The following is a 112,155-nucleotide window of genomic DNA, read 5'->3' on the forward strand; positions in this document are numbered from 1 at the left end:
TTGGCCGACGTCGAGAAAGGCGTCTGGCAATTGCTCGATGAGCTCAAGAGCACCCCGCCCAGCACCGAAGAACTCGAGCGCGTGCGCGCCCAGGTCATCGCCGGCCTGGTCTACGACCGCGATTCGATCAGCAGCCAGGCCACCACCATTGGCCAGCTGGAAACCGTCGGTCTGTCCTGGAAGCTGATCGACAGCGAACTGGACGAACTCAAGCAGGTCACCGCGCAGGATGTGCAGAACGCCGCCAAGACCTATTTCACCCGCGAACGCCTGAGCGTTGCCCATGTACTGCCCGAGGAGTCCGCCGATGAGTGATCGCAGCGCACCACGTCACAGCCTGCTCGGCGCCGGCATTCTGGGCCTGGCTGTCGCCCTGACCGCCGTGCTGCCACAGCTGGCGCACGCCGAGGCCGAAAGCAGTGCCGCCCGCCCGGCCAACACCTTGCAGTCGCTGGCAGAGCTCGACGGCAAGGCGCCCAGCCGGCGCACGCTGAACATCCAGAACTGGACCACTGCCGAAGGCGCACGGGTGCTCTTCGTCGAAGCCCGCGAACTGCCGATGTTCGACCTGCGCGTGACGTTCGCCGCCGGCAGCAGTCAGGATGGCAAGACGCCGGGCGTGGCCACCTTGACCAACGCCATGCTCAACGAAGGCGTCACCGGCAAGGACGTCACTGCCATTGCCGAAGGTTTCGAAGGCCTGGGCGCCGATTTTGGCAACGGTTCGTACCGCGACATGGCGGTCACCTCGCTGCGCAGCCTCAGCGCCAAGGACAAACGCGAGCCGGCGCTCAAGCTGTTCGCCGAAGTCACCGGGAAACCGACATTCCCGCAGGATGCGCTCAAACGCATCAAGAACCAGATCCTGGCGGGCTTCGAATACGAAAAGCAGAACCCTGCAAAGATCGCGGGCAAGGCCTTGTACGCCAAGCTCTACGGCAACCACTCCTATGCCCAGCCGAGCGATGGCACCCCTGAAAGCATCCCGGGCATCACCGTCGAGCACCTGCGCGCCTTCCATGCCAAGGCGTATACCGCGGGTAACGCGGTGATCGCGCTGGTGGGCGACCTGGGCCGAGACGAAGCCGAAGCCATCGCAGCCCAGGTATCCGCCGCGCTGCCCAAGGGGCCAGCGCTGGCCGCACCGGCGCAACCGGTTGAGCCCAAGGCCGGCAGCACGCACATCGACTTCCCGAGCAACCAGACCCACCTGATGCTCGCCGAGCTCGGTATCGATCGCCAGGACCCGGACTGGCCGGCACTGTCGCTGGGTAACCAGATCCTCGGTGGCGGCGCCTTCGGCACCCGGTTGATGAGCGAGGTGCGCGAAAAGCGTGGCCTGACTTATGGCGTCTACTCGTCATTCAGCCCGATGCAGGTCCGTGGTCCGTTCATGATCAACCTGCAGACCCGTGCCGAGCTCAGCGAAGGCACGCTCAAACTGGTGCAGGGTATCCTTGCCGACTACCTCAAGGGTGGCCCGACCCAGCAGGAACTGGACGATGCCAAGCGCGAGCTGGCCGGCAGCTTCCCATTGTCCAATGCCAGCAACGCCAGCATCGTCGGACAACTGGGGGCGATCGGCTTCTACAATCTGCCGCTGACCTGGCTCGAAGACTTCATGCAGCAATCCCAGGCCCTGACCGTCGAGCAGGTCAAGGCGGCGATGAACAAGCATCTGGCGTCGGATAAACTGGTGATCGTTACCGTCGGCCCGAAAGTGCCGCAAAAGCCGTTGCCGGCGCCTACTGACAAACCGTCCGAGCAGCCGCTCGGCGTACCGGAGCATTAATGCCTAGATCCACCCCTCCCGCCCGCTCGGCGCAGGGCCAAAGCAAGGGCCAGGGTCACCTGCGCATCATCGCCGGCGAGTGGCGTAGTCGCCGCCTGGCTGTCCCCGATGGCGAAGGCCTGCGGCCCACCCCTGATCGCGTGCGCGAGACCGTGTTCAACTGGTTGGCGCCGTACATCGAGGGTGCGCATGTCCTCGATGCCTTCAGCGGCAGCGGCGCCCTGGTACTCGAAGCCCTGTCGCGCGGGGCTGAAGATGCGGTGGCGCTGGACAGCAACCCTGCGGCCATCGCCAACCTGAAGAACAACCTCGAGATCCTGCGCTGCCCTCGCGGGCAGATCCTGCAGACCGACGCCTTGCGCTACTTGAATGCCCCGGCCAAGCAACAGTTCGACCTGGTGTTCCTGGACCCGCCATTTCACCAGGACCTGCTGGCCAATGCCTGCAACCTGCTGGAGCAGAACCAGTGGCTGCGCGACCAGGCCTGGATCTACACCGAAAGCGAGGCGGCTCCTTCGACGTTGACCTTGCCAGGCAACTGGCGCCTGCACCGCGAGAAGAAAACCGGCCAGGTGCACTACGCCCTATGGCAACGGGGCTGACCGGTATCAACTAAGTACCCCGACCCACCCCTCGAGATGGTTGAAGCTGCTCCCTCCTCCCCTTAGGAGCGTTTCAGCCATGCTCGACGGCCCTGACCTACCTTCCTCCCTGCAACACTTCACGCTTGCCAATGGCCTGCGCGTATTCCTTCATGAAGACCACCGGGCGCCGCTGGTCAGCGTACAGCTGTGGTACCACGTCGGCTCCAGCTATGAGCCCGATGGCCATTCGGGCCTGTCCCACGCGCTCGAGCACTTGATGTTCGAGGGCAGCAGCAAGCTGGCACCCGGCGAATACGTGACGCTGATGACCCGCCTGGGTGGCGCACCCAATGCCTACACCGGCGAAGACGCCACGGTCTACCCCATCACGCTCACGGCCAGCCGCATGGAAGTGGCGCTCGAGGCCATGGCCGATGCGATGGCAAGCGCAACACTGGACGATGCGCCCTATGCGCGCGAACTGGCTGTGGTCATGGCAGAGCGCCGAGCGAACGTCGACAACTACCCGCTAGCCTTGGCGCTTGAACGCAACCTGATCCTGGCGCATGGCCAGAGCCGGTATGCAACGCCGGTGATCGGCCACCAGCAGGACTTGCAGCACATGACCGCTGCGGCGGCCCGTACCTGGTACCGAAGCTGGTATCACCCCAACAATGCCACCTTGGTGATTGCAGGCTCTACCGACCTGCAACGGCTGCGCACGCTGGTCGAGCGCCATTTTGCCGCCATTGCGGCCAACCGTTTGCCCGATCCACTGGGGCCGCTAAGGCCGACGGCACTTCCCCAGCGCACCGAGCGGCTGAGCATCGCCGGCCTGCGCGAAGGCGTGATCATGAGTTTCAACGTACCGAGCCTGGTCACCGCGAATGACCCGACCCAGGCGCACGCCCTGCAACTGATCCCTGAACTGCTCAGCGCAGGCACGGCATCGCGGCTGCGCCGCGCACTGATACAAGAACAACCCATCCTGCAAGCGCTCAGAGCCGACTACCAGCCTTACCTGCGAGGCGACAGCCTGCTGCGCATCTACGCCTTCAGCAATCCGGCTCACGCCAGCCCACAGCAGGCCGCGCAGCAGATCATGCAGCAGCTGGAACTGTTGCGCCAGGCGCCGCCCAGCAGCAGCGAAATCGAACGTGCCAAGGCCCGACTGCGCGCCAGCCGAGCCTTTGCGCGCGATGACATCGCCGAGCAGGCCGCCGCCGTTGGGCGCTTTGCCGCCTGCGGCCTCGACCCGCTGACGCTGGTTGACCAAGCCAAGGCCATCGAATCCGTCACCGGCCAGCAGCTACAACAGGCTGCCCATGACTATCTGCAGCAAAGCCGCCTCAGCACGACGTTGATGCACGATCAGGAGAGCAACCATGGCTGACACATCGACCCGCCCTTCCGGGCTGACTTCGCTGCAGGGGCTTGATCTGGACCTGCTGGAAAGCGCGCAGACCCAGGTTCACAGCTGGACCAACGCCTCGGGCACCGACGTGCGGTTCGTCGAGGCCAGCGGCCTGCCGATCGTCGATCTGGTGCTGCGCTTCGGCGCAGGCTTCGCGCAGGACACCGCCAAGTCCGGCCTGGCCGCCCTGACCCTGTACATGCTCGATGAAGGCACCGACGGCCGGAGCGCCGCTGAACAGGCCGAGCGCGTCGAAGGCCTGGGTGTGGTGCTGACAAAAAGCGTTCATATGGACTATTCCACCCTCAGCCTGCGCAGCCTGAGCGACCCGGCGCTGCTCGAGCCAGCGCTGGCACTGTTCGCCAGCATGCTGGCCAAGCCCGATTTTCCGGCCCCTGCCTTGGCTCGGCTCAAGCAACAGCTGCACACCCACAATCGCTCGCAGCAGGCCATCGCAGCGGTGGCCGGACGGATTGCCGCTTACCGCCAGCTGTTCGCCGAACACCCGTACGGCAATCTGCTGGGCAGTACGGCCGCAGGCATGGATGCCGTCACCGTTGAAGACCTTCGCGCCTTTCACCGCATCGCCTACAGCGCCAGCAACCTGCAGATCAGCCTGGTTGGCGACCTGGACCTGGAACGAGCACGCAGTCTCACAGACCAGCTCAGTCAAGCTTTGCCCCAAGGCTGGGCCGCTGCGCAGCCAACCGCGGCGGCCACAGCCGGGGCGGCGAAGATTCATGTCGAACGGCCAGGCGCCAGTACTGCGGTCTGCCTGGCGTTGCCTGTGGCGGTTCCCGCCGATGATCCCCAGTATCTGGCCCTGCGCTTGGCCAACCATGTGTTGAGTGCGGGCTTGCAATCGAGGTTGAACGCCGAACTGCGCAAGCGTCGGGGGCTGACCTACGGTGTGCATTCGAGCCTGTCGCCGCTACGGGCAGGCGGTGTGTTTCTCATCGAGTGGGATATCGCCTCAGCCTATGTAGAGGCAGCGCAGGAGCTGGTGCAGACGCTGCTCGCCGACTTCATCGACCAAGGCCCAACAGCGGCCGAACTGCAACTGGCGCGTCAACAACTCGCTGGGCAACTGCTGCGCAGCGTGGCCCGCAACAAAAGCCTGGCCGGGTTGCTGGCACAGCTGGCGCATCAACAGCAGCCTGCCGATTACCTCAACACGTTTACCGAGCGCCTGGCCAGCCTTACGCCGCAGGCCGTACGCGAGACCCTCCGACGCCGCCTCGACCTCGAAGGCCTGGTGAAGATCAGCGTAGGGCCAGCGGCGCCACAAGCGCCCTTGCCCACCCCGCCCACGACCGACCGATAGCGCAGACACAGCCGAGCGGTTTCATGGCACTCTAGGCCGGTACTTCATGAGTTGCCCAGCATGCCTAGCCTTCCTGTCAGCTTCCGCCCGGCCATCGGCCTCTCCAACCCGCACTTGCAGACGTTATGGGGGCCGCTGTGGCGCAAACTGCCGGCGCTGCCGCGCAAGCGGGAGCGCCTGTGGCTCGCCGATGGCGACTTTCTCGACCTCGACTGGCATGGCCCGCAGCGCATCGACGCGCCGCTGGTACTGGTGCTGCACGGGCTGACCGGTTCTTCGGATTCACCTTATGTCAAAGGTCTTCAGCAAGCCTTGCAGGCCGTTGATTGGGCTAGCGTGGCGGTGAACTGGCGGGGTTGCTCAGGCGAGCCGAACCTGCTGCCGCGCAGCTACCATTCCGGCTCCAGCGAAGACCTTGCCGAAGTGATCGCCCACGTTCGCGCCCGACGCCCCCTGGCCGCGCTATACGCCGTTGGCTATTCGCTAGGCGGTAACATACTTCTCAAGTACCTGGGCGAAAGCGCGGCGGCCAGTGAGCTGCAAGCGGCGGTAGCGGTGTCGGTGCCATTTCGCCTGGACCAGTGCGCCGACCGCATTGGCCGAGGTTTCTCCAAGGTCTATCAAGCGCATTTCATGCGGGAAATGACCGCTTATGTGCAGCTCAAGCAACGTCATTTCCAAGCGCATGGCCAGCATGAAGGGCTGGCGCAGTTGCAGCGTCTGGGGCCACTGGGCAACTTGAAGACGTTCTGGGACTTCGATGGCAAGGTCACTGCGCCGCTCAACGGCTTCGCCGATGTGCACGACTACTATCGCCGTGCCTCGAGCCGCTATTACCTTGGCCAGAATCGCACCCCGACGCTGATCATCCACGCCCATGATGATCCCTTCGTATGCACTCAGAGCCTGCCAACTGCCGACGAGCTGGCGCCGCAAACGCACCTGGAACTCCATGCGCAGGGGGGCCATGTAGGCTTCGTCGAGGGCAGCCTGCGCAACCCGCGGTATTACCTGGAGCGCAGAATTCCGCAGTGGCTGACCAACGGCCAATGAGCGCACGCCAAGTGCTGCCTCGACGCTCGGTTGTCGTTCAATCGCCCGTGGCGACAGCACGCTGGGGATCGTTGATCCACTCGCTCCAGGACCCGGCATACAAGGTACCCATCGGATAACCGGCCAAGGCCAGGGCAAACAGGTTATGGCATGCGGTGACCCCGGAACCGCAATAGGCGACCACCTGCTCAGGCGAGCGTCCGGCCAGTTGCTTGGCGAACCGTTGCTTGAGCGCCTGCGGCGACAGAAAGCGGCCTTCGTCATCGAGGTTTTCGCTGAATGCCGCACACTGCGCGCCAGGTATGTGACCGGCCACGGGATCGATGGGCTCCACCTCACCGCGAAAACGCGGCTGCGCCCGCGCATCGAGCAAGGTCAGCGTCGGATCCTTCAGGCGCTTGGCCAACTGTTCGGCATCGATCAGCAACTGCGGGTCGGCTTCACCGCTGAAGGCCCCTTCGCGCTTGGGTGGTGCATCCAGACTCAGCGGAAGATGCGCGGCATGCCAGGCTTTGAGGCCACCGTCGAGGATGGCGACATCGCTGCGTTTGCCCAACCAGGCCAGCAACCACCATGCCCGCGCGGCGAAAGCCCCCGGACCATCATCGTACAGCACCACCTGGCTGTCGTTATCCATGCCCCACTCACGCAGGCGCTCGACCAACCGCTGCGGATCCGGCAGTGGGTGGCGGCCGGTCTGGCCTTTGTGCACCGGGCCACTGAGGTCACGCTCCAGGTCGGCGAAGTGCGCCCCGGCAATATGCCCTTCGGCATAGCTGCGCTGGCCATAATCGACATCTTCCAAGGCAAACCGGCAGTCGAGGATCACCAGCTTGGGTGAACCCTGGCGCTCGGCCAACTGCTGCGGGGTGATCAATTGCGCAAGCGGCATGACAATCTCCTGATCGATGACACGATGACCCCGGTCACTGCTCCAGGGCCTGGTTGAACGAGACATGAAATTCTTCGCACAGGGCATCCACCGCGGCGCGCGCGGTAGGCGTGACGAAACCCGATTCCAGCACCAGCACCTGATAAACACCGCGCTTGAACGCTTCTTCACTCAAGTGCGCGGCATGTTCGCGGGTGGTGCTGAGAAAACGCACCCAGGCGGTGAGCACGATCCAGGCATTGATGGTCAGCGACTCCACCTGGGCAGCGTCCAGGCTCAGGATCCCGGCATCGACGAAGCCGCGATAGATCGCCTGCCCCTGCTGCAGGCAACGCCTGGAGAAGCGCCGATAGCGCGCCGCGAGGTCCGGGTCGCTGTCCAGCAGATGTTCGAGATCGCGGTGCAAGAAGCGGTAGTTCCACATCGCCGCGAGCAAGGCCTTGAGGTAGAAGCGCTTGTCCTGCACGGTAGCAGGCCGCCCCTGGGGCGGGCGCAGGAAGCTGTCCACCAGTTCTTCGTACTGGTTGAACAACTGGGCGATGATCGCCTGCTTGTTGGGGAAGTGGTAATACAGGTTGCCGGGCGAGATCTCCATATGCGCGGCAATATGGTTGGTACTGACGCTGCGCTCGCCCTGCAGGTTGAACAGCTCCAGGCTGTTCTGCACGATGCGCTCTCGGGTTTTGCTGCGCGGGGCCATGCTCGGCTTCCAGTCTGCGTTCTTTGCAATGACCTCATCTTACGGCGAATGCGCCCGCCGATGCACCTTCGGATGGCGATGCAAAACCCTCACCGTGCGCGCGCTTTGCGTATAGGCTCTAGGCATCGCAGCCCAGCCGGAAGCCCTGCCTTGACCTCGCCAATCACTCTGCCTGCCGTGAGCAGCGACACGTACCTTGAGACAACCTTCGCCGCCCAACGCCTGGCCTTCGCCAGCAACCCCATGCCGCCTGCGGCGCAGCGCCAGCAATGGCTGCACAGCCTGCGCGAGGCGCTGCTTGGCGATCAGCAGGCATTGATCGCCGCCGTCGACCAGGACTTTGCCGGGCGCAGTGCCGATGAAACGCTGCTGGCCGAGCTGCTGCCCTGCATGCAGGGCATTCGCCATGCCCAGCGTCATCTGCAGCGCTGGATGCGCCCCGCCAGACGCCGCGCAGGGCTGGCCTTCCAACCGGCCAGCGCCAAGGTGGTATACCAGCCACTGGGGGTGGTCGGGATCATGGTGCCGTGGAACTACCCGTTGTTTCTGGCCATCGGTCCGTTGACCTGCGCACTGGCCGCCGGCAACCGGGTCATGCTCAAACTCAGCGAAGCTGCCCCGGCCAGCGCCAAGGCGCTCAAGGCGCTGCTGCAACGGGTTTTCCCTGACGACCTGGTCAGCGTAGTCCTGGGCGAAGTCGAAGTGGGGCAGGCCTTCGCCCGTTTGCCTTTCGATCATCTGTTGTTTACCGGTGCCACCAGCGTGGGGCGTCAGGTGATGCAGGCAGCGGCGCACAATCTCACCCCGGTGACCCTCGAGCTGGGCGGCAAGTCGCCGGCCATCGTTTCGGCCAGCGTGCCCCTGGCCACTGCCGCCGAGCGTATCGCCTTCGGCAAGGCCCTCAACGCCGGCCAGACCTGCGTTGCACCTGATTACGTCCTGGTGCCCCAGGAGCGCCTGAACGAATTTGCCCATGAATACGGCAAAGCGATGCGCCGCCTGTACCCGCGCATCGCCGCCAATCCCGACTACAGTGCGATCATCAACGCACGGCAGCTGCAGCGCCTGCAGCACTTGCTCGACGACGCCCGCGGCAAAGGTGCGCAAGTGCTTGACCTGTATGCCCATGAGCCGCGCCAGGGTCGACGCCTACCACCGCACCTGCTGACCCACACTGACGACAGCATGCAGGTGATGCAGGATGAGATCTTCGGCCCCCTGTTGCCGCTGGTGCCCTACAGGAAGCTCGACGATGCCCTGGCCTACGTCAATCAGCGACCCCGCCCCCTTGCGCTCTATTATTTTGGCTATGACCGCGACGAGCAGCAGCACGTGTTGCAGCACAGCCACTCCGGAGGGGTATGCCTGAACGACACTTTGGTCCATGTGGCCCAGCATGATCTGCCGTTTGGCGGTGTCGGCCCCTCTGGAATGGGCCACTATCACGGACGCGAAGGGTTTCTGACCTTCAGCAAGGCCAAGGCGGTGCTGGCCAAACAGCGTTTCAACGCGGCGAAGTTGATCTACCCACCGTATGGCAAAGCCCTGCAACGCTTGGTCTACAAGCTGTTCATCCGTTGATGACAAGGAATCGCCCCTCTGTCTATAGTGCCATCGGCCGGCCGCATGACTTGGCCGGGCAGCAGTCGCTGCGCTACCATCCGACTCCCCAACGCACTCCAGCCAGGATGACGCGATGAACCGAGTGTTGTACCCGGGTACTTTCGACCCCATTACCAAAGGTCACGGCGACCTGGTCGAGCGCGCTTCGCGCCTGTTCGACCACGTGATCATCGCGGTGGCGGCCAGCCCGAAGAAAAACCCCCTGTTCCCGCTGGAACAACGGGTCGAGCTGGCCCGTGAGGTCACCCGGCACCTGCCCAATGTCGAGGTCATCGGCTTCTCGTCGCTGCTGGCGCATTTTGCCAAGGAGCAGGGCGCGAACGTGTTCCTGCGCGGCCTGCGCGCTGTGTCGGACTTCGAGTACGAATTCCAGCTGGCGAACATGAACCGGCAGTTGGCCCCAGACGTCGAAAGCCTGTTCCTCACACCGTCCGAGCGCTACTCGTTCATTTCCTCGACCCTGGTCCGTGAAATAGCGGCATTGGGCGGCGATATCAGCAAGTTCGTCCACCCGGCGGTGGCCGCGGCCTTGACCGAACGTTTCAAGAAGTGACCTCGCGCAGCTGAACGTCGCGCCCGCGTGCACTGCGGACGCGAATGCGGCACAATTGTGCCCACAGCGTTGAACATGCCTGGGCGCAGAGCCCTGGCCGGAGCCCCCATGTCCCTGATCATCACCGACGATTGCATCAACTGCGACGTCTGCGAACCCGAGTGCCCGAACGAGGCCATCTCCCAAGGCGAAGAGATCTACGTGATCGACCCGAACCTGTGCACCCAGTGCGTGGGTCATTACGACGAGCCGCAATGCCAGCAGGTGTGCCCGGTCGACTGCATCCCACTGGATGAAGCGCACCCGGAAACCGAAGAGCAACTGATGGCCAAGTACCGCCGGATCACTGGCAAAGCCTGAAGTCGCTCGGGCCAGCGCTGCCCAGCGGCAGCGCTACAGCCTGCTTCAGCGTTGGCAGCGCGGACAGAACACGCTTGCACGTTGGCCGAGCTTCACCTCGCGCAAGAGCGTGCCGCACACTTTGCAGGGCAGCCCGGCACGGCCGTAGGCGAATAATTCCTGCTGGAAATAGCCTGGCTGGCCATCACCACCGATGAAGTCGCGTAGGGTAGTGCCCCCGCGCTCGATCGCGGCTGCCAGCACGCGCTTGATCTCGACAGCAAGCTTCAGGTAACGCGCCCGCGAAATTCCCCCTGCCTCCCGACGAGGGTCGATGCCGGCTGCGAACAGCGCCTCGGTTGCGTAAATGTTGCCGACACCCACGACCACGGCGTTGTCCATGATGAACGGTTTGACTGCCATCGAACGGCCACGTGACTGCTGGAACAAGCGCTCGCCATCGAACAACTCGGTCAACGGCTCTGGGCCCAGGCGTAACAGCAACTCATGATTGAGCGGGTCGTGGCTCCAGAGCATGGCGCCAAAGCGCCGTGGATCGGTATAGCGCAGCACCAGGCCTGACTCCAACTCGATATCCACGTGCTCATGCTTGGCGGCGGGCAGGCCCATCTCGACCAGGCGCAGGTTGCCGGACATCCCCAGGTGGCTGATCAAGGTGCCGATCTCGGCGTTGATCAGCAGGTACTTGGCGCGTCGCTCGACGCTGACGATGCGCTGCCCGGATAGACGCACGTCGAGGTCTTCCGGGATCGGCCAGCGCAAGCGCCGGTCGCGCACCACCACCCGACTGACGCGCTGACCTTCGAGATGCGGGGCAATGCCGCGGCGGGTGGTTTCTACTTCAGGAAGTTCCGGCATCGATCAGTGCCCGCCCATCTCGCGAATATTCTGCTTGAGGTTATCGAAGTCGTACTCCGACAGACCGATGTAGTCCAGCACCATTGGCCCGACGGCCAGCCATTCGTGGTCAACGCTCTGGTTGCCCAGCACGCGGTAGGAGGCGCAGATATGTTCGGCCATTTTCAGCACCGCCAGGAGGTTCTTGAGCTGGCTTTGGGTGTTGCGTGAGGACTCCTCGCGGAAGATCGCCAAGGCGTTATGGTGATTGGCGATCGCGGCGCTGATGTGTTCCGGCAGGCGCCATGACTTGGCGGTGAAATAGCCCACCACCGAGTGATTGGTATTGAACGCGCGGTTCTCGGTGTCCACCACCCGGGTCTGCTCGTCTGCCTTGGCATAGGCCTCTTCCAGCACTTGCATGTACTCAGGAAAGCGCTTGAGCATCAGCGGCACACCGCAATCATGAAACAGCCCGAGCGTGTAGGCCTCATCGGCCGGCTGGATGCCGGTGCGCTTGGCCAGGGTCAGGCAGGTCATGGCCACGTCCTGCGCGGTGTCCCAGAAACGGTTGAGGGTGACGATGGTTTCGTCGCTCATCTCGCCCTTGATCGATTGGGCGTTGATCAGGTTGATGATCGAGCGACTGCCCAGCAGGTTCACCGCCCGCTGGATCGAACCGATCTTGTTGGACAGGCCGAAATGCGGCGAGTTGACCAGCTTGAGCAGGGCACCGGCCAGGCCCGGGTCCTGGGCGATCAGCTTGGCGATGGTTTCCAGGTCGGGGTCTGGCATGTACTGCTCGAACTGCAGGTCGACCATGATCTGCGGCTGCGGCGGAATGGTGATGCCCTGCAAGGCTTGCTGGATCTGTTCGGCGCTGAGTTCTTGGGACATGCGTACATACTCGTGAAGGACGGGGAATTCTAACGCTGTAGTCCGCCGGCATACCAATTGCTGGGATCAATGAGTGCAGTAGAAAATTCAGACAATTGGTGTCCAGCGTGACCGTGTTGCGGTCATGGCATGCAGCGTGGCCTGGGCCAACGCGTTATAATTCCGCTCTTTTTTCCCGGAGCGACTTCATGTCCCTGCCCAGCCTTCGCCTCAAAGCCAATGCCGACCGCCGCTTGCGCGCCGGCCACCTGTGGGTCTACAGCAACGAGGTCGACGTGGCCGCTACGCCGTTGCAGGGCTTGCAGGCCGGCCAGCAGGCAGTGCTCGAAGCTGCCAACGGCAAACCGCTGGGCATCGTCGCCCTGAGTCCGAACAACCTCATCTGTGCCCGCCTGCTGTCGCGCGACAGCAAGCTGGCGCTGGACAAGTCGCTGTTGGTACACCGCCTGAACGTCGCCCTGTCGCTGCGCCAGCGCCTGTTCGAGCAGCCGTGCTATCGCCTGGTCTATGGCGATTCCGACCTGCTGCCGGGGCTGGTGGTCGACCGTTTCTTCGACATCCTGGTGGTGCAACTGGCTTCGGCCACCATGGAAGCGCACAAGGATGAGGTAATCGCCGCCCTGGTGCAGGTGGTCAAACCCAGCGGCATTCTGTTCAAGAACGACTCCGCAGCGCGCGACGCCGAGGGCCTGCAGCGTTATGTGGAGACGGTCTATGGCGAGGTGCCGGACTGGGTCGCACTGGAAGAAAATGGCGTGAAGTTCGAAGCCCCGGTGCGTGAAGGTCAGAAAACCGGCTGGTTCTACGACCACCGCATGAATCGCGCGCGCCTGGCACCTTACGTCAAAGGTAAGCGCGTGCTCGACCTGTTCAGCTACATCGGTGGCTGGGGCGTGCAGGCTGGGGCGTTCGGCGCCAGTGAAGTCTTCTGCGTCGATGCCTCAGGCTTTGCCCTGGATGGCGTCGAGCGCAACGCCGCGCTCAACGGTATCGGTGAGAAGCTGACCTGTATCGAAGGCGACGTGTTCGAGGCCCTGCGCGAGCTCAAGGCCGCTGAAGAGCGCTTCGATGTGATCATTGCCGACCCACCCGCGTTCATCAAGCGCAAGAAAGACCTGAAAAACGGCGAAGGCGCCTACCGCCGCCTCAACGAACAGGCCATGCGCATGCTGAACAAGGATGGCATCCTGGTCAGCGCGTCGTGCTCGATGCACCTGCCCGAAGATGACTTGCACAACATCCTGCTGACCAGCGCACGCCACCTGGACCGCAACCTGCAATTGCTCGAACGCGGCGGCCAGGGCCCTGACCATCCGGTACACCCGGCCATTGCCGAAACCCGCTACATCAAGAGCATCACCTGCCGCCTGCTGCCCAACAGCTGACGCCTGCGGCTGGGGCGCCCTGCGCCCCGGCCGGTATCAGATGTCCAGTACCTGCGAGGCGATCCCGAAATACACCAGCACCCCCGCCGCATCGGCAATCGAGGTCACCAGCGGGCCACTGGCGGTGGCTGGGTCGAGCTTCAGGCGGGTGAACAAAAAAGGCAGGCTCATGCCGATGAGGCTGCCGATCAAGACGATCACCAGCATGCTGCTGGCCACGATCACGGCGATTTCAGGCCCACCACGCAGTGCCCCCAACGACGCCACCGCGAGGGCCATGGTGCCCCCGAGCGCCAGGGCCACCCCGCACTCGCGTCCCAGCATTCGCAGCCAGTCACGCATGACCACTTCGCCGGTCGCCAGCGCCCGCACCATCAACGTCGCGGATTGCGCGCCGGCATTGCCACCGCTGTCTACCAGCAGCGGCAGGAAGAACACCAGGACGATATGTGCAGCGATGGTTTCCTCGAAGGCGGCAATCCCTGCGCCGGAAAACAGGTTGCCGAACACCAACAGCACCAACCACAGGACGCGCTTGCGGTACAGCAGGCCAACAGTAGCCTGGCGCAGGTTGCCCACGTGATTGGTGATCGATGCGCCCTTGTGGAAGTCTTCGGTGGCTTCCTGCCGTTGCCGTTCCAGCGCCGCGCTGGTCTGTTCAGGCGTCAGGGTTTGTTTGCAGTGGGTGCAGGTTGTGCAGTCAGACAGCATGTGAGTCTCCAGGCGCCAACGCTGGCGCCCACGAGACTCGAACTGAAGCGTTCAGGCCGCCGCAGGCGCTGACGTCGACGCGTTCAGTGCCAATTTGCAGGTTCGCGATGAACTGAAACTGGGAAGGTCCATGGATGGGTTTTCTCGTCAAACCGCTCATGCGGCGCGGCGGATGATAGACAGCAGCGCGGATCAGGTCTGCCCCTTGAACGGCTTTTCGGAAGCCCCTTACAGCCAACCGGGAATTCGCCCCAAGGCACCGTCCAGACACATCTTCATTCCCTCACCGCCAGAGCGGTGTAGAATCGGCCTATTCATCGCCAGTCATCCCCGGCGGGTTTATGAGCTCTGGCCAAGCACGCGGCGATCCCGCGCGGTCTTCGGCCCCATCCGTGCCAGTGGCAACCGACCTGCGGCGCAGAGGACAAGAGAAGCTCACTCCCTTTTTGTGACCTGATTAAGCCGCCAGGAGTGTTTCATGCCTGATTATCGTTCCAAGACCTCCACCCAAGGCCGCAACATGGCCGGCGCGCGTGCCCTGTGGCGCGCCACCGGGATGAAGGACGAAGATTTCAAGAAACCGATCATCGCCATCGCCAACTCGTTCACCCAGTTCGTCCCGGGGCATGTGCACCTCAAGGACCTGGGCCAGCTGGTTGCCCGCGAGATCGAACGCGCCGGTGGCGTGGCCAAGGAATTCAACACCATCGCGGTCGACGATGGCATCGCGATGGGTCACGATGGCATGCTGTATTCGCTGCCCAGCCGCGAGATCATCGCCGACGCCGTCGAGTACATGGTCAACGCCCATTGCGCCGATGCCATCGTCTGTATCTCCAACTGCGACAAGATCACCCCTGGCATGCTGATGGCCGCCCTGCGCCTGAACATTCCGGTGATCTTCGTCTCTGGCGGGCCGATGGAAGCCGGCAAGACCAAATTGGCCAGCCACGGCCTGGACCTGGTCGACGCCATGGTCATTGCCGCTGACTCTACCGCCTCCGACGAGAAAGTCGCCGAGTACGAGCGCAGCGCATGCCCGACCTGCGGCTCGTGCTCCGGCATGTTCACCGCCAACTCGATGAATTGCCTGACCGAGGCGCTGGGCCTGGCCTTGCCGGGCAACGGCTCGACCCTGGCTACCCACGCCGACCGCGAGCAGCTGTTCCTCACTGCCGGTCGCACCATCGTCGAGCTGTGCAAACGCTACTACCAGGACAACGACGAGTCGGTGCTGCCGCGCAGCATCGCCAACTTCAAGGCGTTCGAAAACGCCATGATGCTCGACATCGCCATGGGCGGCTCGACCAACACCATCCTGCACCTGCTGGCTGCGGCCCAGGAAGGCGAGGTGGCCTTCGACCTGCGCGACATCGACCGGCTGTCGCGCAAAGTGCCGCAGCTGTGCAAGGTGGCGCCGAATATCCAGAAGTACCACATGGAGGATGTGCACCGCGCTGGCGGCATCTTCAGCATCCTCGGGTCGCTGGCTCGCGGCGGCTTGCTGCACACCGACCTGCCGACCGTGCACAGCCGCAGCATGGAAGAAGCCATCGCCAAGTGGGACATCACCCAGACCGACGACGAAGCCGTGCATACGTTCTTCAAGGCAGGCCCGGCCGGCATCCCGACGCAGACCGCGTTCAGCCAGTCGACCCGCTGGGAAACCCTCGACGACGACCGTGAAAACGGCTGCATCCGCAGCTTCGAGCACGCCTACTCGCAGGAAGGCGGCCTGGCCGTGCTGTACGGCAATATCGCCCTGGACGGTTGCGTGGTGAAAACCGCAGGTGTCGACGAGTCGATCCACGTGTTCGAAGGCACTGCGAAGATCTTCGAAAGCCAGGACAGCGCCGTACGCGGCATCCTCGCTGACGAAGTGAAGGCCGGCGACATCGTGATCATTCGTTACGAAGGTCCGAAAGGCGGGCCGGGCATGCAAGAGATGCTCTACCCGACCTCGTACCTGAAGTCCAAAGGCCTGGGCAAAGCCTGCGCCCTGCTTACCGACGGTCGCTTCTCGGGCGGCACCTCGGGTCTGTCGATCGGTCACGCCTCGCCGGAAGCTGCCGCTGGCGGCGCCATTGGCCTGGTGCGCGACGGCGACAAAGTGCTGATCGACATCCCCAACCGTTCGATCAACCTGCTGGTCAGCGATGAAGAACTGGCCCAGCGGCGCATCGAGCAGGACCAGAAAGGCTGGAAACCGGCTGAAGTGCGCCCGCGCAAAGTGACCACCGCGCTGAAAGCCTATGCCCTGTTGGCGACCAGCGCCGATAAAGGTGCGGTGCGTAACAAGGCGATGCTCGAAGGGCTGTGAGGCTCTCTTGAGCGTGTTGAACAGAAACCGGCGCCTTGAGCGCCGGTTTTTTTATGCCTGTCACATTCATGCCGAGCGGCACAGACCTGCGGCCTACTGAATCTGCTCGGGCGTCACGATCACCCAGTTCTTGTCTGCCGTCACCGGCAACCCTGCCCTGGCCTGGGCCGCTGCGTTCTTGGCGATCATGCCGTTCAGCTGATCCATGTACTTGGCCTTGCGGTTTATCCACAGGTGGATGCCGCCCTTGTTCACGTCCACGCCGTGAAACTGCATGTAGCCATCACTGGTTGGGGTATCGCCACCCACCAGCAGCGGTTTTTTCCATTCGTCGATATAGGTGAGGATGGCCGCCTGCTTGCCGGCCATCCAGGTTGCCGGGGTCCATAAATAGGGCGTCAGCTCCAGGTCTTGGTTGGCCTGGGCATCGTACTGTCCGGCGGCGATCTGCTTGCGCGCGGTGGTGAGTTGCCCGCTGGCGCGGTCCTTGAGCAGCAGACTGACGCCAATCACGTTCTGCGGCTTGACGTTGTAACCGTACTTGGGATCGGAAGCGACCATGCGTACCAGTTCTTCGGATGCTGCCGAAATCACGTAGACCTCGATGCCGTTCTCCATCAGCTTGTTGTACAACTCGGCCTGGCCAGTGAAGACCTTCGGCGGTTGCACCTCGATGGCCTTGACTTGATCGCCCTCGAAGTAGGTGCTGGGAATGGGCTTGCTGCTGGCCATCAAGGCATCGACCTGAACCTTCAGTTCCTTGAGGGTGAAGCCTGCGAACACCTGCGCTACCCAGGGGTAGCAGACCATGTCGTCGATTTCGCACAGGCGGTAGTAATAGCTGAACAGGCTTTCCTTGTGCTCGGCGGTGTCCTTGAAAGGGATCAGCTTGAGCGAGGGATCGAGCTTGTCGCGGGTAAGCAAGCCTTCGTTCTCCATGAACGGCAGCAGCGCCTCTTCAAGATCGTAGCGATAGCTGGTGTTGTCCATGTCGAACACCGCGTAGTTACCCTTGTGCGCATTGGCGGCAATCATGGCATCGAGCTGCCTGGCCGCATCGGCAGGCCAGTGCTTGAGTTCGGTGGCGAAGCTTGTGCTCGTAAACAACAGCGACAGCCCCAGCGCGAGAGCATTGCGCCTGACGTTCATGTGCGATTCTCCTGGGTTGACCCATCAACGCTAGTGCAACTTTGGCCGCTTGCGGTCGCTCACAACGACGTGGAAACAGTTGTAAACGACGTGTTCATTGCCAAAACCGACAACCTGTTATTCCATAAGCGACTAAGCAAATAACCTTTAGATATAAATTCGTTTGTTTTCAGGCTGTTAGCATTTCCGTTCGCAATCGCTCACAGAGGCGATGCCTCTTCTGCTTTTACCTGGAGCTTCAATGAATCTGCCGTTGTCTCTCAACCTGTTGGCATTTCTGGTCCTGCTGCTGGGCCTGGCGCGAACCCGCCACACCGACTGGAGCCTGGCCAAGAAGGTCCTGTTGGGGCTGGCCCTGGGCGTGGCCTTCGGTCTGGCCCTGCACAGCGTCTATGGCGCCGGCCATCCGGTGCTCAAGGCCACCATCGGCTGGCTCGACCTGGTCGGCAACGGCTACGTTGGTCTGTTGCAGATGATCGTCATGCCGCTGATCTTCGCCTCGATCCTCAGCGCCGTGGCGCGCTTGCACAATGCTTCGTCGCTGGGCCGGATCAGCGTCCTGAGCATCGGCACGTTGCTGCTGACCACCGCCATCGCCGCACTGATCGGCATCCTCCTCACCAACCTGTTCGGCCTGAGCGCCGAGGGCCTGGTGGCGGGCGCTCAGGAAAGCGCACGCATGCAGGTGATCCACAGTGATTACGCGGGCAAGGTCGCCGACCTCAATGTCCCGCAGTTGCTGCTCTCGTTCATCCCGAGCAACCCGGTTGGCGACCTTGCCAAAGCCAAGCCGACCTCGATCATCAGCGTGGTGATCTTCGCCGTCTTCGTCGGCCTCGCCGCGTTGCAGTTGATCAAGGACGACGCCGACAAGGGCGCGCGCGCGCTGTCGGCCATCGACACCTTGCAAGCCTGGGTCATGCGCCTGGTGCGGGTGGTAATGAAGCTCACGCCCTATGGCGTTCTGGCGTTGATGGCCAAGGTCGTGGCCAGCTCGAACCTGCAGGACATTCTCAAGCTCGGCAGCTTCGTGCTGGTGTCATATCTGGGCCTGGCGTTGATGTTCGTTGTGCACGGCTTGATCCTGGCCGGTACCGGCGTGAATCCGCTGCGCTTTCTGCGCAAGGTCTGGCCGGTGCTTACGTTTGCCTTCACCAGCCGGTCGAGCGCGGCCAGCATCCCGCTGAACATCGAGGCGCAAACCCGGCGCCTGGGCGTACCCCAGTCGATCGCCAGTTTCAGCGCATCCTTCGGCACTACCATCGGCCAGAATGGCTGCGCCGGCCTTTATCCGGCCATGTTGGCGGTGATGGTCGCGCCAGCGGTGGGCATCGATACCTTCGACCCGCTGTGGATCGCCACCTTGGTTGCGATCGTCACGCTGAGTTCGGCAGGTGTTGCCGGCGTGGGTGGGGGTGCGACCTTCGCCGCGCTGATCGTGCTACCGGCCATGGGTCTGCCGGTGGAACTGGTGGCGCTGCTGATTTCCGTGGAGCCGCTGATCGACATGGGCCGCACCGCGTTGAACGTCAATGGCTCGATGACCGCAGGCGTGGTCACCAGCCAGTTGCTCAAGGAAACCGACAAGCAGGTCATGGCCGAAGACGAGCATGCCGAGCTGAGCCGTACCTGACGGCAAAGGGGCTGCTAGGTAACTTGCAGCCCCTTTCACTCAGCGCTTGTCCCACACCTCGAAATGGTAGACGGGCTTGCCCTCTTCCGCTTGTGCCTGGCTCGCGCTCAAGGTCCACTGGCCTTTGTCGAACTCGGGAAACCAGGCATCGCCTGGCGGTGATGACTCCACCCGGGTCAGGTACATCCGGCTGACCAGCCCCTTCTGCAGCGCTTGCCCGTAGAGCTGCGCCCCACCGATCAGCATCAGCTCGCCGACGCCCTGCTCCAACGCCCACTGCTCGGCCCGCGCCACGGCAGCTTCCAAGGACGCGAACACCTCGGCGCCTGCCAGCTGCAGGCCCGGCTGGCGGCTGACGACCAGGTTCAACCGTCCGGGCAGGGGCCGGCCAAGCGAATCCCAGGTCTTGCGCCCCATGATGATCGGCTTGCCCAAGGTGGTGGCCTTGAAGTACTTGAAGTCCCCAGGCAAGTGCCAGGGCATGGAATTGTCGATGCCGATCACGCGGTTCTCGGCGTGAGCCGCGATCAGGCTGAGGGGAAGTGATGTATTCATAGCCGCGAGGATAGCACCGGGCGTCTGGGTTATGCTTCTGCACTGAACCACGTACTGGAAGACCCTGTGACTGCACTGACTGCACTGGACAAGCGCTGGCTCACCGAAGCGATACGCCTGCGCGAAGAACACGCGGGCCTGCTCGCCGATCAGGAGGCCAACCGCCACGCCCGCCAGCACGGCGGCGACCTGGCCGCGCGGATTCAGACGCGCGCACTGTTTCTTGCCGAACGCGACGGCACCACTGGTGCCCTGCGCCATTGGCAGCAAGGCGCTCGTCTGGCATTGCTGGTGTTGTTGCTGCTGGCCCTTGGCAGCGGCGCGGGGCTTGCGTTCGCCGCCCTGGGCGATGGCCTGCGCCCGGTCAATGTGTTCTGGGCGTTGGGCAGTTTGTTGGGGCTGAACCTGCTGATGCTGCTCGGCTGGGCCGTCGGGTTTGCCCTGAGTGGCGAGCACGGCGCCATCCTCGGGCGCCTGTGGTTGTGGTTGAGCGAGCGTCTGGCCCGCGATGCCAAGGCCGCGCATCTGGCGCCTGCCCTGCTGGTGTTGTTGCAGCGCGAGCGCCTGAGCCGCTGGCTGCTCGGCCTGCTGGTGCACAGCCTGTGGCTGCTGGCGATGGCCGCGGCGCTGGCAATGCTGGTGGCCTTGCTGGCTACGCGCCGTTACGGCTTTGTGTGGGAGACGACCCTGCTCGCCGCCGAGCCGTTCATCACCCTCACCCAAGGGCTGGGCGCATTGCCTGCGCTGCTGGGTTTCGCCGTGCCTGACGAGGCGATGATCCGCGCCAGCGGCGACACGCTGACGGCTGTGGATAACGCTCGGCAAGCCTGGGCCAGTTGGTTGCTGGGCATAGTGCTGGTGTATGGCGTACTGCCGCGCCTGCTGCTGGCGGCACTGTGCCTGTGGCGCTGGCGCCAGGGTCGGGCGCGCCTGAGCCTGGACCTCAGCCTGCCGGGTTATGCGCAACTACGCGATGCCTTGATGCCCCGCAGCGAACGGATTGGCGTGCACGACGCCGCTCCCGATGCGCTGCCGCACTTTTGCGCTGATCAGCACGCACCCAGCAGCAGCGGTGCGCTGTTGGTAGGCCTGGAACTGGATGACCAGCGCCCTTGGCCACCTGCCTTGCCTGCAGGCGTGGCCGATGCCGGGATCCTCGACAGCCGCGAATCTCGCAACAAACTGCTCGAACAGCTCGGCCGCTTCGCCCCCGCCCGCCTGGCCATCGCCTGCGACCCGCAGCGCTCGCCTGACCGTGGCAGCCTGGCGCTGCTTGCGGAGCTTGCACGCAATGCCGGCGCCACCCGCATCTGGCTGCTCCAGGCAGATACGCGCCAGACCCTGGATGCCGAGCGCCTAGGGGACTGGCATGCGGCACTTGATCGCCTGGGTCTGGTCCACGTCGATACCCTGCCTCTGAACTGGTTGGAGCATGGCCATGACTGAGCCGCTGAAACTGGCCGTGGTTGGCCACACCAACGTCGGCAAGACTTCACTGCTGCGCACGCTGACGCGCGATGTCGGCTTTGGCGAGGTATCGCACCGCCCCAGCACCACCCGTCACGTCGAAGGGGCACGGCTATCGGTCGACGGCCAAGCGTTGCTCGAACTGTACGACACGCCCGGTCTGGAAGACGCCATCGCCTTGCTCGATCATCTCGAGCGCCTCGAGCGCCCTGGCGAACGCCTGGACGGGCCAGCGCGCCTCGAGCGTTTCCTGCAGGGCAGCGAGGCTCGCCAGCGCTTCGAGCAGGAAGCCAAGGTGCTGCGCCAGCTGCTTGCCAGCGACGCCGGCCTGTACGTCATCGATGCCCGCGAGCCGGTGCTGGCCAAATACCGTGACGAGTTGGAAGTGCTGGCCAGCTGCGGTAAACCCTTGCTGCCGGTGCTCAACTTCGTCGCCAGCGACCAGCACCGCGAGCCGCAGTGGCGTGAAGCCCTTGCTCGGCTTGGCCTGCACGCCCTGGTGCGGTTCGACAGCGTGGCCCCTCCCGAAGATGGTGAGCGACGCCTGTATGAAAGCCTCGCGCTGCTGTTGGAGGATGCACGCCCCGCTCTGCAGCGGTTGATCGACGATCAGCAAGCGCAGCGCCTGGCGCGCCAGCACAGCGGCAAGCGCCTGATCGCCGAATTGCTGCTCGACTGCGCCGCTTGCCGCCGTAGTGTGGCAACCGAGCCAGCGGCGCAGGCAGCGGCCATCGAAGCGCTGCGCCAGCAAATACGCCAGCGCGAGCAGCGCTGTGTCGAAGCTTTGCTCAAGCTGTATGCGTTCCGCCGTGAAGATGCCAATGCCGATGAGCTACCGCTGTTGGACGGCCGCTGGGGCGATGACCTGTTCAACCCTGAAACCCTGAAGTTGCTGGGCGTGCGGCTGGGCAGCGGGGTGGCGGCAGGCGCCGCGGCAGGCGCCAGTGTCGATCTGCTGGTCGGTGGACTGACAATGGGCGCAGCCGCCTTGGCCGGGGCGATTGCCGGTGGGGCACTGCAGACCGCGCGCAACTATGGTTCGCGGCTGATGGGCAAATTCAAAGGTCAGCGTGAGCTGACCGTAGACGATCCGGTGTTGCGCCTGCTGGCACTGCGCCAGCAACGGCTGATGGCGGCACTGGACAACCGCGGGCATGCGGCCCAGGAACGCATCCGCCTGGACGCGCTGGACGAAAAGGCCTGGCGCGAGGGCAAGCTACCGGAAGCCCTGCACAAGGCGCGTGCACATCCACAGTGGTCCACGCTCAACCCAGGGGCAAAGCTCAATCAGGCTGAGCGCCAAGCGCAGCTCGAGGCGCTGGTTGCACAGATCTGATCCAGCAACCGCCGGGGGTGGCCTTATTTGCGCAGAAGACGCAAGCCGTTGAATACCACCAAGAGGCTTACACCCATGTCGGCGAACACAGCCATCCACATGGTAGCCATGCCAGCGAAGGTAATTGCCAGGAAAATCGCCTTGATGCCCAGCGCCAACACGATGTTCTGCGTCAGGATCGTTGCGCTTTGCCGCGACAGCCTGACGAAGGCCGGAATCTTGCGCAGGTCGTCATCCATCAGTGCCACATCGGCAGTCTCGATGGCGGTGTCGGTACCGGCTGCCGCCATGGCAAAGCCAATCTCAGCGCGGGCCAGAGCGGGCGCATCGTTGATGCCATCGCCCACCATGCCGACACGGTGACCTGCGCCGTAGAGCTGTTCGATGCGTTGCAGCTTGTCGGCCGGCAGCAGGTTGCCCTCGGCGCGGTCGATGCCAACTTGCTCGGCAATCGCCTGGGCAGTATGCGGATTGTCCCCGGTCAGCATGACGGTCTTGATCCCCAGCGCGTGCAGCTCGGCGATGGCTTGACGACTGCTGTCCTTGACCGTGTCAGCCACCGCGAACACAGCCAGCGGCCCACCCTGGTCAAGCAGCAGGACCACGGACTTGCCTTGACGCTCCAAGGTCTCGAGCTGCGCTTCGAGTGCCGGGGAGCACAAACCTAGCTCTTCCACCAGGCGGTGGTTGCCCAGGTGGTAGGTCTGCCCGGCAATTTCGCCACGCACGCCACGGCCGGCCAAGGCGACAAAGTCACTCACCTCACTCAACGGCAAGCGCTGCGCCTTGGCCAGCTGGGCAATAGCGCCCGAAACCGGGTGGTCGGAGCGCTCGGCCAGGCTTGCCGCCAGCGCTTGGGCATGCCCCTCGAACGCCGGATCGAGCACCTTCATGTCGGTTTGCACGGGTTTGCCGTGGGTCAGCGTGCCGGTCTTGTCCAACGCCAGATAATCCAGTTTGCGCCCACCCTCCAGGTACACACCGCCCTTGATCAGAATGCCCTTGCGCGCGGCCGCCGCCAGGCCGCTGACGATGGTTACCGGCGTAGAGATCACCAGCGCGCAGGGGCACGCCACCACCAGCAGCACCAAGGCGCGATAGACCCAGTCGAACCAGGCGCCCGCCATGAACAGCGGCGGCAGCACCGCTACTGCCAGGGCGACGAGGAATACCGCCGGGGTATAGATGCGCGAGAAACGGTCGACGAAGCGTTGAGTTGGCGCTCGCGCGCCCTGGGCGTCTTCGACTGCCTTGATGATGCGTGCCAGGGTCGACTGACCGGCGGCGGCCGTGACGCGATAGTGCAACGCGCCGGCCTGGTTGATGGTGCCGGCGAACAGCTTGTCACCAATGCTCTTTTCCACAGGCAAGCTTTCGCCAGTGATCGGCGCCTGGTCAACGCTGGACTGCCCTTGCACCACGTCGCCATCCAGCCCGATGCGTTCGCCCGGGCGCACCCGCACCAAGGCACCCAGCGCCACCGCGCCGACCGCCACCTCCTGCCACGTGCCATCGGCCTGCTGCACGGTGGCCATGTCCGGCGCCAGTCGCATCAGCCCGCCAATGGCATTGCGCGCCCGGTCCAGCGAGCGCGCCTCGATCAGCTCGGCCACGGTGAACAGCACCATGACCATGGCCGCCTCGGGCCATTGGCCGATCAGCACCGCACCGGTGACGGCGATGCTCATCAGCGCGTTGATGTTGAGATTGAGGTTTTTCAGGGCGATCCAGCCCTTTTTGTAGGTGCCCAAACCGCAGCCGATGATTGCCAGCAACGCCAGCAGGGCGACCAGCCATTCAGGGCCTAATGCGGCGAAATGGACTATCTCGGCGGCGAGGGCGGCCACACCCGACAGCGCCAGTGGCCACCAGCGGCGCGGCGGCGCAGCTGCCGGGGTCGAGGCCGCATCGGCGCCGTCGAGCGGTTCGGCGTGCATGCCGAGGCTGGCGATCGCCCGCTCGATATCGCCCGTATCGGCCAGGGTGTGATGCACGCCAAGCACGCGATTGAGCAGGTTGAATTCCAGCTGCTCGATACCCGCCAGCTTGCCGAGCTTGTCCTGAATCAGGCTTTGCTCGGTAGGGCAGTCCATGGCGTCGATGCGGAAACGGCTGAGCCGGGCGTGAGCGCTGGTCTGCTCGCGCAGTTGCACGGTAGCAGGGGCCGGCGCAGCGCTGCAGCAGCGATGGGCGTGATGGTCATGCGTGTGGTCATGGCTGACAGGCGAGTTCATGGGACATCCTTAAGGTGAGCCTGTTGCCAAGTGAACACCCTGTAGCCACTATAGGGTCAAGCCATGTTGTGGAGATGCCGTGATGAAGATCGGAGAATTGGCCAAAGCGACTGATTGCGCCGTGGAAACCATTCGCTACTACGAGCGCGAGCAGTTGCTGCCGGCGCCCGCGCGCACCGAGGGCAATTATCGACAGTACACCCAGGCCCACGTCGAGCGCCTGACCTTCATTCGCAACTGCCGCACCCTCGACATGACCCTGGACGAAATCCGCAGCCTGCTGCGCCTGCGCGACAGCCCCGAGGGCGCATGCGGCAGCGTCAATGCGCTGATCGATGAGCATATCGAGCACGTTCAAGCGAGGATCGACGGGCTGGTGGCCTTGCAGGCGCAACTGGTGGAATTGCGCAGGCGCTGCAACGCCCAGGGAAACGAATGCGCGATCTTGCAGCAACTGGAAACCAACGGTGCAGTATCGATGCCCGACGTGGAACACTCCCATGTCGGCAGGAGTCATGGGCATTGAGGCGAGCCCGCAGAGGCTCACCTCCGGGCGTACAGGCCCGTCAAACCGCCATCGGCGCCGTCATCGGCGCGTGATGTTCATAGCCTTGCAGGCTGAAATCACTCGGCTCGATCAGTTCCAGCCATTGCGGCTCGTACTTGCCGGTCGTGGCGAATGCCGGCACGCGGTCACTGATTACCAGCTTGGGTGCCTCCAGCGGCTCGCGCTTGAGCTGCTCGTTGAGCATCTCCAGGTGGTTTTCATAGACGTGGGCATCGCCAATGAAGTAGGTGAACCAGCGCGGGGTGTAGCCCGTCAGGCGACCGAACAGCGACAGCAGCGCCGCGCCTTCGGTGAGGTTGAACGGCGTGCCCAGGCCCAGGTCATTGGAGCGAATGTAGAGGGTCAGGGAAATTTCCCTGGTCTGCACATTTGGATGGAACTGGTACAGCAGATGGCAGGGCGGCAGGGCCATTTCATCGAGCTGGGCGCAGTTCCAGCCGTGGAACAGGATGCGTCGGCTGCCTGGGTCGTTGACGATGGTGTCCAGGCACTGGCGTACCTGGTCGATCGCCTTGTACATCACGACGAAGGCTTCGCCGTGCTCCTCATCCTGGGCGATGCGACGAAAACCTGCCTGCTGGGCCATCTCGATGGCGGCCGGGTTGCTCAGCGCGATGCGCTTGTAGCCGGGCCATTGGCGCCACTGTACACCGTAGATCTCGCCGAGATCGTCATGCCCCTGGCGGAACGGGTTGGCCAGCCACTGGGCGTTTTCGTTGGCGTTCTGGTCCCAGACCTTGCACCCCAGGTCGCGGAATTCGCCGGCGTTCTTTACGCCACGCAGAAAACCGACCATTTCGCCGATCGCCGACTTGAAGGCCAGCTTGCGCGTGGTAATGGCCGGAAAGCCCTTCTGCAGGTCGAAACGCAGCATGGCGCCCGGCAGACTGATGGTGCGGATGCCGGTACGGTTTTCTTGCAGCGTACCGTTGTCGATGACGTCGCGGACCAGGTCCAGATACTGTTTCATGGCTTACCTGTAACAAAAACGGCAGAGGGATCACCCCTGCCGTGGAAAAAATCAGGCGGTTTTCGCCGTGGGTTTGCGATTATAAGCCCACCAGATCAGGCCAAGGCCAGCGAGGATCATCGGCACGCAGAGAATCTGACCCATGGTCAACCAACCCCAGGCGATGTAGCCCAGCTGCGCATCGGGTACGCGGACGAACTCGACGACGAAACGGAAGATCCCGTAGAACAGCGCAAACATGCCGGACACCGCCATGGTTGGCCGCGGCTTGCGCGAGTACAGCCACAAGATGACGAACAGCGCCACGCCTTCCAGGGCGAATTGATACAACTGCGAGGGGTGACGCGGCAGTTGCGCCGGATCGCTGAACGGTGGGAATACCATCGCCCACGGCACGTCAGTGGCTTTGCCCCACAGCTCGGCATTGATGAAGTTGCCGATGCGCCCTGCCCCCAGGCCGATCGGCACCAGCGGCGCGACGAAGTCCATCAGCTCGAAGAACGACTTGTTATTGCGTTTGCCAAACCACAAGGCAGCCAGCATCACGCCGATGAAGCCACCGTGGAACGACATGCCACCTTTCCATACCTCGAAGATCAGCGTCGGGTTGGCCAGGTAGGCGTGCAGGTCGTAGAACAGTACATAGCCCAGGCGCCCGCCAACGATCACCCCCATCGATAACCAGAACACCAGGTCGGACAGCTTTTCGCGGTTCCAGGTGGGATCGAAGCGATGCAGCCGACGCGAGGCCAGCAGCCAGGCACCGCCGATGCCGACCAGGTACATCAGGCCGTACCAGTGGATTTTCAGGGGCCCGAGCGCTACGGCAACGGGGTCTATCTGCGGGTAAGGCAGCATGGAACGTCCTCTTGGTTCAAATCAGAAAGCTGAGGCCTACGCAGAACAGCAAGGCTGCGAACAGGCGTTTCAACAGCCGTGGCGACAACCGGTGTGCCAGGCGTGCGCCGAAGCGGGCGAAAAACATGCTGGTCACGGCGATGCCGATCAACGCCGGCAAGTACACGTAACCCAGGCTGTGGGGCGGCAGATCGGCATCGTGCCAACCCAACAGCATGAAACTCAAGGCGCTGGCCACCGCGATCGGCAGGCCACAGGCCGAAGATGTAGCGACCGCCTGCTGCATCGGCAGGCTGCGCCAGGTCAGAAATGGCACGGTCAGCGAGCCGCCGCCGATACCGAAGATTGCCGAAGCCCAGCCGATCACTGCGCCAGCCCCCATCAGCGCGGGCTTGCCAGGCTTGCCGCCGCTGGCCTTGGGCCTGAGATCCAGCGCCATTTGCGCAGCGACGATCAAGGCAAAGACGCCGATGATCTTCTGCAACTGCGGCCCTTGTATCAACGATGCGGTCTTGGCGCCGATACCGGCACCGATGAGGATGCCCAGCGTCATCCAGGCGAAGATCGGCCATTGCACCGCCCCTTTGCGGTGGTGCTCGCGCACGGCATTGATCGACGTGAAGACGATGGTCGCCAGCGAAGTGCCCACCGCCAGGTGGGTCAGCACCGAGGGATCGAAGCCTTGCAAGGTGAAGCTGTACACGAGCACCGGCACGATGATGATGCCGCCACCCACACCGAACAGGCCGGCCAGCACGCCGGCGCAAGCGCCCAAGAGCAGATAGAGCACGAATTCCATTCGGCTTCCCCGAGAAAACGATCCGGCATGGTAACGGAAGCCGACCCCGGGCCTCTAGTGAACTCTGTGACAGGATGGATCGCTGCCTGTTCAGTGGGTACAGTGGGCAAAACACACGGAGGCCCCAAGCGATGTGCCTGATCGTTTTTGCCTGGCGGCCGGGGCATGCCCTGCCGCTGATCGTTGCCGCCAACCGCGATGAATTCTATGCTCGCCCCACTCAGGCCCTGGCAACTTGGGAAGATGCACCTGGGGTGTACGCGGGGCGTGACCTGGAAGCGGGCGGTACCTGGCTGGGCGTCGGTCCGCAGGGACGTTTTGCGGCCCTCACCAATATCCGGGAGCCAGGCCAGCCGCTTGGCTCGCGCTCGCGTGGCGAACTGGTGGCCGCCTACCTGCAAGGCACGCTCAGCGTAACGGCTTACCTTGAACAGGTGGCCAGCCGTCGAGGGCTCTATAGCGGCTTCAATCTGCTGGCTGGCGATCATCACCAGTTGGCTTACCTGAACGCCCGGCAGGGCATGCCACGTTTGCTCCAGCCCGGGACCTACGGGCTGTCCAATGCCGGCCTGGATACGCCATGGCCGAAGCTGATCAAGGCACGCAGCGGGCTTGAGCGCCTGCTGGACGCAGCAGATCCACAGCGTTTGCTGGAGTTGCTGGCCGATGACGCGCCAGCGGCGGACGCGGAGTTGCCAGAGACGGGGGTGGGCATGGCGACAGAGAAACTGCTCTCGAGTGTGTTCATCGCCAGCCAGACCTACGGCACCCGGGCCAGCACCGTGTTAATGGTCGATGATCAGGGAACAAGGCGACTGGTCGAGCGCAGTTTCGGCCCCTTCGGCGGCCAACTGCGGGAGGTCAGCCTGGAGGTATGAGCCTGCCTGGCTGGCGGGCCAATAGCCCGCCAGGCAACCTCCGCCAATCAGAGGGGCTTGTTGGCGCCTGGCCCGATCATGCGTGCCAGGCCAAGGTTCTTCAGCGCCAGTTGCAGCGAGCTGTGGATAACTTGCGGGTTGTCGTGACTCAGCGCTTCTTCCAGAAGCTCCTTGGCGCGGCTCATGTTCACCTGACGCAACATCCACTTCACCTTCGGCAGGTTGGTGGCGTTCATCGACAGGCTGTCGAAGCCCATGGCCATGAGCAGGATCGCTGCCGCCGGGTCGCCCGCCATCTCGCCACAGATGCTCACCGGCTTGCCCTCGCCGTGGGCATCTCGCACCACGGTGTTGAGCGCCTGAAGCACGGCCGGGTGCAGGTAATCGTACAGGTCGGCAACCCGCGGGTTGTTGCGGTCGACTGCCAGCAGGTATTGCGTCAGGTCGTTGGAGCCGACCGAGAGGAAATCCACCTGGCGCGCCAGTTCCTTGGTCTGGTACACGGCAGCGGGGATCTCCACCATCACGCCCACTGGCGGCATGGGCACGTCGGTGCCCTCGTCGCGCACCTCGCCCCAGGCGCGGTGGATCAGGTGCAATGCTTCTTCCAACTCGTGGATGCCGGAGATCATCGGCAGCAGAATGCGCAGGTTGTTCAGCCCCTCGCTGGCCTTGAGCATGGCGCGGGTCTGGACCAGGAATATTTCCGGGTGATCGAGGGTGACGCGAATGCCGCGCCAGCCCAGAAACGGGTTTTCTTCCTTGATCGGGAAGTACGAAAGCGCCTTGTCACCCCCAATGTCGAGGGTACGCATGGTCACTGGCAAGGGGTGAAACGCTGCCAGTTGTTCACGATAGATCGCCAGCTGCTCTTTCTCGCTGGGGAAGCGTTGATTGATCATGAACGGCACTTCGGTGCGGTACAGCCCGACACCCTCGGCGCCACGCTGTTGAGCGCGGGCGACATCGGCGAGCAAGCCGGTGTTGACCCACAGCGGCATGCGATGGCCATCAGGGGTGACGCAGGGGAGTTCGCGCAGGGCATCGAGGCCCTGGGCCAGCTGGCGTTCCTCTTCGACCACGTCGCTGTATTGCTTGCGCAGCACATCGCTGGGGTTGGTGAACACCTCGCCCTTGTAGCCGTCGACGATCATTTCGATGCCATCGACCTTGGAGTACGGCAGGTCGACCAGGCCCATCACCGTGGGAATGCCCATGGCGCGGGCCAGGATGGCAACATGGGAGTTACCCGAACCTAACACCGACACCAGGCCGACCAACTTGCCCTCGGGCACTTCGCCGAGCATCGCCGGGGTCAGTTCTTCACTGACCAGGATGGTGTTCTCGGCATACACCAGCGACTGCGAGCGGGCCTCCTGCAAATACGCCAGCAAGCGCCGGCCCAGGTCCTTGACGTCGGAGGCGCGCTCGCGCAGGTAGTCGTCATCCATCAGCTCGAAGCGGTTGACGTGCTCGCCAACCACCTGGCGCAACGCGCCCTGGGCCCATTGGCCGGTCTTGATGACCTGGATCACTTCGCCACCGAGGGCGGCGTCTTCGAGCATCATCAGGTAGACATCGAACAAGGCGCGCTCTTCCGGGCGCAGCTGGGTGGCCAGCTTGGCCGACAGCTTGCGCATGTCGGCACGCACCCCTTCGAGGGCGTTGTGGAACAGTTTCAGCTCCGCATCGATGTCATCGACGGTCTTGTCCGGCACCACTTCCAGGTCCGCCGGTGGCAGCATCACCACCGCACGCCCGACAGCTGCGCCCGGCGAGCCTGGCACACCGACGAAGCGTGCCTCCTGAATGCCCTTGCCCTGGCGGCCGAGGCCACGGATCGAGCCGGTCGCCTCGGCGTGGGCGATGACCCCGGCCAGTTGCGCGCTCATGGTCACCAGGAAGGCTTCTTCGCCCTCGTCGAACTGGCGGCGCTCTTTCTGCTGGATGACCAGCACGCCCACCACCCGGCGATGGTGGATGATCGGCGCACCGAGGAAGGAGGCGAATTTCTCTTCGCCGGTTTCGGCAAAATAGCGGTAACGCGGGTGATCGGCGGCGTTTTCCAGGTTCAGCGGCTCTTCCCGGGTACCGACCAGGCCAACCAGGCCTTCGTTGGGGGCCATGCTGACCTTGCCGATGGAGCGCTTGTTCAGGCCTTCGGAGGCCATCAGTACGAAGCGATTGGTTTCGGGGTCGAGCAGATACACCGAGCAGACCTGGCTGCCCATGGCCTCCTTGACGCGCAAGACAATGATCCCCAACGCCGTCTTGAGATCTTTGGCGGAGTTCACTTCCTGGACGATCTTGCGCAGCGTATTGAGCATGGCTCGGGGTCGAACTCCGTCGTCAGTCGCGCGTCAAAAGACGCGGTGCAAGCTCTTTCAAGGCGCGGCGGTAGACTTCACGCTTGAACGTCACCACCTGGCCCAGCGGATACCAGTAGCTGACCCAACGCCAGCCATCGAACTCAGGCTTGCCGGTCAGGTCCATCCGCACCCGTTGCTCATTGCTCACCAGGCGCAGCAAAAACCATTTCTGCTTCTGGCCGATGCACAGCGGTTGGCTGTGGGTGCGGACCAGCCGCTGGGGTAAACGATAACGCAACCAGCCGCGGGTGCAGGCAAGAATTTCCACATCTTCGCGTTCAAGGCCAACTTCTTCGTTCAGCTCACGGTACAGGGCATCTTCCGGCGTCTCGTCAGGGTTGATACCACCCTGTGGGAATTGCCAGGCATCCTGGTTGATCCGTCGAGCCCATAGCACCTGCCCGACATCATTGGTCAGAATGATGCCGACATTGGGGCGAAAACCATCCGGGTCGATCACGGCAGCAACCTCGCAAACGCATGTCACCGCATTGTTCCACAAAGCCTGCGAGCGCAGCAACGCGCCCGCCACGCTTATGTGCGGCGCAGAGAACACGGCATGTTTGCAGGTATCGCGCGGGTTTGGGGGCGCCGGCGCGCGCTCAGACCGGCTTGGCGCCCATCAGGGCCGCGGTGCCAAGCAGGCAAACGCCGCTGAACACGGCCAGGGCCAGCGTGAGGCGCAAACCCACCGCCTTAACCTGGCGCAGCCGGTTCAAGCGCACCAGCAACCAGCAGACGGCACCGGCGCCCAGGGTGTAGAGGATGCTGGAGCCCAGTAACCATGCCTGTCCCAGCGGCCAGCCGATCCGATGCACCAACCACCAACCGCTCACCGGCAGGCTCAGCAGCGCCAGCACCATCACCAGCCAGACCCACAGCAACGGCCGGCGCAGCAGCTTGGCGTAGGCTTGGGCGTCACCCCGGCGACGGCCGCGCACGGTCCAGATCGCCAGGCCCAGCCCGCCGAGCAGCAGCAGCGCGGCGGCGACGGTGTGGAGGATTTTCAGGGTGGTCAGGTGTTCCATGCTGGGGTGTCCTCGAACGGGCCATCAGCCCAAGCTTAGCCGCTCAGCCCAGGAACAGCGTGTACGCCGGGTTGTCGGTCTCGTCCCAGTAGGGGTAACCGATCTTGGCCAGCGCTGCCGGCACCAGATGGCGTTCCTCGGCAGGCACCTGCAGGCCGGCCACCACGCGGCCGTCGGCCGCACCGTGGTTGCGATAGTGGAACATCGAAATGTTCCAGCGCCCGCCCAGCTTGTTGAGGAAGTTGAACAGTGCCCCCGGCCGCTCGGGAAACTCGAAACGCAGCACCATTTCATCGCTGGCACCGGCCGAATGGCCGCCGACCATGTGACGAATGTGCAGCTTGGCCAGTTCATTGTCGGTCAGGTCGGTGACCGGGAAGCCCTGCTCGATCAGGTTCTGCACCAACGCAGCACGTGGGTCGTTTTCCGGATGCGTCTGCACGCCAACGAAGATGTGCGCCTCGTCGGAGGTGTGCTTGCGGTAGTTGAATTCGGTGATCTGGCGCTTGCCGATGGCCTCGCAAAACGCTTTGAAGCTACCGGGGCGCTCGGGAATGGTCACCGCGATGATGGCTTCGCGTTTCTCGCCCAGTTCGGCGCGCTCGGCCACGTGGCGCAGGCGGTCGAAGTTGACGTTGGCGCCCGAGTCGATGGCGACCAGGGTGTGGCCACTGACGCCGGTGAGTTCGACGTATTTCTTGATGCCCGCCACGCCCAAGGCCCCGGCAGGCTCGGTGATCGAGCGGGTATCGTCATAGATGTCCTTGATCGCCGCGCAGATCTCATCGGTGCTGACCGTCACCACGTCATCCACGTAATGCCGGCAGATGTCGAAGGTATGCTGGCCGATCTGCGCCACCGCCACGCCGTCGGCGAACAGACCGACCTGCGGCAGCACCACCCGTTCACCGGCAGCCATGGCCGCCTGCAGGCAGTTGGAGTCGTCCGGTTCGACGCCGATCACCTTGATTTCCGGACGCAGGTATTTGACGTAGGCGGCAATGCCGGCAATCAGCCCTCCGCCGCCCACCGGCACGAAGATCGCGTCCAGACGGCCAGGGTGCTGGCGAAGGATCTCCATGGCCACGGTGCCTTGCCCGGCAATGGTGTGCGGGTCGTCGTAGGGATGGATATAGACCAGGCCCTTCTCGTCGACCAGCTTCAGCGAATAGGCCAGTGCTTCGGGGAACGAATCGCCGTGCAGCACGACCTTGCCGCCACGCGAGCGCACGCCTTCGATCTTGATCTCCGGTGTGGTCTTGGGCATCACGATGGTCGCCTTGATGCCCAATTCCCGCGCGGCCAGCGCCAGGCCCTGGGCATGGTTGCCGGCCGAGGCGGTCACCACGCCACGGGCCAGCTCCTGCTCGGTCAGTTGCGCGAGCTTGTTGTACGCCCCGCGAATCTTGAACGAGAACACCGGCTGCAAGTCTTCGCGCTTGAGCAGGATCTGATTGCCCAGCCGCTTGCTCAGCTGCCCGGCAGCGTGCAAGGGGGTTTCGACAGCGACGTCGTAGACGCGCGAGGTGAGGATCTTCTTGACGTACTGTTCGAGCATCGGGAAAGCATCACTGGCCGCGGGACGAGGGCTGCGAGTCTACCGCAGCGCTACGTCGGGCGACCACAGCAAAGCCACCCGAGCCGGTATACTAGGCTCTTTTCACACCGCCCTGCCCCTTCCGGAGCCCGCATGACCCAGGACCAACTCAAACAGGCCGTCGCCCAGGCCGCTGTCGACTTCATTCTGCCCAAGCTCGATGAAAACAGCGTCGTCGGCGTCGGCACCGGCTCGACTGCCAACTTCTTCATCGACGCGCTGGCCCAGCACAAGGGCGCCTTCGATGGCGCGGTGGCAAGCTCCGAGGCCACCGCTGAGCGTCTGAAGGGTCATGGCATCCCGGTGTATGAGCTCAATAGCGTCAGTGAGCTGGAGTTCTACGTCGATGGTGCCGACGAGAGCGACGCGCACCTGAACCTGATCAAGGGCGGCGGCGCCGCATTGACGCGCGAGAAGATCGTGGCGGCGGTGGCCAAGACCTTCATCTGCATCGCCGACGGTAGCAAGCTGGTGCCCGTGCTGGGTGCCTTCCCGCTGCCGGTCGAGGTCATTCCAATGGCCCGCAGCCACGTGGCGCGTCAGTTGGTCAAGCTGGGCGGCGACCCGGTGTACCGCGAAGGCGTGGTCACCGACAACGGCAACGTGATTCTCGATGTGCACAACCTGCAGATCACCGACCCGGTGCAGCTCGAAGCGCAGATCAATGCGATCGTCGGCGTGGTCACCAATGGCCTGTTCGCCGCCCGCCCTGCCGATCTGCTGCTGCTGGGCACCAGCGAAGGCGTGAAAACCCTCAAGGCCCAGTGATGGCTTGCTGCGGGGCAAGTCGCGTTGCCCCGCAGCGGCTCAATCGGCCAGCGGCTTGAACACGTAGAACAGGTTCGGCTCACTGACCATGTAGATGGTGCCTCGCTCGTCCATGGCGATCCCCTCAGCCTGCGGCACCGTCGCCTGCAAACCCTGATAACCCTTGCGCAACGACAGGCTGCTCAGCGGTTTGCCCTCGACATCCAGCTCCAGTACCAAGCGTGACTCGTCAGAAAGCGCCAGCAGGTGCCCACTGCGCTCATCGAACTGCAAGCTCGACAGGTCGCGCACGAACAACCGCGCATCGCGCTTGCGGTCCTGCACCACATGCACCGCATACGGCTGCTTGGGGTCGCGATGGGGAAACCCGTGGATCTGATAGATGAGCATTGGATCGCGCTCCTTGGCCACGAACAGACGGCGCCCGGCCGAGTCATAGGCCAGCCCTTCGAAGCCCTTATTGCCATTGAGGCCGATACCTAGGCTCAACTGCTCGGCGTCGGCGGCATCGAGAAACGGCGTGGTGTCCTCCAGACGCACCAGGATCAGCCGCTGCTGACGCTCATCGGTGATCACGTAGGTGTTGGGGCCCACATACTCCACCGCCTCCGGATCGCCGAAGCCGGTCAGCGGCACGCGACGCAGAATGCGCCCCTCCAGCGACAGCTCGATCAGCTCCGAACGGGCATTGGTGACGGTGAACAGGGTTCTACGGTCCGGGTCGTAGGTCAGCGCGGAGAGATCATCGTCCAGCCCCTCGACAGGTTGCGCCTCGAGCACCACTCGGTAGCGATCGAGGCCAATCCCTTGCGCGGCTGGCTGCCACCACTGCTTGAGGTTGAACCAGCCCCGTTCGAACAAGCGAAACTCCTGGGCGGCCAGCCCGGCAAGCAACAACGCAGCCAACCCCAGCAGTACAGGCAGACGAACAGATCGACGCATCACGGTAGACTCGACAAGAAGATGACGAATCTAACCATGGGCCACTGAAGCGAATCTTAAAATCGGCATGGACCGATCGCGCTACTGCTTTTTCTTGAAACGGTAGAACAGGTTAGGCTCGCTGACGATGTACAACGTGCCTTGCTCGTCCATGGCCACGCCTTCGGCGCGGGGAATGGTATTTTGCAGGCCGTTGAAGCCGCCCAGCAGGGTCATGAAGCTGACCTGCCGGCCTTGCTCGTCGAGTTCGAGCAGCATGTTGGAGTCGGCCGACAGCACCAGCAGGTGGCCGGTGCGCGGGTCGATCCCCAGGGCCGACAGGTTGCGCAGGTCCAGTTGGTCGCTGGGCAGTCGCTGTTTCTCGCCCTTGAGCGGGCTGCGGCCGTCGCTGTTCCAGGTGTAGAGCTTCGGCGGACGCTCTTCACCGATCACCAGGCGCTGGCGCATCGGGTCCCAGGCCAGGCCCTCGAAGCCCTTGTTGCTGTTGGCCGACTCGCCCAGGTCGTAGCTGGGGAAATCAGCATGATTGAGGACTGTGGTGTGGGCGTCGAGCTTGATCACGGTCAGATCGTGTGAGCGCTCATCGGTAATGGCCAGATGGCCGTCTTCCAAGACGGCAACGCCTTCCGGATTGCTCCAGCCCAGCAGCGGCATCTTGCGCAGCACATCGCCATCCAGGCTCAGCTCGACCAGAAACGGGTTCTTGCCCATGACCGCGAACAGGGTGCGGGTGCGCGGGTTGAAGGCGACGTCGGAGGCTTCGTCGTCCTCCATGCCTGGCAGCACCTTGGCGTCGATGTCGACCTGATAGTCTGGCAACCACACGCTCTCACTGCGCTCGGCGCTGCTCTCGAAGCTTTCCTTGACCCACAGCGCACCGCGGTCGTCCCAGTGCATGGCCACGGATACGCCATAGGCGATCACTGCGAACACGGCCGCGACGAATGGCCAGCGCAGGAAGAAACGACGCTTGGGGGAGGCGGAGGCGTGACTGGGCGATGACATGCAAAGGTCCTGGAGCGATGAGCGAGGTTCGCGCATTATGCCGATGCAGTGTGAAAAAACGGTAAAGGGTAGTGGCCTGGTCGCTATCCGTGGCCAGGCCACTGCCTGCGCAATCAGCGCACGCGGCTCTCGAAGCGGCACACCCCCGGCAGTTCGAGCACCAGTTCATCACCGACGTTGAATGGCCCTACCCCGGCCGGGGTGCCGGTGAGGATCACGTCACCCGCCTGCAGCGAAAACTGCGCTGCCATGTGCTGGATGATCGGCACGATGGGGTTGAGCATCATCGCGCTGTTGCCATCCTGACGAACCTCGCCGTTGATGGTCAGGCGCACGGGAATGTCGGTGACGTCTTCAAAGGAGGCGGCGCTGACGAACGGCGGCAGCACGCAGGCGCCATCGAAGCTTTTGCACAACTCCCACGGCAGGCCCTTTTCCTTGAGCTTGGCCTGCACATCGCGCAAGGTCAGGTCCAGTGCCGGCGCGTAACCAGAGATGGCATCGAGCACTTCTTCGACCGACGCATGAGCCGACAGCGGCTTGCCCAGCAGCACGGCGATCTCCGCCTCGTAGTGCACGGAACCACGGTCGGTCGGAATCTTGAACCCACCTTCGAGCGGCACCACGCAGCTGCCCGGTTTGATGAACAGCAGCGGTTCGGAAGGAATGGGATTGTCCAGTTCCCTGGCGTGCTCGGCATAGTTGCGACCGATGCACACCACCTTGCCCAGGGGGAAATGGATGCGCGTGCCGTCTACGTACTGGTGCTGGTAACTCATGGCCGACTCCTTTGATCACTGCTTTTGTTCAGGAGCGAAGATCTTACCCGGATTCATGATGCCATTAGGGTCGAACACGGCCTTTATCGCCTTCATGCAGGCAATTTCTTCGGGGGAGCGGCTGTAGCCCAGATAGTCGCGCTTGGTCATGCCCACGCCATGTTCGGCAGAGATCGAGCCGTCATAGCGCTGGACGATCTCGAACACCCATTTGTTGACCTTGGTGCACGAGGCGAAAAACGCATCCTTGTCCATGTGCTCGGGCTTGAGGATGTTCAGATGCAGGTTGCCGTCGCCGATATGGCCGTACCAGACCACTTCGTAATCGGGGTAGTGGGCGCTGACGATGGCATCGATGTCGCGCAGGAACGCTGGCACCTTGGAAACGGTGACGGAGATGTCGTTCTTGTAGGGCGTCCAGTGGGAAATGGTTTCGGACAGGTACTCACGCAGCTTCCACAGGTTGTTGAGCTGGGTTTCGCTCTGACTCATCACGCCATCGAGTACCCAGCCCTGTTCGACGCAGTGCTCGAAGGTGGCCAGCGCCTGCTCGGCAACCTGCTCGGTAGTCGCCTCGAACTCCAGCAAGGCATAGAACGGGCAGTCGCTGGCGAATGGCGCGGGCACGTCGCCTCGGGCCAGAATCTTGGCCAGGCCCTTGTCGGAAAAGAATTCAAAAGCGGTCAGGTCAAGCTTGCCCTGGAAGGCATGCAGCACAGGCATGATGGAGTCGAAATCCGGCGTGCCGAGGACCATGGCGGTGAGATTTCGCGGGGCGCGGTCCAGGCGCATGGTCGCCTCCACCACGAACCCCAGGGTGCCCTCGGCACCGATGAACAGCTGGCGCAAATCATAGCCGGTGGCGTTCTTGATCAGGTCTTTGTTGAGTTCCAGCAACTCGCCCTGACCGGTGACGACTTTCAGGCCGGCCACCCAGTTGCGGGTCATGCCGTAGCGAATCACCTTGATGCCGCCCGCGTTGGTGCCGATGTTGCCGCCGATCTGGCTCGAACCGCTGGAGGCGAAATCCACTGGATAGTACAGCCCCTGCTCCAGGGCGAAGGCTTGCAATTGAGCGGTGACCACCCCCGGCTGACACACCACGGTGCGGTCGAAGGCATTGAAGTCGAGAATCCGGTTCATCTGGTCGAACGCCACGACCACTTCGCCGTGCGCGGCGACCGCACCGCCGGACAATCCGGTGCGCCCGCCCGATGGCACCAGCGCAACCCCATGGACATTGGCCCAGCGCACGATGGCCTGGACCTGCTCGACCGATTTGGGAAACACGACGGCCGTCGGCGCTGGCGCGTAATGCTTGGTCCAGTCCTTGCCGTAGGCCTCGAGCGACGCCGGGTCGGTCAATACCTTGCCAGGGTCGACAAGGGCCATCAGTTCATCAATTACCGCAGGGTGGGTCATCGCTGCAACTCTCGACTTATTCATAGTCAGCCTGAGCAGTCTTCACCTGTCGGGATAAGCTCAGATTGTGTCGCGTATGCTAGCATAGCGCCCCCGCTGTTCATGCTAAGGACGCCCTGGCGCCTGGCATCACCCCTCGCCATTTTTTCTCCGGGATACAGGTTTACGCAGATGAGCAAGACTTCTCTCGACAAGAGCAAGATCCGGTTCCTTCTTCTTGAAGGTGTACACCAGAACGCAGTCGATACCCTCAAGGCTGCCGGCTACACCAACATCGAATACCTCACTGGTTCGTTGCCGGAAGCCGAGCTGAAGGAAAAGATCGCCGACGCCCATTTCATCGGCATCCGCTCGCGCACCCAGTTGACCGAAGAAATCTTCGACTGTGCCAAGAAGCTGGTCGCCGTCGGCTGCTTCTGCATCGGCACCAACCAGGTCGACCTGGAAGCTGCGCGCGAACGCGGTATCGCCGTGTTCAACGCGCCGTACTCCAATACCCGTTCGGTGGCCGAGCTGGTGCTTGCCGAGGCCATCTTGCTGCTGCGCGGTATCCCTGAGAAAAACGCGTCCTGCCACCGAGGTGGCTGGATCAAGAGCGCGGCCAACTCGTTCGAGATCCGCGGCAAGAAGCTGGGGATCGTCGGCTACGGCTCGATCGGTACGCAGTTGTCGGTATTGGCGGAAAACCTGGGCATGCAGGTGTACTTCTTCGACCCGCTGACCAAGCTGCCGCTGGGCAATGCGGTGCAAGTCACCAGCCTCAACGAGCTGCTGGGCCTGGCCGACATCGTTTCGCTGCACGTGCCTGAGTTGCCATCCACCCAGTGGATGATCGGCGAGAAGGAAATCCGGGCGATGAAAAAAGGCTCGATCCTGATCAACGCCGCCCGTGGCACCGTGGTCGAACTCGACCACCTGGCCGCCGCGATCAAGGACAAGCACCTGATCGGTGCCGCCATCGACGTGTTCCCGGTCGAGCCGCGCTCCAACGATGAAGAGTTCGAAAGCCCGCTGCGCGGCCTGGACAACGTGATCCTGACCCCGCACATCGGCGGCTCCACCGCCGAAGCCCAGGCCAACATCGGTCTGGAAGTGGCTGAGAAGCTGGTGAAGTACAGCGACAACGGTACATCGGTGTCGTCGGTCAACTTCCCGGAAGTGGCCCTGCCAGCGCACCCAGGCAAGCATCGCCTGCTGCACATCCACGAGAACATCCCCGGCGTGCTCAGCGAGATCAACAAGGTGTTCGCCGAAAACGGCATCAACATCTCTGGCCAGTTCCTGCAGACCAACGAGAAAGTCGGTTACGTGGTCATCGACGTCGACGCCGAATACTCCGACCTGGCTCAGGAAAAACTGCAGCAGGTCAAAGGCACCATTCGCTCGCGCGTACTGTTCTGACCTTTTCCGCGGCATGGTAGAGGGAGGCCCTGGTGGCCTCCCTTTTCATTTGTGCCGCAGGCTGGAGCAATCGTGGCCCCGAGGCATCAATATTTCAGTTAGGGTTAAACCTCGCCCAGGCTCGATGGTCATAGGCTGCGCTCGACCGCCTCAGGAAAAATGGCGGCGAAGGTTACTCATTGGATTCAAGAAAAAGGGGCACTCCATGCGTTCGACCATTGGCGTACTGCTGGCAGTACTGATCACGCCGTTGGCTCAGGCCGAACTGATAGACGAAATCGCCGACCGGGGGGAATTGCGCATTGCCGTGCAAGCCGATCACGCACCGTACTCCTTCAAGGAAAACGAGCGCCTCACCGGCTACGACATCGAGGTCGGTCAGGAACTGGCCCGCGAGCTGGACTTGCGCGCCGAATTCATCGAAGCGCCTGCGACAGAGGCCCTGCCAGGCGTTGAAACGGGCAAGTACGACATTTCACTGATGCCGTCGAGCGAGTCGCCGCCGGCCGGCGGGGCATTGGACGTCAGCCAGGCCTTCGGCGAGCAGAAAATGGTGATCCCGTTCCAGAAGGACAATCCGGCCTTCGAAAGCGCCGTGAACAACGCCTTGCAGCGCCTGAAAGACAGCGGCCGCCTGGCCGAACTCGAACAGAAATGGTTCTCCGCCACCCACTGAGGGGCAGGGGCAAGCTGCAAGCTAGAAGCAGGCCTGCGTACGCCGTGAAGCTTGTAGCTTGCCGCTCAAAAAAGCTCTGTGCCGCGGCGGCGGAACCAGCCGGTCAGGGATAGGCGCTCGCGTCTGGCGGGCAGCACCTCGTGTGGAACTTCGCCAGACAGAAACACCGCCAGGCATCCGGCCACTGGCTCTACGTCGTGGTTGACATCGTTGGCCAGGAACATGCGCAGCTGGCCGCCGTGCTCCGGCTGCCAATCCTCGTTGAGGTACAGCACCGCCGAAACCATGCGCCGGTCATCGTCGCGGAAACGGTCCAGGTGACGGCGGTAGAAAGCGCCTGGTGGATAGAGCGCAAAGTGGCATTCGAAGTCTTCAAGCCCCAGGAACAAACCCTGGTTGATCGCCAGGCGCAACTGGTCCATTGCCGCCAGATAGCGGTCGCAGGCCTCGTCCTGGCCAGGATCGATCCACTGGATCTGGTCGCCGCGAATGCTTTCGCGCACCGCCTGGGCGTCACCGCGGCCGATGCCGGCGGGGTTGAGTTCGCCCTCTGCATCACGCCGCCGACACTCGGTCGCCAGCGCGCGCACCAGGTCGGCAGGCAAAAAGAGCGCCTGCTGCGACCAGCCATGGGTGGCCAGATCGTCAACGACGGCCGCAAGCATCGGGTTTTCAAGGGAGATGGGCATGGCGCGCATCATATCCATTCGCCCTGTCGGCGCACAGCGCCACTTGGCTGACAAGCGACAGGATTGCTCGACAAAACGACACTGCGCCACAGACAATAGCTGCCTGTCGACAGGAGTCTTGAATGCGCCGTCTGTTTTCCCTGCTTGTGCTGATGATCTGCACCATGCCTGCCTGGGCGGACAGCGTCGATCAACTGTACAAGGCCGCCGGTTGGCCCGACCAGCGTGCCCATTTCACCGATGCCGTCAGCGCAGCCCAGCAGCGCTACCACAACAGCCTGCCGCCAGCGGTGTACCAGGCGTTGGTCAGCAACAGCAACCAGCGTTTCCAGGCCCAGGCCATGGACAGCCGGGCCTTGGCCAAGCTGCGCAGCGCCCTGCCCGATCCGGCACCGGCCCTGACCTTCTTTCAATCGCCCCTGGGGCGCAAGATCGTCGCTGCCGAGCTGCTCGCCACGCGCAAGGATCAACTGGCCAAGAACGCCAAAGGCTTGCCGAAGATCCAGGCCAGCGACGACCGCCTGCTGATCATCGGCCACCTGGCCCAGGCCCTGCCGGCGCGTGAAGCCGGTGCCGAGGTCAGCCTGGCGATTGCCGGCGTCGCGGCCGACAGTCTTAGCTCGATGATCCCAGGGTTGTTCGGCGCGGGTCAGGCGCAAGGGCTGCTCGACGGGCAGCGCCAGCGCCTGATGAGCCAGATCGGCGAAGACCTCAACAACACCCTGCTGTATGTCTACCGCAACCTGTCCGATGCCGAGCTGGAAGCGTTCGCCACGTTCGCCGAGTCGGCCGAAGGCAGGGCCTATTATCAGGCTGCCATCGCCGCAGTGCGCGCTGGGCTGGCGGTCGGTCAGAATCCCACGCAGCCGTGATCAGCCCAGGCGCTGATCGATGAACTCGAAGTAGCGCTGACGGATGGCTGGCAGCTCATTGGCCAGGTGGTGACGGGCATCGGGCAGCATCAGGATCTGCGGCTCGGCGAACTTGCTTTTGAGCACCCGCAGGTTGTACGGCCAGTCCACGGTACCATCTGCCTGGCCCTGAATGATCAGCGGCTGCCGCGTGCTGCGCGGCGCCGCCTCGATGCGCGTGACCCAGTCGATCAAGGCCCCGACCCAGGCCGTAGGTAACCGCCGCGGCTGCAATGGATCGGCCTGCAGGAACGGCAGAAAATCCGGGTCGTTGCTGTTTTCGCTGAAGCGCCGCTCGATGCCGTCGACGAAATGGCGCAGCACCCGATAGCTGAACTTCGACCAGTGCCAGGCGCGCGGGCGGACCAACGGCGCCAGCAGGATTACCTGCCCATCGATCGGGCTGTGCACACCCTGGTGCAGCACATGATCTACCGCGATCGCGCCGCCGGTACTTTGCCCGCACAAGTGCCATGGGCGCGGCAACTGCAGGCTTCGAGCCTGCTCGAAAAGCCCTTCGAGCACCTGCTGATAGATTGCGAAATCGCTGATGCTGGCCCGTTCGCCACTGGACAGTCCGTGGCCAGGCAAATCGCAGCTGATTACCGCAAAGCCGCTGTTCAGTGCCCAGCGCACCACGTGCCCATAGAGCCCCATGTGATCGTAGTAACCGTGCAGGAGAAACACCGTGGCAACCGCCTGCGCTGGCAGCCAGGCCTGGGCGGCCAGCTCGAATCCCCCCGCTGAGAAACCACCCAGCCAGCGCTGCCCTGGCAGGTCCAGGCCATAGAACCGCTGATAGCGCTGGCCCTGTTCGGACACTGCAGCACGGGCAGCCAACGGCGCCAACTCGGCGCGCAGCAGGTCAGGGTGAAAGCTGGCGGGCATCGATTACATCCACAACTGGGCGAGAATTGATCTGCGATATTCAGCTCTGGCCGGCGGCGTGGCAAGCTTGAGCACTTTTCTTCTCGGGCCGCTGACGGCCCGCACTGCGGATCGAGCATGGCAAAGCGAATCAAACAGCTACTGGTGATTGCAGCGATCGGGCTGAGCGGCTTGGTGTTCTGGCTGGCCTACAGCAGCTTCCAGTCCCGCTACCTGCGGCCCTTCGACGAGCAGGCCACGCTATTCGACGGCAGCTTACTGCGCTTGCCTACGGAACTCGCCGGCCCCGGCCCGATCCGCGTCGTGCACTTCTGGGACCCGGCCTGCCCCTGCAATGTTGGCAACCAGCAGCACCTGGGCGACCTGATTACCCAGTTCGCCGGCCAAGGCGTGACCTTCCACGTCGTGCACAAGCCCGGCAGCCACGGCCAGTTGCCGGCCAACCTGAACAGCCTGCAGCCTCTCGCCTACCTGCCCGGCAGCGAACGACTGCCAGCATCGCCGGCGGTCGCCATCTGGGATCGTGAAGGGCATCTGGCGTACTTCGGCCCCTACAGCGAAGGGGCCGTCTGCAATGCCAGCAACAGCTTCATAGAGCCCATCATCAAGGCGCTGCTGGCGGGGCGCAAGGTCACTGCATCCAACACGCTGGCGGTCGGTTGCTACTGTTCCTGGGCGGGCTGACGCACCCGCGCCGGATTACCCACTACGGTTGCCCCCGGGGGCACATCACGCGTCACCACGCTCCCAGCCCCAATCACGGCGTTGTCGCCAACCGTCACCCCCGGCAGGATGATCGCCGCTCCGCCAATCCAGACGTTGTCGCCAATCACCACTGGCCGGCCACTCTCCAGTCCGCTGCGGCGTACTTCAGGGTCGAGCGGATGATCTGCCGCATAGATCTGCACGTTGGGGCCGATCTGGCAGTCATCGCCGATGCGCACCGGCACCACGTCGAGGATCACGCAATTGAAGTTGATGAACGTGTTGCGCCCGACACTGATGTTGTAGCCATAGTCGCAATGAAACGGCGGGCGGATCACCGTGCCCTCGCCTACATGGCCAAAGTGTTCGGCGAGCAGGCCGTTGCGCGCCTCGTCGAGTAGCTCGACGCTGTTGTTGTAACGGTGCATCCAATGCTTGCTGGCAATCTGCTCGGCCTTCAGCTCGGGGCAACTGGCCAGGTACAGTTGACCACTGAGCATTTTCTGTTTTTCGCTGAGGGACATGGGTACTCCTACCGAGGGGCTATGCTCTTTTCGCGAATCCGTCGATGATCGGACAACAGTTTCCGCTCGAATGCACAAGGAGTCTCGATGAAGCGCAGCCTGTCAGTACTGGCCCTTGTAGTCGCCGTGGGCGCTGGTGCCGGTTATTGGTACATACACGGCAAGCTGCCACAACGCGCGGGCGAGGTCGCCGTGAAGGGTTTGCAGGCGCCGGTCACGGTGCGCTACGACAGCCGTGGCGTACCGCACCTGCAGGCGCAAGGCGAAGCGGACCTGTACCGGGCCCTGGGCTACGTGCATGCCCAGGACCGGCTGTTCCAGATGGAGATCATGCGCCGCCTGGCCCGCGGCGAACTGGCCGAAGTCCTGGGGGCCAAGCTGTTGACCACCGACACGTTGTTTCGCAGCCTGCGCATTCGTGAGCAGGCCGCGCTGATGGCGCAGCGCCAGGATCAGCAATCGCCCGCCTGGCAGGCCCTGCAGGCGTATCTGGAAGGCGTCAACGCCTGGCAGGCCAGCCACCCTCGGCCGGTCGAATTCGACCTGATCGGCATCACCCCTCGGCCCTTTACCGCAGAAGATACCCTGAGCATTGCCGGCTACCTGGCCTACAGCTTCGCCGCCGCGTTTCGTACCGAGCCTGCGCTGACCTACATTCGTGATCAGCTTGGCCCACAGTACCTGGAGATCTTCGATCTGGACTGGGCCCCACAGGGAGCGCTGACCACGCCGCTGGCTGCCGCCGACTGGAAAAGCCTGGAAATGGTCGCCCGTGCGGGTCATGACGCCCTGCTGGCAGCGGGGATCCCGCAACTCGAGGGCAGTAATGCCTGGGTCGTCGCCGGCAGTCGGACCCGCAGCGGCAAGCCGCTGCTCGCTGGCGACCCGCACATCAGCTTTGCCGTGCCAGCGGTGTGGTACGAAGCCGAGCTGTCGGCGCCTGGTTTCAACCTGTACGGCTACTTTCAAGCATTGAATCCGTTCGCCCTGCTCGGCCACAACCGCGATTTCGGCTGGAGCCTGACCATGTTCCAGAATGACGATGTCGACTTGATCGTTGAAACAACCAACCCGGCCAACGCCGACGAGGTCTTGATCGACGGCCAGTGGCAAGCACTGGAAAAGTCCGTGCAGACTATCCGGGTCAAGGGCGAACCTGCGGTCACGGTGAACCTGCGCCGCTCTGCCCACGGCCCCATCGTCAATGACGTGCTGGGCGAAGCTGCCGGTGCCAGGCCCATCGCCATGTGGTGGGCATTTCTGGAAACCGAAAACCCTATTCTGCAGGGCTTCTACCAGCTCAACCGCGCCGACACCCTGGACAAGATGCGCACGGCGGCCAGCCAGGTGCAGTCACCTGGGCTGAACTTCGTGTGGGCCAACGCCCGCGGCGATATCGGCTGGTGGGCAGCGGCGCAGTTGCCGATTCGCCCCGAAGGTGTCAATCCTGCGTTCATGCTTGACGGCGCCAGCGCAGAGGCGGACAAACTGGGTTTCTATCCTTTCAGTGCCAACCCTCAGCAGGAGAACCCGGCCAGCGGTTACATCGTGTCGGCGAACTACCAGCCGCCAGCGGCGATGCCGATCCCTGGGTATTACAACCTCCCCGACCGTGGCCGCCAGCTCGATCGTCATCTGGCCAACCCCCAGATACGCTGGGACACCGAGAACAGCCAGGCGCTGCAGCTCGACACAGCCAGCGACTACGGCCCGCGTACCCTTGCGCCGCTGTTGGCGACGCTGCGTCAGGTGGCCGAGGGTGACGAAGAAAAGGAGCTGGTCGAGCAGCTCGCCGGCTGGCGTGGCGACTATCCACTGACGTCCACCAGTGCCACGCTGTTCAACCAGTTTCTCTACGAGCTGGCCCACGGCGCCTTGCACGATGAGCTGGGCGATACCTGGTTCGCCCTGTTGCTCAGCACTCGCGCCATCGATGCCGCCCTACCCCGCTTGGCGGCCGACGCCGAGTCGCCCTGGTGGCGCAGCCGCGGCAGCGACCAGCCTGGAGAGCGTACTGCCGTCGTGCGCCTGGCCTGGCACAACAGCCTTGCCCACCTGCGTGAAACCCTTGGCCAGGACCCAGCCAGCTGGCAGTGGGGCAAAGCCCATACCCTGACCCACAATCATCCGCTAGGCGTGCAGAAACCGCTGAACCTGCTGTTCAACGTCGGGCCGTTCGCCGCCCCTGGCACCCACGAGGTGCCCAACAACCTCTCGGCCAAACTTGGCCCTGCTCCCTGGCCGGTCAACTATGGGCCCTCGACCCGGCGCCTGGTCGACTTCGCCGATGCCGGTCAGGCACTGACCAACAACCCGGTCGGGCAAAGCGGCGTGCCTTTCGATCGGCACTTCTCGGACCAGGCCGAGGGTTATATAGAAGGCAGATACCAACGCGCGCAGTTGGGCGTGATCAGTGCGCAGAGTCGGTTACGTCTGGTACCTGCGCCTTGAGCAAACAAAAACGCCGACGCAAGCGCGTCGGCGTTTTTTTATCGGCTTAGCCAATCAGAACGCAGGCAGTACCGCACCTTGGTATTTCTTGGCGATGAAGGCTTTCACTTCCGGGCTGGTCAGCGCCTTGGCCAGCTTCTGCATGGCCTCGCTGTTCTTGTTGTCCGGACGGGCCACCAGGAAGTTCACGTAAGGCGAGTCGCTACCTTCGATCACCAGCGCATCCTTGGCCGGATTCAAGCCGGCTTCCAGCGCATAGTTGGTGTTGATCATGTCCAGGTCGACCTGATCCAGTACGCGCGGCAGCATGGCCGATTCGAGCTCGCGGAATTTCAGCTTTTTCGGGTTCTCGGCGATGTCTTTCGGGGTCGCCAGCGCATTTTTCGGGTCTTTGAGGGTAATCAGCCCAGCTTTTTGCAGCAGCAACAAGGCACGGCCACTGTTGCTGCCTTCATTGGGAATGGCGACGCTTGCCCCTTCAGGCAGGTCGTTCAGGCTCTTGACCTTCTTCGAGTAACCACCGAAAGGCTCGACGTGCACGCCGATCACCGTTTCCAGGTGGGTGCCCTTGCCTTCGTTGAAGCTCTGCAGGTATGGCAGGGTCTGGAAGTAGTTGGCATCCAGACGCTTCTGATCAACTTGCACGTTCGGCTGCACGTAGTCGGTAAAGACCTTGATCTGCAGGTCCACCCCTTCCTTGGCCAGGGTTGGCTTGATCAACTCGAGGATTTCAGCGTGTGGAACTGGGGTCGCAGCTACCACCAGCTTCTCGGCGGCAGACGCCAGGCCCGCGAACGACAAGGCGGCGGCCAGTGCAGTGGTGATCAGGGTTTTTTTCATGGTGGTCCTTGTTCTGGATCGGGGCCATTGCGATGGCGAAGTCGAGTGCCCAACCGTTTCACCGCTGGGCGTGGAGCGGACGATACCGAGAATTCTTATGCCGCAACAATATCTTTTAATTAGCTGCTTATGCCAAAAACAAACTGCCATCACTCATTTTGCTTCTTAGCCTCTCTAGGGCGCCGGGTTGAGCGAATCCAGATCATGGGGTTGCAGCTCTTCGCTGTCATTGACCAGCAAGGCGGAGTGGATGACGTTTTCCAGCTCACGCGTATTGCCGGGCCAGGTGTGTGCTTCCAATACCCGCTGCGCAGCCTCGCTGATCAGCGCCAGGGGCCGCTGCAAGCGTACGCTGTAAATGCCCACGAAATACTCGGCCAAGGGCAGGATGTCACCCGGCCGCTCCCGCAGCGGCGGTAGCTCCAAGGCGCCCTCACGCAGGTACTGATAGAGGCGTTCGTTGAAGCGCCCAGCCTTCACCACGCGGGCCAGGTCAATGCTGGTCGCGGCAACCAGGCGCACATCCACCGGCTGTGGTTGCTGCGCGCCCACCCGGGTGACCTCGCGGTTTTCCAGTGCGGCCAGCAACTTGCCCTGGATGGCCAGCGGCAGGTCGGCGATTTCATCCAGGTACAAGGTGCCGCCGTTGGCCGAGCCGAACCAACCAGCGCGGCTGCTGGCGGTACCGCCCTGGGTGCCTGCGCTGTAGCCGAACAATTCGGCATCGGCGTAGGTCGGGCTGATACCTGCGCAATTGACCGAAACGAATAAACCGGGACGATCACTGGCACGATGAATCTGCCGCGCCAGCAGCTCCTTGCCGGTGCCGGTTTCGCCGCGGATCAACACCGCAAGCGCCTGCGGCGCCAGTCGCTCCAGAGCCTGGCGCAGCTGCTGCGAGCGCGGATCGATGAACACCAGCGCCTTGGCGCGGATGCTCAAAGGGCTCTTGTCCAGTTCGGGAAACGTCAGCAGCGGCTGGCCGAAGGGGTTTTGCACAGTCATGGGAAACTCCCGCCCGTGCCATGGCTGGCTGGGCGTCAGGCAATCGGTGAACGAAATCAGCCGGTCAGGCCAGGCGCAAGGCGCGCTGCTCGACACGGCTCTGCAAGCGATACAGGTAGGCGAAACCCTGCTCCCAGCGCTGGTGACCGGACTTGACGTTGATATGCCCAGCATTGCTCAGCAGCCCGACCTCAGCGCCCCAGGCCTGGGCCAGCAACAGCGCACGCGGCACGCTGACCGCCGGGTCGTTGTCGGAGCTCACCACTTGGCTGGGAAACGGCAGCGCCTGCAGCGGAATCGGCGCAAAGTTGCGCAGGGCAGCCGCACACCCAGGTCGCTCGACGTCCGCCGGCGCCACCAACAGGGCGCCGCGGACTCGGCGCAGCAAGGCCGGGCTTGCCTGTGCGGCCCAATGGGCGACCGTGACGCAGCCAAGGCTATGAGCGATCAGAATCACCGGCGTGGGTTCGCCGGCGATGGCTTGCTCCAGCGCCTGTACCCAGTCATCGCGCTGCGGGGTGAGCCAGTCGCGTTGCTCTACCCTGGCCCCGTTGGGTAGCGTGCGTTGCCAATGGCTCTGCCAATGATTGTCTGGCGATCCTTGCCAGCCCGGCACAATCAGGTAACGAATCGACTCATTGCGCATGGGGACGCCTCCAGTGTTTGCGTGCTTGGGCCCCAGTATAAAGCTGTGGTTATATCGGTAAAGGAATAAGAAGCTATTTATTAATAACCGTAAGAGTTATTCAATCGGGGCTGCGCGACTTTCCCAGGACCGGGCCCACAAGCAAAAAAGAGGGCCAATCCCTGTCACGAGATATGGCCCCCAAATACCTTGCCTGAAGAAAATCAAAGCCCCTCAGCGCGCTGTGATAACCGCCAGCTTGCTGATGCCCGCTCGCTCGATGGCCGCCATGGCACGTGCCACTTCGCCATAATTCACGCCATCGTCAGCCTGGAGCTGCACGCGTACCTGGGCATCCTCCTGCTTGGCGGCCTTCAGCCGGCTTTCCAGTACCTGCGGCTGGATTTCATCCTTGTTGATGAACAGCTTGCCGCCGCCGTCGATGCTCACCACCAACGGATCTTTCTGCTCCACTGGGGCCACCGCCTCGGTCTTGGGCAGGTTGATGGGAATGGCGTTGGTCAGCAGCGGCGCGGTGACGATGAACACCACCAGCAACACCAGCATGACGTCCACCAATGGCGTGACGTTGATCTCGCTGAGCACTTCATCACCGTCCTGGGTCGAGAAGGCCATGTCAGGAGGCCTCCTTCACCGGCTGGGTGAACCCGGCCTGGTGCTTGTGCAGCGTAGGGTGCACCAGGACCCGGAAGGCACTCTTCTGCGCCAAGCTGTAGAAGTCGTGGGCGAAGTCATCCAGGTCGGCAGCCGTGAGCTTCAGGCGGCGCAGGAAATAGTTGTACACCAGCACCGCTGGCACCGCGACGGCGATACCCACACCGGTGGCGACAAGTGCGGCGCCGATGGGGCCGGCCACGGTTTCCAGGCTGGCGGAGCCGGCAGCGCTGATGCCCTTGAGCGCTTCCATGATGCCCCACACGGTCCCGAACAGGCCGATGAAAGGCGACGTACTGCCGATACTCGCGACCACCGCCAGGCCGGTCTCCAATGAGCGACGTTCACGCACGATCTGCTGACGCAGCGCGCGCTCGAGGCGGTCCTGGTGATTGATGGCATGGCTCAGGTCGTTTGGCTGGGCGTCACCTACGGCGATCGCGGCGTAGCCTGACTGCGCCACGCGCGCCGCCGGGCCTGGCAGTTCGTGGCTCAACTGCGCTGCCGAATCGAGACTGGACGCCGCCCAAAACTGTTTGTGGAAACGTTTGTCCTGGTTCTTCAGACGCACGAACTGCACTGCCTTGGCCAACGCCAGGGCCCAGGTCGCGACCGAAAAACCGACCAACAGCCAGATGACTGCACTTTCAACCGATGCAAGGGGGGATGCCAACAAGCTCATGAGGGTGTCTTCCTGTGTTCTGCGAAACGTTAACGAAGCTTGAAATCGATCGGCACGCTGACCCAGCCCGCCTGCGCCACATCACCCTGCTTGGCAGGCACGAAGCTCCAGCGCTTGACCGCGGCAAGGGCTGCGGCGTCCAAGGCATCGCGACCACTGCTCTGCTGAATCTGGATTTGTCCTGGCTTGCCGCTGGGCAGGACCTCGACACGCAGCAGCACGGTGCCTTCCCAGCCGCGGCGCAGCGCCATCTGCGGGTATTCCGGCGCAGGGTTTTTCAGGTAGGCGGCATTGGCCGATGGGGGCGTCACCGGTGCGGGTTTCGCCGGTGCTGGCGCAACCGCAGCGGCAACCGGTGCCGGTGCCGGCGTCGGCGCCTGTACGGGTTTGGGCAACGCCTGCGGCTTGGGCGGCTGCTTGGCCACCGGCTTGGGCGCCGGCTTAGGCTTGGGTTTGGGCTTGCTGGCCAGCTCATCGACCACGGGTGGCGGCGGTTCGACCACAGGCGGTGCAGGCGCTGGAGGTGGCGGCTCTACCTGCGCGGGCGCAGGTGCGGCGAATTCGATGGTCATCGGCGGGATTTGCGGGGGCACGATCGGCAGTGCCGGGGTCGGCGTCTGGCTCACGTAGTAGGCTGCAGCTGCGTGCAGACCCACGACCAGCAGCCCTAGCAGTAACTTGTCGCGGCGCTTGAGGCCGCTGACCGGTTGGCGTTGCAGTCGTAATTGTCCCAGTGGCAGGCGCGGCGTACGACCGAGGTCGAGCAGCTCACCCGGGCTGGGGCGCCATGACTGGTCGTAGGCCCTGGCGGCCGTCTGGACATTACCCATCGATGAAGCTCCTGGCAGTGCTGATTCAGGTGTGTGGCTGAATCATCGAACTGCAGGCTTATCACTGAAAGTAATATTTCGAGTTAAAGCTAGTCCTTTATTGAATATAAAAAACACGTCCTGACGAGCATGCCCCGGAATTCGCGGGCTGCAGCCTTGGCAGGATTACTCATGCTTTGCTTGCATATTGCGTATTCAAAAAATGCATCGCCCGAAGGCCGGTAAATGGGCAAAGCGCGCATAAAAAACCCGGGCCAGGGCCCGGGTCTGATCGACTTTATCTTACTCAGAGATCCGCCACTTTCTGCCAGACCTTCGGCCGGAAGAACAAGGTTTCACCACGGGCCAGGCCAGTGAGGCTGTCATGGTCCTTGACCACTTCGGCTTCGATCAGCTCGCTTTGACCTTCGACTTTCAAGGTCACCCGGGTGGTGGCCCCCAACGGCCGGATATCGCGCACTTCAGCAGCATGGTGGCCTTCGGTTTCGTGGCGCGACAGCGACACTTCATGCGGGCGGAACAACACATGCTGGCCTTCGCTGAGCGCCAGGCGGTTGGAATCACCCAGGAAGTGATAGACGAAATCATTGGCCGGCTGCTCGTAGACCTCACCCGGCGAGCCGATCTGCTCGATCACGCCCTTGTTCATCACCACGATGCGGTCGGCCACTTCCATGGCTTCTTCCTGATCGTGGGTGACGAACACCGAGGTCAGGTTGATGTCCTCGTGCAATCGCGCCAGCCAGCGGCGCAGTTCCTTGCGCACCTTGGCATCGAGCGCGCCGAAGGGCTCGTCGAGCAACAGCACCTTGGGCTCGACCGCCAGCGCGCGGGCCAGGGCAATGCGCTGACGCTGCCCGCCGGAAAGCTGTTCCGGGTAACGGTCGGACAGCCAGTCGAGCTGAACCATGTTGAGCAACTCGTGCACCTTCTCGGCAATTCGGCTTTCGCTCGGGCGCTCGCCCTTGGGCTTCATGCGCAGGCCGAAGGCGACGTTATCGAACACGCTCATGTGGCGGAACAAAGCATAGTGCTGGAACACGAAACCCACGTTGCGATCGCGCACATCGTGACCGGAGACGTCTTCGCCATGGAACACGATACTGCCCTGATCAGGCGTCTCCAGGCCGGCGATGATGCGCAGCAAGGTGGTCTTGCCACAGCCGGATGGGCCAAGCAGGGCCACCAGCTCGCCGCTGTTGATGTCCAGGTTGATGTTGTCCAGAGCCTGGAAGCTGTTGAAGCGCTTGCTGACGTTACGAACTTCGATCGACATGAATCATTCCTCCGCGGCGCTGTGGCGCAGGCGGTTAATACGGTTCTCGCTCCACTGCTTGAGCAGCAGGATGAAGAGCGCCAGGATCAGCAACAGGCTGGCCACGCTGAAGGCCGCGACGTGGTTGTACTCGTTGTAGAGGATTTCCACGTGCAACGGCAAGGTGTTGGTCACGCCGCGAATATGCCCCGAAACCACCGACACCGCGCCGAATTCGCCCATCGCCCGCGCGGTACACAGCACCACGCCGTAGATCAGGCCCCACTTGATGTTCGGCAAGGTCACATGCCAGAACATCTGCCAGCCATTGGCACCCAGCAGGCGCGCTGCTTCTTCCTCCTGCGTGCCCTGCTCCTGCATCAGCGGAATCAGTTCACGGGCCACGAACGGCACGGTGACGAAGATGGTGGCCAGGACGATGCCGGGGAGGGCAAAGACGATCTGAATGTCATGATCCTGCAGCCAGGGCCCGAAAAAGCCTTGCGCACCAAACATCAGCACATAGACCAGGCCTGCGATCACCGGCGAAACCGAAAACGGCAGGTCGATCAGCGTGACCAGGATGCTCTTGCCACGAAACGTATACTTGCTCACGCACCAGGCGGCGCTGACCCCGAACAGCAGGTTCAAGGGGACCGAGATGAACACGGCCAACAGTGTAAGCCTGAGCGCCGACAGGGCGTCAGGTTCGAAAATCGCTTCGAAGAACGTGCCGAAGCCATTTTTCAGCGCCTGCGACACCACGATCACCAGCGGCAGCAGGAGAAACACCGCGAACACCAACCAGCCAAGGCCGATGAGGATGCGCCGTGACGTGGCGCTGCCGCGCCGGGCAGCGTTGGCAGCGGCGCTTGCGTTCAAGGTCGAACTGGACATGCGGCCTCCTTCACGGGGTTTCGATGCGGCGCTGCAGCAGGTTGATCAGCAGCAGCAGGATGAAGGAAACCACCAGCATCAGCACGCCGATGGCGGTGGCGCCGGTGTAGTCGTATTGGTCGAGCTTGACCATGATCAGCAACGGCAGGATTTCGGTCTTCATCGGCATGTTGCCGGCGATGAAGATCACCGAGCCGTACTCGCCGACCCCGCGGGCGAAGGCCAGGGCAAAGCCGGTCAGCCAGGCCGGCAGCAGCGCCGGTGCCAGCACGTAGCGAAACACCTGCAGCGGCTTGGCGCCCAGGCAGGCGGCGGCTTCTTCCACTTCACGCGGAATGTCGGCCAGTACCGGCTGCACCGTACGGACCACGAACGGCAGGGTCACGAAGGTCAGCGCCAGGGTGATGCCCAACGGGGTGTAGGCAATCTTGAAGCCCAGGTCGGTAGCGAACTGGCCGACCCAGCCGGCAGGGGCGTACAGGGCGGTCAGGGCGATACCGGCAACGGCGGTGGGCAGGGCGAACGGCAGGTCGATCATCGCGTCGATGATCTTGCGCCCGGGGAAGGTGTAGCGCACCAGCACCCAGGCCAGCAGGGTACCGATGACGCCATTGATGATGGCGGCGAACAGCGCAGTGCCGAAGCTCAGCTTGAGCGCGGCGATCACCCGCGGCGCACTGATGATGTTCCAGAACTGCTCGAAGGTCAGCTGCGAAGCGTGGATGAACATTGCAGCCAGCGGTATCAGCACGATCAGGCTGAGGTACACCAAGGTGTAACCCAGCGTCAGCCCGAAGCCGGGTATGACGGGGGAAATACGACGCGACATAAGGATCCCTGGATGAATGCACGTGGCCCGGAGACATTCCGGGCCGGTGCAGGCTTTTGAAACCTGGCGCTTACTGTGCCTGATAGATCTGGTCGAACACACCACCATCATTGAAGAATTTCGGCTGCGCGGTCTTCCAGCCACCGAAGTCCTTGTCGATGGTCACCAGGTCCAGTTTCGGGAACTGCTTGCCGAATTCGGCAGCGACCTTTTCATCGCGCGGGCGGTAGAAGTTCTCGGCGGCGATCTTCTGGCCTTGCGGGCTGTACAGATGCTTGAGGTATTCGGTGGCAATCTCGGTATTGCCTTTTTTCTCGGCGTTCTTGTCGACCACTGCCACCGGCGGTTCGGCCAGGATGGACAGCGATGGCACGACGATGTCGAACTTGTCGTTGCCGCCGTCTTCCTTGAGTGCCAGGAAGGCTTCGTTTTCCCACGCCAGCAATACATCGCCCTGGCCGTTGTTGACGAAGGTGATGGTCGAGCCACGGGCGCCGGTGTCCAGCACAGGGACGTGCTTGAACAGCTCCTGCACGTATTCCTTGGCTTTTTCTTCACTGCCGCCGGCCTTCAGGCCGTAGGCCCAGGCCGCCAGGAAGTTCCAGCGAGCGCCACCGGAGGTTTTCGGGTTGGGCGTGATGACCGAGACATCTTTCTTGATCAGGTCGCCCCAGTCCTTGATGCCCTTGGGGTTGCCCTTGCGCACCAGGAACACGATGGTCGAGGTGTAGGGGGTGCTGGCGTCCGGCAGGCGGGTCTGCCAGTTCTCTGGCAAGGTCTTGCCAAGCTTGGCGATTTCGTCGATGTCACCGGCCAGGGCCAGGGTCACCACGTCGGCGCGCAGGCCGTCGATCACCGCACGACCTTGCTTGCCCGAACCACCGTGGGACTGCTGGATCTTCACCGTATCGTCCGGGTGAGTCTGCTGCCAATGCTTGATGAATTCGGCGTTGTACTGCTGGTAAAGCTCACGCGTCGGGTCATAGGACACGTTCAGCAGCTGGTAATCCTTGGCAACGGCGGAACCGGCAAAAACAGCACTGGCCACGGCGGCCAGCGCATAACGGCGGATGGACATGGTGAAGCTCCCGATTGGCATTTTTTCTAGTTGTGAAAACGCGGATGCGAATTAGCCAGCCTTGTTGTTGGGCTGTTGCAGGCGGAACTTCTCTTTGCGTTCGATCTGCACCACCTGGGCGTTGTGCACGGTGATCTCCACTGCACCGAAGCGCAGGTCGCGCAGGGCGCTCTGGATTTCCCGCAGGATGGTGGCTTCGTCCTGACCGTCGATGCTGCGCAGCGATGCACTCATGCTCGTTCTCCTTGGAGTAGGGTGCCGGGCTGAGGTATGGGAGGAATTAACGCCTGGCTTGAGGGCTATAGTAGTCAGGCAGGTTTATTCTTAAAAATACTGTTTAAGAATGTTTATATAACCAAATTTCCAGGGGCATTTCGATGTGGGCAAGACGGCCTTGGAGCCCGCCGATAGGCTCCAAGGTACGCGGGAGGCGCGCTCAGTTCTGCTCCTGCGGCTCGCGAATCTTGTACCAGGCCACGTACAACGCCGGCAGGAACAACAGCGTCAGCAGCGTGGCCACGATGATCCCGCCGATCATTGCGTAGGCCATCGGGCCCCAGAACACTTCGCGGGCGATCGGAATCATCCCCAGGCTTGCTGCGGCGGCCGTGAGCAGGATAGGCCGGCGGCGGTGGTTGGTCGCCTCCACGACCGCGTCCCAGGGTGAATAGCCTTGCGCCTCGAACTCATCGATCTGCGTGACCAGGATCACCGAGTTGCGAATAATGATGCCGGCCAGCGCGAGGATGCCGAGGATTGCCACGAAGCCCAGCGGCGTACCGGTTGGCACCAAGGCCAGCACTACGCCGATCAGCCCCAGCGGCGCCACGCTGACCACCAGGAACAGCTTCTGCACGCTGTGCAGCTGGATCATCAGGAAGGTCGCCATCAGGAACAGCATCAGCGGGATCACCGCGGCAATCGGCCCTTGGGCCTTGCCGCTTTCTTCCACGGTACCGCCCGTGGCGATTTCGTAGCCGACTGGCAGCTTGCCGGCAAATTCTTCGATCTTCGGTTTGAGCTGAGCCACCAGGTCGGTGGGCTGGATATCACCGCTGACCGAGGCCTTGAGGGTGATGGTAGGTTTGCGATCGCGACGCCATACCAGCGGCTGCTCGAGCTCGTAACGCACGGTTGCGAACGACAAAAGCGGGATCGAGGTGCCGTTGGGGGTGAGTATCTGCAAGTTCTGCAGCGTGTCGGGTGAACCGCGTTCGCTGTCCTCGGCGCGTGCAACCACGTCGATCAGGTAGATGTTGTCGTTGACCTGGGTGATCGGTACGCCCGTGACGATGCTGTTCATGACATTGGCCACGTCCTCGGAAGACAGCCCCAGTTGCCGCGCCTTGTCCTGGGCGATCTCGATGCGCAGTACCTTACCTGGCTCATTCCAGTCGTAGATCATCTCACCGATATGCGGATTCTGGTCGAGCAAGGTGGCCAGGTCGATGGCATGCTTGCGCACCTGGTCAATGTCCTTGCCGCTGATTCGGTACTGGATCGGCCGACCGACCGGCGGGCCCATTTCCAGCGATTGCACATTGGTGCCGATGCCGACGAAATCCTCGTGCAGGCGCTTTTGCAAGCGTGCCATCAGCTCGCCACGCTCTTCCAGGCCTTTGCTGACGATGACCAATTGTGCGTAATAGGGGTTCTGCAGCTGCTGGTCCAGGGGCAGGTAGAAGCGGATCGCGCCTTGGCCGATGTAGGTGCTCCAGCTTTCGATGTCGGGATCGTCCTTGAGCGTCGCCTCGAAGCGATCGACGACTTTACGCGTTTCATTGATCGAGGCGTTTTGCGGCAAGTTCAGGTCAACCAGAATCTCTGGCCTGTCCGAAGACGGGAAGAACTGATTCTGCACGAAGCGCATGCAGAACACTGACAAGGCGAACAGCACGATGGTGCCGATGATCGTCAGCCAGCGATGGCGCATGCACCACAGCAGGCCATGCTCGAAGGCGCGGCCCACCCGCCCCGGCTCATCGTCGTGGGCTTTCATCTTCTTGCTGTTGAGAATGTGCACCCCCAGCACCGGGGCGAAGAACACCGCCACGACCCAGGAAACCAGCAAGGCCACCGCGATCACCGCGAACAGGGTGAAGGTGTACTCGCCTGCAGAGCTTGCGTTAAGGCCGATCGGCACGAAGCCGGCCACCGTCACCAAGGTCCCGGTCAGCATCGGGAAGGCCGTCGAGGTGTAGGCGAACGTGGCCGCCTGCTCCTTGCTTTCGCCCATTTCCAGACGCGTGACCATGACCTCGACGGTGATCATCGCGTCATCCACCAACAGGCCCAGGGCGATGATCAGCGCACCCAGGGAAATACGCTGCATGGTGATGCCGCTGTATTCCATGAACACGAAGACCATGGCCAACACCAACGGGATCGAGCAGGCCACCACCAGCCCTGCGCGCACGCCAAGGCTGACGAAGCTTACCGCCAGCACGATGATCACCGCCTCGAACAGTGCACTGGTAAAGCCACCCACCGCCTTCTTCACCACCACGGCCTGGTTGGAGACGGTATGCACGCCAACCCCCACTGGCAGCTCGTTGGTGATGCGGTCCATCTTTTCCTTCAGGGCTTCGCCGAATACCTGAATATTGCCGCCGGCTTTCATGCCGATGGCCAGGCCGATGGCGGTCTGGCCGTCATAGCGGAACATCGGTGCGGGGGGGTCGGTATAGCCACGCTCGATGGCGGCGATGTCGGCCAGCCGGAAGAAGCGGTCATTGATCCGCAGGTTGACGTTCTCCAGGTCCTTTTCCGAGGCGAACTGGCCTGTCGTGCGCACTGAGATGCGCTCCGGCCCTGCTTCGATCACCCCTGCCGGCGTCACTGCGTTCTGCGACTGCAAGGCCTGCATGACCTGGCGCTGGTCGATGCCCAGCGCAGCCAGCTTGCGGGTCGAGAAATTCAGGTACAGCACTTCGTCCTGAATGCCGACCATCTCGATCTTGCCGATGTTCGGCACTTCGCGCACTTCGGCGCGCGCCCGCTCGACGTAATCGCGCAATTGGCGCATGGTCAGGCCGTCGGCGGTGAAGGCATAGATCGAGCCGAATACGTCACCGAACTCGTCGTTGAAGCCTGGGCCCTGGATGCCGGAAGGGAAGTCGCCGCGAATGTCCTGGATCTTCTTGCGCACCTGGTACCAGATCTGCGGGATGTCCTCGGCCTTGGTGGTGTCACGCAGGTACACGTACACGGTGGACTCGCCCGGGCGGGTATAGCTCTTGACGTAGTCGAGCGAGTCGAGCTCCTCGAGCTTCTTTTCGATGCGGTCGGTGACCTGGTACAGGGTCTCGTCCTGGGTAGCGCCCGGCCAGCGGGTCTGGATCACCATGGTCTTGATGGTGAATGACGGGTCTTCTTCACGGCCGAGGTTGAAGTAGGAGAAAATCCCCATCAACAGCCCGACGAACATCAGGTACCAGACGAACGACTGGTGCTTGAGCGCCCACTCGGACAGGTTGAAGCTTCCTTTCATTGCGCATCCTCGTCGAAAGCGACCTTCTGCTCAGGTTTGAGGCTATTGACGCCAGCGGTGACCACCTGCTCACCCGGCTGCAGGCCTTCGCCCACCACGATGCTGTCACCACGACGGGCAATCAGCGTGACGTCACGCAACGCCACGGTCTTGTGCTGCGGGTCGATCACCCATACCTGTATCTTGCCGTCCCGCTCCAGCAGGGCGCTGGCCGGCAATTCGGCGCGTGGCGTCACCTGCGAACTCAAGGTCACGCTGATGGCGGTGCCCAGATGAAACGCCGCCGGGGTGCTGGCCAGGCTGAGGCGGGCTCGCCGGGTGCGCGTGGTGGCGTCGGCCTGCGGCTCCAGTTCGCGCAGGCTGGCGGTGGTGGTGATGGTGGGATCGAGCTGCGAAGCCACGGTGAAGGTCAGGCCTTGGTCCAATTGCTCGGCAAGGCCAGTGGGCAGGTCGATCACCGCTTCCTTCACATCTGGACGGGCCAGGGTGACAACCGCCTGGCCTGCCGTCACGGTCTGCCCGGCCTCGGCCTGCCAGGCGGTGATGACGGCTGCATGGTCGCTGCGCAAGGTGCTGTAATCAAGCTGATCGCGGGCCTGGCTGACTGCCGAGCGTGCCTGCTCCAGCGAAGCGCCGGTGGTCTTCAGGTTGGTCTGGGCAACGTCCAGCTGGGCCTGGGCGCCCACGCCGCGGTCATACAGCTGCTGCTGACGGCGGGCATCGGCCTGGGCGTTGATCCATTGCGCCTGGACCCGGGCCAGATCGCCTTCGGCGGCGCGCAGCTGATTTTGCTGGTCGGTCGGATCGAGCGTTGCCAAGGTGTCGCCCGCCTTGACCTGGGCGCCGACATCGAGCCAACGCCGGGCGATACGCCCGCCGACACGAAAGCCCAAGGTGCTTTCATAACGGGCCTGGATGCTGCCGGCGAAGCGTCCGAGCTGGGCTTGGGCCTGGGGCTCGACCTTGACCGACAACACCGGACGAATGGGCGGCGGGGCCTGTTCATCTTGCCCACAGCCGGCCAGCAGCAGGCCGGCGAGCAATAGCATGAGGGGCTTGGTCATGGCGCCTTACCCCCATCCTTGGCTGCGACCCTCTCCACTTTCATGTCCGGATGCAGCAGCTGCCCGCCGCTCACCACCACGGTTTCTCCCGCCTGCAAGCCGCTGGCGATGACCACTTTGCCGGTCAGGTAGCGCGCGACCTGGACTTTGCGCAGCTCGGCCTTGTCACCCTCGCCCACCACCCACACAGCAGGCTCGTGCAGCGCCTTGGTCAAGGCTGACCAGGGCAGCTCGATGCTGGGTTGGCCTTGTCCGTTGACCGTGGCGGTCACCGGTGCGCCCAGTTGCATACCGGCAGGCACGTCCTTCAGGCCGACCTTGACCTGCACGGTGCCGCTCTGCGCGGAAACGGTCGGGGTGACCTCGCGCACGAAGCCGCGCGCCTGGACCTTAGGATCGTCGAGCAGGCTGACGACCACCCCAGCATCGCCAGGCGGCGCCACCAGCAGGGATTCGTAGACATTGAACACCGCGTCGCGATCGCCGTCCCGAGCCAGGCCGAAGATCGGCATGGTCGCCTGCACCACCTGGCCGACCTCGGCCTGGCGCTCGGTGATTACGCCATCGGCTTCGGACACCAGAGCGGTGTAGCCCAGCTGCTCGTTGGCGCTGGCCAGTTGCGCCTGGGCGGCCTTGAGCGCGCTCTGATTACTGCGCAGGGCCGCTTCGGCGGCATCGTATTCGCTGCGGCTGGTGTAGCCCTTGGGCAGCAGTTTCTGTTGGCGCACGAAGGCGGCACTGGTCTGGGTAACCCGTGCCTGTGCGGCGAACACTTCGGCCTTGGCCGAATCGACGTTGTTCTGCAGGTCTTTGGGGTCCAGGCGCGCCAGCACCTGGTTGGCCTTGACGTGGTCACCGACGTCGACACTGCGGGAGATGATCTTGCCACCAACACGGAAAGACAGATCGGTTTGCACACGCGCCTGAATATCGCCAGTCAAGGTCACCCGGGCCGCGAAGTCGGTAGGCTGTACCTGCTGCACGCCTACCCGAGGCAGAATCTCGGGGGCTTCCTCCTTGCTACAGCCAGCGAGCACCAACAGCAGCCCCAGGCTCATGACCGACAGCGGACGATTGAACGTCATGCAGGCTCCCTGCTTGCGCACAAATGATTTGTGTATGCGACTGTCAGCGTAGATCAGGGTTCGATAAACATCACTTTTGCCCTGCCGCCCCGCGCAGCGCCAGATACCGGCGCGGCACGGGGCGAGCAGATCAGGCGGAAGCTGGCTGCTGCGAGGGACGCTTGACCTGTGGCTGCGAGGCGTTGGCCGCGGCGCCTTCCTCGATGGCTTGCTGAATGGCCCGGCGACGACGCTCTTCGGCGCGGCGGCTGAAGAACCAGACGAAGAAGGTCACCAGCGACACCGACAGCAGGATCAGGCTGGCCACGGCGTTGATCTCTGGCTTCACGCCAAGGCGCACCGCCGAGAACACTTCCATGGGCAAGGTCGTCGATCCCGGGCCGGAAACGAAGCTTGCCAGCACCAGGTCATCCAGCGACAGGGCGAACGACATCATGCCGCCCGCCGCCAGCGACGGCGCGATCATCGGGATGGTGATGAGGAAGAACACCTTCCACGGCTTGGCGCCCAGGTCCATGGCCGCCTCTTCGATCGACAGGTCCAGCTCGCGCAGGCGGGCCGACACCACCACCGCGACATAGGCCGCGCAGAAGGTGGTATGTGCGATCCAGATGGTGACGATGCCGCGCTCCTGCGGCCAGCCGATCAACTGCGCCATGGCCACGAACAGCAGCAACAGCGACAGACCGGTGATCACCTCAGGCATGACCAGCGGCGCGGTGACCAAGCCACCGAACAAGGTACGGCCCTTGAAACGGGTGACCCGGGTCAGCACGAACGCCGCCAGGGTGCCCAGCGCCACGGCGGCGACCGCGGTATAGCAGGCGATCTCCAGCGAGCGCATCACCGACCCCATCAGCTGGGTGTTGTCGAGCAGGCCGACGTACCACTTCACCGACCAGCCTCCCCATACCGTCACCAGCTTGGAGGCGTTGAACGAGTAGATCACCAGGATCAGCATCGGCAGGTAGATGAACAGCAAGCCGAGCACCAGCATCAGCTTGGAAAACCCGAAGCGTTTCATGCCCTGCCCTCCATTTCTTTGGCCTGGCTGCGGTTGAACAGCAGAATCGGCACGATCAGGATCGCCAGCATCACCACCGCCAGCGCCGAGGCCACCGGCCAGTCGCGGTTGTTGAAGAATTCCTGCCACAGCACCTTGCCGATCATCAGGGTTTCCGGACCGCCCAGCAGTTCAGGGATGACGAACTCGCCCACGACTGGAATGAACACCAGCATGCAGCCGGCGATGATGCCGTTCTTCGACAGCGGCACGGTGATCTTCCAGAAGCTGTTGAAGGTACTCGAGCCCAGGTCGGATGCGGCTTCGAGCAAGCTGGGGTCATGCTTCACCAGGTTGGCGAACAGCGGCAGGATCATGAACGGCAGGTAGGAATAGACCACGCCGATATACACCGCCAGGTTGGTGTTGAGGATCTGCAGCGGCTGGTCGATCAACCCGGTCCACATCAGGAAGCCGTTGAGCAGACCGTTGTTGCTGAGAATCCCCATCCAGGCATAGACGCGGATCAGGATCGCCGTCCAGGTCGGCATCATGATCAGCAACAGCAAGACCGTCTGGGTTTCCTTCTTGGCGTTGGCAATCGAGTAAGCCATCGGGTAGCCGATCAGCAGGCACAGCAGTGTGCTGATGAAGGCCATCTTCAATGACCCAAGGTAGGCCGAGATGTACAGCTCATCCTCGGTCAGCAGCCCGTAGTTGGCCAGGTTGAGCACCAGCTGCAGCTTGTCTTCGACGTAACTGAAGACCTCGGTATAAGGCGGAATCGCCACGTCGGCTTCGGCGAAGCTGATCTTCAAAACGATGAAGAACGGCAGCATGAAGAACAGGAACAGCCAGATGAACGGCACGCCGATCACCCAATGCCGCCCTTGCGGAGTGACGCGTCGGAAGGCTCGCTTGAGCTTGCGCACTTTCATGAGCGAAGTACCACGCCGCTGTCGTCTTCCCACCACACGTACACTTCATCGCCCCAGGTCGGCCGGGCGCCCTGGCGCTCGGCATTGGCGACGAACGACTGCACGACCTTGCCGCTTGGCAGCTCGACATAGAACACCGAGTGGCCGCCCAGGTAGGCGATGTCGTGCACCTTGCCACGCGACCAGTTGTACTCGAAGTCCGGTTGCACGGTGGTGACCAGCATCTTTTCCGGGCGCAGCGCGTAGGTGATGTGCTTGTCTTCCACCGAGGTGGACACGCCGTGGCCGACGTAGATCTTGCGCTCCAGTTCGGGCGAGGCGATCAGCGCATGGCCTTCGGCATCGTCGATCACCTCGGCTTCAAACAGGTTGACGTTGCCGATGAATTCACAGACCAGGCGACTGGTCGGTGTCTCGTAGATATCCACAGGCGAGCCGATCTGGGCAATCCAACCCAGGTGCATGATGGCGATACGCTGGGCCATGGTCATGGCCTCTTCCTGGTCGTGGGTCACCATCACGCAGGTCACGCCCACGCGCTCGATGATTTCCACCAGCTCCAGTTGCATCTGCGAGCGCAGCTTCTTGTCCAAGGCGCCCATCGGCTCATCGAGCAGCAACAGCTTGGGGCGCTTGGCCAGGGAGCGGGCCAAGGCCACCCGCTGGCGCTGGCCACCGGAGAGCTGGTGCGGTTTGCGCTTGGCGTATTGGGTCATGTGCACCAGCTTGAGCATCTCGGCCACCCGCGCGTCGATCTCGGCCTTGGGCATCTTGTCCTGTTGCAGGCCGAAGGCGATGTTCTGCGCCACGGTCATGTGCGGGAACAGCGCATAGGACTGGAACATCATGTTGATCGGCCGCTCGTAGGGCGGCATATCGGTGATGTCGACGCCGTCGAGGAAGATCCGCCCCTCGGTCGGGCGCTCGAAACCCGCCAGCATGCGCAGCAAGGTCGACTTGCCGGAGCCGGAGCCGCCGAGCAGGGCGAAAATCTCACCCTTGCGGATCTCCAGGGACACGTCGTCCACGGCCACCGTTTCGTCGAATTTTTTTGTAACCCGATCGATCTTGACCAGCACCTGCTTGGGTTGCTGGCCACCCTCGAGGGCTTTTTTATAGGCACCGGAGGCAACTGCCATGAATGAAACTCCCAACAAGATTTTTGTGCCCACGCAGCCCCACCAGGGAGGCCGCAGCGGGTCTGGATGATTACTTGCCCGACTTGACCTTGGTCCAGCTGCGGGTCATCAGACGCTGCACCTTCGGCGGCAACTCTGAGTTCACGAACATCTTGTCCAGCACTTCCTGCGGTGGGTAAACCGCGGCGTCAGTCCTCACGGCCTGGTCCATCAGGTCGCCAGCCTTGGGGTTCGGGTTGGCGTAACCGACGTAATCACTGACCTGGGCGATAACCTCAGGTTTCAGCAAATAGTTGATGAAGGCATGGGCCTCCTTGACGTTCCTGGCGTCCTTGGGGATCGCCAGTACATCGAACCAGAGGTTGCCGCCCTCCTTGGGAATGGCGTATGCCAGGTTCACGCCCTTCTTGGCTTCTTCGGCGCGCGCCTTGGCCTGGAACACATCACCGGAGAAACCCGCCGCGACGCAGATGTCGCCGTTGGCCAGGTCGGTGATGTACTTGGAAGAGTGGAAGTAGGTGACGTACGGACGCACGGCCAGCAGTTTCTTTTCAGCCTTGGCGTAATCCTTGGGGTCGGTGCTGTTGGGGTTCAGCCCCATGTAGTTGAGCACCGCCGGGAGCATCTCATCGGCCGAGTCGAGGAAGGCAACGCCGCATTTGGAGAGCTTCTTCATGTTCTCGGGTTCGAACAACACCGCCCAGGAGTCAATCGTGTCCACGCCCAGCGCAGCCTTGACCTTGTCGACGTTGTAACCAATGCCGTTGGTGCCCCACAGGTACGGCACCGCGTATTGATTGCCCGGGTCGTTCTTTTCCAGGCGCTTCATCAATGCGGGGTCGAGGTTGGCGTAGTTGGGCAGCAGGGTGCGGTCAAGCTTCTGGAACGCACCGGCCTTGATCTGCTTGCCCAGGAAATGGTTGGACGGCACGACCACGTCATAGCCGGTATTGCCTGCCAGCAGCTTGCCTTCCAGCGTTTCGTTGGAGTCGAACACATCCTGGACGGGCTTGATGCCGGTGGCCTTGTGGAAATCTGCCAAGGTGGTCGGGCCGATGTAATCGGACCAGTTGTAAAGGTGCACCGTTGGCGCCGCTTGGACGCTGCATGCCAGCGTCAGGCCCGCTCCGGCCAGCAAGGCCTTACGCAAAATGGAAATACACAAGTGGGTGGTCCTCACAATCAGTGCCTGGGTCGCGACGGGACTGCCGCACACGCAAAACCGGCGCGCAACTTACCTTCGCAGCCCCGATGCCGCAATCATCAATTGCCTTTCACTGGCTCTGGACCGGGGACCCCCGGCCCAGAGCGGATGCCGTGGGCTTATTTGCCCGACTTGATCTTGGTCCAGCTGCGGGTGATCACACGCTGCGCGGCGGCCTCGGGGGCGGCGATCGCATACAGCTGTTTCTTCACCTCGGCAGGCGGGTAGATGCTTGGATCGCTGGTGATGTCCTTGTCGACGAACTGAGTCGCGGCCTGGTTGCCGTTCGGGAAGCGCACGGCGTTGGTGATCTCGGCCATGATTTCCGGCTGCATGAGGAAATTCATGAACTGGTAGGCGGCGTCTTTATGATCAGCATCCTTGGGGACGGCGACCATGTCGTAGAAGGTGCCGGCACCCTCTTTGGGAATCACGTAGTCGACCTTGACCTTGTCGCCGGCTTCGTGGGCGCGGGCCTTGGACTGCTCCAGGTCACCCGAGTAGCCAACCGCCACGCAGATGTTGCCGTTGGCCATGTCGCCGATGTACTTGGACGAGTGGAAGTAGGTGATCGAAGGACGGATCTTGAGGAACAGGTCCTCGGCCGCCTTGAGGTCTTCTTTCTTGGTGCTGTTGCTCGGCAGGCCCAGGTAATGCAGCGCAGCTGGCAGCATTTCGGTCGGCGCATCGAGGAAGCTCACGCCACAACTCTTGAGCTTGGCAATGTTTTCAGGCTTGAACACCACGTCCCACGAATCGATCTTGTCCACGCCCAGCGCAGCCTTGACCTTCTCTGGGTTGTAGCCGATGCCGATCGAGCCCCACATGTACGGGAAAGCGTGCTTGTTACCCGGGTCACTGGCATCGCCGACGGCCTTGAGCAGGTCGGGGTCGAGGTTTTTCCAGTTCGGCAGCTTGGAGCGGTCCAGCTCTTCGTACACGCCAGCCTTGATCTGCTTGGCCAGGAAGTTGTTGGACGGTACCACGATGTCGTAACCCGACTTGCCTGCCAGCAGCTTGGCTTCCAGGGTTTCGTTGCTGTCGAAGACGTCGTACTTGACCTTGATGCCGGTCTGCTTCTCGAACTTGGCGATGGTGTCCGCCGCGATGTAGTCCGACCAGTTGTAGACATTCAACACTTTGTCTTCAGCCTGAACAGCGGAGGCCATGGCACCCATCAGGGCGGCGGCCAGCAACGTCTTGCCCATTTTATTCATGCGTAATGCTCCAGAATTTTTGTTAAGCGACTGTTTAGCAGCCAGGACCCACGGTGCAGCGCGCGCGGCGACTGAAACAGTCGCTAGTCTGGCAAGTTAGAAGGCCCCCTATCAAGGAAAGCAGGGCCTTGTAACGACTTAATGTCACATCGCTAGCCTAGCAAACGCCTATGCAAGCGCCTCCAGCGTCAAGTCCAGGCATTTGCGCGCCTTTTCCACCAGCTCGTCGATCTCTGCATGACTGATGACCAACGGTGGCGCAATGATCATGGTGTCGCCCACTGCGCGCATGATCAGGCCGTTGTCGAAGCAGAAATTGCGGCAGATCATGCCCACGCCCTTGCCTTCGTGACGGCTGCGGGTGGACTTGTCCTTGACCAGTTCGATCGCCCCGAGCAGGCCGAGCCCGCGCACTTCGCCCACCAGTGGGTGGTCCTGCAGTTCACGCAAACGCTTTTGCAAATACGGTGCCGCTTCCGTGCGCGCCTTCTCGACGATGTTCTCATCGCGCAGGATGCGCAGGTTTTCCAGACCCACAGCCGCCGCGACCGGGTGACCGGAGTAGGTGAAGCCGTGGTTGAAGTCGCCGCCTTCGCTGAGCACCTTGGCCACCTTGTCACGCACGATTACACCGCCCATGGGGATGTAACCGGAGGTCAGGCCCTTGGCGATGGTCATCAGGTCGGGGGTCAGACCGTAGTAGTCGGAGCCGAACCACTGGCCGGTACGCCCGAAGCCACAGATGACTTCGTCAGCGACGAACAGGATGTCGTACTTGGCGAGAATTTCCTTGATCTTCGGCCAGTAGGTTTCCGGTGGAATGATCACCCCGCCCGCGCCCTGGATGGGCTCGGCAATGAATGCAGCGACGTTGTCTTCGCCGACTTCGAGAATCTTCTGCTCGAGCTGCTCGGCGGCCCACACGCCGAATTCATCGGGGCTCATGTCGCCGCCTTCGCCAAACCAGTAAGGCTGCGGGATGTGCACGATGCCCGGAATCGGCAGGCCGCCCTGTTCGTGCATGCCACTCATGCCGCCCAGGCTGGCACCGGCGACGGTCGAGCCATGGTAGCCATTGACCCGGCCGATGAGGGTCTGCTTGTGCGGTTTGCCTTGCAGGGCCCAGTAGTGACGGACCATGCGCAGCACGGTGTCGTTGCCCTCGGAGCCGGAGCCGGTGAAGAACACATGGGTCATGCCCGCAGGCGCCACTTCGGTGATGGCCTTGGCCAGCTCCAGTGCCGGCGGGTGAGCGGTCTGGAAGAACAGGTTGTAGTACGGCAGCTCGCGCATCTGCTTTTCGGCTGCCTGCACCAGTTCCTCACGGCCGTAACCGACCGCCACGCACCAAAGTCCGGCCATGCCGTCGAGGATCTGCTGACCTTCGCTGTCCCACAAATGCACACCTTGGGCCCTGGTGATGATACGCGGCCCTTTCTCCTTCAACTGCTTGTAGTCAGAGAAAGGTGCAAGGTGGTGCTCACCGCTCAGGTTCTGCCATTCACGGGTTTGCGGGTTGTTGACGCTCATGTGCCTCTCCATTTTCCGGCGCCCGCCCAGGCGGGCTCAGGGTTGATCAGACAGCGAACAGCAGGAACTCACGCTCCCAGGAGCTGATGACGCGTTTGAAGTTTTCATGCTCGGCACGCTTGGTCGCGACGTAGCCGGTGATGAATTTCTTGCCCAGGTATTGCACCAGCGCGCGGCTGATCTCCATGCGCTCGAGCGCATCTTCGATGGTCAGCGGCAAGCGCAGGTTGCGCCGCTCGTAGCCACGGCCTTGCACCGGCGCGCTGGCCTCGATGCCCTCGACCATGCCGATATAGCCACACAACAGGCTGGCGGCGATGGCCAGGTACGGGTTGGCATCGGCGCCCGGCAGGCGGTTTTCGACCCGGCGGTTCTGCGGCCCGGCATCCGGTACACGCAGGCCTACGGTGCGGTTTTCCTCGCCCCACTCCACGTTCACTGGCGCCGAGGTATCGGGCAGGAAGCGGCGGAACGAGTTGACGTTGGGGGCGAACAGCGGCAGCGCTTCGGGGATGAACTTCTGCAGGCCGCCGATGTGGTGCAGGAACAGCTGGCTCATGCTGCCGTCTTCATTGCTGAAGATGTTCTTGCCGGTGTTCACGTCGACCACGCTCTGGTGCAAGTGCATGGCGCTGCCCGGCTCGCCGGTCATGGGCTTGGCCATGAAGGTCGCAGCCACGTTGTGCTTGAGCGCAGCCTCGCGCATGGTGCGCTTGAACACCAGGATCTGGTCGGCCAGGTGCAGCGCGTCGCCATGGCGGAAGTTGATCTCCATCTGCGCCGTGCCGTCTTCGTGGATCAGCGTATCGAGGTCCAGGCGTTGCAGTTCGCACCAGTCGTAGACATCTTCGAACAGCGGGTCGAATTCGTTGGCAGCTTCGATCGAGAACGACTGGCGCCCGGTTTCCGGGCGCCCAGAGCGGCCGACTGGCGGCTGCAGGGGGAAGTCGGGGTCTTCGCTGCGCTTGGTCAGATAGAACTCCATTTCTGGCGCGACGATTGGCTGCCAGCCGCGATCCGCGTAGAGCTTGAGTACCTTCTTGAGCACGTTGCGCGGCGACAGCTCGACCGGGTTGCCCTTCTTGTCGTAGGTGTCGTGAATCACCTGGGCGGTCGGCTCGATGGCCCAGGGCACCAGGAATACGGCGTCCTGGTCGGGGCGGCAGATCATGTCGATGTCAGCCGGGTCGAGCAGGTCGTAGTAGATGTCATCGTCGACGTAGTCGCCAGTCACGGTCTGCAGCAGCACGCTTTCGGGCAGACGCATGCCCTTTTCGGCGATGAACTTGTTGGTCGGCGAAATCTTGCCGCGAGTGATGCCGGTCAGGTCGCTGATCAGGCATTCGACTTCAGTGATCTTGTGCTCTTTCAACCAATCGGTGAGCTGGTCGAGGTTGTTACTCATAAATACCTCAGGAGGTAAGGTGGTCCGCGCTCTGATTCTGGATGGAGTAGATTGCTAAAGCAAAAACCCACGCACAGGCGCACTGTGGATACACTGAAATCAAGCGTGTCCAAGGTGGCATCGAAGGGCAGGAGTACGAGAAGAGCAACGAAAAAGCGTAACGAGGGAAGACGCACAGGCGCATAACGTCAATTATTGCGACCACGGCGGCCACTGCTTTAGCGGCATCTGCGAGCACGTCAGGAAGACCGGGCTGCACTGCGCAGGCAGCGCATTCAGGTCGCGACAGGCGGACCATGTGACCCTCGTATTATTGTGTTTTGGGTTGCGTCCGAGCTTAGCCTTGTTAATTTTTTTACACAACTCCTCCGTAAAAAATAAAACACGGCTTGGCGGAGATAGCTCTTCGAGCGGGAAATAGCGGATAATGGCGCGCCCCGATATGCAGCAAATCTGCCGTCGATGTGCCATTTCAGGGCATCACGGGGTTGGCTTGACATCAGTTTGTCTTTTCGATTGACTGGACCTGCAAGCCCCCCTTGATTGATATTTTTAACAACAAAGGTGTTGCATCATGTCGGTACCCCCGCGTGCCGTTCAGCTTAACGAAGCGAACGCGTTCCTTAAGGAACATCCTGAGGTTCTCTACGTTGACCTTCTGATTGCAGATATGAATGGTGTGGTGCGTGGCAAGCGCATTGAGCGCACCAGCCTCCACAAGGTTTACGAAAAAGGCATCAACCTGCCTGCCTCCCTCTTTGCCCTGGACATCAACGGTTCTACCGTCGAAAGCACCGGGCTCGGCCTGGACATCGGCGACGCAGACCGCATCTGCTATCCGATTCCGGACACCCTTTCCAACGAACCTTGGCAGAAGCGCCCCACTGCGCAGCTGCTGATGACCATGCACGAAATCGAAGGCGAGCCGTTCTTCGCCGACCCGCGTGAAGTGTTGCGCCAGGTGGTGAGCAAGTTCACCGACATGGGCCTGACCATCTGCGCCGCTTTCGAGCTGGAGTTCTACCTGATCGACCAGGAGAACGTGAACGGCCGACCACAGCCGCCGCGCTCGCCCATCTCCGGTAAACGCCCGCAGTCGACCCAGGTGTACCTGATCGACGACCTCGACGAATACGCCGACTGCCTGCAGGACATCCTCGAAGGCGCCAAGGAGCAGGGCATCCCTGCCGACGCGATCGTCAAGGAAAGCGCCCCGGCGCAGTTCGAAGTCAACCTGCATCATGTTCCCGATCCGCTCAAGGCCTGCGACTACGCGGTGCTGCTCAAGCGCCTGATCAAGAACATCGCCTACGACCATGAAATGGACACCACCTTCATGGCCAAGCCCTACCCGGGTCAGGCTGGCAATGGCCTGCATGTACACATTTCCGTGCTGGACAAAGATGGCAACAACATCTTCACCAGCGAGGATCCCGAGCAGAACGCCGCGCTACGTCACGCTGTCGGCGGTGTGCTCGAGACCCTGCCCGCGTCCATGGCGTTCCTCTGCCCGAACGTCAACTCGTACCGTCGCTTCGGCGCACAGTTCTACGTGCCGAACGCGCCGAGCTGGGGTCTGGACAACCGGACCGTGGCATTGCGCGTACCGACCGGCTCACCGGACGCCGTGCGCATCGAACACCGCGTAGCCGGTGCCGACGCCAACCCGTACCTGATGATGGCCGCCGTGCTTGCCGGCGTGCACCATGGCCTGACCAACAAGATCGAACCGGGCGAGCCGATCGAAGGCAACTCCTACGAGCAGCTGGAGCAGAGCCTGCCGAACAACCTGCGCGATGCGCTGCGCGAGCTGGACGACAGTGAAATCCTGAACAAGTACATCGATCCGAAGTACATCGACATCTTCGTCGCGTGCAAGGAAAGCGAGCTGGAGGAGTTCGAGCATTCGATCTCCGACCTCGAGTACAACTGGTATCTGCATACCGTATGAGTCGAAGTGCCGCCCCCACTTGGGGGCGGTGCAGGCTTAGAGCGTCTTCTCGAAAATCTTCGAGTTGCGCTGGTAGTTGTACAACGAAGCGCGCGCCGCCGGCAGCCGCTCGACGCCGCTGGGTGCGAAGCCGCGCTCGCGGAACCAATGCGCAGTCCGGGTGGTAAGCACGAACAGCGTATTGATCCCCAACTGCCGCGCGCGCTCCTCGATGCGCTCAAGCAGCTCATCGCCGCGCCCCCCGTGGCGGTATTCCGGGTTCACTGCCAGGCAGGCGAGTTCGCCGGCCTGGGAGTCGGCAATCGGATACAGCGCCGCACAGGCGATGATCATGCCCTCACGCTCGACCACACTGAACTGCTCGATTTCACGTTCGAGCACTTCGCGTGAACGGCGCACCAGAATGCCCTGCTCTTCCAGCGGGCTGATCAGGTCGAGCAGGCCGCCGACGTCCTCGATGGTCGCCTCGCGCACCACCTCGAATTGCTCCTGGGACACCAGCGTACCGCCACCTTCGCGGGTGAACAGCTCGGTCAGCAGCGCGCCGTTTTCGGCATAACTGACGATGTGGCTGCGCGCCACGCCACCTTTGCAGGCCTGGGCAGCGGCATCGAGCAGCTCGCCTTGATAATCGCTGCCCAGGCGCGCCAGATGCGGGGGAATTTGCTGCGGGCGCAGCTCACGCACCAGCTTGCCGCTTTCATCCAGCAGGCCAGGCTCGGCGCCGAACAGCAGCAGCTTGTCGGCGCTCAATTCGATGGCCGCGCGGGTGGCGACATCTTCGCAAGCCAGGTTGAAGATTTCACCGGTAGGCGAATAGCCCAGCGGCGACAGCAGCACGATGGAGCGCTCATCGAGCAGGCGGCTGATCCCCTTGCGGTCGACCCGGCGCACTTCGCCGGTATGGTGATAGTCCACCCCTTCGAGCACGCCGATCGGCCGCGCCGTGACCAGGTTGCCGGACGCCACACGCAGGCGCGAGCCCTGCATGGGCGAGGCGGCGATATCCATCGACAGGCGTGCTTCGATGGCCAGGCGCAGTGCGCCGACGGCATCGATCACGCAATCCAGGGTGGCCGCGTCGGTGATGCGCATGCCGCGGTGATAGTGCGGGGTCAGGCCGCGCTCGGCCAGGCGGCTTTCGATCTGCGGACGCGAGCCATGCACCAGCACCAGGCGCACGCCCAGGCTGTGCAGCAGCACCAGGTCGTGAACGATGTTGCCGAAGTTGGGATGCTCGACGCCATCGCCGGGGAGCATGACGACAAAGGTGCAGTCGCGATGGGCATTGATGTAAGGGGAGGCATGACGCAGCCAGTTGACGTATTCGGGCATGACAGGGCCTGTGGATAAAGTGGACGGAGAACGGTGGGATCACACGGCGTTCAAGATCATCGTCGGAACAGGCTTGCAGTCACGCGCGGTCTCCTTCAGGCAATAACGAATCAAGGGGGTGGACGTTTACTTCAGGCAATAGTGCCCAATCAGTTCACGCAATAGACGCACGGTCGGCTCGATACGTGACATTTCCAGATACTCGCCAGGCTGGTGAGCACAGGCGATGTCACCAGGGCCGAGCACGATGGTCTGGCAACCGAGCTGCTGAAGATAAGGCGCTTCGGTACCGAACGCCACCGCCTCGGCGCGATGACCGGTCAGGCGCTCGGCCACCTGCACCAGCTCGGCATCGGCCGGCTGCTCGAAAGCCGGTACCTCGGGGAACAGCGGCGCATAGTCGATACGCACCTGGTGACGCTCGGCTAGCGGGCGCAGTTTTTCGCTGATGGTGGCGCGCAGTTGCGCAGCATCCATTCCCGGTAACGGGCGTAGGTCGAATTCCAGGGCGCACTGCCCGCAGATGCGATTGGGATTGTCGCCGCCATGGATGCAGCCGAAGTTGAGCGTCGGGGTGGGTACGCTGAACTGCGGATTGCGGTAGGTTTCCTGCCATTGCCCGCGCAGGGTCATCAGCTCGCCCATCACCGCATGCATGGCTTCCAGGGCGCTGTGGCCCAGGCTTGGATCAGAAGAATGACCGCTGCGCCCGAGAATATCGATGCGGTCCATCAGAATGCCCTTGTGCATGCGGATCGGACGCAGGCCAGTGGGCTCGCCGATCACCGCCGCACGGCCGAGCGGCTGGCCGGCCTCGGCCAACGCGCGGGCGCCGGACATGGAGCTTTCCTCGTCGCACGTTGCAAGAATCAGCAGCGGCTGCTTGAAATCGTGCGCCAGCAATGGGATCACCGCCTCGATGACCAGGGCGAAAAAACCCTTCATGTCACAGCTGCCCAGGCCGACCCAACGCCCCTCGAGCTCGGTCAGTTTCAGCGGGTCACTGTTCCACAGTTGCTCATCGAACGGCACCGTGTCGCTGTGGCCGGCCAGTACCAAGCCGCCAGGGCCGGTGCCGCGGCTGGCGAGCAGGTTGAACTTGCCCGGCGTCACTTGGCGGATATCGCAACTGAACCCCAGGTCGCCCAGCCAGCCGGCGAGCAGGTCGATGACCTGACGGTTGCTCTGGTCAAGCGCAGGCTGGGTGCAACTCACCGAGGGCGCCGCGATCAGAGCGGCAAACTGGTCTTTCAGTGTCGGCAACGGCATGCGCATACTCCTCGGAAGCGTTGCCCATCATAGGACTATCCGCCGTCTGGAATAAACCGTTGCCGGCCGACTCCTGTAGACTGCCTGACAACGATGCCCCTCCTTCGAGCCTGCGATGCACAAAGAAACCGAACTCAAGCTCCGCGCCAGCCGCGAGACCCTTGCCGCCCTGCGCGAGCACCCTCTGCTGAAAAAGCGCAACAAGTCCGGCTGGCAGACCCGCGAACTGACCAACCAGTACTTCGACACGCCCGAGCGCGAGCTGTCCGCCGCCCGCGTGGCCCTGCGCCTGCGCCGCGATGGCGATGTGGTCATCCAGACCCTCAAGTGCCGCGGCCAGAGCGTGGCGGGCCTGTCCGAGCGCAACGAGTACGAGTGGAACCTGGACAAGCCCAAGCTCGACCTGAAAAAGCTCGATGCCACTTGCTGGCCCGAGCAACTGGCCGCGCTGGACAAAAAAACCATCAAGCCCCTGTTCACCACCGATTTCACCCGTGAGTACGCGGAAATCGCCTGGGGCCGCGGCAAAAGCAAGGTGGTGATCGAGGCCGCGCTGGACCAGGGCTTCGTCGTAGCCGGCAAGCGCAAGGAAGCAATCTGCGAACTGGAACTGGAGCTGCGCGAGGGTGAACCCCAGGCACTGCTGGAGCTGGCCGCTGAACTGGCCGCCAGCCTGCCGTTGATGCCTTGCGATATCAGCAAGGCCGAGCGCGGGTACCGCCTGCTGGAGCCGGACAGCTACGACCTAGGCCTGCCGGCCGTTGAGCTGGACGCCGAAATAGCCCTGGACGACGCCTTCAGCGCGCTTGCCTGGCAATTGCTTGCCAGCAGCCAGCGCCTGGCCGAGCAATACCGCCACAACGGTCACTGGCGTTTGCTGCAGGACTGGGTGCAGTGCCTTGCCGAATTGCGTGCGCTGGTGGCGAGCCTTGGCCAGGCGGCGCCGCGTGCCAGCACGCGTGAGCTGCGCGCCAGCCTCGATGCCCTGCTTGAAGACTGGCGGCCATTGGTGCAGGCCGGCAATGACGACGAAGACATCCGTCGCGCCGCGCCCGAGCAGTTCATCGAAGAACTTGAAGACGTACGTTGGGGCCAGTTCTCGCTGGACACATCGCGCTGGCTGCTGGCCCGCACCTGGACCGCAGAGCGCAAGGGTCGCGGCGAGCGTCAGGGCAAGGCGCAACTGGCCAGCTGGCTGGCGCACCTGCTAGGTGAAGAAGGCCGCGCACTGAAGCTGCCGCTCTATACCCAGCGTCCGGAAGACCTGGCCGAGCAGCTGCCGCGTATCGAACAGCTGTTGACCTGGCTGCACCATGCCCGCCAAGTGCTGGAAGCGCCGCAGATGGACCGCCTGTATGGCGACCTGCGCAAGCTGCATGAGCTGGCCGAACTGCCGATCAGCGATGAGCTGCTCGAAGCGCGCATCGACCAGGCGCGTGCGGTCGACCAAAGTCGCGGCTGGAAGCATCTGCTCAAGGCATGAATATCAGCCGCTCCCGCAACGGGAGCGGCGCCACCCTGCTCAACCGGCCAGTGGCAAGCTGGTGGTGGACTTGATCTGCGACAGCGCGACGATCGAGTTCACTTCCTGAATGCCTGGCACATTGGACAGTTTTTCGAAGAAAAACCGTTCGTAGGCCTCGATATCCGAAGTCACGATACGCAACAGAAAATCGACTGAGCCCATCAGCACGTAGCATTCCAGCACTTCGGGAAAGCCACGAATGGCCTCGGTGAACTCGGTAAAATTCGAGCGCCCATGGGCGTTGAGTTTCACCTCGGCAAAAATCTGTGTGTTCAAGCCGATCTTCTTGCGGTCGAGCAAAGTCACCTGGGCGCGAATGATGCCCTCTTCCTTGAGCCGTTGGATCCTGCGCCAGCACGGTGATTGCGACAACCCGACACGCTCGGCGATCTGCGCACTGGACAGCGAGGCATCCTCCTGCAGCAGTTCGAGAATGCGCCGGTCGTAGTTATCCAGTTCGCTTTGCATGGTCAATTCTCCTATCGCAGGCTTAGCGCATCGTGCGATCAATACCCTTGGTCAGCGCGAATCATACTTCAACTCAGCGCGCCTTAACGGGCATGAGTTAGCCTTGCTGGCAAGCCCAGGGCTGCTGCAAGATCGTGAAACGTACTGGCCTGTGCGAAGTGATGAAGCGGTACTAACCTTCTCCGCTCCACACGGCACGGACGCCACCATGAAAAACCCCACCGACGATTCCCTCGACCTTGCCGCAGTGCTGCAAGCGCTGCTGGCCGACTACCACCTGCATGCCAATGACACGCTGCTGATCCTCGAACACGCGACCGCGCATCCTGCCGCCCACCCGTTGCAACAGATTGCCGCCTGTGGCCTGCAAAGCCGGCGGCAGCCTGGCCACCCGCTCGACCTGGATTACCTGTGTCAGTGGCTGGCCGACAAGGTCGGGCAGCCGTACATGCGCATCGACCCGCTGCAGCTGGACCTGAATCAAGTCAGCGGCCTGATATCCCCAGCGTTTGCCCAGCGCCACGGCATCCTCATCGTCGCAGCCGACGCCGCCGGCATCAGTGTGGCCAGCGCCCAGCCCTACCAGGAGGACTGGCTGAGCGACCTGGCACGCAGCATGGACCGGCCGATCCGGCGCGTGCTGGCCAGCCCTGTGCAGATACGCGAAGCAGCGCAGTCATTTCAACGCCTGGCGCAGTCGGTCAGAGACGCGCAACACCAGCAGGCAGAAGGTTTGGGCGAACTCGAACACCTGCTCGAACTGAGCGCCCGGCAGGCTGATGTCAGCGCTGACGATGCGCATATCGTGCATATCGTCGACTGGCTGTTGCAGTATGCCGCTGAGCAGCGCGCCAGCGACATTCATCTCGAGCCTCGCCAGGAGCGTGGCCAGCTGCGCTACCGCATCGATGGGCTGCTGCACAACGTCTACGCCTTTCCTTTGAGCGTCACCCTGGCGCTGATCAGCCGCTTGAAGCACCTGGGGCGCATGGATGTGGCACAAAAACGTCTGCCACAGGACGGCCGTCTGCAAACCCGTTTGCCGGGCGGTCGCGAAGTCGAGCTGCGCTTGTCCACCCTGCCCACGCCGTTCGGCGAAAAGCTGGTGTTACGCCTGTTCGACCCGCAACAGTTACAGGAAAGCTTCGAGCGCCTGGGCCTGGCAGGCGAGCAGCTGGCGCAGTGGCAGCGCCTGCTGAGCGCGCGCCAGGGCATCATTCTGGTGACCGGCCCCACCGGTTCCGGCAAGAGCAGCACGCTCTACGCCAGCCTCAAGTCGCTGGCGACACCCCAGGTCAACGTGTGCACCATCGAAGATCCGATCGAGCGCTTGGAGCCGGCGTTCAATCAGTTGCAGGTGCAGCCGGCCCTCGACCTGGATTTCGCCAGCGGGGTCAGGGCCCTGCTGCGGCAAGATCCGGACATCATCATGATCGGCGAAATTCGTGACCGCGAAACCGCGCTGGTCGCCGTGCAGGCGGCGTTGACCGGCCACCTGGTGCTATCGACGCTGCACACCAATGATGCCTGCGCCGCCATCGTTCGCTTGCAGGAATTGGGAGTGGCCGACTATCTGATCAAAGCCACGCTGGCCGGCGTCATGGCCCAGCGCCTGGTACGCACGCTGTGCAGCGCTTGTCGTGGGAGTACCGCGAGCGGTTGCCGGACCTGCCGTGACACAGGTTTTCACGGCCGCACGGGCTTGTTCGAGCTGCTGCAACCCAGCGACAGCTTGCGTGCCTTGATCGGTCCCGACACCGATCTGAGAGCACTGCGTCGACAAGCATTGGCTGATGGCTTGATAGACCTGCGCCGCTGCGCTGAGGCGAAGGTGGAGGCTGGCCAGACCTGCGCAGAAGAAGTCCTGCGCGTCTGTGGCTGAGCACAGTCCTGGCCATGAGGAACTTGACCCCGTTGCCGCTATCAAAGCGCACAACTTAAGCCCCACCCCTCGAGGTGTTTTGCATGCGTCTCAAAACTGTCCTGGCTGTCGCAGCTTTGCTTTCCCTTCCGGTAGGTTCGGCGATGGCCGATACATTCTGGCGTAACGTGATTTCGTCGGGCGCCACCACCGGCTCGACCTACCTGACCTCGCGCGACCACAAACTGGTCATGGCAGCGCAAGATGACGCAGGCAGTTTCGTGGCAAGCCAAGGTGCGATTCGCGGACCATTCCTGGAGTCGGCACTCAAGCAGGTACGGGCAGAGCATCCAGGCCTGCAGGCTTCGGACATGGACTTGGCCAATGCCATCTTGGCCAAGCATGCGCTAGCCGACTAAGCGCACACGCTGGGTCTTGCCGCCTCCATCACCTGGCGTGGTGGAGCGGCAAAAACGATGAACCTGGCTTATTCGCCGATTGCCGCTTGATAGCCGGCGGCATCGAGCAGCTTGTCCAGCTCGGCCTTGTCGCTTGGCTTGAGCTTGAAGATCCACGCCTCGTACGGCTGCTCATTGAGCTGTTCCGGACTATCGGCCAGCTCCTCGTTGACCGCGATCACCTCGCCTGCCACGGGCGCATAGATGTCCGACGCGGCCTTGACCGACTCGACGACGCCTGCAGCGTCACCTGCAGCGAACACCTTGCCGACCTCGGCCAACTCGACGAACACCACGTCGCCAAGCGCTTGCTGGGCGTGGTCACTGATGCCTACCGTCACGGTGCCGTCAGCTTCCAGGCGCGCCCATTCATGGCTTTCGGCAAAACGCAGTTCGGCGGGGATATTGCTCATGTGTTGAATTCCTCGATTGGCTCAGCGGTAGGCCCGCCGGTTAATGAATGATCAGATCAGGACTTTGCCGTGACGCACGAAGGTCGGGTTGACCACCCGAACCGGGTACCACTTGCCGCGTATCTCCACCTCGGCTCGATCGCCGGTGGCCATGGGCACGCGCGCCAGCGCAATGGATTTGCTCAGCGTAGGCGAGAAACTACCACTGGTGATCTCTCCTTCGCCAATCCCCGCTACCCGCACGACCTGATGGGCACGCAGTACGCCGCGCTCCTCAAGCACCAGGCCGACCAGTTTTTCCTGCACGCCGTGTTCGATTTCCGCCAGCAAAGCGGTGCGACCGATGAAATCACGCTCGGCGGGCTCCCAGGCGATGCACCAACCGAGATTGGAGGTCAGCGGCGTATGCTGCTCGTCGATGTCCTGGCCATACAGATTCATCCCGGCTTCCAGGCGCAGCGTATCCCGAGCGCCCAACCCGCTCGGCGCAATGCCAGCACCGACCAGGTCGTTGAAAAAACCGACGGCCTGATCACCTGGCAGCATGATCTCCAATCCGTCTTCACCGGTGTAGCCGGTGCGGGCGATGAACCACTCACCTTCGGCAAGGCCTTCGAACGGGCGCAGCTCGCGAACCAGCGCGGCCCGGGCCGGGCTCAGCAGCGCCGAGACCTTCTCCCGCGCTTGTGGCCCCTGTACGGCGAGAATGGCCAAGTCCGGGCGCACCTGGAACGCCACCTCAGCGGTGCCGCGCTGCAACGCCAGCCATTCGAGCACCCTGGCCCGCGTAGCGGCATTGCTCACCAGGCGGTAGCCGGCGGCGGTGCGATAGACGATCAGGTCGTCGATGATGCCGCCCTGTTCATTGAGCAGCGAGCTGTAAAGTGCCCTGCCGATACCATCGAGACGGGCCACGTCATTGGCCAACAGGCGCTGCAGCCAGACGGTGGCGCCTGCACCCTCGATGTCGGTGACCGTCATGTGCGATACATCGAACACCCCGCAGTCACTGCGCACCTGGTGGTGCTCCTCGACCTGCGAGCCATAGTGAAGCGGCATGTCCCAGCCACTGAAATCGACCGTTTTGGCGCCCAGCGCCAGGTGCAGATCGAATAAAAGCGTGCGCTGTCCCATGGGTTTCTCCTTCCGGGCGTGGCGAAGCAGCGGCGGCCGGTGACGGTCAATCGTCAACTGTTGTTATTGGAGCCGCCGCGCGAATGCCGCGCATTGTAGCCGCAAGGGCGCTACCTGGCACCCTCAGTGACGGTGACCTGGACGTCGGGCCGAGCGGCGGATCAGGCCGACCACCGGCAACAACCCTACCAGCACCAGGGTCAGCGCCGGCAGCGAAGCGCGCGCCCACTCACCCTCGCTGGTCATTTCGAAGACTCGCACCGCCAGGGTGTCCCAGCCGAACGGTCGCATCAGCAAGGTGGCGGGCATCTCCTTGAGCACGTCGACGAACACCAGCAGCGCCGCGCTGAGCGCACCGGGCACCAGCAGTGGCAGGTATACCGTAAAGAACAGGCGCATACCGCCGACCCCGAGGCTGCGCGAAGCCTCTGGCAGCGACGGGCGGATACGCGCCAGGCTGCTCTCCAGCGGGCCATACGCCACTGCGATGAAGCGCACCAGGTACGCCAACAGCAACGCCGCCAGACTGCCCAGCAACAAAGGCTTACCGGCGCCTCCCAACCCGCTCGACAGAGGTATGACCAGCTGATTGTCGAGGTAACTGAAGGCCAGCATGATCGACACCGCCAGCACTGATCCCGGCAAGGCGTACCCCAGGTTGGCCAGCCCGACCCCGGCGCGAATGCCGCGCGTCGGTGCCTGGCGGCGGGCAAATGCCAGCACGAGCGCTACGCACACGGTGATCAACGCCGCCATGCTGCCCAGATACAGGGTGTGCATGACCAAACCGACGTAGCGCTCGTCCAGATCATGCCGACCGCGTTGCCAGAACCACACCAACAACTGCACGAGCGGAATGGCGAAGGCGCAAGCGAACACCAGTAGGCACCAGCCGCTGGCCAAGCATGCCTTGACCCCATGCAGGTGATACAGCGCCTGTACCCGCGGGCGTTCGTTGCCAGTGTGACTGGCGCCACGGGCCCGGCGCTCGCCGTACAGCACCAGCATCACCGCCAGCAGCAGCAGGCTGGCCAGTTGGGCGGCGCTGGAGAGGCTGAAAAAGCCATACCAGGTTTTATAGATGGCCGTAGTGAAGGTGTCGAAGTTGAACACCGCCACAGCGCCAAAGTCGGCCAGGGTTTCCATCAGCGCCAGCGCAACGCCTGCGCCGATCGCTGGCCGCGCCATGGGCAAAGCCACCCGCCAGAAGGCCTGCAGCGGCGACAGCCCGAGCACCCGGGCCGCTTCCATCAGGCCTCTGCCCTGGGCCAGGAAGGCCGTGCGCGCCAGCAGGTAGACATACGGGTAGAACACCAGCACCAGGACGACGATCACCCCGCCCGTGGAGCGTACGCGCGGCAGACGCATCGGCCCGAACACCTCGCGCAGGGCGCTTTGCACGGGGCCGGCGAAGTCCAGCAGGCCGACGAAGACGAAGGCCAGCACGTAAGCGGGTATCGCGAACGGCAGCATCAGCGCCCAATCCAGCCAGCGCCTGCCGGGAAACTCGCAGAGGCTGGTGAGCCAGGCCAGGCTTACGCCCAGCAACGTCACGCCGATGCCCACCCCGACCACCAGCGTCACGGTGTTGCCCAGCAAGCGGCTCATCTGCGTGTCGAGCAGGTGCGACCAGATTTGCAGGTCGACCGACTGCCAGGACAGCAGCAATACGCTCAGCGGCAGGAGCACCAAGGCTGCGGTCAGGACTACCGGCAGGTACCAGCGGCGTTGGTGGTGACGGGGCAAGTTGGAAGTCTCTATGGCGGGTCGGGTGTGTATCGCCGCGGCCCGCGAGGAACGCGGGCTCGGCATCTGGCGGTTAGTTCCAGCCGGCGCGATCCATCAGGCGGATGGCCTCGGCCTGGCGCTTGCCAGCCACTTCCACCGGGATGTCATCGGCCTTGAAGCTGCCCCAGGCCGCCACCTCAGGCGAAGGCTTGACCTTCGGGTTGGCGGGGAACTCCTGGTTGATGTCGGCGAACAGCTTCTGCGCCTGCTCGCCGGTCATCCACTCGACCAGTTTCTTCGCCGCTTCGGGGTGCGGCGCATGCTTGGTCAGGCCGATACCTGAAAGGTTTACGTGGACACCCCGATCAGCCTGGTTGGGCCAGAAGATCTTTACCGGCAGATCAGGGTTTTGCGCGTGCAGGCGGCCGTAATAGTAGGTGTTGACCACCCCCACATCGCATTGCCCGGCGGCCACGGCCTGGATCACCGCGTTATCGTCGGAGAACACGTCGGTGGACAGGTTATTCACCCACCCTTTGACGATCTGCTCGGCCTTGGCCTCGCCGTGGTTCTCGATCAATGTCGCCGTCAGCGACTGGTTATAGACCTTCTTCGCTGTGCGCAGGCACAGGCGACCTTCCCAGTCCTTGTCGGCAAGCGCCTCGTAGGTGCTCAGCTGCTCGGGCTTGACCCGCTCGGTGGCATAGACGATGGTGCGCGCGCGCAGGCTCAGGCCGGTCCAGTCGTGGGACGAAGCGCGGTACTGCGGCGGGATGTTCTGTTCGATGATCGCCGACTCGATCGGTTGCAGGATGCCCATCTGCTCGGCTTGCCAGAGGTTGCCGGCATCGACCGTCAGCAGCAGGTCGGCCACGCCGTTTTCCCCTTCAGCCTTGATGCGCTGCATCAACGGCGCTTCCTTGTCGGTGATGAACTTGATCTTCACGCCGGTCTCGGCGGTATAGGCGTCGAACACCGGTTTGATCAGCTCGTCGATGCGCGAGGAATACACCACCACTTCATCTTCCGCCTGGGCGGTGCCGCCGATCAGGGTCAGGGCCAAGGCGGCCAGTAGGGGCTTGCGTGGCAACATGGAAAGCGCTCCTCGGATCGTATGAGAGGCGCAAATGGTAGTGAATCCCATTTTCCGACTCATCCACACAGCAGTTACCGAATGTTGCAGAACGGGGCTGCCTGGCAGCCCCTTCGCTCAAGGCTTTGCCAGCGGCGGCAGGTCGCCGGTCAAGCCAAGCGCTTGCCGGACGAACAGCGCCTTGGCATCGGGCATGTGCTGTATCAATTTCAAGCCGCTGTTCCGCAGCCAACGCAGCGGTAGCTGGTCAGCCTGGAACAGGCGCTCGAAGCCCTCCATCGCGCCCATCAACGCCAGGTTGTGCGGCATGCGCCGACGCTCGTAGCGACTGAGCACCTTGACGTCTGCCAGGCGCTCACCGCGCCGGCTGGCGTCTTCGAGCACCTGGGCCAATACCGCCGCATCGAGAAAGCCGAGGTTGACGCCCTGCCCGGCAAGCGGGTGGATGGTGTGCGCGGCATCACCGATCAGCACCAGGCCGTCGTCCACATAGCGCTTGGCATGGCGCTGGCGCAACGGCACGCACAGGCGCGCATCGGCGTGCAGCACGCTGCCCAGACGCCCTTCGAAGGCACGCTCGAGGGCCTTGAGGAAGGCCGCATCATCGAGCGCCATGACGCGCTCGGCCTGCTCAGGGGTAGTCGACCAGACGATCGAGCACCATTGCTGGTTGCCGTCACGTGCAAGCGGCAGAAAGGCCAGCGGCCCGTCATCGGTGAAGCGCTGCCAGGCAGTGGCCGCATGCGCCGCGCTGCAGCGCACGCTGGTGACGATGGCATGATGCAGGTAATTCCATTCGCGGGTAGCGCAACCGGCCAGGCGCCGCACCGCCGAGTTGGCGCCATCCGCGGCCACTACCAAGGGCGTGCGCAGTTTGCGCCCGTCTGCCAGGGTCAGCAGCCAGTCGTCACCCGAGCGCCGCAGCTGTTCCAGACGGGCATTGGGCCAAAGGCCAATGTCGCTGTCGTGCAGGCGCTCCAGCAAGCCGTCCTGAACCACCCGATTCTCGACGATATGGCCCAGCACCTCGGCATGCACACTGGCCGCCGAGAAGTGCACATGACCGGTGCCGCTACCATCCCACACGTGCATGTCGGTATACGGCGACACCCGCCTGCCGGCGATCCCTTGCCAGGCACCGAGCCGCTCGAGAATGCGCTGGCTGGCGGCCGACAAGGCGCTGACCCGCGGCTCGAACGGCGCTTGGGCATCGAACGGCTTGAGCGCAAGCGGGCCGCCATCGAGCAGGTGAACTTCCAGACCACTGTGGCGCAGCGCCAAGGCCAGGGCGCTGCCGACCATGCCGGCACCAACGATCAACACATCTGCGCGCGTTTCCATGCCTACGCCTGCCTCGCTTGCGGCTTGAGCCGCACGTATAGGGTTTTATCGACCCGCGCCACCAGTTCGCCAGCTTCGTCACGGATATCGACCTGCACACGCGGCAGGTATTTCTTACCGTTGGCGGTCTGTTGACGAATCTCGTCGAGCAGCGCGTCATCGACGTTGAATTCGGCGTACACCGGGCCTTTGCCAGGCGCGATGAAATCGATGGCGGCCGCTTTGTCCCAGACAATGTATTCCCGGCCAAGCTGCTCGATCAGCAGCAGCATGTAGAACGGGTCGACCATCGAATACAGGCTGCCACCGAACTGAGTACCGACGTAATTGCGGTTCCAGCGGGTGAGTTTCATGCACACCTTGGCGCTGCGCATGTCTGGGCTGATGTGCTGGATGCGAATACCCGCGCCGATGTACGGCGGGTAGAAGTTCAACAGCCAGCGCAACAGACGCGCCCGGCGCGCCAGCTTGCGCGGATTGCTCATGCCGGGCCCCGCGAATCGGGGCGGGTACCCAGCCCCATGGCCTGACGGGCGAACCAGCTTTTTGCCGGCGGCAGCAGGTCGAGCCCGAGCAAACCGATGTTACGCCCGGCGGCCAGCAGTGGCTGATTGCTGCCGAACAGGCGGGTGACCTGGTCGGAGAAGCCCACGGTCAGCGCCTGGTCCAGGCGCTGGCGCTGACGATAGGCTTGCAGACTGGGCAGATCGCCCGGGTGTTGTGGGCCGGCCAGCAGGGCATCGGCCAGGGCCTGGACATCGCGCAACGACAGGTTGAAGCCCTGTCCGGCGATCGGATGCAAGCTGTGCGCAGCGTTGCCCAGCACCACCAGGTGCGGACGCACCTGCTCCTCGGCCTCCACCAGCGCCAGCGGATACAGATGCCGAGCGCCGACCTGACGCATGGCGCCGAGGCGATAGCCAAAGGCATCCTGCAGCTCGTGCAGGAAACTGCGCTCGTCGATCTCTGCCAGGCGCTTGGCGTCCATGCCCTGTCGGGTCCATACCAGGGCACAGCGGTTGTCCGGCAATGGCAGCAACGCCATTGGCCCCTGTTCGGTAAAACGCTCGAACGCCTGGCCGCGATGGGCTTGGCCTGGCGTGATGTTGGCGATCAAGGCGCTTTGCTCGTAGGGCGTTCGGCGCACATGGATGCCAAGCTGCTCACGCAGACCGGAACGACCACCATCGGCCAACACCGCAAGATCGCATTCCAGATCCGTGTCGTCATCCAGTTGCAGGCGGTAGCCACCTTCGATGGCCTGCATGGCCTTCACCTCAGCAGGGCAGCGCCAGGCGATCACGTCGGGATCCAGGGCCTGCCACAGCCGTTGCCCGAGCCAGGCATTTTCTACCACGTAGCCCAACGCCGGCACGCCTTCTTCCTGCGCATCCAACCGCGTGGCCCCGAAGCGGCCACGGTCGGACACCTGGATCTGCAGGATCGGTTCGGCACGCGGGCTGATGGCCTGCCACACCCCCAGTTGCTGATAGATCTGCCGCGTGCCGAACGACAGCGCCGAGGAACGCGCATCGTAGCTGGGCTGAAAATTGTCGCCAGGGGCGAACGGCTCGATCAGCAGGATCTTCCAGCCACGGGCCTTGGCGCCAGCCTGCAGGGCCAGGGCCAGGCTGGCGCCCACCAGGCCACCGCCGACGATCGCCAGATTGACCCGGCTCATGGCGCTTCTGCGCGCGCAGCCTGCATCAGCGCCTCGATGTCCGCGACCGTACGCGGTACGCCCGATGTGAGGATTTCACAGCCTTGCTTGGTCACTACCACGTCGTCCTCGATCCTGATGCCAATGCCGCGCCATTTCTTCGCGACGTCTAGATTGTCCGCGGCGATGTAGATGCCCGGTTCCACCGTCAGCGCCATGCCCGGCTCGAGCACGCGCCATTCGCCACCGACTTTGTACTCGCCGACATCATGCACATCCATGCCCAGCCAATGCCCAGCGCGGTGCATGTAGAACGCGCGATAAGCCTCGCTGTCGATCAGCGCCTGCACCTCGCCCTTGAGCAAGCCAAGCTTTACCAGGCCCTCGGTGATGACCCGCACGGTAGCTTCGTGTGCATGGTTCCAATGCTTGCCTGGGGCGATTTGAGCAAAGGCGGCGGCCTGCGCCTGGAGCACCAGCTCGTAGATGGCCTTCTGCTCAGGCGAGAATCGCCCATTGACCGGAAAGGTACGGGTGATGTCGCTGGCATAGCAGTCGATCTCGCAGCCGGCATCGATCAGCACCAGGTCGCCGTTCTTCAGCGGCGCGTCGTTTTGCTGGTAGTGCAGGATGCAGCCGTTGCGCCCTGCGGCGACAATCGACCCATAGGCCGGCATTTTCGCCCCGCCTTTGCGGAACTCGTAGTCCAGTTCCGCTTCCAGGCTGTATTCGTGCAAGCCCGCCCGACAGGCCTGCATGGCTCGCACATGAGCCCGCGCGGAAATGGCCGCCGCAGTGCGCATGACTTTCACTTCCGCTGCCGATTTATACAGGCGCATGTCGTGGAGCAGATGATCCAGGGCAACGAACTCGTTCGGCGGTTGGGCACCGAGGCGCGCCTTGGAGCGAATCACGTTGATCCAGTCCATCAGCCGGCGGTCGAATTCAGGGTTGCTGCCCATGGCGCTGTAGACCCGCTCGCGGCCCTCGATCAGGCCCGGCAGAATCTCGTCGATGTCAGTGATGGGGAAGGCATCGTCGGCGCCGAAGTCGCGCACCGCGCCTTCCTGGCCAGCGCGCAGGCCGTCCCACAGCTCCCGCTCAGGGTTGCGCTCGCGGCAGAACAGCACATATTCGCCATGTTCGCGGCCCGGGATCAGCACGACCACCGCCTCTGGCTCTGGAAAACCGCTGAGGTACTGGAAATCGCTGTCCTGGCGGTACACGTGTTCGACATCGCGGTTACGAATCGCCACCGCGGCCGCCGGCAGGATGGCAATGCTGTTGGGGACCATCTGCGCCATCAGCGCCTTGCGCCGACGGGCATATTCGGCCTTGGATATGTGGCTCATGGGCAGAACGACCCCCGTTCGATCAATGCAGCGAAGGTTTGGGCGCAGCTGCGACAGGCGCGGCCAGCTCCGTGTACAGCAGCAGCGGCGCGACGCGCAGGTATTCCATGACTTCCATGTAGTCGGTCTCGCCGTCTTCGGATTCCTCGAGGGCTTCCTGGACCTGGGAGATGGCGACCAGGTCTTGCAGCACTTCCTTGGCATCGCTGGACAGGTCCTTGCCACCGGCGTTGAGCCCGAAACCGGCGATGAAGCCTTGGCACCACTGACCCAGGGCGGTAGCGCGTTCGCTGAGCGGCGTTTCATCGCCCGGCAGCAGCAGGACGATGGCGATGTCTTCGCCGGTCAGTTCGGCCTTGACCATTTCCTGCAGGCCAAGCAGCGCGGCGCGCACGGTGTCTTGCGGCTCGTTTTCCAGCAAGCCGGCAGCGTCGGCCAGCCAGGCTTCGGTATCGAAGCCCGCGCCGGCGCAGCTACGGCCAATCAGCAGGCCGTGCAGCTCGGCTGGGGAGACAGGGTGACCGTTGCTCGAGAGCAGCGCGGCGAAGGCGGTATAAGGCGATTGGGTATTAGGCATGGTCGGCTAGGCGCCAGAGGGCGCATTTGACTAGAATGAAGGCCTTGTATCCTAGCACCGGCAGGCGCGCCAAGACCATCGGCACTGGCCGTCGTGGCACAGGGAGAGGCATCATCGCGGGTGATTGAACGACGGAGCGAATCGAGTGCAACCCACGCAAGAGAAAGACCTGCAAGCGCTGATGAGCCGCTTCGAGTTGCTGATTGAACGTGTCGAGCAACTAAAACGGCAAAATGCACTCCTAGTAGCTCAGGAAAGATCCTGGCGCGAGGAACGCGCCCACCTCATCGAAAAGAACGAGATCGCCAAGCGTAAGGTCGAGTCGATGATTTTACGCCTCAAGGCCCTGGAGCAAGACTCATGAGTTCAAGCAATAGCGTCACCGTGCAGATCCTCGACAAGGATTACTCGATCATCTGCCCGCCCGAGGAGCGCAACAACCTCGTCAGCGCGGCGCGCTACCTCGACAGCAAGATGCGCGAGATCCGCAGCAGCGGCAAGGTGATCGGTGCCGAGCGCATCGCGGTGATGGCGGCGTTGAACATTACCCATGAGATGCTGCACCGTCAGGAAGACCGCAACGACACCTCAGGCGGTGGCACCAGCCGCGAACAGGTGCGCGATCTGCTGGAGCGGGTCGATCAGGCACTGGCCGACGATGCGGGTACCAAAAACGGCTGAGATTGGTATACTGGCGCCACTCCCTGGTGGATGCGCCAGTCGGTTATGTCCCTGAGCCGATACGCACAACCACGGGGGTTGCACGCTGGGGCCGGTGTGCATGTCCGCTAGACGGAAAGCCTTAACGCCCCCTGCAATCTCCACCTTGAACTTTCGGGTTCAAGGGCTACACCGATAGCGGTCTTATCGGGGAGCCTGATTCCTCTTGCCCAGTGTCCAGCTGGGCAGCTCGACACCTGGGGTAGCCCGTGCCATGACTGAACTCGCACCGCTTACCCGGCCCCAGCTTCGTCGCCTGCTGCGCAACGCGCGCCGCGCCCTCACCCCCGCCGAGCAACGCCAGGCCTCTCTCGGCTTGTACCGCCAACTGGCGCAAGACCCGCTATTTCGCCGCGCCAGGCACATTGCCATGTACTTGCCCAACGACGGTGAAATCGACCCGCGTCTGCTGCTGCGTGAAGCGCAGCGGCGGGGCAAGCGCATCTATCTGCCGGTGCTGCATGCCTGGCCGCGCACGCGCATGGTATTCCAGCGCTTCGATCAGGGTGAAAGACTCAAGCGCAACCGCTTTCGCATCCCCGAGCCGGTCACCGACCGACGGCGTCAACGGCCGATCTGGTCGCTGGACCTGATCCTGCTGCCGCTGGTGGGGTTTGACGCGGTCGGTGGCCGGCTGGGCATGGGCGGGGGCTTCTATGACCGCAGCCTGGCCTATCAGACACGGCGCAAGACATGGAAGAAGCCGCTGCTGTTGGGGTTGGCCCATGAGTGCCAGAAAGTCGAACGACTGGCGCAGGCCAGCTGGGACGTGCCGCTACAAGGTACGGTCAGTGATCGCGGCTGGTACTTGGCGGGTAAATGAGCGAGGCCGGTCAGCGCTGCTGAGCGGGAGCCTCGATCGGGGTCTGGTAGGCAGTGTCGAGCTTGCGCTCCCAGAAGCCTTGGGCATAACCGGTGGTGACCACGCCCAGACCAAAGATGAAGACCAGGATCCAGAGCAGATCCGGTTTACGTTGATTCATTGAAGAATGCCCCCCTAGGCATACGTTCAGGCTCGGCGACCTTCTTGGTGCCGCCGGAGCGTCTAGCTTAAAATCGGCGCATTTTCCGACAACCTGAGTCGACACGCAAACGTTGACGCCAACCGGCCGTCGGTTTCGTGCAACAGGTTATTTCAAACTTTTTCAGGAGCAATGCCGATGGCTTACTGGCTGATGAAATCCGAGCCTGATGAACTTTCCATCGAAGGTCTGGCGCGTGTGGGCGAAGCGCGCTGGGACGGTGTGCGTAACTATCAGGCACGCAATTTCATGCGCGCCATGGCGGTTGGCGATGAGTTCTTCTTCTACCACTCCAGCTGCCCGCAGCCTGGTATTGCCGGCATCGGCCGGATCACCACGCCAGCCTACCCTGACCCCACTGCCCTGGACCCGCAAAGTCATTACCACGATGCCAAGGCCAGCGCCGAGAAGAATCCCTGGAGCGCATTGGACGTGGCCCATGTACGGACCTTCAAGCAGGTGCTGGGGCTGGGTCTGTTGAAGCAACAGGGCGCGTTGGCCGAGTTGCCGCTGGTACAGAAAGGCACACGCCTGTCGGTGATGCCGGTGACCGAAGCGCAATGGTCGGCGATCGTGGCGCTGGCTGACTAGCAAGGCCTAGCCGTAGAGCACGACATCAACCAGCCCTGACCAGGCCCGTCGGGCCAGTCAGCTCAGGCCGATCACTGCACGATCAGGTTGTTGAACAACAGATCTTCGACGATCGGCTTGCCCTCCTCCGCCTCCATCACCTGCTGAACCTGCTTCAGTGCTTCCTGGCGCAACCGCTCCTTGGCGTCGACGTTGCTCATGTTGTCCACCGTCTGCTGGGTGAACAGCGCCACCAGCTGGTTGCGAATCAGCGGCTCATGATGCTTGACCGCCGCAGCCGCGGCATCGCCGGTCACGCGCAGGGCGACATCGGCCTTGTATACACGCAGCTTGGGGCTGCCATCGAGCGCATAGTTGCCGACGAAAGGCGGGCTCAGGCTGATGTAGGACACCTTGGGTGCGCCTTCTTCCTTGGCCTCTTCAGCCATGGCCGCCGCTGGCAGCAGCAACGCCAGTACCATCAAGATCCACGCTTTCACGAATTCGCTCCTAAACACAGTTGGCGCCAGCTTACCCAGCATGCTGCGCAAACCCAAGCCCAGGCTTATGCCGGCCCATCAGGGCGGACCATGCTCGTTGACCGGGCGGGCTGCACTCCTACACTTATCGGCCACTACACGCAAAGGAATAGCCCGATGAAAGCTGTGTTGTGCAAAACCCTCGGCCCGGCCGGCAATCTGGTGCTGGAAGAGGTCGCAAGCCCCGTGCCGAAACACAACGAGGTCCTGATCGACGTGCAGGCGGCCGGGGTCAACTTCCCCGATACGCTTATCATCGAAGGCAAATATCAATTTCAACCGCCCTTGCCGTTTTCTCCGGGTGGCGAGGCTGCTGGCATCGTCGCCGCAGTGGGTGAACGAGCAGGCCGCTTCAAGGTCGGCGACCGGGTCATGGCCTTGACTGGCTGGGGTGCGTTCGCCGAGCAGGTGGCTGTGCCGTTCTACAATGTCATGCCGGTGCCGCAGCACATGGATTTCGCCACGGCTGCAGCATTCGGCATGACCTATGGCACGTCCATGCACGCACTCAGGCAGCGCGGTCAACTGCAGGCTGGCGAAACCTTGCTGGTGCTGGGCGCCTCAGGCGGGGTGGGCCTGGCGGCCGTGGAAATCGGCAAGGCTTTGGGTGCGAGGGTGATCGCGGCGGCCAGCAGCGCCGAGAAGCTTGCCGTGGCCAAAGCTGCCGGCGCTGATGAATTGATCGATTACAGCCAGGCCAGTCTAAAGGAGGAGGTCAAGCGCCTGACCGGCGGCAACGGCGCCGATGTGATCTACGACCCGGTAGGCGGCGAGCTGTTCGACCAGGCAGTACGCTCACTGGCCTGGCAAGGCCGCCTGCTGGTGGTCGGCTTCGCCAGCGGCAGCATTCCACAGCTGGCGGCGAACCTGGTGCTGCTCAAGGGTGCTGCGGTGATGGGGGTGTTCTGGGGCGCTTTCGCCCAGCGTCAGCCTGAGGACAACGCAGCGAATTTCCAGCAGCTGTTCGCCTGGCATGCCGAAGGCAAGCTCAAGCCCTTGGTGTCCAGGACTTATCCACTGGCTGAAGCTGGCACTGCGATCGACGCGCTTGGGCAGCGACAGGCTGTGGGTAAGTTGGTGGTGCTGACCCGCTAAGCCTCCACTGCACTGGCCTTCACAGCTCGCGCAGGTTGTGACAGCGCCTGAATCGGGCTTCGAGATTGCGATCAGGCATCTGATGGCTGCGCAGCGCGTTGAGGGTCTGCTCGACGTAATCGCGCGTTGTGCCATAGCGGCCCTTGGCGCTGGCGAGGATCTGACTGAGCAAGGTGTCCGGCAGGTTGCCGGCATAGCAGGGTAGATGACGTTCCAGCACGAACCCCAATGCCTGCACCTTGCTGCCATCACTCAGGCGACAGTTGAGCCAGTGCGGCCGGTACGCCGGGAACGGCATTTCCCGTTGCCACAATGCCAGCAGCGAGTCATCCAGGCAGCTTTCATCGAGGCGGTAGGCGAACCCGCTGCAAGAGCCGCCTCGGTCGAGGCCAAACACCAGACCGGGCGTTTCCGGGGTGCCGCGATGCTCGTGCGACCACAGATACAGCCCGCGGTGATAGCCATGCACGCGTGCGCGCTGGCGCTCGAGGGAATTGCATTCGGGACGCCAGATCAACGAGCCATAGGCAAACAACCAGACCGGGCCTCCTTGGTGGCGCGACATGGTCGTGTGCATGGAGTTGAGCAGTTGCTCGCGAGTCAGTTGCTGGCCGAAGTCGAGCTGCGGTGGATAGGCAACTTCCCAAGATAAACTTTCAAGTGCCGACATAAGCTGCCGCCAGTGTTCCCCAGAAGCTAAAAGATAGAGCGGGCATCGTGATGGATGCGGCTGGCGCCGCGGCGCGCTGGGCGCTTTGCTTAACCATAGGATAGAAAGCCGCCACTGCTCAAGCCCTGGCGAGCCTGTTTTACGCGCACTTCCGACGACTGGGATTCACTGTTTCAACAGGTGCGAAAGTTTAAGGCCGAGGCGGTAGCAATTACCGCCTTATATCCCTCTGCGCAAACTTTGGTTATTAACCGCGAGGGGCGTAGGCGAATACATCGGCACGCATGCGATGAGCGTCCATGCCGGCTTCTACCAGCGCATCGAGGGTGGCATAGACCATGTTTGGCGAGCCGCTGGCATAGACATGCACGGTGTTGAGATCGGCCACGTCCTCGCACACCGCTTCATGCAGCATGCCGCAGCGCCCTTCCCAGCTACACAGGTCGCTGACGACCTTGTGCAGGAACAGGTTGGGCAAACGCTCCCATTGCGGCCAATGCTCGATGGTGTAGAAATCTTCCGGTCGGCGCACGCCCCAGTAGAGGTGCACCGGGTGCTTGAAACCTTGGGCTCGACAGTGCTCGACCAGGCTGTGCATCTGGCCCATGCCGGTGCCGGCGGCAATCAGCACCAATGGCCCGTCGGGCAGCTCGGCCAGGTGGGTATCACCAAAGGGCATCTCGATCCGCGCAACGCGCTCGCGCTGCAGCTGCTCAAGCAATTGCAGGGCGCTGGCTTCGCGGCCCAGCACATGCAGTTCCAGGTCGCGCCCGGCATGTGGCGCCGAGGCCAGCGAGAAGGCCGCCGGCTTGCCGCCTTCGCGCTCGATCATCAGGTACTGCCCGGCGTGGTAACGCGGCGGCTTGCCCGCCGGCGCGCGCAAGCGTACCCGCCAGACATCGCCACCGACCTCGACGCATTCGCTGACGCTGCACGCCAGCTTGCGCACCGGTAGCTCGCCCAGGGCGAGCACACCGTCCCACAAGAGGACGCAGTCCTCCAGCGGTTCGGCGATACAGGTGAACAACTCGCCGTGGTCACGCACCACGCCATCCTGGCGTACGCGCCCTTCGACCAACAACGCAGCGCAGACATGGCAATTGCCATTACGGCAGCTGCTCGGACAGTCATAGCCCAGGCGCCGCGCGCCATCCAGGATCCGCTCTCCGGGTTCGAGCGCCAGCACTGCCCCGGAAGGCTGCAACGTTACCTGCATCAATCTATTCCCAACTGATCCCACAGCTCATCGATACGGCGGGTGACGGCCTCATCCTTGACGATGACCCGGCCCCATTCGCGTGTAGTCTCGCCCGGCCACTTGTGCGTGGCATCCAGGCCCATCTTCGATCCCAAGCCCGACACCGGTGACGCGAAGTCCAGGTAGTCGATCGGCGTATTGTCGATCATCACCGTATCACGCTTGGGGTCCATGCGCGTGGTGATGGCCCAGATCACGTCGTTCCAGTCGCGGGCGTTGATGTCATCGTCGGTGACGATAACGAACTTGGTGTACATGAACTGTCGCAGGAACGACCACACACCCAGCATCACGCGCTTGGCATGGCCTGGATACTGCTTCTTCATGGTCACCACCGCCATGCGGTACGAGCAGCCCTCAGGCGGCAGGTAGAAGTCGACGATTTCCGGGAACTGCTTCTGCAGGATCGGCACGAACACTTCGTTGAGCGCGACCCCGAGAATTGCCGGCTCATCAGGTGGCCGGCCGGTGTAGGTACTGTGATAGATCGGTTTTTGCCGGTGGGTGATGCGCTCGACGGTGAATACCGGGAAGCTGTCCACTTCGTTGTAGTAGCCGGTATGGTCGCCGTACGGGCCTTCCGGCGCCATTTCACCGGGATGGATCACGCCCTCGAGGATGATCTCGGCGGTGGCCGGCACTTGCAGGTTGCTGCCACGGCATTTCACCAGCTCCGTGCGGTTACCGCGCAGCAGGCCGGCGAAGGCGTATTCGGAAAGGGTATCGGGCACCGGCGTCACGGCGCCGAGAATGGTGGCCGGGTCGGCGCCCAGGGCCACGGCGACCGGGAACGGCTGGCCCGGGTTTTTCTCGCACCACTCGCGGTAGTCCAGGGCGCCGCCCCGGTGGCTCAGCCAGCGCATGATCACCTTGTTGCGGCCGATGACCTGCTGGCGGTAGATACCCAGGTTCTGGCGGTCCTTGTTCGGGCCGCGGGTCACGGTCAGGCCCCAGGTGATCAGCGGCGCCACGTCGCCCGGCCAGCAATGCTGGATCGGCAGCGCGCCAAGGTCGACATCGTCACCCTCGAGCACCACTTCCTGGCACACCGCGTCCTTGACCACCTTGGGCGCCATCGACACGACCTTCTTGAAGATCGGCAACTTCGACCAAGCGTCCTTCAAGCCCTTGGGCGGCTCAGGCTCCTTGAGAAAGGCCAGCAGCTTGCCGATTTCGCGCAGTTCGTCGACCGACTCTGCGCCCATGCCCATGGCCACGCGCTCCGGGGTGCCAAACAGGTTGCCCAGCACCGGAATGTCGAAGCCGGTGGGCTTTTCGAACAGCAGCGCCGGGCCCTTGGCGCGCAGCGTGCGGTCGCAGACCTCGGTCATTTCCAGGACGGGGGAAATCGGAACCTGGATGCGCTTGAGTTCACCGCGCTGCTCCAGGCCGCGGATGAAGTCGCGCAAATCGCGATACTGCATGCATGAGCCTCGTATTGGCCGTATCGGTCGGGGTTGCAGAGTGTAGCGCCGTTCAGCGTCTGGTTGGGCAAAAATGCACTGGGGCCGCGTTGTGCCCCTTCACGGTCAACCCGCGAAGGGGCACGCTGCGGCCCCAGTCATTCAGCAACCTGAAACGCTTACTTGCGCTTCATCGACAGGAAGAACTCGTCGTTGGTCTTGGTCTGCTTGAGCTTGTCGACCAGGAACTCGATGGCGGCGATCTCGTCCATCGGGTGCAGCAGCTTGCGCAGGATCCACATACGCTGCAGTTCGTCGTCGGCAGTCAGCAGCTCTTCGCGACGCGTACCGGAGCGGTTGATGTTGATGGCCGGGAACACACGCTTCTCGGCGATGCGGCGATCCAGCGGCAGCTCCATGTTGCCCGTGCCCTTGAATTCTTCGTAGATCACTTCGTCCATCTTCGAGCCGGTTTCGACCAGCGCGGTGGCGATGATGGTCAGCGAGCCGCCTTCCTCGATGTTACGGGCAGCGCCGAAGAAACGCTTGGGCTTCTCCAGGGCATGGGCGTCGACACCACCGGTGAGCACTTTGCCGGAGCTTGGGATCACGGTGTTGTAGGCACGCGCCAGACGGGTGATGGAGTCGAGCAGAATCACCACGTCCTTCTTGTGCTCGACCAAGCGCTTGGCCTTCTCGATGACCATCTCGGCGACCTGCACGTGGCGGGTTGGTGGCTCATCGAAGGTCGAGGCGACCACTTCGCCGCGCACGGTGCGCTGCATCTCGGTGACTTCTTCCGGACGCTCGTCGATCAGCAGGACGATCAGGTGGCACTCGGGGTTGTTACGGGTGATGTTCGCTGCGATGTTCTGCAGCATGATGGTCTTACCGGCTTTCGGCGGCGCGACGATCAGGCCACGCTGGCCCTTGCCGATCGGGGCGCACAGGTCGATGACACGACCGGTGAGGTCTTCGGTGGAGCCGTTGCCGGCTTCCATCTTCAGGCGCTTGTTGGGGAACAGCGGCGTCAGGTTCTCGAAGAGGATCTTGTTCTTCGCGTTTTCTGGACGGTCGAAGTTGATGGTATCGACCTTGAGCAGCGCGAAGTAACGCTCGCCTTCTTTTGGCGGGCGGATCTTGCCGACGATGGTGTCGCCAGTGCGCAGGTTGAAACGGCGGATCTGGCTCGGCGACACATAGATGTCGTCAGGGCCGGCCAGGTAGGACGCGTCAGCCGAACGAAGGAAACCGAAACCATCCTGGAGAATCTCCAGCACGCCGTCACCGGAGATCTCTTCGCCGCTTTTCGCATGCTTTTTCAGCAGGGAGAAAATCACGTCCTGTTTGCGCGAACGGGCCATGTTCTCGATGCCCATCTGTTCGGCCATTTCCAAAAGATCGGTAATCGGCTTTTGCTTGAGTTCTGTCAGGTTCATAAGGGGAATGACGTAATCATGTAAGAAGGGAGGATTAAGCTGTGCTTAATGAGGCCGCGCCGCTAGATGGCGACAGGATCGCGTACTGATTCGAATTAGGGATGCTTCGGCGACGGCGTGCAGAGGGCACTGGAAAAGCAGTGCGAGGCCGAATGTAACACTTGCTTTTTTCTGCGTCTAGTGCTCTGAAAAAGAAAAACCCCGCATTTGCGGGGCTTTTTTCGTCACTTCACAGGTGGGCGTCGAGGAACGCGGCCAGCTGCGATTTGGACAGGGCGCCGACCTTGGTCGCCTCGACGTTGCCGTTCTTGAACAGCATCAGTGTCGGGATCCCACGCACGCCGTGCTTGGCAGGGGTTTCCTGATTGTCGTCGATGTTCAACTTGGCGACGGTCAGTTTGCCTTCGTAGGTGGCCGCGATGTCGTCCAGAACCGGAGCGATCATCTTGCAGGGGCCGCACCATTCAGCCCAGTAGTCGACCAGCACCGGGCCTTGAGCCTGCAGGACTTCGGCGTCGAAGGTGGCGTCGGTGACGTGTTTGATCAGATCGCTGCTCATGGATATCTCCAGGGTCGTAAGCAAAAAACGTGGCCCATAATAGCCGTACCCACGCCCTACAGGAAGTCGGGGTCGATTGAGTGTAACTATAGTTGAGCAAGATGCCACGAATCGAAACTGTCATGTAAGTGTCATAGCATCGAACGGCCCATTGCCCTGCATCAACGCCTGGCGTGCCACGCGTTGGCGACAACGAAGGATCGTGGCACGATTGCCGGGTTACCGACCGAGAACTCACAGAATGCCGCATACCACCGCGAAGAACCTGTCTCTGATCGCCGCCATCGACCTGGGCTCCAACAGCTTTCACATGGTCGTGGCCAAGGCCCACCATACCGAGATCCGCATTCTCGAACGGCTCGGGGAAAAGGTTCAGCTGGCTGCCGGCATCGACGAAGAGCGCCGGCTCAGCGAAGACGCCATGGAGCGAGGCCTGGAGTGCCTCAAGCGTTTTGCCCAGTTGATCAACGGCATGCCGGCAGGCTCGGTGCGCATCGTCGGCACCAACGCCCTGCGCGAGGCGCGCAATCGCAACGAATTCATCCAGCGCGCCGAGGCCATCCTGGGCCACCCGGTCGAAGTCATTTCCGGGCGCGAAGAGGCGCGGCTGATCTACCTGGGCGTGTCGCACACCCTGGCCGACACCCCTGGCAAGCGTCTGGTCGCCGACATCGGCGGTGGCAGCACCGAATTCATCATCGGCCAGCGCTTCGAGCCGCTGCTGCGCGAGAGCCTGCAGATGGGCTGCGTGAGTTTTACCCAACGCTATTTCCGCGATGGCAAGATCACCCCGGCCCGTTATGCCCAGGCCTACACTGCGGCGCGGCTCGAACTCATGAGCATCGAGAACGGCCTGCACCGCCTGACCTGGGATGAAGCCATAGGCTCTTCCGGGACCATCCGGGCCATTGGCGCGGCGATCAAGGCCGGTGGGCTGGGCAACGGCGAGGTCAACGCCGAGGGCCTGGCCTGGGTCAAGCGCAAGCTGTTCAAGCTGGGCGAAGTGGAAAAAATCGATTTCGAAGGCGTCAAACCCGACCGTCGCGCCATCTTCCCAGCGGGCCTGGCGATTCTCGAGGCGATCTTCGATGCCCTCGAGCTGCAGCGCATGGATCACTGCGACGGTGCGCTGCGCGAAGGCGTGCTGTTCGATTTACTAGGGCGTCACCATCATGAGGATGTCCGCGAACGCACCCTGAATTCGCTGATGGAGCGTTATCACGTCGACCAGGGCCAGGCAGCCAGGGTCGAACGCAAGGCCCTGCACGCGTTCGACCAGGTGGCCCAGGCGTGGAAACTGGACCACGGCAATTGGCGCGACTTACTGGGCTGGGCGGCGAAGATTCATGAAATCGGCCTGGACATCGCCCATTACCACTACCACAAGCACGGGGCGTACCTGATCGAGCACTCTGACCTGGCGGGCTTCTCGCGCGACGAACAGCAAATGATGGCGCTGCTGGTGCGTGGCCATCGTCGCAATATCCCCAAGGACCGATTCGCCGAATTCGGCGACGAGGCGATCCAGTTGATTCGCCTGTGCGTGTTGCTGCGCTTCGCTATCCTGTTCCATCATATTCGTGGCAATCAGCAGATGCCGAAGGTGGTGCTGCAAGCGGGCGATCACAGCCTCGAAGTGGTGTTCCCCGACGGCTGGCTGGAGCACAACCAGCTGACCCAGGCCGACTTCGCCAACGAGGCGGAGTGGCTGGCCCGGGTCGGCTTCGTCCTCAGCGTACGTTGAGCACGGGGTTGCTCAGGCGTTCCAGCAAGGTCGCCTGGGCACTGCGCGGGTTCTGGTTGCCGGTGGGCGTGCTGCGCACATAGCGCCCATCCGACTGCAAGGTCCAGGCGTGGGTGTTGTCGGTCAGGTAGCTTTCAAGCTCTTTCTTGACCCGCAGCAGCAGCTTCTTGCCCTCGACCGGGAAGCACGTCTCGACGCGCTTGTCGAGGTTGCGCTCCATCCAGTCGGCACTGGACAAGTAGATCTGCTCCTCGCCGCCATTGAGGAAATAGAACACCCGCGTGTGCTCGAGGAAGCGACCGATGATCGAGCGCACCTGGATGTTGTGCGAAACCCCCGCGATACCCGGACGCAGGCAGCACATGCCGCGCACCACCAGGTCGATCTTCACACCCGACTGGCTGGCCTTGTACAGCGCCTTGATGATCTTTGCATCGGTCAGCGAGTTGAACTTGGCGATGATGTGCGCAGTCTTGCCGTCCAGGGCGAACTGGGTTTCCCGAGCGATCATGTCGAGCATGCCCTTTTTCAAGGTGAATGGCGCATGCAGCAGCTTCTTCATGCGCAGGGTCTTGCCCATGCCGATCAGCTGACTGAACAGTTTGCCGACGTCCTCGGTCAGCGCGTCGTCGGAGGTCAGCAAGCTGTAGTCGGTGTAGAGTCGGGCATTGCCGGCGTGGTAGTTGCCGGTGCCCAGGTGCGCGTAGCGAACGATCTCGCCATGCTCGCGACGCAGGATGAGCATCATCTTGGCGTGGGTCTTGAACCCGACCACACCGTAGATCACCACCGCGCCAGCAGCCTGCAAGCGGCTGGCCATCTGCAGGTTGGACTCTTCGTCGAAGCGCGCGCGCAGCTCGATCACTGCCGTGACTTCCTTGCCGTTACGGGCGGCATCGACCAGGGCATCGACGATTTCCGAGTTGGCGCCGGAGCGATACAGCGTCTGGCGTACAGCCAGCACATGCGGGTCCTTGGCCGCCTGGCGCAGCAGGTCGATCACCGGGGTGAACGACTCAAACGGGTGCATCAGCAGGATGTCCTGCTTGCCAATCACACTGAAGATGTTGTCGGCGTTTTGCAGCAGCTTGGGGATGGCCGGGGTGAACGGCGTGTATTGCAGCTCAGGGTGGCTGTCCAGGCCAGTGATGCTGAACAGGCGCGTCAGGTTGACCGGGCCATTGACCTGGTACAGCTCGCTCTCGCTCAGGCTGAACTGCTTGAGCAGGTAATCCGAGAGATGTTTCGGGCAGGTGTCGGCAACTTCCAGGCGCACTGCATCGCCGTAGCGACGCGAGAACAGCTCACCCCGCAGGGCGCGGGCAAGGTCGTCGACTTCTTCGGAGTCCAGCGCCAGGTCAGCGTTGCGGGTCAGACGGAACTGATAGCAGCCTTTGACCTTCATGCCCTGGAACAGATCGTCGGCGTGGGCGTGAATCATCGATGACAGGAACACATAGTTGTCACCGGCACCGCCAACCTCCTCCGGCACGCGGATCACCCGTGGCAGCAGACGTGGCGCGGGGATGATGGCCAGGCCCGAGTCGCGGCCGAAGGCATCGACGCCTTCGAGCTCGACGATGAAGTTCAGGCTCTTGTTCACCAGCAGCGGGAATGGATGGGTCGGGTCCAACCCGATCGGGGTGATGATCGGGGCGATTTCGTCGCGGAAATACCGACGCACCCAGGTCTTGAGCTTGGGGGTCCAGTAGCGTCGACGGATGAAGCGAATCGCATGCTTTTCCAGCTCTGGCAGCAGCACGTCGTTGAGAATGGCGTACTGTCGATCAACTTCGGTATGCACCAGCTCGCTGATACGCGACAGCGCCTGATGCGGCTGCAAGCCGTCGGCACCGGCCTGCTCGCGGGCAAAGTTGATCTGTTTCTTCAGCCCGGCCACGCGGATCTCGAAGAACTCGTCGAGGTTGCTGGAGAAGATCAGCAGGAATTTCAGGCGCTCGAGCAGCGGATAGGATTCGTCCAGCGCCTGCTCGAGCACGCGGATATTGAATTGCAGCTGCGACAGCTCGCGATGAATGTACAGGCTGCTGTCGTCCAGGCTCGGGGCGACGACGGCCGGCGCTGGCGCTGGCGCCGGCTGCGGGGCGATGGCCTCGACCGCAGGCTCGACAGCCTGCGGCAGGTCCGGAGGGGTCTGTACCAGCTGTTCGGGGACTGCCTGGGCGTCCTTGATCGCGACAGGGGTTAGCACTTCATTATTCATCTGACGTTCCTGAGGACGTTAACGCCCTATGATCAATTGAGCGGCAAGATAAGCGTCCATTATGACGACGGTGTGACAGCTTGGCGCAAGCGGCGGCTTCAGGCTGGCAGTATTGTCTGTGTAGGAAATGTTCACGTCGAGACACATTTGGACACTTTCAACAACGCGCGCGAAGGGGTAGGCTGCGCGTTCATTTCGCCAGCACCTCAGAAAATGCTCCAACAATTCCTGCAGGATTTCGGCTACTTTGCCCTTTTTCTCGGCACCTTCTTCGAAGGCGAGACCATCCTGGTTCTTGCGGGCTTCCTCGCGTTTCGCGAATACATGGACATCAAGTTGGTGGTCATGGTTGCCTTTTGTGGCAGCTACGCAGGGGACCAGCTCTGGTACTTCATGGGGCGGCGCCATGGACGCAAGATCCTTGCGCGCAAGCCACGTTGGCAGGCCATGGGCGACCGGGCGCTGGAGCACATCCGGCGCCATCCGGATATCTGGGTACTGAGTTTTCGCTTCGTCTATGGCCTGCGCACGGTGATGCCGGTGGCCATCGGCTTGTCCGGCTATCCGCCACGTCGCTATCTGCTGCTCAACGGCATTGGTGCTGCCGTGTGGGCGCTGGTGCTGGGCCTGGCGGCTTATCATTTCGGTGCAGTGCTCGAGGGCATGCTCGGCAGTATCAAGAAGTATGAGCTGTGGGTACTCGCAGCCCTGCTGCTGCTCGGCATCCTGCTGTGGGTGCGCCGGCGTTTTCGTAACTTGCGCGCCGAGCGCCGCGCCGCCGCAGAACGTCAGGCGGCTGCGCCCGAGCAGCACGTAGTGGCCGAAAAACAGTCCAAACAGGGCGACCACCGTTAGGCGCGTCAATGGAGCAATGAGCATGACCAAGAAAGTTGCGGTGATTCTTTCCGGCTGCGGCGTTTATGACGGCGCCGAAATCCACGAGAGCGTGATCACGCTGCTGCGCCTCGACCAGCGTGGCGCCCAGGTGCAATGCTTTGCGCCGAACATCGCGCAGATGCACGTGATCAATCACCTGACCGGCGAAGAACTGCCTGAATCACGCAATGTGCTCGTTGAATCGGCACGCATCGCCCGTGGCGACGTGAAGGACGTTCGTGAGGCCAAGGCAGAGGAATTCGATGCCTTGATCGTCCCGGGCGGCTTCGGCGCGGCCAAGAACCTCTCCGATTTTGCCGCACAGGGCGCCGAGTGCAGCGTCAATCCCGACGTGCTGGCGCTGGCCGAAGCCTTCGCCGAGGCGTGCAAGCCAGTGGGGCTGATCTGCATTTCACCCGCCCTGGCGGCCAAGATCTACGGCCCAGGTGTGCTCTGCACCATCGGCAATGATGCCGACACTGCCGCAGCCATGGAAAAGATGGGCGCCAAGCATCAAGAGTGCGACGTGCACGACATCGTCGAAGACAGCCAGCGCAAGCTGGTGAGCACCCCGGCCTACATGGTGGCCCAGTCGATCAGCGAAGCGGCCGGCGGCATCTACAAACTGGTCGACCGGGTGCTGGAACTGACCCACGAAGGCGATCAGTAGGCGCGTGATGCCGAGCTGGACCGGTTATCTACTCAGCCGAGTGAGGATCCGGTCCAAGGCATTGGCGAACGCCTGCTTCTCGCGCTCGCCATAAGGCGCCTGCCCTCCCCCGACCTGGCCCTGCTCACGCAACTCGGTGAACAGGTTGCGCACCGCCAGGCGTTCGCCCATGTTGCGCTCATCGAACTCGCGGCCGCGCGGGTCCAAGGCTGCAACGCCTTTCTTGATCAAGCGGTCGGCCAGCGGCACATCGCTGCAGATCACCAGTTCGCCGGGTACCGCGTGCTCGACCAGATAATCGTCAGCGGCGTCCATGCCGCTGGGCACCACGATCAGGCGCACGATGGCGAAGGCTGGCTTGGCCACGGCCTGGCCGGCCACCATCACCACCTCCAATTGGCGCTTGAGGGCAAATTTGACGATCAGGTCCTTGGCTGCTTTCGGGCAGGCGTCGGCGTCGATCCAGATACGCATGTGTTCAGTCTCTCTTCGCTGTGCCGGCTTAGCCGCGGACGGCCGCCCGGCGCTTGTCGTTCAGGCGACCACGCCCATACAACACCACAATGGCCAGCAGCGCCAGCGCCTGTGCGCTGAGCGAGTAGACATCCGGATGTATCCCCAGCCAATCGAATTCAACGAACGTCACTGGCCGTGTGCCCAGCACGCCGGCCTCCTGCAGTGCCTTCACGCCATGCCCGGCGAACACCACCGACAATGCACACAACAGGGCGGCGTTGACGGTGAAGAACAGCGCCAGCGGCAACTTCGCCGAGCCGCGCAGTATCACCCAGGCCAGGCCCACCAGTAGCACCAGCGCTGTAGCACCACCGGCCAGTACCGCCTGATGCCCCGCTGGGCCTGCCTGCAACCACAGGGTTTCGTAGAACAGGATGACCTCGAACAGCTCGCGGTATACCGAGAAGAACGCCAGCACGGCAAAGCCAAAGCGCCCGCCGCCGCCGACCAGGCTGCTCTTGATGTAGTCCTGCCAGGCCGCGGCATGCCGGCGGTCATGCATCCACACGCCAAGCCACAGCACCATGACACTGGCAAACAACGCCGTGCTGCCCTCGAGCAGCTCGCGCTGGGCGCCTCCGACATCGATGACATAGGCTGCCAACGCCCAGGTGGCGAACCCCGCCACCAGGGCCAGGCCCCAGCCAAGGTTGACGCTGCGGATCGCCGACTGCTGCCCCGTGTTGCGCAGAAACGCCAGGATCGCCGCCAATACCAGAATGGCCTCCAGGCCTTCTCGCAGGAGGATCAGCAGCCCGGAGATGTAGCTCAGCGACCAGCTCAGGCCATCGCTGCCCAACAGCTTGGCGGCCTGATCGAGCTTGGCTTTGGCATCGGCAAGGCGCTGCTCGGCCTGGCCTAAAGGTAACCCGTCCTGCAGCGATTGGCGGTAGGCCATCAGTGCGCGTTCAGTGCTTTTGCGCGCGTCGGCATCGATATTGTCGAGCGAGCTCTCGACCAGCTCGAAGCCTTCCAGGTAGGCCGCTACCGACAGGTCGTAGGCCTGGTCGTGATCGCCCGCCCGGTAAGCAGCCAGGCTCTTGTCCAAGGTGCTGGCGGTGTACTCGAGCAACTGTGCCGGGCCACGCTTGACCTGTGGCGGGTGAGCACGCTGGGCACGGAAAGCGTCAGCTGCGCCAGCGCCGTCGCTGACGGCCACCTCAGCCGGGGTCTGGCGGGCCAGGTCGGCGATGTTCCAGCGCTGATCGCCCTTGGCCCCCTCAGGCTTGGCGGTAAAGCCTGCGATATAAGCGGCGACATCCCAGCGCTGGCGTTCATCCAGTTGATCGGCGAACGACGGCATTTCCGTGCCGTCGATACCCAGGGCCAGGGTGTTGTAGAGGTCGAAAAGGCTCAACTGGTCAAGCCGTGCACTGTCGCGCAAGTTCGCCGGCGCAGGTTCCAGGCCGACTCCGGCAGGGCCATCGCCGGCCCCGGTATCACCGTGGCAGATCGCACAGTTTTGCGCATACAGCGCCGCACCGCGCGCTGGGTCCGGCGTGATCACCGGCGCTTGGCTGACCTCGTAGGCCACCGCCAGGCGGGCGCCTAGCTGGCGAGCCTGCCTGGCCACGGCCGTACCGTCCTGACGCTGATCGATCGCCTGACGCAACGCTTGCACGCCCTGTTCGAGCCCGTCGCGCTCGGCGTTGGCTGGCAATCGCTTGATCAGATCAGCGAGTACGCTGCTGAATTCCTGCTGTTCCCGATACTCGCCAGCATCGACGACGCTGCCGTTGCGCACGGTGGGCGGATAGTCGGCACCGATGTAGTCCAGCAGATGCAGAGCCTTGGTGGCCTCAGCCGGCGCTTCGGCCTGTGCCAGGGAGCTGCACAGGGCGAGCACCGGACCAAGCAGTACAGCCGGCAGCCAGGCGAACAGACGGGAGCGGGTTTTCATGGCAATCTCGAAGGGAAATGCGAAAGCGAACATTGTTCACTTGCGCTTTGCTTCGCTCAAGCGTCGCTGGCAAATTTCATGAAGATCACGACTGAAGTCTGGCGCGATGAAGCTGACCGCCATTCGTCGCTACGGCTCCGACCAACGTGAAAGCATGGAGATCCTGTCAGGATCCGGCTGCGTCAAAGCGTGACCGAAGCATTATTGCCTGGCTGACATCTTTACCGGGGAGGTTCGGCGACTGCTTTCCACCCTCCCCCCAAGGCCAGGAACACACCGATCTGCCCCAGCGCGACCTGGCTATTGGCCGCCGCCAGTTGCGCCCGCACGTCGGTGTAGGTTCGCGTCGCCTGCAGGTCAGCGAGGAATGATTCGCGTCCGGCCTGATAGTAACGGTGGGTTTGGTCGGCGGCCTGTTTGGCTGACTGCTCGGCTTCGGCCAAGGCGTCGCGGCGGTCGAGCAAGGCGCTGTACTGCGCCAGACGGGTCTGGGCTTCGCGGACGGCGTTCAGCACCACCCCGTCGAAATGCGCCAGCGCCGCCTGGGTCGTGGCCTCGGCCATGCGGATCCGGGCGCGCGTGCCATTGGTGGGAATGGACCAGCTGATCTGCGGGCCGATGCCCCAGCGGTTGGTCGACGGCTCGCCGAGGTTGTCGAGGATCCCGATGGTGCCCACCTGCGCACCGATGCTGATGTCCGGGTACAGCGCGCCGGTCGCCACACCGATTTGGGCGGTGGCTGCAGCCAGTTGCCGCTCGGCCTGGCGCACATCGGGGCGGCGTTTGAGCAAGGCCGCCCCATCGCCTACCGGAACTCGCTGGTTCAACTGGGGCAGTTGTGCACAGTCAGCGACGCCGACAGGCAACTTATCCACAGGCTTGGCCAATAGCGCTGCCAGGGTGTAGAGCCCGGTTTCGCGCTCGGCCTTGAAGCGCGGAAGCTCAGCGCGCAACGATTTGAACTGGGTCTGCGAGCGGGTCACCTGGGTTTCATCACCACGGCCGGCATCGCGCAGGCGCTGGTTGAGGCTGACGCTTTGTTCCTGCAAGTCGAGCGATTGCCGAGCGATGTGGTACTCCTCATTGGCCGAGCACACCTGGGTGTAGGCCTTGACCACATCGGCCACCAAGGTGATGCGCGCGGTGTCGGCAGCGGCCTGCACCGCATCGGCGTTGGCTTTGGCAGCCTCGGTGCCACGCTTGAAAGTGCCCCACAGGTCGAATTGGTAGGAAGCGCTGATGATCGCTTCGCCGATGTTGGCCACCGGCACCTTGTCGGGCTGCAAGAACGCCTCGCCGGATTCCTGCAGGCGCTGCGCCCCGGCCTTGAACCCGCCATTGAAGCCGCCTTGCGACTCGGCGACATCGACCTGAGCCCGCGCCTTGGCGATATTGGCCGCAGCCACGCGCAAGTCGCTGTTGGCACTGAGCGTTTGGCGTACCAGCTCATTCAAGCGCTGATCCTGATACAGCTGCCACCAGTCCTCGGGCACCGGCGCCGAAACCACGTGCGCAGCATCCTGGCGCAGTGCGCCGTTGAGGTCGCTGCGCTGCACTGCGGCCTCTGCCGGCAGCTGGTAGTCCGGGCCAACCGTCATGCATGCGCCCAGAGACAGGCACAGCCCTGCCAGGATCAGCTGTTTCATGGTTGCTGGCCCTCGAGAATCGACACCGTGGCCGTGCGTCCGGCAATCATGCGAAAGTCGGCCGGTACGTCGTCGAAGGCGATGCGCACCGGGATGCGCTGGGCCAGGCGTACCCAACTGAAGGCCGGGTTGACGTTGGGCAGCAGGTTGGCGCCGCTGCTGCGGTCACGGTCTTCGATACCGGCGGCGAAACTTTGCACATGGCCGCGCAAGCGGGTGTTGTCGCCCATCACGCGAATGTCGACGGCATCGCCGATGTGGATGCCACCGAGCTTGGTTTCCTCGAAGTAGCCATCGACATGGTAAGAGGCGCTGTCGACCACTGACAGCACCGCGCGGCCCGCGGTGACGAACTCATGATTGCGTGGCGCGCGGTCGTTGAGGTAACCATCCACCGGGCTGCGCACCACCGAGCGGTCCAGGTTGAGCTGGGCGCTATCGACCGCGACCTGGGCCTGGCTGACAGCTGAGCGAGCGCGAGCCTCGCGGGATTGGCTTTCCTCCAGCTGCTCAGCGGCCACCAGGTTACCGAGCTTGCGATTGCGCCGTGCTTCACGGGAGGCCTGGGCCAGGGTTTCCTGACGCTCGGCCAACGTCGCCTTGGCCTGGCGCAAGGCCAGGGTGAAGCGATCCTGGTCGATGGTGAACAGCACATCGCCGCGCTTGACGGTCTGGTTGTCGCGCACCTCGACCTGCTGGATCAGCCCGGACACATCCGGGGCGACCTGGATCACATCGGCGCGGATGTGCCCGTCGCGGGTCCAGGGGGCGAACATGTAATACACCACCATCTGCCACACGAGCACGGCGGCGAAGGTCACTACCAACAGGGTCAGGACCACACGGCCCAAGGTCAGCAAAGGTTTTTTCATGGCAGCATCAGGCTTCGGCAAAAATGGTCGACCGCGCCCAGCAGCACGGCGTAGAGAGCAACGTTGAACAGCGCCCGGTGCCAGACCAGGCGGTAGAAATGCAGGCGCACCAACACGGCGTGCACGCCCAGAAACAGCAAGTAGCTGGCTAGCATCATGACCAGCAGCGTAGGCAGAAATACCCCGCTGACATCCACTTCTCCGATCACAGGGGCGCTCCGTCGAGGCCGTTGGGCAGTTGCGGTTGTTCGGCAGGCTCGAGCATCACTTCGACACCCGGCAGCAGGGCCAGGCGCAAGCCACTCAAGGCATGCAACAGGTGAGTGCGGGCATCGCCGCGCTCGTACAGCTCATCCAGGTTCAGCGCCAGGCGCGCGCGCTCCATGTTGCGCAGCAGCGCAGGCGGGGCGTGCAGGCGCTCGCCAGCGCGCAGGCAGGCGGCGTAATGCGCACCGACCTCGTCGATCACCGTGGCGAGGCGCTCGCGGGCCTGCTGCCCGGCCCGCGGCAGGTAGGCCAGCAGGTCGAGCAGATTCAGCCCCACACGTACATCGCGCAGTGCCACGCCGCTGTCCTGGCCGGTCTGCGACAAGCGCGGCAGGTGCTGCATCAGCCTGTCGAGCATCTGCACCCCCAACTTGCGCTGCTCGGCCAATGTGGCTGGAACGGTCATCTCGACGATGTCGCGCCAGGCGAAACGGGTCATGCGCTTGGCCGCGAGCTCGACGCCGAACGGGCGCATCACCAAGGTCCAGATGAAGGCGAACAGCAGACCCACCGGGCCAGCCAGATTGGAATTGAGGAAGGTGAAGAAATCAGCATCGTAGGCGCCCTGGATACTGATGAAAGTCGAGGTGTTGACGATCGTCAGCAGCGTGCCGAGGTAGAAGCGCGGCTGGACGGTCAAGGTACCGACACAGATGAACGGAACGGCGAAGGCCAGCACCAGCATCGGAAAGTCATGCAGATTGGGCAGCACCAGGAACAGGTACAGGCTGGAGAAGATCACCGACAGCAAGGTCCAGAAGAAGAACCGGTAGATCTGCGGCGCCGGGTCGTCCATGGCGGCAAAGAAACTGCACGACACGGCAGCGAGAATCACCGCACTGGCGCCGTCGTGCCAGCCCAGGCCAATCCACAGACCGCAGGCGACCACGATCGCCAGGACCGTGGACGCCACTGAATACAGCATCAGGCCGCGGTCGAAGAACGCAGTCAGCCGGCCCAGGCGCCAATGCCGATAGACCGCCCGCCACGGCCTGGGGTCATCGCTGCGCAGGGCATGCTGCAAGGCGCAACAGTCCTGCCACAGGTCGGCCCACTCGGTCAGGCGAAACAGGGCGTTGGACAGCAGCAGTTCGCTACGCTGGTCGAGCGCTGCGGCACCGGGCTGCAAGCGTTCGATCTGCTCGTGCAGCGCTGCCCAGTGGGCGACGTTGGCGCTGTCGGCGGTGCCCTTGAGCCAGTGCCGCGCCGCTTGCAGCACTGGCTGAAGCTGCGCGAACTGGGCCGGCGCGCGGCCCTCCAGCGCGACCAGGGCATCGTCGAGCGCATCGACCACCGGCAGCAGGTGAATCATGCGCCCGCGCAGTTCACGGGCATTTTTCAAGGTGTGTGGCCCGGCACCTTCGTGGCCGAGCTGGCCTATCATCAGTTCCAGCGAGTTGAAGGTGGTGACCATGGCGCCGCGCATGCCGCCGACATTATCGCCATTGGCTTCGCGTGCAAGGTAACTGTCACTGTAGCGGATGGCTTCGGTGAACCAGTTGCCGGTGGCGCCTACCACCACCGGCGCGAGCCGGCGCGGCCAGAAGATCGCGCCCACCACTGCCGCGCAGACGATGCCCAGGCAAATCTCCTGAGCCCGCGAAGAGGCGACATCGAATACCGCCGTGGGGTTGTCGACCACGGCCAGGGCGATCATCGGCAGGGTATAACCGGCCAGCATCAGCACATAGTTGTTGGCAGTGCGCAGGTTCAGTGACAGGAACAGCAACGTACCGGTCCACAAGGCGATGGCGATGCTCAGCAGCAACGGCGATTGCACCAGCGGCGGCACCAGGAAGATCGCACCGCCAGCACCGAGCAGCGTACCCAGCGCCCGGTACAGCGCCTTGGAACTGGTAGGGCCGAGGAACGGGCTGGAAACGATGTAGACCGTGGCCATGGCCCAATACGGACGCGGCAACTGCAGCAACAAGGCGATGTACAGGGCGATCATCGATGCGGCGAACGTGCGCACGCCGTAGAACCAGTCGCGGGCCGGTGGTACCGAACTGAAAAAGCCGTTCATGCCACCCCGCCCGGCGAGCCCAGGCCTGCCGCCTCGAATGCCCGTAGCACACGCAACGCAGCCTGCAGGTCGGCAGTATCGATGCCCTGCAACACCTCATGGCGCACCCGCACCAGCTCCGCCTCGATGGCCTCGGCCAAGCGCCGGCCCTGGTCGGTAAGGCTCAGCGCCTTGGCGCGACGATCGAGCGGGTCTTCGCTGCGGCGCACCAGGCCCGCCTTGCACAACTGATCGAGCAAGCGCACCAGCGACGGGCTTTCCAGGCCGGCTGCCTGGGCCACTGCAACCTGATGCACGCCATCGCCAAGGCGCACGATCATCAGCAATGGGGCGGCGCAGGCTTCGGAAATACCGTAGCCAGTCAGCGCGTTATGGCAGATGCGCCGCCAGTGGCGAGCGGCAACGACCATGCCGCTGCTGACTTGCAAGCGCAGGGAGTCAATCGACATAAAGAACCACGGATATTCATAGTTTGCTAACTATCAATATACGCCTGTGTGTACCCCTGTCGTCAACCATCGCCGACGGAGCGTCGCCGCTGTCGCGCTCGACTACCGATTCAGCGGCAGGCTAGCGCTGGTCGTCGCGGTTCAAGGTGGCGGCCAGGGCGCTACCCAAGTGCAGCGCCCTGTCGCGCCAATGCAGATAACGTTCCGCGTCGCACCCGGCGAAGTGCACTGCCAATTCCTCTGCCGCCTGCACCACGCCATCGGCGGCCGCCAATTCCAGCCAATACAGACCCGCCTTGCTATCAGCCGTGCCACACAGCCCGTGCAGCAGGCGGTAGCCGACTTCGAACCGGCAGCGTGCGTCGCCGCACGCTGCGCCACGCTCGAACCAGGTATAGGCCTTCAGCGGATCGAGCCGCCAGTCCAGTTCGCCATCGCAGACCTCTTCCTCGTACAGGTCGCCCAGGGCCGCAGCCGCACTGAGCATGCCGCGCTCGAAGGCTTGTCGATAACAATGCTCAGCCCAGCGGTAGGACCGCTCCACGCCTTTGCCAAAGTAGTGCTGCTGTCCGAGGTTGAACCAGGCGGCGGCGCTGCCCTGGACAGCCGCCATGCGCAGCAGGCGCCCGGCCAGCGCGGTGTCAGCTTGCCAGTACTTGCCGTTGAGCCAGATCCAGCCCAGGTCATTGAGTGCAGCCACACTTCCGTTCACCGCCTGGCGGCGCAAATCGGCGTAGATCGCCTGCACGTCGCTGGCTTGGTCCAGGCGAGTGACCAGGAGCGCCTTCTGGCTGGGCGTCCCCACCCCGGCGAAGCGTCGTTGCCGCGCACGGTCAGGAACGGACGGACCGATGACCTGCCGGGGCAGCAAGTAGGCAAGCAGCGAATGGATGTTGTTGGCAGCAGACATGTTCGTCCTTATTGAACCAGCCACATGACCGAACAAGGGTCTTGATGAAGCGATTCTGCGCGCTGACACGTCAAAACCCGTCGCGACCGATTTTGCCCGAGGCAACCAAATCGGCATTCTTGAATCAAATCCAGTCATGGCTAATTGCCACAACCGCTCAAGCCGTCACCCTGTTGCGGCAAGCCTAGCCAAGGACTCTCTCTTTTGCCGTTCGCCACCACCCGCGCCACCCTCAGCCGACAATGGGCACTGTTGCGTGTACTGCCCAACCGCTCGCCAGGCATCACCAGTGCCGATCTGGCCATGCGCTTGCGTGACCTGGGATTCGAGGTCAGCAAGCGTACGGTCGAACGGGACCTCAATGAGTTGTCGCTGATCTTCCCGCTGGAGCGCAACGACAGGAGCATTCCGTTTGGCTGGCATTGGGCGGCCAATGCCCATAGCGAGCAGCGCGGGCACTTGGCCCTGCAGGATTTTCTCCGCGCTGATGGGCTGGGCGCAGTGCATGGCGAAGGGATTGAGCTGCAGGCGTGGATCAGCGACGCCTTGGCCAAGCAGCTGCGTGAAGCGCCATTGAGCCCTGACATGCAACTGACTGCGCTGGAACATGGCCACCGGTTGCGCGCCAAGGTGGAGGATGGTTGGCCACTGCGCTCGTGGGTGCTTGCCCAGGGTGAGGCCCTGATGATCGAGCAACCTCACGCGTTGCGCGAGGAGATCATCTCGATCTTGAGCGAGGCAGCCGCACGCTACAGCAGGTAACCGTGGCGCCGATGC

General features: G+C 63.0%; 106 protein-coding genes and 1 other RNA gene (1 of these 107 only partly in view). 36 read left to right on the forward strand and 71 right to left on the reverse strand.

All coding sequences use genetic code 11. The features are described 5' to 3' along the window. The 6 genes from ACLEJW_RS11135 to ACLEJW_RS11160 form a co-directional block, all read left to right on the forward strand. Positions 1-315, forward strand: the final stretch of a protein-coding gene (locus tag ACLEJW_RS11135) for a M16 family metallopeptidase (protein WP_313297852.1). 1,041 nt of this gene lie to the left of the window's left edge; the window shows 315 of its 1,356 coding nt (coding positions 1,042-1,356); the start codon falls outside the window, past its left edge; it ends in the stop codon at positions 313-315. Beyond that, positions 308-1,792 (forward strand): M16 family metallopeptidase, encoded by a 1,485-nt coding sequence (locus ACLEJW_RS11140; RefSeq protein WP_440777544.1) that lies wholly within the window; start codon positions 308-310, stop codon positions 1,790-1,792. Before ACLEJW_RS11135 ends, ACLEJW_RS11140 begins: the two co-directional genes overlap by 8 nt. Further along, positions 1,792-2,394, forward strand: a complete 603-nt coding sequence (rsmD, locus tag ACLEJW_RS11145) for a 16S rRNA (guanine(966)-N(2))-methyltransferase RsmD (RefSeq protein ID WP_145191222.1) — start codon at positions 1,792-1,794, stop codon at positions 2,392-2,394. Before ACLEJW_RS11140 ends, rsmD begins: the two co-directional genes overlap by 1 nt. A gap of 79 nt (positions 2,395-2,473) precedes the next feature. Beyond that, positions 2,474-3,769, forward strand: a complete 1,296-nt coding sequence (locus ACLEJW_RS11150; RefSeq protein WP_440777545.1) for a M16 family metallopeptidase — start codon at positions 2,474-2,476, stop codon at positions 3,767-3,769. After that, positions 3,762-5,114: a M16 family metallopeptidase gene (locus ACLEJW_RS11155; RefSeq protein ID WP_440777546.1), complete on the forward strand. Its 1,353-nt coding sequence runs from the start codon at positions 3,762-3,764 to the stop codon at positions 5,112-5,114. Before ACLEJW_RS11150 ends, ACLEJW_RS11155 begins: the two co-directional genes overlap by 8 nt. 60 nt (positions 5,115-5,174) lie before the next feature. Next, on the forward strand, positions 5,175-6,167 hold the full coding sequence (locus tag ACLEJW_RS11160; protein ID WP_313297838.1) for a hydrolase: 993 nt from the start codon (positions 5,175-5,177) through the stop codon (positions 6,165-6,167). 37 nt (positions 6,168-6,204) lie between these two features. Here the strand turns inward: ACLEJW_RS11160 and ACLEJW_RS11165 are convergent, their stop codons facing one another. Continuing rightward, positions 6,205-7,059 carry a sulfurtransferase gene (locus ACLEJW_RS11165; RefSeq protein WP_145191211.1) on the reverse strand — a complete coding sequence of 285 codons (855 nt, stop codon included), beginning with the start codon at positions 7,057-7,059 and terminating at the stop codon, positions 6,205-6,207. Between the two features lie 34 nt (positions 7,060-7,093). Then, positions 7,094-7,759: a TetR/AcrR family transcriptional regulator gene (locus ACLEJW_RS11170; RefSeq protein ID WP_145191208.1), complete on the reverse strand. Its 666-nt coding sequence runs from the start codon at positions 7,757-7,759 to the stop codon at positions 7,094-7,096. Between the two features lie 150 nt (positions 7,760-7,909). On the opposite strand from ACLEJW_RS11170, the gene ACLEJW_RS11175 reads away from it, so the two are divergent. The 3 genes from ACLEJW_RS11175 to ACLEJW_RS11185 all read left to right on the forward strand — a co-directional run bounded on the left by ACLEJW_RS11175 (position 7,910) and on the right by ACLEJW_RS11185 (position 10,295). Continuing rightward, a complete protein-coding gene (locus ACLEJW_RS11175) occupies positions 7,910-9,340 on the forward strand; it encodes a coniferyl aldehyde dehydrogenase (RefSeq protein WP_313297830.1) in 1,431 nt (476 codons plus the stop codon). 115 nt (positions 9,341-9,455) lie between these two features. Continuing rightward, positions 9,456-9,935: a pantetheine-phosphate adenylyltransferase gene (coaD, locus tag ACLEJW_RS11180; protein WP_145191204.1), complete on the forward strand. Its 480-nt coding sequence runs from the start codon at positions 9,456-9,458 to the stop codon at positions 9,933-9,935. A 108-nt stretch (positions 9,936-10,043) separates the two neighbouring features. Next, the gene (locus ACLEJW_RS11185; RefSeq protein ID WP_009683359.1) at positions 10,044-10,295 is read left to right on the forward strand and encodes a YfhL family 4Fe-4S dicluster ferredoxin; all 252 of its coding nucleotides are present in this window, start codon (positions 10,044-10,046) and stop codon (positions 10,293-10,295) included. Between the two features lie 45 nt (positions 10,296-10,340). On the opposite strand, the gene mutM is transcribed toward ACLEJW_RS11185, so the two are convergent. Together mutM and ACLEJW_RS11195 are read right to left on the reverse strand one after the other, a co-directional pair. After that, the gene (gene mutM, locus ACLEJW_RS11190; protein WP_145191201.1) at positions 10,341-11,153 is read right to left on the reverse strand and encodes a bifunctional DNA-formamidopyrimidine glycosylase/DNA-(apurinic or apyrimidinic site) lyase; all 813 of its coding nucleotides are present in this window, start codon (positions 11,151-11,153) and stop codon (positions 10,341-10,343) included. 3 nt (positions 11,154-11,156) lie between these two features. Beyond that, on the reverse strand, positions 11,157-11,975 hold the full coding sequence (locus ACLEJW_RS11195) for an HDOD domain-containing protein (RefSeq protein ID WP_178108366.1): 819 nt from the start codon (positions 11,973-11,975) through the stop codon (positions 11,157-11,159). Positions 11,976-12,217: 242 nt separating this feature from the next. Between ACLEJW_RS11195 and ACLEJW_RS11200 the strand changes: the two genes are divergently transcribed. Then, entirely contained in the window at positions 12,218-13,414 is a 1,197-nt protein-coding gene (locus ACLEJW_RS11200) for a class I SAM-dependent rRNA methyltransferase (RefSeq protein WP_145191195.1), read from the forward strand. A gap of 36 nt (positions 13,415-13,450) precedes the next feature. On the opposite strand, the gene ACLEJW_RS11205 is transcribed toward ACLEJW_RS11200, so the two are convergent. Then, positions 13,451-14,125 (reverse strand): magnesium transporter, encoded by a 675-nt coding sequence (locus ACLEJW_RS11205; protein WP_256675107.1) that lies wholly within the window; start codon positions 14,123-14,125, stop codon positions 13,451-13,453. A gap of 478 nt (positions 14,126-14,603) precedes the next feature. On the opposite strand from ACLEJW_RS11205, the gene ilvD reads away from it, so the two are divergent. After that, positions 14,604-16,445 carry a dihydroxy-acid dehydratase gene (ilvD, locus tag ACLEJW_RS11210; protein ID WP_145191192.1) on the forward strand — a complete coding sequence of 614 codons (1,842 nt, stop codon included), beginning with the start codon at positions 14,604-14,606 and terminating at the stop codon, positions 16,443-16,445. 93 nt (positions 16,446-16,538) lie between these two features. Here the strand turns inward: ilvD and ACLEJW_RS11215 are convergent, their stop codons facing one another. Next, a complete protein-coding gene (locus ACLEJW_RS11215; protein ID WP_313458078.1) occupies positions 16,539-17,594 on the reverse strand; it encodes a haloacid dehalogenase-like hydrolase in 1,056 nt (351 codons plus the stop codon). Positions 17,595-17,835: 241 nt separating this feature from the next. Here ACLEJW_RS11215 and ACLEJW_RS11220 point away from each other — a divergent pair, with 241 nt between their 5' ends. After that, positions 17,836-19,227 (forward strand): L-cystine transporter, encoded by a 1,392-nt coding sequence (locus ACLEJW_RS11220; protein ID WP_145191186.1) that lies wholly within the window; start codon positions 17,836-17,838, stop codon positions 19,225-19,227. Between the two features lie 39 nt (positions 19,228-19,266). On the opposite strand, the gene ACLEJW_RS11225 is transcribed toward ACLEJW_RS11220, so the two are convergent. Beyond that, positions 19,267-19,782, reverse strand: a complete 516-nt coding sequence (locus tag ACLEJW_RS11225; protein ID WP_145191183.1) for a dihydrofolate reductase — start codon at positions 19,780-19,782, stop codon at positions 19,267-19,269. A gap of 54 nt (positions 19,783-19,836) precedes the next feature. Between ACLEJW_RS11225 and ACLEJW_RS11230 the strand changes: the two genes are divergently transcribed. Next, complete coding sequence (locus ACLEJW_RS11230) at positions 19,837-21,228, forward strand: DUF2868 domain-containing protein (protein ID WP_313458212.1); 1,392 nt, start codon at positions 19,837-19,839, stop codon at positions 21,226-21,228. Then, positions 21,221-22,585: a GTPase/DUF3482 domain-containing protein gene (locus ACLEJW_RS11235; protein WP_313297811.1), complete on the forward strand. Its 1,365-nt coding sequence runs from the start codon at positions 21,221-21,223 to the stop codon at positions 22,583-22,585. Before ACLEJW_RS11230 ends, ACLEJW_RS11235 begins: the two co-directional genes overlap by 8 nt. 23 nt (positions 22,586-22,608) lie before the next feature. Here ACLEJW_RS11235 and ACLEJW_RS11240 read toward each other — a convergent pair whose 3' ends face one another. Beyond that, positions 22,609-24,819, reverse strand: coding sequence for a heavy metal translocating P-type ATPase (locus tag ACLEJW_RS11240; protein WP_313458085.1), 2,211 nt, complete (start codon positions 24,817-24,819; stop codon positions 22,609-22,611). Between the two features lie 82 nt (positions 24,820-24,901). On the opposite strand from ACLEJW_RS11240, the gene cadR reads away from it, so the two are divergent. Next, positions 24,902-25,345, forward strand: coding sequence for a Cd(II)/Pb(II)-responsive transcriptional regulator (gene cadR / locus ACLEJW_RS11245; RefSeq protein ID WP_313297805.1), 444 nt, complete (start codon positions 24,902-24,904; stop codon positions 25,343-25,345). Positions 25,346-25,385: 40 nt separating this feature from the next. On the opposite strand, the gene ACLEJW_RS11250 is transcribed toward cadR, so the two are convergent. The 3 genes from ACLEJW_RS11250 to ACLEJW_RS11260 are packed head-to-tail and all read right to left on the reverse strand — an operon-like array spanning position 25,386 to position 28,014. Continuing rightward, positions 25,386-26,357, reverse strand: a complete 972-nt coding sequence (locus tag ACLEJW_RS11250) for a thymidylate synthase (protein WP_313458088.1) — start codon at positions 26,355-26,357, stop codon at positions 25,386-25,388. Positions 26,358-26,408: 51 nt separating this feature from the next. Further along, positions 26,409-27,215 carry a prolipoprotein diacylglyceryl transferase gene (lgt, locus tag ACLEJW_RS11255; RefSeq protein ID WP_145191165.1) on the reverse strand — a complete coding sequence of 269 codons (807 nt, stop codon included), beginning with the start codon at positions 27,213-27,215 and terminating at the stop codon, positions 26,409-26,411. 16 nt (positions 27,216-27,231) lie between these two features. Further along, positions 27,232-28,014: a sulfite exporter TauE/SafE family protein gene (locus ACLEJW_RS11260; RefSeq protein ID WP_440777547.1), complete on the reverse strand. Its 783-nt coding sequence runs from the start codon at positions 28,012-28,014 to the stop codon at positions 27,232-27,234. A gap of 131 nt (positions 28,015-28,145) precedes the next feature. Between ACLEJW_RS11260 and ACLEJW_RS11265 the strand changes: the two genes are divergently transcribed. Next, positions 28,146-28,892, forward strand: coding sequence for an NRDE family protein (locus ACLEJW_RS11265; protein ID WP_440777548.1), 747 nt, complete (start codon positions 28,146-28,148; stop codon positions 28,890-28,892). 47 nt (positions 28,893-28,939) lie between these two features. Here the strand turns inward: ACLEJW_RS11265 and ptsP are convergent, their stop codons facing one another. The 4 genes from ptsP to ilvA form a co-directional block, all read right to left on the reverse strand. After that, positions 28,940-31,219, reverse strand: coding sequence for a phosphoenolpyruvate--protein phosphotransferase (ptsP, locus tag ACLEJW_RS11270; protein WP_145191156.1), 2,280 nt, complete (start codon positions 31,217-31,219; stop codon positions 28,940-28,942). A gap of 22 nt (positions 31,220-31,241) precedes the next feature. Beyond that, positions 31,242-31,721, reverse strand: a complete 480-nt coding sequence (locus tag ACLEJW_RS11275) for an RNA pyrophosphohydrolase (RefSeq protein WP_145191153.1) — start codon at positions 31,719-31,721, stop codon at positions 31,242-31,244. A 142-nt stretch (positions 31,722-31,863) separates the two neighbouring features. After that, positions 31,864-32,289: a DUF2269 family protein gene (locus tag ACLEJW_RS11280; protein WP_440777549.1), complete on the reverse strand. Its 426-nt coding sequence runs from the start codon at positions 32,287-32,289 to the stop codon at positions 31,864-31,866. A 43-nt stretch (positions 32,290-32,332) separates the two neighbouring features. Further along, the gene (gene ilvA, locus ACLEJW_RS11285; RefSeq protein WP_145191149.1) at positions 32,333-33,847 is read right to left on the reverse strand and encodes a threonine ammonia-lyase, biosynthetic; all 1,515 of its coding nucleotides are present in this window, start codon (positions 33,845-33,847) and stop codon (positions 32,333-32,335) included. A gap of 132 nt (positions 33,848-33,979) precedes the next feature. Here ilvA and rpiA point away from each other — a divergent pair, with 132 nt between their 5' ends. Beyond that, complete coding sequence (gene rpiA, locus ACLEJW_RS11290) at positions 33,980-34,654, forward strand: ribose-5-phosphate isomerase RpiA (RefSeq protein ID WP_145191146.1); 675 nt, start codon at positions 33,980-33,982, stop codon at positions 34,652-34,654. Between the two features lie 39 nt (positions 34,655-34,693). Here the strand turns inward: rpiA and ACLEJW_RS11295 are convergent, their stop codons facing one another. The 4 genes from ACLEJW_RS11295 to ACLEJW_RS11310 all read right to left on the reverse strand — a co-directional run bounded on the left by ACLEJW_RS11295 (position 34,694) and on the right by ACLEJW_RS11310 (position 38,802). Then, entirely contained in the window at positions 34,694-35,596 is a 903-nt protein-coding gene (locus ACLEJW_RS11295) for an SdiA-regulated domain-containing protein (RefSeq protein WP_313458098.1), read from the reverse strand. Positions 35,597-35,677: 81 nt separating this feature from the next. Continuing rightward, on the reverse strand, positions 35,678-36,601 hold the full coding sequence (locus ACLEJW_RS11300; protein WP_145191138.1) for an SdiA-regulated domain-containing protein: 924 nt from the start codon (positions 36,599-36,601) through the stop codon (positions 35,678-35,680). Positions 36,602-36,714: 113 nt separating this feature from the next. Then, positions 36,715-37,380 (reverse strand): fumarylacetoacetate hydrolase family protein, encoded by a 666-nt coding sequence (locus tag ACLEJW_RS11305; RefSeq protein ID WP_313297775.1) that lies wholly within the window; start codon positions 37,378-37,380, stop codon positions 36,715-36,717. Positions 37,381-37,395: 15 nt separating this feature from the next. Continuing rightward, complete coding sequence (locus ACLEJW_RS11310; protein WP_313297772.1) at positions 37,396-38,802, reverse strand: FAD-binding oxidoreductase; 1,407 nt, start codon at positions 38,800-38,802, stop codon at positions 37,396-37,398. Positions 38,803-38,973: 171 nt separating this feature from the next. On the opposite strand from ACLEJW_RS11310, the gene serA reads away from it, so the two are divergent. Both serA and ACLEJW_RS11320 read left to right on the forward strand, forming a co-directional pair. Beyond that, positions 38,974-40,203, forward strand: coding sequence for a phosphoglycerate dehydrogenase (gene serA / locus ACLEJW_RS11315; RefSeq protein ID WP_145191129.1), 1,230 nt, complete (start codon positions 38,974-38,976; stop codon positions 40,201-40,203). Between the two features lie 205 nt (positions 40,204-40,408). Beyond that, positions 40,409-40,879, forward strand: a complete 471-nt coding sequence (locus ACLEJW_RS11320; RefSeq protein WP_145191126.1) for a substrate-binding periplasmic protein — start codon at positions 40,409-40,411, stop codon at positions 40,877-40,879. Positions 40,880-40,944: 65 nt separating this feature from the next. Here ACLEJW_RS11320 and ACLEJW_RS11325 read toward each other — a convergent pair whose 3' ends face one another. Continuing rightward, the gene (locus ACLEJW_RS11325) at positions 40,945-41,580 is read right to left on the reverse strand and encodes a 2OG-Fe(II) oxygenase (RefSeq protein WP_313458215.1); all 636 of its coding nucleotides are present in this window, start codon (positions 41,578-41,580) and stop codon (positions 40,945-40,947) included. 110 nt (positions 41,581-41,690) lie between these two features. Here ACLEJW_RS11325 and ACLEJW_RS11330 point away from each other — a divergent pair, with 110 nt between their 5' ends. Next, the gene (locus ACLEJW_RS11330) at positions 41,691-42,440 is read left to right on the forward strand and encodes a DUF2059 domain-containing protein (RefSeq protein ID WP_145191123.1); all 750 of its coding nucleotides are present in this window, start codon (positions 41,691-41,693) and stop codon (positions 42,438-42,440) included. On the opposite strand, the gene ACLEJW_RS11335 is transcribed toward ACLEJW_RS11330, so the two are convergent. After that, complete coding sequence (locus tag ACLEJW_RS11335) at positions 42,441-43,367, reverse strand: alpha/beta hydrolase (RefSeq protein ID WP_440777550.1); 927 nt, start codon at positions 43,365-43,367, stop codon at positions 42,441-42,443. A 117-nt stretch (positions 43,368-43,484) separates the two neighbouring features. Between ACLEJW_RS11335 and ACLEJW_RS11340 the strand changes: the two genes are divergently transcribed. Beyond that, complete coding sequence (locus tag ACLEJW_RS11340; RefSeq protein WP_145191117.1) at positions 43,485-44,051, forward strand: DUF6436 domain-containing protein; 567 nt, start codon at positions 43,485-43,487, stop codon at positions 44,049-44,051. On the opposite strand, the gene ACLEJW_RS11345 is transcribed toward ACLEJW_RS11340, so the two are convergent. Next, on the reverse strand, positions 44,030-44,596 hold the full coding sequence (locus tag ACLEJW_RS11345; RefSeq protein ID WP_440777551.1) for a sugar O-acetyltransferase: 567 nt from the start codon (positions 44,594-44,596) through the stop codon (positions 44,030-44,032). The genes ACLEJW_RS11340 and ACLEJW_RS11345 overlap by 22 nt on opposite strands. 87 nt (positions 44,597-44,683) lie before the next feature. On the opposite strand from ACLEJW_RS11345, the gene ACLEJW_RS11350 reads away from it, so the two are divergent. Next, positions 44,684-47,047: a penicillin acylase family protein gene (locus ACLEJW_RS11350; protein WP_440777552.1), complete on the forward strand. Its 2,364-nt coding sequence runs from the start codon at positions 44,684-44,686 to the stop codon at positions 47,045-47,047. A gap of 54 nt (positions 47,048-47,101) precedes the next feature. Here the strand turns inward: ACLEJW_RS11350 and ACLEJW_RS11355 are convergent, their stop codons facing one another. The 21 genes from ACLEJW_RS11355 to ACLEJW_RS11455 form a co-directional block, all read right to left on the reverse strand. After that, a complete protein-coding gene (locus tag ACLEJW_RS11355) occupies positions 47,102-47,887 on the reverse strand; it encodes a MetQ/NlpA family ABC transporter substrate-binding protein (protein ID WP_145191108.1) in 786 nt (261 codons plus the stop codon). A 174-nt stretch (positions 47,888-48,061) separates the two neighbouring features. After that, positions 48,062-48,892: a sigma 54-interacting transcriptional regulator gene (locus tag ACLEJW_RS11360; protein ID WP_440777553.1), complete on the reverse strand. Its 831-nt coding sequence runs from the start codon at positions 48,890-48,892 to the stop codon at positions 48,062-48,064. Positions 48,893-48,956: 64 nt separating this feature from the next. Continuing rightward, positions 48,957-49,538 (reverse strand): alpha/beta hydrolase, encoded by a 582-nt coding sequence (locus tag ACLEJW_RS11365; protein ID WP_145191102.1) that lies wholly within the window; start codon positions 49,536-49,538, stop codon positions 48,957-48,959. 213 nt (positions 49,539-49,751) lie between these two features. Continuing rightward, positions 49,752-50,153 (reverse strand): ExbD/TolR family protein, encoded by a 402-nt coding sequence (locus ACLEJW_RS11370; protein WP_145191099.1) that lies wholly within the window; start codon positions 50,151-50,153, stop codon positions 49,752-49,754. A 1-nt stretch (position 50,154) separates the two neighbouring features. After that, positions 50,155-50,874, reverse strand: coding sequence for a MotA/TolQ/ExbB proton channel family protein (locus tag ACLEJW_RS11375; RefSeq protein ID WP_145191097.1), 720 nt, complete (start codon positions 50,872-50,874; stop codon positions 50,155-50,157). A 29-nt stretch (positions 50,875-50,903) separates the two neighbouring features. Beyond that, positions 50,904-51,704, reverse strand: a complete 801-nt coding sequence (locus ACLEJW_RS11380) for an energy transducer TonB (protein WP_313645255.1) — start codon at positions 51,702-51,704, stop codon at positions 50,904-50,906. A gap of 286 nt (positions 51,705-51,990) precedes the next feature. Beyond that, positions 51,991-52,980 (reverse strand): sulfate/molybdate ABC transporter ATP-binding protein, encoded by a 990-nt coding sequence (locus tag ACLEJW_RS11385; RefSeq protein WP_145191091.1) that lies wholly within the window; start codon positions 52,978-52,980, stop codon positions 51,991-51,993. Between the two features lie 3 nt (positions 52,981-52,983). Next, positions 52,984-53,856, reverse strand: coding sequence for a sulfate ABC transporter permease subunit CysW (gene cysW, locus ACLEJW_RS11390; protein ID WP_145191087.1), 873 nt, complete (start codon positions 53,854-53,856; stop codon positions 52,984-52,986). Between the two features lie 10 nt (positions 53,857-53,866). Then, on the reverse strand, positions 53,867-54,685 hold the full coding sequence (gene cysT / locus ACLEJW_RS11395; protein WP_440777554.1) for a sulfate ABC transporter permease subunit CysT: 819 nt from the start codon (positions 54,683-54,685) through the stop codon (positions 53,867-53,869). Between the two features lie 70 nt (positions 54,686-54,755). Beyond that, on the reverse strand, positions 54,756-55,763 hold the full coding sequence (locus tag ACLEJW_RS11400) for a sulfate ABC transporter substrate-binding protein (RefSeq protein ID WP_440777555.1): 1,008 nt from the start codon (positions 55,761-55,763) through the stop codon (positions 54,756-54,758). A 51-nt stretch (positions 55,764-55,814) separates the two neighbouring features. Then, positions 55,815-55,997 (reverse strand): sulfur starvation response protein OscA, encoded by a 183-nt coding sequence (gene oscA / locus ACLEJW_RS11405; protein WP_145191078.1) that lies wholly within the window; start codon positions 55,995-55,997, stop codon positions 55,815-55,817. Positions 55,998-56,199: 202 nt separating this feature from the next. Then, positions 56,200-59,253: an efflux RND transporter permease subunit gene (locus ACLEJW_RS11410; protein ID WP_313458123.1), complete on the reverse strand. Its 3,054-nt coding sequence runs from the start codon at positions 59,251-59,253 to the stop codon at positions 56,200-56,202. Further along, complete coding sequence (locus ACLEJW_RS11415; protein ID WP_440777556.1) at positions 59,250-60,317, reverse strand: efflux RND transporter periplasmic adaptor subunit; 1,068 nt, start codon at positions 60,315-60,317, stop codon at positions 59,250-59,252. The genes ACLEJW_RS11410 and ACLEJW_RS11415 overlap by 4 nt, the downstream gene beginning before the upstream one ends. After that, positions 60,314-61,402 (reverse strand): efflux RND transporter periplasmic adaptor subunit, encoded by a 1,089-nt coding sequence (locus ACLEJW_RS11420; protein WP_313646773.1) that lies wholly within the window; start codon positions 61,400-61,402, stop codon positions 60,314-60,316. The genes ACLEJW_RS11415 and ACLEJW_RS11420 overlap by 4 nt, the downstream gene beginning before the upstream one ends. A 130-nt stretch (positions 61,403-61,532) precedes the next feature. Further along, positions 61,533-62,426, reverse strand: coding sequence for an ABC transporter permease subunit (locus tag ACLEJW_RS11425; RefSeq protein ID WP_145191067.1), 894 nt, complete (start codon positions 62,424-62,426; stop codon positions 61,533-61,535). Beyond that, complete coding sequence (locus ACLEJW_RS11430; RefSeq protein WP_145191064.1) at positions 62,423-63,343, reverse strand: ABC transporter permease subunit; 921 nt, start codon at positions 63,341-63,343, stop codon at positions 62,423-62,425. The genes ACLEJW_RS11425 and ACLEJW_RS11430 overlap by 4 nt, the downstream gene beginning before the upstream one ends. After that, a complete protein-coding gene (gene potA / locus ACLEJW_RS11435; protein WP_145191061.1) occupies positions 63,340-64,482 on the reverse strand; it encodes a polyamine ABC transporter ATP-binding protein in 1,143 nt (380 codons plus the stop codon). Before potA ends, ACLEJW_RS11430 begins: the two co-directional genes overlap by 4 nt. 70 nt (positions 64,483-64,552) lie before the next feature. Then, entirely contained in the window at positions 64,553-65,647 is a 1,095-nt protein-coding gene (locus ACLEJW_RS11440) for a polyamine ABC transporter substrate-binding protein (protein ID WP_313297022.1), read from the reverse strand. 158 nt (positions 65,648-65,805) lie between these two features. Further along, positions 65,806-66,903: a polyamine ABC transporter substrate-binding protein gene (locus ACLEJW_RS11445; RefSeq protein ID WP_313458133.1), complete on the reverse strand. Its 1,098-nt coding sequence runs from the start codon at positions 66,901-66,903 to the stop codon at positions 65,806-65,808. 168 nt (positions 66,904-67,071) lie between these two features. After that, positions 67,072-68,433: an aspartate aminotransferase family protein gene (locus ACLEJW_RS11450; protein ID WP_145191052.1), complete on the reverse strand. Its 1,362-nt coding sequence runs from the start codon at positions 68,431-68,433 to the stop codon at positions 67,072-67,074. 46 nt (positions 68,434-68,479) lie between these two features. Further along, complete coding sequence (locus tag ACLEJW_RS11455; protein WP_145191049.1) at positions 68,480-69,838, reverse strand: glutamine synthetase family protein; 1,359 nt, start codon at positions 69,836-69,838, stop codon at positions 68,480-68,482. A 574-nt stretch (positions 69,839-70,412) separates the two neighbouring features. Between ACLEJW_RS11455 and ACLEJW_RS11460 the strand changes: the two genes are divergently transcribed. Continuing rightward, the gene (locus tag ACLEJW_RS11460; RefSeq protein WP_145191046.1) at positions 70,413-71,789 is read left to right on the forward strand and encodes a glutamine synthetase family protein; all 1,377 of its coding nucleotides are present in this window, start codon (positions 70,413-70,415) and stop codon (positions 71,787-71,789) included. A 36-nt stretch (positions 71,790-71,825) separates the two neighbouring features. Here ACLEJW_RS11460 and argA read toward each other — a convergent pair whose 3' ends face one another. Both argA and argE read right to left on the reverse strand, forming a co-directional pair. After that, a complete protein-coding gene (gene argA / locus ACLEJW_RS11465; RefSeq protein WP_145191043.1) occupies positions 71,826-73,124 on the reverse strand; it encodes an amino-acid N-acetyltransferase in 1,299 nt (432 codons plus the stop codon). 126 nt (positions 73,125-73,250) lie between these two features. Continuing rightward, the gene (gene argE / locus ACLEJW_RS11470; protein WP_440777557.1) at positions 73,251-74,393 is read right to left on the reverse strand and encodes an acetylornithine deacetylase; all 1,143 of its coding nucleotides are present in this window, start codon (positions 74,391-74,393) and stop codon (positions 73,251-73,253) included. Positions 74,394-74,508: 115 nt separating this feature from the next. On the opposite strand from argE, the gene ACLEJW_RS11475 reads away from it, so the two are divergent. Then, positions 74,509-75,876, forward strand: coding sequence for a CYTH domain-containing protein (locus ACLEJW_RS11475; RefSeq protein WP_440777558.1), 1,368 nt, complete (start codon positions 74,509-74,511; stop codon positions 75,874-75,876). Positions 75,877-75,915: 39 nt separating this feature from the next. Here the strand turns inward: ACLEJW_RS11475 and ACLEJW_RS11480 are convergent, their stop codons facing one another. Further along, positions 75,916-76,386, reverse strand: coding sequence for an Lrp/AsnC family transcriptional regulator (locus tag ACLEJW_RS11480; protein ID WP_145191034.1), 471 nt, complete (start codon positions 76,384-76,386; stop codon positions 75,916-75,918). A gap of 208 nt (positions 76,387-76,594) precedes the next feature. Here ACLEJW_RS11480 and ACLEJW_RS11485 point away from each other — a divergent pair, with 208 nt between their 5' ends. Both ACLEJW_RS11485 and ACLEJW_RS11490 read left to right on the forward strand, forming a co-directional pair. Beyond that, entirely contained in the window at positions 76,595-78,268 is a 1,674-nt protein-coding gene (locus ACLEJW_RS11485; protein WP_313297038.1) for a GspE/PulE family protein, read from the forward strand. An 83-nt stretch (positions 78,269-78,351) separates the two neighbouring features. After that, a complete protein-coding gene (locus tag ACLEJW_RS11490; RefSeq protein ID WP_145191028.1) occupies positions 78,352-78,666 on the forward strand; it encodes a DUF2388 domain-containing protein in 315 nt (104 codons plus the stop codon). 68 nt (positions 78,667-78,734) lie between these two features. On the opposite strand, the gene gcvH is transcribed toward ACLEJW_RS11490, so the two are convergent. The 9 genes from gcvH to ACLEJW_RS11535 all read right to left on the reverse strand — a co-directional run bounded on the left by gcvH (position 78,735) and on the right by ACLEJW_RS11535 (position 88,003). Further along, positions 78,735-79,118: a glycine cleavage system protein GcvH gene (gene gcvH / locus ACLEJW_RS11495; protein WP_145191025.1), complete on the reverse strand. Its 384-nt coding sequence runs from the start codon at positions 79,116-79,118 to the stop codon at positions 78,735-78,737. Between the two features lie 51 nt (positions 79,119-79,169). Beyond that, positions 79,170-80,252: a glycine cleavage system aminomethyltransferase GcvT gene (gene gcvT, locus ACLEJW_RS11500; RefSeq protein WP_440777559.1), complete on the reverse strand. Its 1,083-nt coding sequence runs from the start codon at positions 80,250-80,252 to the stop codon at positions 79,170-79,172. Positions 80,253-80,375: 123 nt separating this feature from the next. After that, positions 80,376-81,998: an ABC transporter permease gene (locus ACLEJW_RS11505; protein ID WP_313297047.1), complete on the reverse strand. Its 1,623-nt coding sequence runs from the start codon at positions 81,996-81,998 to the stop codon at positions 80,376-80,378. A 73-nt stretch (positions 81,999-82,071) separates the two neighbouring features. After that, positions 82,072-83,073 (reverse strand): extracellular solute-binding protein, encoded by a 1,002-nt coding sequence (locus ACLEJW_RS11510; RefSeq protein WP_313297050.1) that lies wholly within the window; start codon positions 83,071-83,073, stop codon positions 82,072-82,074. A gap of 117 nt (positions 83,074-83,190) precedes the next feature. After that, the gene (locus ACLEJW_RS11515) at positions 83,191-84,414 is read right to left on the reverse strand and encodes a 2-octaprenyl-3-methyl-6-methoxy-1,4-benzoquinol hydroxylase (protein WP_313458147.1); all 1,224 of its coding nucleotides are present in this window, start codon (positions 84,412-84,414) and stop codon (positions 83,191-83,193) included. A 2-nt stretch (positions 84,415-84,416) separates the two neighbouring features. Then, positions 84,417-84,899, reverse strand: coding sequence for a DUF4442 domain-containing protein (locus ACLEJW_RS11520; protein ID WP_145191011.1), 483 nt, complete (start codon positions 84,897-84,899; stop codon positions 84,417-84,419). Then, the gene (gene ubiH, locus ACLEJW_RS11525) at positions 84,896-86,095 is read right to left on the reverse strand and encodes a 2-octaprenyl-6-methoxyphenyl hydroxylase (RefSeq protein ID WP_313458151.1); all 1,200 of its coding nucleotides are present in this window, start codon (positions 86,093-86,095) and stop codon (positions 84,896-84,898) included. Before ubiH ends, ACLEJW_RS11520 begins: the two co-directional genes overlap by 4 nt. Next, on the reverse strand, positions 86,092-87,426 hold the full coding sequence (gene pepP / locus ACLEJW_RS11530) for a Xaa-Pro aminopeptidase (RefSeq protein ID WP_440777560.1): 1,335 nt from the start codon (positions 87,424-87,426) through the stop codon (positions 86,092-86,094). Before pepP ends, ubiH begins: the two co-directional genes overlap by 4 nt. Before the next feature lie 22 nt (positions 87,427-87,448). Further along, a complete protein-coding gene (locus ACLEJW_RS11535; protein WP_145191003.1) occupies positions 87,449-88,003 on the reverse strand; it encodes a YecA/YgfB family protein in 555 nt (184 codons plus the stop codon). 181 nt (positions 88,004-88,184) lie between these two features. Between ACLEJW_RS11535 and ACLEJW_RS11540 the strand changes: the two genes are divergently transcribed. The 4 genes from ACLEJW_RS11540 (at position 88,185) to ACLEJW_RS11555 (ending at position 89,546) form a co-directional block, all read left to right on the forward strand. Continuing rightward, complete coding sequence (locus ACLEJW_RS11540) at positions 88,185-88,367, forward strand: TIGR02449 family protein (protein WP_119371819.1); 183 nt, start codon at positions 88,185-88,187, stop codon at positions 88,365-88,367. After that, positions 88,364-88,684 carry a cell division protein ZapA gene (locus tag ACLEJW_RS11545; protein WP_440777561.1) on the forward strand — a complete coding sequence of 107 codons (321 nt, stop codon included), beginning with the start codon at positions 88,364-88,366 and terminating at the stop codon, positions 88,682-88,684. The genes ACLEJW_RS11540 and ACLEJW_RS11545 overlap by 4 nt, the downstream gene beginning before the upstream one ends. Before the next feature lie 17 nt (positions 88,685-88,701). Next, a non-coding RNA gene (ssrS, locus tag ACLEJW_RS11550) (6S RNA) lies at positions 88,702-88,881 on the forward strand. A gap of 56 nt (positions 88,882-88,937) precedes the next feature. After that, positions 88,938-89,546 (forward strand): 5-formyltetrahydrofolate cyclo-ligase, encoded by a 609-nt coding sequence (locus tag ACLEJW_RS11555; protein ID WP_145190997.1) that lies wholly within the window; start codon positions 88,938-88,940, stop codon positions 89,544-89,546. 10 nt (positions 89,547-89,556) lie between these two features. Here ACLEJW_RS11555 and ACLEJW_RS11560 read toward each other — a convergent pair whose 3' ends face one another. After that, positions 89,557-89,706, reverse strand: a complete 150-nt coding sequence (locus tag ACLEJW_RS11560; RefSeq protein WP_178108363.1) for a hypothetical protein — start codon at positions 89,704-89,706, stop codon at positions 89,557-89,559. 177 nt (positions 89,707-89,883) lie between these two features. Between ACLEJW_RS11560 and ACLEJW_RS11565 the strand changes: the two genes are divergently transcribed. Beyond that, positions 89,884-90,336: an EVE domain-containing protein gene (locus tag ACLEJW_RS11565; RefSeq protein WP_313297079.1), complete on the forward strand. Its 453-nt coding sequence runs from the start codon at positions 89,884-89,886 to the stop codon at positions 90,334-90,336. A 71-nt stretch (positions 90,337-90,407) separates the two neighbouring features. Here ACLEJW_RS11565 and ACLEJW_RS11570 read toward each other — a convergent pair whose 3' ends face one another. Further along, on the reverse strand, positions 90,408-90,815 hold the full coding sequence (locus tag ACLEJW_RS11570; RefSeq protein ID WP_145190991.1) for a flagellar basal body-associated protein FliL: 408 nt from the start codon (positions 90,813-90,815) through the stop codon (positions 90,408-90,410). 156 nt (positions 90,816-90,971) lie between these two features. On the opposite strand from ACLEJW_RS11570, the gene ACLEJW_RS11575 reads away from it, so the two are divergent. After that, a complete protein-coding gene (locus ACLEJW_RS11575) occupies positions 90,972-91,949 on the forward strand; it encodes an NADPH:quinone oxidoreductase family protein (RefSeq protein WP_313297084.1) in 978 nt (325 codons plus the stop codon). A gap of 19 nt (positions 91,950-91,968) precedes the next feature. On the opposite strand, the gene ACLEJW_RS11580 is transcribed toward ACLEJW_RS11575, so the two are convergent. The 5 genes from ACLEJW_RS11580 to trxA all read right to left on the reverse strand — a co-directional run bounded on the left by ACLEJW_RS11580 (position 91,969) and on the right by trxA (position 97,278). After that, on the reverse strand, positions 91,969-92,619 hold the full coding sequence (locus ACLEJW_RS11580; protein WP_145190985.1) for a gamma-glutamylcyclotransferase: 651 nt from the start codon (positions 92,617-92,619) through the stop codon (positions 91,969-91,971). Positions 92,620-92,866: 247 nt separating this feature from the next. Continuing rightward, positions 92,867-93,835 carry a CDP-6-deoxy-delta-3,4-glucoseen reductase gene (locus tag ACLEJW_RS11585; protein ID WP_440777562.1) on the reverse strand — a complete coding sequence of 323 codons (969 nt, stop codon included), beginning with the start codon at positions 93,833-93,835 and terminating at the stop codon, positions 92,867-92,869. Further along, positions 93,835-95,301: a 4-hydroxy-3-polyprenylbenzoate decarboxylase gene (ubiD, locus tag ACLEJW_RS11590; RefSeq protein WP_313297091.1), complete on the reverse strand. Its 1,467-nt coding sequence runs from the start codon at positions 95,299-95,301 to the stop codon at positions 93,835-93,837. The genes ACLEJW_RS11585 and ubiD overlap by 1 nt, the downstream gene beginning before the upstream one ends. A gap of 158 nt (positions 95,302-95,459) precedes the next feature. After that, a complete protein-coding gene (rho, locus tag ACLEJW_RS11595; RefSeq protein ID WP_023532437.1) occupies positions 95,460-96,719 on the reverse strand; it encodes a transcription termination factor Rho in 1,260 nt (419 codons plus the stop codon). Positions 96,720-96,948: 229 nt separating this feature from the next. Beyond that, positions 96,949-97,278 carry a thioredoxin TrxA gene (trxA, locus tag ACLEJW_RS11600; protein WP_085676410.1) on the reverse strand — a complete coding sequence of 110 codons (330 nt, stop codon included), beginning with the start codon at positions 97,276-97,278 and terminating at the stop codon, positions 96,949-96,951. Between the two features lie 241 nt (positions 97,279-97,519). On the opposite strand from trxA, the gene ppx reads away from it, so the two are divergent. Next, a complete protein-coding gene (ppx, locus tag ACLEJW_RS11605; protein ID WP_145190976.1) occupies positions 97,520-99,022 on the forward strand; it encodes an exopolyphosphatase in 1,503 nt (500 codons plus the stop codon). On the opposite strand, the gene ppk1 is transcribed toward ppx, so the two are convergent. Beyond that, a complete protein-coding gene (gene ppk1, locus ACLEJW_RS11610) occupies positions 99,009-101,246 on the reverse strand; it encodes a polyphosphate kinase 1 (RefSeq protein WP_440777563.1) in 2,238 nt (745 codons plus the stop codon). The two genes, ppx and ppk1, sit on opposite strands and share 14 nt — an antisense overlap. A gap of 213 nt (positions 101,247-101,459) precedes the next feature. Between ppk1 and ACLEJW_RS11615 the strand changes: the two genes are divergently transcribed. Continuing rightward, positions 101,460-102,101 carry a DedA family protein gene (locus ACLEJW_RS11615; protein WP_313297101.1) on the forward strand — a complete coding sequence of 214 codons (642 nt, stop codon included), beginning with the start codon at positions 101,460-101,462 and terminating at the stop codon, positions 102,099-102,101. 22 nt (positions 102,102-102,123) lie between these two features. After that, a complete protein-coding gene (gene elbB / locus ACLEJW_RS11620) occupies positions 102,124-102,792 on the forward strand; it encodes an isoprenoid biosynthesis glyoxalase ElbB (protein WP_145190963.1) in 669 nt (222 codons plus the stop codon). Positions 102,793-102,816: 24 nt separating this feature from the next. On the opposite strand, the gene ACLEJW_RS11625 is transcribed toward elbB, so the two are convergent. From ACLEJW_RS11625 to ACLEJW_RS11660, 8 genes are all read right to left on the reverse strand, one after another. Continuing rightward, on the reverse strand, positions 102,817-103,266 hold the full coding sequence (locus ACLEJW_RS11625; protein ID WP_145190960.1) for a YaiI/YqxD family protein: 450 nt from the start codon (positions 103,264-103,266) through the stop codon (positions 102,817-102,819). A gap of 28 nt (positions 103,267-103,294) precedes the next feature. Beyond that, the gene (locus ACLEJW_RS11630; protein ID WP_440777564.1) at positions 103,295-105,241 is read right to left on the reverse strand and encodes an FTR1 family protein; all 1,947 of its coding nucleotides are present in this window, start codon (positions 105,239-105,241) and stop codon (positions 103,295-103,297) included. A gap of 188 nt (positions 105,242-105,429) precedes the next feature. Then, positions 105,430-106,854, reverse strand: a complete 1,425-nt coding sequence (locus ACLEJW_RS11635; protein WP_440777565.1) for an efflux transporter outer membrane subunit — start codon at positions 106,852-106,854, stop codon at positions 105,430-105,432. After that, positions 106,851-107,726 (reverse strand): efflux RND transporter periplasmic adaptor subunit, encoded by an 876-nt coding sequence (locus ACLEJW_RS11640; RefSeq protein WP_145190951.1) that lies wholly within the window; start codon positions 107,724-107,726, stop codon positions 106,851-106,853. The genes ACLEJW_RS11635 and ACLEJW_RS11640 overlap by 4 nt, the downstream gene beginning before the upstream one ends. After that, positions 107,723-107,935, reverse strand: a complete 213-nt coding sequence (locus ACLEJW_RS11645) for a DUF1656 domain-containing protein (protein ID WP_145190948.1) — start codon at positions 107,933-107,935, stop codon at positions 107,723-107,725. Before ACLEJW_RS11645 ends, ACLEJW_RS11640 begins: the two co-directional genes overlap by 4 nt. Continuing rightward, positions 107,932-110,019, reverse strand: coding sequence for an FUSC family protein (locus tag ACLEJW_RS11650; RefSeq protein ID WP_313297118.1), 2,088 nt, complete (start codon positions 110,017-110,019; stop codon positions 107,932-107,934). Before ACLEJW_RS11650 ends, ACLEJW_RS11645 begins: the two co-directional genes overlap by 4 nt. Continuing rightward, the gene (locus tag ACLEJW_RS11655; protein ID WP_313297121.1) at positions 110,016-110,468 is read right to left on the reverse strand and encodes a MarR family winged helix-turn-helix transcriptional regulator; all 453 of its coding nucleotides are present in this window, start codon (positions 110,466-110,468) and stop codon (positions 110,016-110,018) included. Before ACLEJW_RS11655 ends, ACLEJW_RS11650 begins: the two co-directional genes overlap by 4 nt. Positions 110,469-110,589: 121 nt before the next feature. After that, positions 110,590-111,378, reverse strand: a complete 789-nt coding sequence (locus ACLEJW_RS11660) for a tetratricopeptide repeat protein (protein WP_440777566.1) — start codon at positions 111,376-111,378, stop codon at positions 110,590-110,592. 204 nt (positions 111,379-111,582) lie between these two features. Between ACLEJW_RS11660 and ACLEJW_RS11665 the strand changes: the two genes are divergently transcribed. Further along, complete coding sequence (locus ACLEJW_RS11665; RefSeq protein ID WP_145190937.1) at positions 111,583-112,140, forward strand: WYL domain-containing protein; 558 nt, start codon at positions 111,583-111,585, stop codon at positions 112,138-112,140. The last annotated feature ends 15 nt before the right edge of the window (positions 112,141-112,155 follow it).

The sequence above is a fragment of the Pseudomonas sp. SMSB3 genome (assembly GCF_052041965.1).
Classification (GTDB): domain Bacteria; phylum Pseudomonadota; class Gammaproteobacteria; order Pseudomonadales; family Pseudomonadaceae; genus Aquipseudomonas.

Excerpts from the sequence above, each read along its gene's own strand:
- ACLEJW_RS11140 (WP_440777544.1), top strand. The coding sequence starts at position 308 with ATGAGTGATCGCAGCGCACCACGTCACAGCCTGCTCGGCGCCGGCATT.
- rsmD (WP_145191222.1), top strand. The coding sequence starts at position 1,792 with ATGCCTAGATCCACCCCTCCCGCCCGCTCGGCGCAGGGCCAAAGCAAG.
- ACLEJW_RS11150 (WP_440777545.1), top strand. The coding sequence starts at position 2,474 with ATGCTCGACGGCCCTGACCTACCTTCCTCCCTGCAACACTTCACGCTT.
- ACLEJW_RS11155 (WP_440777546.1), top strand. The coding sequence starts at position 3,762 with ATGGCTGACACATCGACCCGCCCTTCCGGGCTGACTTCGCTGCAGGGG.
- ACLEJW_RS11160 (WP_313297838.1), top strand. The coding sequence starts at position 5,175 with ATGCCTAGCCTTCCTGTCAGCTTCCGCCCGGCCATCGGCCTCTCCAAC.
- ACLEJW_RS11165 (WP_145191211.1), bottom strand. The coding sequence starts at position 7,059 with ATGCCGCTTGCGCAATTGATCACCCCGCAGCAGTTGGCCGAGCGCCAG.
- ACLEJW_RS11170 (WP_145191208.1), bottom strand. The coding sequence starts at position 7,759 with ATGGCCCCGCGCAGCAAAACCCGAGAGCGCATCGTGCAGAACAGCCTG.
- coaD (WP_145191204.1), top strand. The coding sequence starts at position 9,456 with ATGAACCGAGTGTTGTACCCGGGTACTTTCGACCCCATTACCAAAGGT.
- ACLEJW_RS11185 (WP_009683359.1), top strand. The coding sequence starts at position 10,044 with ATGTCCCTGATCATCACCGACGATTGCATCAACTGCGACGTCTGCGAA.
- mutM (WP_145191201.1), bottom strand. The coding sequence starts at position 11,153 with ATGCCGGAACTTCCTGAAGTAGAAACCACCCGCCGCGGCATTGCCCCG.
- ACLEJW_RS11200 (WP_145191195.1), top strand. The coding sequence starts at position 12,218 with ATGTCCCTGCCCAGCCTTCGCCTCAAAGCCAATGCCGACCGCCGCTTG.
- ACLEJW_RS11205 (WP_256675107.1), bottom strand. The coding sequence starts at position 14,125 with ATGCTGTCTGACTGCACAACCTGCACCCACTGCAAACAAACCCTGACG.
- ilvD (WP_145191192.1), top strand. The coding sequence starts at position 14,604 with ATGCCTGATTATCGTTCCAAGACCTCCACCCAAGGCCGCAACATGGCC.
- ACLEJW_RS11215 (WP_313458078.1), bottom strand. The coding sequence starts at position 17,594 with ATGAACGTCAGGCGCAATGCTCTCGCGCTGGGGCTGTCGCTGTTGTTT.
- ACLEJW_RS11220 (WP_145191186.1), top strand. The coding sequence starts at position 17,836 with ATGAATCTGCCGTTGTCTCTCAACCTGTTGGCATTTCTGGTCCTGCTG.
- ACLEJW_RS11225 (WP_145191183.1), bottom strand. The coding sequence starts at position 19,782 with ATGAATACATCACTTCCCCTCAGCCTGATCGCGGCTCACGCCGAGAAC.
- ACLEJW_RS11235 (WP_313297811.1), top strand. The coding sequence starts at position 21,221 with ATGACTGAGCCGCTGAAACTGGCCGTGGTTGGCCACACCAACGTCGGC.
- ACLEJW_RS11240 (WP_313458085.1), bottom strand. The coding sequence starts at position 24,819 with ATGAACTCGCCTGTCAGCCATGACCACACGCATGACCATCACGCCCAT.
- cadR (WP_313297805.1), top strand. The coding sequence starts at position 24,902 with ATGAAGATCGGAGAATTGGCCAAAGCGACTGATTGCGCCGTGGAAACC.
- ACLEJW_RS11250 (WP_313458088.1), bottom strand. The coding sequence starts at position 26,357 with ATGAAACAGTATCTGGACCTGGTCCGCGACGTCATCGACAACGGTACG.
- lgt (WP_145191165.1), bottom strand. The coding sequence starts at position 27,215 with ATGCTGCCTTACCCGCAGATAGACCCCGTTGCCGTAGCGCTCGGGCCC.
- ACLEJW_RS11260 (WP_440777547.1), bottom strand. The coding sequence starts at position 28,014 with ATGGAATTCGTGCTCTATCTGCTCTTGGGCGCTTGCGCCGGCGTGCTG.
- ACLEJW_RS11265 (WP_440777548.1), top strand. The coding sequence starts at position 28,146 with ATGTGCCTGATCGTTTTTGCCTGGCGGCCGGGGCATGCCCTGCCGCTG.
- ptsP (WP_145191156.1), bottom strand. The coding sequence starts at position 31,219 with ATGCTCAATACGCTGCGCAAGATCGTCCAGGAAGTGAACTCCGCCAAA.
- ACLEJW_RS11280 (WP_440777549.1), bottom strand. The coding sequence starts at position 32,289 with ATGGAACACCTGACCACCCTGAAAATCCTCCACACCGTCGCCGCCGCG.
- ilvA (WP_145191149.1), bottom strand. The coding sequence starts at position 33,847 with ATGCTCGAACAGTACGTCAAGAAGATCCTCACCTCGCGCGTCTACGAC.
- rpiA (WP_145191146.1), top strand. The coding sequence starts at position 33,980 with ATGACCCAGGACCAACTCAAACAGGCCGTCGCCCAGGCCGCTGTCGAC.
- ACLEJW_RS11295 (WP_313458098.1), bottom strand. The coding sequence starts at position 35,596 with ATGCGTCGATCTGTTCGTCTGCCTGTACTGCTGGGGTTGGCTGCGTTG.
- ACLEJW_RS11300 (WP_145191138.1), bottom strand. The coding sequence starts at position 36,601 with ATGTCATCGCCCAGTCACGCCTCCGCCTCCCCCAAGCGTCGTTTCTTC.
- ACLEJW_RS11305 (WP_313297775.1), bottom strand. The coding sequence starts at position 37,380 with ATGAGTTACCAGCACCAGTACGTAGACGGCACGCGCATCCATTTCCCC.
- ACLEJW_RS11310 (WP_313297772.1), bottom strand. The coding sequence starts at position 38,802 with ATGACCCACCCTGCGGTAATTGATGAACTGATGGCCCTTGTCGACCCT.
- serA (WP_145191129.1), top strand. The coding sequence starts at position 38,974 with ATGAGCAAGACTTCTCTCGACAAGAGCAAGATCCGGTTCCTTCTTCTT.
- ACLEJW_RS11320 (WP_145191126.1), top strand. The coding sequence starts at position 40,409 with ATGCGTTCGACCATTGGCGTACTGCTGGCAGTACTGATCACGCCGTTG.
- ACLEJW_RS11325 (WP_313458215.1), bottom strand. The coding sequence starts at position 41,580 with ATGATGCGCGCCATGCCCATCTCCCTTGAAAACCCGATGCTTGCGGCC.
- ACLEJW_RS11330 (WP_145191123.1), top strand. The coding sequence starts at position 41,691 with ATGCGCCGTCTGTTTTCCCTGCTTGTGCTGATGATCTGCACCATGCCT.
- ACLEJW_RS11335 (WP_440777550.1), bottom strand. The coding sequence starts at position 43,367 with ATGCCCGCCAGCTTTCACCCTGACCTGCTGCGCGCCGAGTTGGCGCCG.
- ACLEJW_RS11340 (WP_145191117.1), top strand. The coding sequence starts at position 43,485 with ATGGCAAAGCGAATCAAACAGCTACTGGTGATTGCAGCGATCGGGCTG.
- ACLEJW_RS11345 (WP_440777551.1), bottom strand. The coding sequence starts at position 44,596 with ATGTCCCTCAGCGAAAAACAGAAAATGCTCAGTGGTCAACTGTACCTG.
- ACLEJW_RS11350 (WP_440777552.1), top strand. The coding sequence starts at position 44,684 with ATGAAGCGCAGCCTGTCAGTACTGGCCCTTGTAGTCGCCGTGGGCGCT.
- ACLEJW_RS11355 (WP_145191108.1), bottom strand. The coding sequence starts at position 47,887 with ATGAAAAAAACCCTGATCACCACTGCACTGGCCGCCGCCTTGTCGTTC.
- ACLEJW_RS11360 (WP_440777553.1), bottom strand. The coding sequence starts at position 48,892 with ATGACTGTGCAAAACCCCTTCGGCCAGCCGCTGCTGACGTTTCCCGAA.
- ACLEJW_RS11365 (WP_145191102.1), bottom strand. The coding sequence starts at position 49,538 with ATGCGCAATGAGTCGATTCGTTACCTGATTGTGCCGGGCTGGCAAGGA.
- ACLEJW_RS11370 (WP_145191099.1), bottom strand. The coding sequence starts at position 50,153 with ATGGCCTTCTCGACCCAGGACGGTGATGAAGTGCTCAGCGAGATCAAC.
- ACLEJW_RS11375 (WP_145191097.1), bottom strand. The coding sequence starts at position 50,874 with ATGAGCTTGTTGGCATCCCCCCTTGCATCGGTTGAAAGTGCAGTCATC.
- ACLEJW_RS11380 (WP_313645255.1), bottom strand. The coding sequence starts at position 51,704 with ATGGGTAATGTCCAGACGGCCGCCAGGGCCTACGACCAGTCATGGCGC.
- ACLEJW_RS11385 (WP_145191091.1), bottom strand. The coding sequence starts at position 52,980 with ATGTCGATCGAAGTTCGTAACGTCAGCAAGCGCTTCAACAGCTTCCAG.
- cysW (WP_145191087.1), bottom strand. The coding sequence starts at position 53,856 with ATGTCCAGTTCGACCTTGAACGCAAGCGCCGCTGCCAACGCTGCCCGG.
- cysT (WP_440777554.1), bottom strand. The coding sequence starts at position 54,685 with ATGTCGCGTCGTATTTCCCCCGTCATACCCGGCTTCGGGCTGACGCTG.
- ACLEJW_RS11400 (WP_440777555.1), bottom strand. The coding sequence starts at position 55,763 with ATGTCCATCCGCCGTTATGCGCTGGCCGCCGTGGCCAGTGCTGTTTTT.
- oscA (WP_145191078.1), bottom strand. The coding sequence starts at position 55,997 with ATGAGTGCATCGCTGCGCAGCATCGACGGTCAGGACGAAGCCACCATC.
- ACLEJW_RS11410 (WP_313458123.1), bottom strand. The coding sequence starts at position 59,253 with ATGAAAGGAAGCTTCAACCTGTCCGAGTGGGCGCTCAAGCACCAGTCG.
- ACLEJW_RS11415 (WP_440777556.1), bottom strand. The coding sequence starts at position 60,317 with ATGACCAAGCCCCTCATGCTATTGCTCGCCGGCCTGCTGCTGGCCGGC.
- ACLEJW_RS11420 (WP_313646773.1), bottom strand. The coding sequence starts at position 61,402 with ATGACGTTCAATCGTCCGCTGTCGGTCATGAGCCTGGGGCTGCTGTTG.
- ACLEJW_RS11425 (WP_145191067.1), bottom strand. The coding sequence starts at position 62,426 with ATGAAACGCTTCGGGTTTTCCAAGCTGATGCTGGTGCTCGGCTTGCTG.
- ACLEJW_RS11430 (WP_145191064.1), bottom strand. The coding sequence starts at position 63,343 with ATGAAAGTGCGCAAGCTCAAGCGAGCCTTCCGACGCGTCACTCCGCAA.
- potA (WP_145191061.1), bottom strand. The coding sequence starts at position 64,482 with ATGGCAGTTGCCTCCGGTGCCTATAAAAAAGCCCTCGAGGGTGGCCAG.
- ACLEJW_RS11445 (WP_313458133.1), bottom strand. The coding sequence starts at position 66,903 with ATGAATAAAATGGGCAAGACGTTGCTGGCCGCCGCCCTGATGGGTGCC.
- ACLEJW_RS11450 (WP_145191052.1), bottom strand. The coding sequence starts at position 68,433 with ATGAGCGTCAACAACCCGCAAACCCGTGAATGGCAGAACCTGAGCGGT.
- ACLEJW_RS11455 (WP_145191049.1), bottom strand. The coding sequence starts at position 69,838 with ATGAGTAACAACCTCGACCAGCTCACCGATTGGTTGAAAGAGCACAAG.
- ACLEJW_RS11460 (WP_145191046.1), top strand. The coding sequence starts at position 70,413 with ATGTCGGTACCCCCGCGTGCCGTTCAGCTTAACGAAGCGAACGCGTTC.
- argA (WP_145191043.1), bottom strand. The coding sequence starts at position 73,124 with ATGCCCGAATACGTCAACTGGCTGCGTCATGCCTCCCCTTACATCAAT.
- argE (WP_440777557.1), bottom strand. The coding sequence starts at position 74,393 with ATGCCGTTGCCGACACTGAAAGACCAGTTTGCCGCTCTGATCGCGGCG.
- ACLEJW_RS11475 (WP_440777558.1), top strand. The coding sequence starts at position 74,509 with ATGCACAAAGAAACCGAACTCAAGCTCCGCGCCAGCCGCGAGACCCTT.
- ACLEJW_RS11480 (WP_145191034.1), bottom strand. The coding sequence starts at position 76,386 with ATGCAAAGCGAACTGGATAACTACGACCGGCGCATTCTCGAACTGCTG.
- ACLEJW_RS11485 (WP_313297038.1), top strand. The coding sequence starts at position 76,595 with ATGAAAAACCCCACCGACGATTCCCTCGACCTTGCCGCAGTGCTGCAA.
- ACLEJW_RS11490 (WP_145191028.1), top strand. The coding sequence starts at position 78,352 with ATGCGTCTCAAAACTGTCCTGGCTGTCGCAGCTTTGCTTTCCCTTCCG.
- gcvH (WP_145191025.1), bottom strand. The coding sequence starts at position 79,118 with ATGAGCAATATCCCCGCCGAACTGCGTTTTGCCGAAAGCCATGAATGG.
- gcvT (WP_440777559.1), bottom strand. The coding sequence starts at position 80,252 with ATGGGACAGCGCACGCTTTTATTCGATCTGCACCTGGCGCTGGGCGCC.
- ACLEJW_RS11510 (WP_313297050.1), bottom strand. The coding sequence starts at position 83,073 with ATGTTGCCACGCAAGCCCCTACTGGCCGCCTTGGCCCTGACCCTGATC.
- ACLEJW_RS11515 (WP_313458147.1), bottom strand. The coding sequence starts at position 84,414 with ATGGAAACGCGCGCAGATGTGTTGATCGTTGGTGCCGGCATGGTCGGC.
- ACLEJW_RS11520 (WP_145191011.1), bottom strand. The coding sequence starts at position 84,899 with ATGAGCAATCCGCGCAAGCTGGCGCGCCGGGCGCGTCTGTTGCGCTGG.
- ubiH (WP_313458151.1), bottom strand. The coding sequence starts at position 86,095 with ATGAGCCGGGTCAATCTGGCGATCGTCGGCGGTGGCCTGGTGGGCGCC.
- pepP (WP_440777560.1), bottom strand. The coding sequence starts at position 87,426 with ATGAGCCACATATCCAAGGCCGAATATGCCCGTCGGCGCAAGGCGCTG.
- ACLEJW_RS11535 (WP_145191003.1), bottom strand. The coding sequence starts at position 88,003 with ATGCCTAATACCCAATCGCCTTATACCGCCTTCGCCGCGCTGCTCTCG.
- ACLEJW_RS11540 (WP_119371819.1), top strand. The coding sequence starts at position 88,185 with ATGAGCCGCTTCGAGTTGCTGATTGAACGTGTCGAGCAACTAAAACGG.
- ACLEJW_RS11545 (WP_440777561.1), top strand. The coding sequence starts at position 88,364 with ATGAGTTCAAGCAATAGCGTCACCGTGCAGATCCTCGACAAGGATTAC.
- ACLEJW_RS11555 (WP_145190997.1), top strand. The coding sequence starts at position 88,938 with ATGACTGAACTCGCACCGCTTACCCGGCCCCAGCTTCGTCGCCTGCTG.
- ACLEJW_RS11560 (WP_178108363.1), bottom strand. The coding sequence starts at position 89,706 with ATGAATCAACGTAAACCGGATCTGCTCTGGATCCTGGTCTTCATCTTT.
- ACLEJW_RS11565 (WP_313297079.1), top strand. The coding sequence starts at position 89,884 with ATGGCTTACTGGCTGATGAAATCCGAGCCTGATGAACTTTCCATCGAA.
- ACLEJW_RS11575 (WP_313297084.1), top strand. The coding sequence starts at position 90,972 with ATGAAAGCTGTGTTGTGCAAAACCCTCGGCCCGGCCGGCAATCTGGTG.
- ACLEJW_RS11580 (WP_145190985.1), bottom strand. The coding sequence starts at position 92,619 with ATGTCGGCACTTGAAAGTTTATCTTGGGAAGTTGCCTATCCACCGCAG.
- ACLEJW_RS11585 (WP_440777562.1), bottom strand. The coding sequence starts at position 93,835 with ATGCAGGTAACGTTGCAGCCTTCCGGGGCAGTGCTGGCGCTCGAACCC.
- ubiD (WP_313297091.1), bottom strand. The coding sequence starts at position 95,301 with ATGCAGTATCGCGATTTGCGCGACTTCATCCGCGGCCTGGAGCAGCGC.
- rho (WP_023532437.1), bottom strand. The coding sequence starts at position 96,719 with ATGAACCTGACAGAACTCAAGCAAAAGCCGATTACCGATCTTTTGGAA.
- trxA (WP_085676410.1), bottom strand. The coding sequence starts at position 97,278 with ATGAGCAGCGATCTGATCAAACACGTCACCGACGCCACCTTCGACGCC.
- ppx (WP_145190976.1), top strand. The coding sequence starts at position 97,520 with ATGCCGCATACCACCGCGAAGAACCTGTCTCTGATCGCCGCCATCGAC.
- ppk1 (WP_440777563.1), bottom strand. The coding sequence starts at position 101,246 with ATGAATAATGAAGTGCTAACCCCTGTCGCGATCAAGGACGCCCAGGCA.
- ACLEJW_RS11615 (WP_313297101.1), top strand. The coding sequence starts at position 101,460 with ATGCTCCAACAATTCCTGCAGGATTTCGGCTACTTTGCCCTTTTTCTC.
- elbB (WP_145190963.1), top strand. The coding sequence starts at position 102,124 with ATGACCAAGAAAGTTGCGGTGATTCTTTCCGGCTGCGGCGTTTATGAC.
- ACLEJW_RS11625 (WP_145190960.1), bottom strand. The coding sequence starts at position 103,266 with ATGCGTATCTGGATCGACGCCGACGCCTGCCCGAAAGCAGCCAAGGAC.
- ACLEJW_RS11630 (WP_440777564.1), bottom strand. The coding sequence starts at position 105,241 with ATGTTCGCTTTCGCATTTCCCTTCGAGATTGCCATGAAAACCCGCTCC.
- ACLEJW_RS11635 (WP_440777565.1), bottom strand. The coding sequence starts at position 106,854 with ATGAAACAGCTGATCCTGGCAGGGCTGTGCCTGTCTCTGGGCGCATGC.
- ACLEJW_RS11640 (WP_145190951.1), bottom strand. The coding sequence starts at position 107,726 with ATGAAAAAACCTTTGCTGACCTTGGGCCGTGTGGTCCTGACCCTGTTG.
- ACLEJW_RS11650 (WP_313297118.1), bottom strand. The coding sequence starts at position 110,019 with ATGAACGGCTTTTTCAGTTCGGTACCACCGGCCCGCGACTGGTTCTAC.
- ACLEJW_RS11655 (WP_313297121.1), bottom strand. The coding sequence starts at position 110,468 with ATGTCGATTGACTCCCTGCGCTTGCAAGTCAGCAGCGGCATGGTCGTT.
- ACLEJW_RS11660 (WP_440777566.1), bottom strand. The coding sequence starts at position 111,378 with ATGTCTGCTGCCAACAACATCCATTCGCTGCTTGCCTACTTGCTGCCC.